Source organism: Pseudoclavibacter sp. JSM 162008 (assembly GCF_041366455.1).
Lineage (GTDB): Bacteria > Actinomycetota > Actinomycetes > Actinomycetales > Microbacteriaceae > Pseudoclavibacter.
In genome coordinates, this window is record NZ_JBEWYX010000002.1 from 55972 (window position 1) to 171314 (window position 115343).

General features: G+C 69.3%; 98 protein-coding genes and 1 tRNA gene (2 of these 99 only partly in view). 41 read left to right on the top strand and 58 right to left on the bottom strand.

Going from position 1 to position 115343, the window contains the following annotated elements; all coding sequences use genetic code 11:
* The 8 genes from holA to ABVF28_RS01805 all read right to left on the bottom strand — a co-directional run.
* Nucleotides 1-310, bottom strand: partial view of a DNA polymerase III subunit delta gene (gene holA, locus ABVF28_RS01770; RefSeq protein WP_104311502.1) — the start only. The gene continues 704 nt to the left of window position 1, outside the view; the window shows 310 of its 1014 coding nt (coding positions 1-310); it begins with the start codon at nucleotides 308-310; its stop codon lies off the left edge, out of view.
* Nucleotides 311-313: 3 nt separating this feature from the next.
* Complete coding sequence (locus tag ABVF28_RS01775; RefSeq protein ID WP_371029268.1) at nucleotides 314-2869, bottom strand: ComEC/Rec2 family competence protein; 2556 nt, start codon at nucleotides 2867-2869, stop codon at nucleotides 314-316.
* On the bottom strand, nucleotides 2866-3540 hold the full coding sequence (locus ABVF28_RS01780; protein ID WP_307852834.1) for a ComEA family DNA-binding protein: 675 nt from the start codon (nucleotides 3538-3540) through the stop codon (nucleotides 2866-2868). Before ABVF28_RS01780 ends, ABVF28_RS01775 begins: the two co-directional genes overlap by 4 nt.
* A 280-nt stretch (nucleotides 3541-3820) precedes the next feature.
* Nucleotides 3821-6370, bottom strand: a complete 2550-nt coding sequence (gene leuS / locus ABVF28_RS01785) for a leucine--tRNA ligase (RefSeq protein ID WP_211891574.1) — start codon at nucleotides 6368-6370, stop codon at nucleotides 3821-3823.
* A 149-nt stretch (nucleotides 6371-6519) separates the two neighbouring features.
* A complete protein-coding gene (gene cydC / locus ABVF28_RS01790) occupies nucleotides 6520-8199 on the bottom strand; it encodes a thiol reductant ABC exporter subunit CydC (RefSeq protein ID WP_371029269.1) in 1680 nt (559 codons plus the stop codon).
* The gene (gene cydD / locus ABVF28_RS01795; RefSeq protein ID WP_371029270.1) at nucleotides 8196-9866 is read right to left on the bottom strand and encodes a thiol reductant ABC exporter subunit CydD; all 1671 of its coding nucleotides are present in this window, start codon (nucleotides 9864-9866) and stop codon (nucleotides 8196-8198) included. Before cydD ends, cydC begins: the two co-directional genes overlap by 4 nt.
* A gap of 3 nt (nucleotides 9867-9869) precedes the next feature.
* Complete coding sequence (cydB, locus tag ABVF28_RS01800) at nucleotides 9870-10898, bottom strand: cytochrome d ubiquinol oxidase subunit II (RefSeq protein ID WP_371029271.1); 1029 nt, start codon at nucleotides 10896-10898, stop codon at nucleotides 9870-9872.
* Nucleotides 10898-12325 (bottom strand): cytochrome ubiquinol oxidase subunit I, encoded by a 1428-nt coding sequence (locus ABVF28_RS01805; protein ID WP_104311496.1) that lies wholly within the window; start codon nucleotides 12323-12325, stop codon nucleotides 10898-10900. Before ABVF28_RS01805 ends, cydB begins: the two co-directional genes overlap by 1 nt.
* Before the next feature lie 248 nt (nucleotides 12326-12573).
* Between ABVF28_RS01805 and ABVF28_RS01810 the strand changes: the two genes are divergently transcribed.
* Both ABVF28_RS01810 and ABVF28_RS01815 read left to right on the top strand, forming a co-directional pair.
* Nucleotides 12574-13305, top strand: coding sequence for a DedA family protein (locus ABVF28_RS01810; protein WP_104311495.1), 732 nt, complete (start codon nucleotides 12574-12576; stop codon nucleotides 13303-13305).
* Between the two features lie 4 nt (nucleotides 13306-13309).
* The gene (locus ABVF28_RS01815) at nucleotides 13310-14485 is read left to right on the top strand and encodes an App1 family protein (protein ID WP_371029272.1); all 1176 of its coding nucleotides are present in this window, start codon (nucleotides 13310-13312) and stop codon (nucleotides 14483-14485) included.
* Here ABVF28_RS01815 and ABVF28_RS01820 read toward each other — a convergent pair.
* Together ABVF28_RS01820 and ABVF28_RS01825 are read right to left on the bottom strand one after the other, a co-directional pair.
* Complete coding sequence (locus ABVF28_RS01820; RefSeq protein ID WP_104311493.1) at nucleotides 14482-14988, bottom strand: HtaA domain-containing protein; 507 nt, start codon at nucleotides 14986-14988, stop codon at nucleotides 14482-14484. The two genes, ABVF28_RS01815 and ABVF28_RS01820, sit on opposite strands and share 4 nt — an antisense overlap.
* Before the next feature lie 53 nt (nucleotides 14989-15041).
* Nucleotides 15042-15971, bottom strand: coding sequence for an AEC family transporter (locus ABVF28_RS01825; protein WP_104311492.1), 930 nt, complete (start codon nucleotides 15969-15971; stop codon nucleotides 15042-15044).
* A 251-nt stretch (nucleotides 15972-16222) separates the two neighbouring features.
* On the opposite strand from ABVF28_RS01825, the gene ABVF28_RS01830 reads away from it, so the two are divergent.
* Nucleotides 16223-16567, top strand: a complete 345-nt coding sequence (locus ABVF28_RS01830; protein WP_104311491.1) for an Lsr2 family protein — start codon at nucleotides 16223-16225, stop codon at nucleotides 16565-16567.
* 102 nt (nucleotides 16568-16669) lie between these two features.
* Here ABVF28_RS01830 and ABVF28_RS01835 read toward each other — a convergent pair whose 3' ends face one another.
* From ABVF28_RS01835 to ABVF28_RS01875, 9 genes are all read right to left on the bottom strand, one after another.
* Nucleotides 16670-17512, bottom strand: a complete 843-nt coding sequence (locus ABVF28_RS01835) for a universal stress protein (protein WP_104311490.1) — start codon at nucleotides 17510-17512, stop codon at nucleotides 16670-16672.
* A 31-nt stretch (nucleotides 17513-17543) separates the two neighbouring features.
* Nucleotides 17544-18716 carry a hydroxymethylglutaryl-CoA synthase gene (locus ABVF28_RS01840; RefSeq protein WP_371029273.1) on the bottom strand — a complete coding sequence of 391 codons (1173 nt, stop codon included), beginning with the start codon at nucleotides 18714-18716 and terminating at the stop codon, nucleotides 17544-17546.
* 26 nt (nucleotides 18717-18742) lie between these two features.
* Nucleotides 18743-19789, bottom strand: coding sequence for a hydroxymethylglutaryl-CoA reductase (locus ABVF28_RS01845; protein ID WP_104311488.1), 1047 nt, complete (start codon nucleotides 19787-19789; stop codon nucleotides 18743-18745).
* Nucleotides 19786-20871: a type 2 isopentenyl-diphosphate Delta-isomerase gene (gene fni / locus ABVF28_RS01850; RefSeq protein WP_371029274.1), complete on the bottom strand. Its 1086-nt coding sequence runs from the start codon at nucleotides 20869-20871 to the stop codon at nucleotides 19786-19788. Before fni ends, ABVF28_RS01845 begins: the two co-directional genes overlap by 4 nt.
* Nucleotides 20864-21952, bottom strand: a complete 1089-nt coding sequence (locus ABVF28_RS01855; RefSeq protein WP_371029275.1) for a phosphomevalonate kinase — start codon at nucleotides 21950-21952, stop codon at nucleotides 20864-20866. The genes fni and ABVF28_RS01855 overlap by 8 nt, the downstream gene beginning before the upstream one ends.
* Nucleotides 21949-22962 (bottom strand): diphosphomevalonate decarboxylase, encoded by a 1014-nt coding sequence (mvaD, locus tag ABVF28_RS01860; protein WP_371029276.1) that lies wholly within the window; start codon nucleotides 22960-22962, stop codon nucleotides 21949-21951. The genes ABVF28_RS01855 and mvaD overlap by 4 nt, the downstream gene beginning before the upstream one ends.
* Nucleotides 22959-23906: a mevalonate kinase gene (gene mvk / locus ABVF28_RS01865; RefSeq protein ID WP_179557543.1), complete on the bottom strand. Its 948-nt coding sequence runs from the start codon at nucleotides 23904-23906 to the stop codon at nucleotides 22959-22961. Before mvk ends, mvaD begins: the two co-directional genes overlap by 4 nt.
* 125 nt (nucleotides 23907-24031) lie before the next feature.
* On the bottom strand, nucleotides 24032-24442 hold the full coding sequence (locus ABVF28_RS01870) for a VOC family protein (RefSeq protein ID WP_179557542.1): 411 nt from the start codon (nucleotides 24440-24442) through the stop codon (nucleotides 24032-24034).
* 225 nt (nucleotides 24443-24667) lie between these two features.
* The gene (locus tag ABVF28_RS01875) at nucleotides 24668-25240 is read right to left on the bottom strand and encodes a TetR/AcrR family transcriptional regulator (protein ID WP_371029277.1); all 573 of its coding nucleotides are present in this window, start codon (nucleotides 25238-25240) and stop codon (nucleotides 24668-24670) included.
* A 70-nt stretch (nucleotides 25241-25310) separates the two neighbouring features.
* Here ABVF28_RS01875 and ABVF28_RS01880 point away from each other — a divergent pair, with 70 nt between their 5' ends.
* A complete protein-coding gene (locus ABVF28_RS01880; protein WP_371029278.1) occupies nucleotides 25311-25727 on the top strand; it encodes an NAD(P)H-dependent oxidoreductase in 417 nt (138 codons plus the stop codon).
* Nucleotides 25728-25739: 12 nt separating this feature from the next.
* Nucleotides 25740-25904 carry a hypothetical protein gene (locus tag ABVF28_RS01885; protein ID WP_371029279.1) on the top strand — a complete coding sequence of 55 codons (165 nt, stop codon included), beginning with the start codon at nucleotides 25740-25742 and terminating at the stop codon, nucleotides 25902-25904.
* On the opposite strand, the gene ABVF28_RS01890 is transcribed toward ABVF28_RS01885, so the two are convergent.
* Nucleotides 25868-28636 carry a rhomboid family intramembrane serine protease gene (locus tag ABVF28_RS01890; protein WP_371029280.1) on the bottom strand — a complete coding sequence of 923 codons (2769 nt, stop codon included), beginning with the start codon at nucleotides 28634-28636 and terminating at the stop codon, nucleotides 25868-25870. The genes ABVF28_RS01885 and ABVF28_RS01890 overlap by 37 nt on opposite strands.
* Nucleotides 28637-28755: 119 nt before the next feature.
* Here ABVF28_RS01890 and ABVF28_RS01895 point away from each other — a divergent pair, with 119 nt between their 5' ends.
* The 7 genes from ABVF28_RS01895 (at nucleotide 28756) to ABVF28_RS01925 (ending at nucleotide 42870) form a co-directional block, all read left to right on the top strand.
* Nucleotides 28756-28983 (top strand): hypothetical protein, encoded by a 228-nt coding sequence (locus ABVF28_RS01895; protein WP_104311480.1) that lies wholly within the window; start codon nucleotides 28756-28758, stop codon nucleotides 28981-28983.
* 104 nt (nucleotides 28984-29087) lie between these two features.
* Entirely contained in the window at nucleotides 29088-39575 is a 10488-nt protein-coding gene (locus tag ABVF28_RS01900; protein WP_371029281.1) for an amino acid adenylation domain-containing protein, read from the top strand.
* A gap of 80 nt (nucleotides 39576-39655) precedes the next feature.
* Nucleotides 39656-39865, top strand: a complete 210-nt coding sequence (locus ABVF28_RS01905; protein ID WP_218855261.1) for an MbtH family protein — start codon at nucleotides 39656-39658, stop codon at nucleotides 39863-39865.
* Nucleotides 39862-40845: an ATP-binding cassette domain-containing protein gene (locus tag ABVF28_RS01910; RefSeq protein ID WP_371029282.1), complete on the top strand. Its 984-nt coding sequence runs from the start codon at nucleotides 39862-39864 to the stop codon at nucleotides 40843-40845. The genes ABVF28_RS01905 and ABVF28_RS01910 overlap by 4 nt, the downstream gene beginning before the upstream one ends.
* Complete coding sequence (locus tag ABVF28_RS01915; protein WP_371029283.1) at nucleotides 40842-41642, top strand: ABC transporter permease; 801 nt, start codon at nucleotides 40842-40844, stop codon at nucleotides 41640-41642. The genes ABVF28_RS01910 and ABVF28_RS01915 overlap by 4 nt, the downstream gene beginning before the upstream one ends.
* On the top strand, nucleotides 41639-42442 hold the full coding sequence (locus ABVF28_RS01920) for a 4'-phosphopantetheinyl transferase superfamily protein (RefSeq protein ID WP_179557535.1): 804 nt from the start codon (nucleotides 41639-41641) through the stop codon (nucleotides 42440-42442). Before ABVF28_RS01915 ends, ABVF28_RS01920 begins: the two co-directional genes overlap by 4 nt.
* A gap of 158 nt (nucleotides 42443-42600) precedes the next feature.
* Nucleotides 42601-42870 (top strand): acylphosphatase, encoded by a 270-nt coding sequence (locus ABVF28_RS01925; RefSeq protein ID WP_371029284.1) that lies wholly within the window; start codon nucleotides 42601-42603, stop codon nucleotides 42868-42870.
* 6 nt (nucleotides 42871-42876) lie between these two features.
* Here the strand turns inward: ABVF28_RS01925 and ABVF28_RS01930 are convergent, their stop codons facing one another.
* Entirely contained in the window at nucleotides 42877-43530 is a 654-nt protein-coding gene (locus tag ABVF28_RS01930; protein WP_371029285.1) for a TetR/AcrR family transcriptional regulator, read from the bottom strand.
* Nucleotides 43531-43601: 71 nt separating this feature from the next.
* Here ABVF28_RS01930 and ABVF28_RS01935 point away from each other — a divergent pair, with 71 nt between their 5' ends.
* Nucleotides 43602-44555 carry an NAD(P)-dependent alcohol dehydrogenase gene (locus tag ABVF28_RS01935; protein WP_371029286.1) on the top strand — a complete coding sequence of 318 codons (954 nt, stop codon included), beginning with the start codon at nucleotides 43602-43604 and terminating at the stop codon, nucleotides 44553-44555.
* Here the strand turns inward: ABVF28_RS01935 and ABVF28_RS01940 are convergent.
* The 16 genes from ABVF28_RS01940 to ileS form a co-directional block, all read right to left on the bottom strand.
* Nucleotides 44552-45310: a DUF1345 domain-containing protein gene (locus ABVF28_RS01940; protein ID WP_371029287.1), complete on the bottom strand. Its 759-nt coding sequence runs from the start codon at nucleotides 45308-45310 to the stop codon at nucleotides 44552-44554. The two genes, ABVF28_RS01935 and ABVF28_RS01940, sit on opposite strands and share 4 nt — an antisense overlap.
* Nucleotides 45311-45416: 106 nt before the next feature.
* A tRNA-Ala gene (locus tag ABVF28_RS01945) sits at nucleotides 45417-45492 on the bottom strand.
* Nucleotides 45493-45568: 76 nt separating this feature from the next.
* A complete protein-coding gene (locus tag ABVF28_RS01950; protein WP_258068066.1) occupies nucleotides 45569-46354 on the bottom strand; it encodes a sulfite exporter TauE/SafE family protein in 786 nt (261 codons plus the stop codon).
* A 5-nt stretch (nucleotides 46355-46359) separates the two neighbouring features.
* Nucleotides 46360-46764, bottom strand: coding sequence for a ribosome silencing factor (gene rsfS / locus ABVF28_RS01955; RefSeq protein WP_211891591.1), 405 nt, complete (start codon nucleotides 46762-46764; stop codon nucleotides 46360-46362).
* Nucleotides 46765-46834: 70 nt separating this feature from the next.
* Nucleotides 46835-47611, bottom strand: coding sequence for a hypothetical protein (locus tag ABVF28_RS01960; RefSeq protein ID WP_371029288.1), 777 nt, complete (start codon nucleotides 47609-47611; stop codon nucleotides 46835-46837).
* Nucleotides 47608-48237, bottom strand: coding sequence for a nicotinate-nucleotide adenylyltransferase (gene nadD / locus ABVF28_RS01965; protein ID WP_104311471.1), 630 nt, complete (start codon nucleotides 48235-48237; stop codon nucleotides 47608-47610). Before nadD ends, ABVF28_RS01960 begins: the two co-directional genes overlap by 4 nt.
* 22 nt (nucleotides 48238-48259) lie before the next feature.
* Nucleotides 48260-48514: a hypothetical protein gene (locus tag ABVF28_RS01970; RefSeq protein ID WP_146080758.1), complete on the bottom strand. Its 255-nt coding sequence runs from the start codon at nucleotides 48512-48514 to the stop codon at nucleotides 48260-48262.
* Nucleotides 48515-48542: 28 nt separating this feature from the next.
* On the bottom strand, nucleotides 48543-50051 hold the full coding sequence (obgE, locus tag ABVF28_RS01975; protein ID WP_371029289.1) for a GTPase ObgE: 1509 nt from the start codon (nucleotides 50049-50051) through the stop codon (nucleotides 48543-48545).
* 106 nt (nucleotides 50052-50157) lie between these two features.
* Nucleotides 50158-50412 carry a 50S ribosomal protein L27 gene (rpmA, locus tag ABVF28_RS01980; protein ID WP_068481308.1) on the bottom strand — a complete coding sequence of 85 codons (255 nt, stop codon included), beginning with the start codon at nucleotides 50410-50412 and terminating at the stop codon, nucleotides 50158-50160.
* An 18-nt stretch (nucleotides 50413-50430) separates the two neighbouring features.
* Nucleotides 50431-50739 (bottom strand): 50S ribosomal protein L21, encoded by a 309-nt coding sequence (rplU, locus tag ABVF28_RS01985; RefSeq protein WP_068481311.1) that lies wholly within the window; start codon nucleotides 50737-50739, stop codon nucleotides 50431-50433.
* A gap of 222 nt (nucleotides 50740-50961) precedes the next feature.
* Entirely contained in the window at nucleotides 50962-53634 is a 2673-nt protein-coding gene (locus ABVF28_RS01990; protein WP_371029290.1) for an Rne/Rng family ribonuclease, read from the bottom strand.
* A gap of 287 nt (nucleotides 53635-53921) precedes the next feature.
* Nucleotides 53922-55187 (bottom strand): M20 family metallopeptidase, encoded by a 1266-nt coding sequence (locus tag ABVF28_RS01995; RefSeq protein WP_371029291.1) that lies wholly within the window; start codon nucleotides 55185-55187, stop codon nucleotides 53922-53924.
* A 90-nt stretch (nucleotides 55188-55277) separates the two neighbouring features.
* Complete coding sequence (ndk, locus tag ABVF28_RS02000; RefSeq protein WP_179557529.1) at nucleotides 55278-55700, bottom strand: nucleoside-diphosphate kinase; 423 nt, start codon at nucleotides 55698-55700, stop codon at nucleotides 55278-55280.
* 62 nt (nucleotides 55701-55762) lie between these two features.
* A complete protein-coding gene (locus ABVF28_RS02005; protein WP_371029292.1) occupies nucleotides 55763-56212 on the bottom strand; it encodes a DUF4233 domain-containing protein in 450 nt (149 codons plus the stop codon).
* Entirely contained in the window at nucleotides 56209-57537 is a 1329-nt protein-coding gene (locus ABVF28_RS02010; protein ID WP_258068070.1) for a folylpolyglutamate synthase/dihydrofolate synthase family protein, read from the bottom strand. The genes ABVF28_RS02005 and ABVF28_RS02010 overlap by 4 nt, the downstream gene beginning before the upstream one ends.
* A 230-nt stretch (nucleotides 57538-57767) precedes the next feature.
* A complete protein-coding gene (gene ileS, locus ABVF28_RS02015; RefSeq protein ID WP_371029293.1) occupies nucleotides 57768-61073 on the bottom strand; it encodes an isoleucine--tRNA ligase in 3306 nt (1101 codons plus the stop codon).
* Between the two features lie 405 nt (nucleotides 61074-61478).
* On the opposite strand from ileS, the gene ABVF28_RS02020 reads away from it, so the two are divergent.
* Nucleotides 61479-61829: a hypothetical protein gene (locus ABVF28_RS02020; RefSeq protein WP_371029294.1), complete on the top strand. Its 351-nt coding sequence runs from the start codon at nucleotides 61479-61481 to the stop codon at nucleotides 61827-61829.
* Nucleotides 61830-61991: 162 nt separating this feature from the next.
* On the opposite strand, the gene ABVF28_RS02025 is transcribed toward ABVF28_RS02020, so the two are convergent.
* Entirely contained in the window at nucleotides 61992-63620 is a 1629-nt protein-coding gene (locus tag ABVF28_RS02025; protein WP_371029295.1) for a DUF222 domain-containing protein, read from the bottom strand.
* 136 nt (nucleotides 63621-63756) lie between these two features.
* Complete coding sequence (locus ABVF28_RS02030) at nucleotides 63757-64389, bottom strand: helix-turn-helix domain-containing protein (protein WP_371029296.1); 633 nt, start codon at nucleotides 64387-64389, stop codon at nucleotides 63757-63759.
* A 49-nt stretch (nucleotides 64390-64438) separates the two neighbouring features.
* Here ABVF28_RS02030 and ABVF28_RS02035 point away from each other — a divergent pair, with 49 nt between their 5' ends.
* From ABVF28_RS02035 to nikE, 4 genes are read left to right on the top strand one after another with little or no spacing between them, the layout of a single operon-like run.
* Nucleotides 64439-66088, top strand: a complete 1650-nt coding sequence (locus ABVF28_RS02035; protein WP_371029297.1) for an ABC transporter substrate-binding protein — start codon at nucleotides 64439-64441, stop codon at nucleotides 66086-66088.
* 40 nt (nucleotides 66089-66128) lie between these two features.
* The gene (locus ABVF28_RS02040; RefSeq protein WP_371029298.1) at nucleotides 66129-67130 is read left to right on the top strand and encodes an ABC transporter permease; all 1002 of its coding nucleotides are present in this window, start codon (nucleotides 66129-66131) and stop codon (nucleotides 67128-67130) included.
* Entirely contained in the window at nucleotides 67127-68011 is an 885-nt protein-coding gene (locus ABVF28_RS02045; protein WP_371029299.1) for an ABC transporter permease, read from the top strand. Before ABVF28_RS02040 ends, ABVF28_RS02045 begins: the two co-directional genes overlap by 4 nt.
* Nucleotides 68008-69657, top strand: a complete 1650-nt coding sequence (gene nikE / locus ABVF28_RS02050; protein WP_371029300.1) for a nickel ABC transporter ATP-binding protein NikE — start codon at nucleotides 68008-68010, stop codon at nucleotides 69655-69657. The genes ABVF28_RS02045 and nikE overlap by 4 nt, the downstream gene beginning before the upstream one ends.
* 53 nt (nucleotides 69658-69710) lie before the next feature.
* Here nikE and ABVF28_RS02055 read toward each other — a convergent pair whose 3' ends face one another.
* The 3 genes from ABVF28_RS02055 to ABVF28_RS02065 are packed head-to-tail and all read right to left on the bottom strand — an operon-like array spanning nucleotide 69711 to nucleotide 72486.
* Complete coding sequence (locus ABVF28_RS02055; protein ID WP_371029301.1) at nucleotides 69711-70544, bottom strand: hypothetical protein; 834 nt, start codon at nucleotides 70542-70544, stop codon at nucleotides 69711-69713.
* Entirely contained in the window at nucleotides 70541-71269 is a 729-nt protein-coding gene (locus ABVF28_RS02060) for a LuxR C-terminal-related transcriptional regulator (protein ID WP_371029302.1), read from the bottom strand. The genes ABVF28_RS02055 and ABVF28_RS02060 overlap by 4 nt, the downstream gene beginning before the upstream one ends.
* Nucleotides 71257-72486, bottom strand: a complete 1230-nt coding sequence (locus tag ABVF28_RS02065) for a histidine kinase (RefSeq protein WP_371029303.1) — start codon at nucleotides 72484-72486, stop codon at nucleotides 71257-71259. Before ABVF28_RS02065 ends, ABVF28_RS02060 begins: the two co-directional genes overlap by 13 nt.
* A 112-nt stretch (nucleotides 72487-72598) precedes the next feature.
* On the opposite strand from ABVF28_RS02065, the gene ABVF28_RS02070 reads away from it, so the two are divergent.
* Nucleotides 72599-73120, top strand: coding sequence for a metallophosphoesterase (locus ABVF28_RS02070; protein ID WP_104311459.1), 522 nt, complete (start codon nucleotides 72599-72601; stop codon nucleotides 73118-73120).
* Here the strand turns inward: ABVF28_RS02070 and ABVF28_RS02075 are convergent.
* Entirely contained in the window at nucleotides 73117-74568 is a 1452-nt protein-coding gene (locus ABVF28_RS02075) for a helix-turn-helix domain-containing protein (RefSeq protein WP_371029304.1), read from the bottom strand. The two genes, ABVF28_RS02070 and ABVF28_RS02075, sit on opposite strands and share 4 nt — an antisense overlap.
* 231 nt (nucleotides 74569-74799) lie before the next feature.
* Between ABVF28_RS02075 and ABVF28_RS02080 the strand changes: the two genes are divergently transcribed.
* On the top strand, nucleotides 74800-76680 hold the full coding sequence (locus ABVF28_RS02080; protein WP_371029305.1) for a phosphoenolpyruvate carboxykinase (GTP): 1881 nt from the start codon (nucleotides 74800-74802) through the stop codon (nucleotides 76678-76680).
* A gap of 94 nt (nucleotides 76681-76774) precedes the next feature.
* Here the strand turns inward: ABVF28_RS02080 and ABVF28_RS02085 are convergent, their stop codons facing one another.
* Both ABVF28_RS02085 and ABVF28_RS02090 read right to left on the bottom strand, forming a co-directional pair.
* Nucleotides 76775-77236 (bottom strand): hypothetical protein, encoded by a 462-nt coding sequence (locus ABVF28_RS02085; RefSeq protein ID WP_371029306.1) that lies wholly within the window; start codon nucleotides 77234-77236, stop codon nucleotides 76775-76777.
* A complete protein-coding gene (locus ABVF28_RS02090; RefSeq protein WP_371029307.1) occupies nucleotides 77233-77559 on the bottom strand; it encodes a hypothetical protein in 327 nt (108 codons plus the stop codon). The genes ABVF28_RS02085 and ABVF28_RS02090 overlap by 4 nt, the downstream gene beginning before the upstream one ends.
* 284 nt (nucleotides 77560-77843) lie before the next feature.
* Between ABVF28_RS02090 and ABVF28_RS02095 the strand changes: the two genes are divergently transcribed.
* From ABVF28_RS02095 to ABVF28_RS02115, 5 genes are all read left to right on the top strand, one after another.
* Nucleotides 77844-78695 carry a hypothetical protein gene (locus ABVF28_RS02095; protein WP_371029308.1) on the top strand — a complete coding sequence of 284 codons (852 nt, stop codon included), beginning with the start codon at nucleotides 77844-77846 and terminating at the stop codon, nucleotides 78693-78695.
* Nucleotides 78696-78789: 94 nt separating this feature from the next.
* Nucleotides 78790-81417: a valine--tRNA ligase gene (gene valS, locus ABVF28_RS02100; RefSeq protein ID WP_371029309.1), complete on the top strand. Its 2628-nt coding sequence runs from the start codon at nucleotides 78790-78792 to the stop codon at nucleotides 81415-81417.
* Nucleotides 81418-81483: 66 nt separating this feature from the next.
* Nucleotides 81484-82011, top strand: a complete 528-nt coding sequence (locus tag ABVF28_RS02105; protein ID WP_371029310.1) for a hypothetical protein — start codon at nucleotides 81484-81486, stop codon at nucleotides 82009-82011.
* Between the two features lie 2 nt (nucleotides 82012-82013).
* A complete protein-coding gene (locus tag ABVF28_RS02110) occupies nucleotides 82014-82364 on the top strand; it encodes a hypothetical protein (protein WP_179557513.1) in 351 nt (116 codons plus the stop codon).
* Between the two features lie 67 nt (nucleotides 82365-82431).
* A complete protein-coding gene (locus tag ABVF28_RS02115; protein ID WP_371029311.1) occupies nucleotides 82432-84522 on the top strand; it encodes a M3 family metallopeptidase in 2091 nt (696 codons plus the stop codon).
* 34 nt (nucleotides 84523-84556) lie between these two features.
* Here the strand turns inward: ABVF28_RS02115 and ABVF28_RS02120 are convergent, their stop codons facing one another.
* Complete coding sequence (locus ABVF28_RS02120; RefSeq protein WP_371029312.1) at nucleotides 84557-85252, bottom strand: class I SAM-dependent methyltransferase; 696 nt, start codon at nucleotides 85250-85252, stop codon at nucleotides 84557-84559.
* Between the two features lie 201 nt (nucleotides 85253-85453).
* On the opposite strand from ABVF28_RS02120, the gene ABVF28_RS02125 reads away from it, so the two are divergent.
* From ABVF28_RS02125 to ABVF28_RS02135, 3 genes are all read left to right on the top strand, one after another.
* Complete coding sequence (locus ABVF28_RS02125) at nucleotides 85454-85810, top strand: hypothetical protein (protein ID WP_371029313.1); 357 nt, start codon at nucleotides 85454-85456, stop codon at nucleotides 85808-85810.
* Between the two features lie 51 nt (nucleotides 85811-85861).
* Nucleotides 85862-86269, top strand: coding sequence for a hypothetical protein (locus tag ABVF28_RS02130; RefSeq protein WP_371029314.1), 408 nt, complete (start codon nucleotides 85862-85864; stop codon nucleotides 86267-86269).
* A gap of 113 nt (nucleotides 86270-86382) precedes the next feature.
* Nucleotides 86383-86697, top strand: a complete 315-nt coding sequence (locus tag ABVF28_RS02135) for a hypothetical protein (protein ID WP_371029315.1) — start codon at nucleotides 86383-86385, stop codon at nucleotides 86695-86697.
* 33 nt (nucleotides 86698-86730) lie between these two features.
* On the opposite strand, the gene ABVF28_RS02140 is transcribed toward ABVF28_RS02135, so the two are convergent.
* Complete coding sequence (locus ABVF28_RS02140) at nucleotides 86731-87237, bottom strand: hypothetical protein (protein WP_371029316.1); 507 nt, start codon at nucleotides 87235-87237, stop codon at nucleotides 86731-86733.
* Between the two features lie 115 nt (nucleotides 87238-87352).
* Here ABVF28_RS02140 and ABVF28_RS02145 point away from each other — a divergent pair, with 115 nt between their 5' ends.
* The 6 genes from ABVF28_RS02145 to ABVF28_RS02170 all read left to right on the top strand — a co-directional run bounded on the left by ABVF28_RS02145 (nucleotide 87353) and on the right by ABVF28_RS02170 (nucleotide 95414).
* Nucleotides 87353-87637, top strand: coding sequence for a hypothetical protein (locus tag ABVF28_RS02145; protein ID WP_371029317.1), 285 nt, complete (start codon nucleotides 87353-87355; stop codon nucleotides 87635-87637).
* 198 nt (nucleotides 87638-87835) lie between these two features.
* Complete coding sequence (locus ABVF28_RS02150) at nucleotides 87836-88774, top strand: patatin-like phospholipase family protein (RefSeq protein ID WP_371029318.1); 939 nt, start codon at nucleotides 87836-87838, stop codon at nucleotides 88772-88774.
* A 234-nt stretch (nucleotides 88775-89008) separates the two neighbouring features.
* Nucleotides 89009-89176 carry a hypothetical protein gene (locus ABVF28_RS02155; RefSeq protein ID WP_181026939.1) on the top strand — a complete coding sequence of 56 codons (168 nt, stop codon included), beginning with the start codon at nucleotides 89009-89011 and terminating at the stop codon, nucleotides 89174-89176.
* A gap of 180 nt (nucleotides 89177-89356) precedes the next feature.
* A complete protein-coding gene (locus tag ABVF28_RS02160; RefSeq protein ID WP_371029319.1) occupies nucleotides 89357-90049 on the top strand; it encodes a hypothetical protein in 693 nt (230 codons plus the stop codon).
* Nucleotides 90050-90120: 71 nt separating this feature from the next.
* Nucleotides 90121-94059: a Pls/PosA family non-ribosomal peptide synthetase gene (locus ABVF28_RS02165; protein WP_371029320.1), complete on the top strand. Its 3939-nt coding sequence runs from the start codon at nucleotides 90121-90123 to the stop codon at nucleotides 94057-94059.
* Nucleotides 94056-95414, top strand: a complete 1359-nt coding sequence (locus tag ABVF28_RS02170) for a M1 family metallopeptidase (protein WP_371029321.1) — start codon at nucleotides 94056-94058, stop codon at nucleotides 95412-95414. The genes ABVF28_RS02165 and ABVF28_RS02170 overlap by 4 nt, the downstream gene beginning before the upstream one ends.
* On the opposite strand, the gene ABVF28_RS02175 is transcribed toward ABVF28_RS02170, so the two are convergent.
* The 8 genes from ABVF28_RS02175 to ABVF28_RS02210 form a co-directional block, all read right to left on the bottom strand.
* On the bottom strand, nucleotides 95383-96186 hold the full coding sequence (locus tag ABVF28_RS02175) for a 4'-phosphopantetheinyl transferase superfamily protein (RefSeq protein ID WP_371029322.1): 804 nt from the start codon (nucleotides 96184-96186) through the stop codon (nucleotides 95383-95385). The two genes, ABVF28_RS02170 and ABVF28_RS02175, sit on opposite strands and share 32 nt — an antisense overlap.
* A gap of 232 nt (nucleotides 96187-96418) precedes the next feature.
* Nucleotides 96419-97696: an ATP-dependent Clp protease ATP-binding subunit ClpX gene (gene clpX, locus ABVF28_RS02180; RefSeq protein WP_104253100.1), complete on the bottom strand. Its 1278-nt coding sequence runs from the start codon at nucleotides 97694-97696 to the stop codon at nucleotides 96419-96421.
* A gap of 125 nt (nucleotides 97697-97821) precedes the next feature.
* Entirely contained in the window at nucleotides 97822-98493 is a 672-nt protein-coding gene (locus ABVF28_RS02185) for an ATP-dependent Clp protease proteolytic subunit (RefSeq protein ID WP_104253101.1), read from the bottom strand.
* A 14-nt stretch (nucleotides 98494-98507) separates the two neighbouring features.
* Complete coding sequence (locus ABVF28_RS02190) at nucleotides 98508-99122, bottom strand: ATP-dependent Clp protease proteolytic subunit (protein ID WP_104240770.1); 615 nt, start codon at nucleotides 99120-99122, stop codon at nucleotides 98508-98510.
* 160 nt (nucleotides 99123-99282) lie between these two features.
* Nucleotides 99283-100674: a trigger factor gene (tig, locus tag ABVF28_RS02195; RefSeq protein WP_371029323.1), complete on the bottom strand. Its 1392-nt coding sequence runs from the start codon at nucleotides 100672-100674 to the stop codon at nucleotides 99283-99285.
* A gap of 257 nt (nucleotides 100675-100931) precedes the next feature.
* On the bottom strand, nucleotides 100932-102500 hold the full coding sequence (locus tag ABVF28_RS02200) for a tripartite tricarboxylate transporter permease (RefSeq protein ID WP_371029324.1): 1569 nt from the start codon (nucleotides 102498-102500) through the stop codon (nucleotides 100932-100934).
* Nucleotides 102488-103168 carry a tripartite tricarboxylate transporter TctB family protein gene (locus ABVF28_RS02205; protein ID WP_371029325.1) on the bottom strand — a complete coding sequence of 227 codons (681 nt, stop codon included), beginning with the start codon at nucleotides 103166-103168 and terminating at the stop codon, nucleotides 102488-102490. The genes ABVF28_RS02200 and ABVF28_RS02205 overlap by 13 nt, the downstream gene beginning before the upstream one ends.
* Nucleotides 103165-104160, bottom strand: a complete 996-nt coding sequence (locus ABVF28_RS02210) for a Bug family tripartite tricarboxylate transporter substrate binding protein (protein ID WP_371029326.1) — start codon at nucleotides 104158-104160, stop codon at nucleotides 103165-103167. Before ABVF28_RS02210 ends, ABVF28_RS02205 begins: the two co-directional genes overlap by 4 nt.
* Before the next feature lie 178 nt (nucleotides 104161-104338).
* On the opposite strand from ABVF28_RS02210, the gene ABVF28_RS02215 reads away from it, so the two are divergent.
* Both ABVF28_RS02215 and ABVF28_RS02220 read left to right on the top strand, forming a co-directional pair.
* Nucleotides 104339-105691: an ATP-binding protein gene (locus ABVF28_RS02215; protein WP_371029327.1), complete on the top strand. Its 1353-nt coding sequence runs from the start codon at nucleotides 104339-104341 to the stop codon at nucleotides 105689-105691.
* Nucleotides 105688-106437, top strand: a complete 750-nt coding sequence (locus tag ABVF28_RS02220) for a response regulator (RefSeq protein ID WP_371029328.1) — start codon at nucleotides 105688-105690, stop codon at nucleotides 106435-106437. Before ABVF28_RS02215 ends, ABVF28_RS02220 begins: the two co-directional genes overlap by 4 nt.
* Here ABVF28_RS02220 and ABVF28_RS02225 read toward each other — a convergent pair whose 3' ends face one another.
* Nucleotides 106438-107862: a hypothetical protein gene (locus ABVF28_RS02225; RefSeq protein WP_371029329.1), complete on the bottom strand. Its 1425-nt coding sequence runs from the start codon at nucleotides 107860-107862 to the stop codon at nucleotides 106438-106440.
* A gap of 118 nt (nucleotides 107863-107980) precedes the next feature.
* Between ABVF28_RS02225 and ABVF28_RS02230 the strand changes: the two genes are divergently transcribed.
* From ABVF28_RS02230 to ABVF28_RS02240, 3 genes are all read left to right on the top strand, one after another.
* Nucleotides 107981-109171, top strand: a complete 1191-nt coding sequence (locus ABVF28_RS02230) for a M24 family metallopeptidase (RefSeq protein ID WP_371029330.1) — start codon at nucleotides 107981-107983, stop codon at nucleotides 109169-109171.
* Nucleotides 109168-110412 (top strand): M20 family metallopeptidase, encoded by a 1245-nt coding sequence (locus tag ABVF28_RS02235; RefSeq protein WP_371029331.1) that lies wholly within the window; start codon nucleotides 109168-109170, stop codon nucleotides 110410-110412. The genes ABVF28_RS02230 and ABVF28_RS02235 overlap by 4 nt, the downstream gene beginning before the upstream one ends.
* Nucleotides 110413-110474: 62 nt before the next feature.
* Nucleotides 110475-111914 carry an MFS transporter gene (locus ABVF28_RS02240; protein WP_371029332.1) on the top strand — a complete coding sequence of 480 codons (1440 nt, stop codon included), beginning with the start codon at nucleotides 110475-110477 and terminating at the stop codon, nucleotides 111912-111914.
* 78 nt (nucleotides 111915-111992) lie between these two features.
* Here the strand turns inward: ABVF28_RS02240 and ABVF28_RS02245 are convergent, their stop codons facing one another.
* A complete protein-coding gene (locus tag ABVF28_RS02245; protein WP_371029333.1) occupies nucleotides 111993-112478 on the bottom strand; it encodes an SRPBCC domain-containing protein in 486 nt (161 codons plus the stop codon).
* 16 nt (nucleotides 112479-112494) lie between these two features.
* Nucleotides 112495-112872 carry an ArsR/SmtB family transcription factor gene (locus ABVF28_RS02250; RefSeq protein WP_371029334.1) on the bottom strand — a complete coding sequence of 126 codons (378 nt, stop codon included), beginning with the start codon at nucleotides 112870-112872 and terminating at the stop codon, nucleotides 112495-112497.
* 93 nt (nucleotides 112873-112965) lie between these two features.
* On the opposite strand from ABVF28_RS02250, the gene ABVF28_RS02255 reads away from it, so the two are divergent.
* Both ABVF28_RS02255 and ABVF28_RS02260 read left to right on the top strand, forming a co-directional pair.
* The gene (locus ABVF28_RS02255; protein WP_371029335.1) at nucleotides 112966-114075 is read left to right on the top strand and encodes a winged helix DNA-binding domain-containing protein; all 1110 of its coding nucleotides are present in this window, start codon (nucleotides 112966-112968) and stop codon (nucleotides 114073-114075) included.
* Nucleotides 114076-114133: 58 nt separating this feature from the next.
* On the top strand, nucleotides 114134-115343 hold the 5' portion of the coding sequence (locus ABVF28_RS02260) for a DEAD/DEAH box helicase (protein WP_371029336.1). 1865 nt of this gene lie beyond the right edge of the window; the window shows 1210 of its 3075 coding nt (coding positions 1-1210); it begins with the start codon at nucleotides 114134-114136; its stop codon lies beyond the right edge, outside the window.

Here is a 115343-nt window from a genome sequence, read left to right on the forward strand (position 1 = left end):
CGACGACGTCTGCGATGAGCGCGTCGGTGCACTGCTGCACACCGCGGATGATGACGAGGCGCGGCTCGAAGAACAGCGACGGGCTCACGAGCGTGGTGAGGTAGCCGCTCGAGTAGCCCGAGGCGTCGATCTCGGTGATCTCGAGATCGGGCGACTCGGCGCGGAGCACATCACGCAGCCGCGTGATCGCGGTCTCGGCGAAATAGTCTTCTGGGCCGCTGACGAGGACGATGCCAGCCGGCCGCACCTCGCGATGGGTGAGGACGGGGATCGCCCTCTTGGGGGTGCTCGCCCGCTTCGCCTGTGCCATGGGTCAATGGTAGCGACGACCGGTCCGGGCTCGGGACCAAGCGCTCCGGTGCCAGCGCGGTCGAAGCCTCGTGCGTGCGACCGTCTCGATCCCGGCGACCACCGGCTCGTCCAGACCGCCGCCGGCCCCGACCGTGCCCCCGACCACGATGGTGCCGAGCTCGTCGGTGCGCAGCGGCTGCGTGCCAGCTGCGGTGAGCATCGCGAGCGCGGCATCCGTCGGATGCCCGTAGCCGTTGTCGGCGCCGACCGAGACGAGCCCGATCGACGAGCCGAGCTCCTGGTACAGCTTGGCGCTCTGGTCACGCGAACCGTGGTGCGCCATCTTGACGATGTCGGCTCGCGGATGCGGGTGCTCGCGAAGGAGGTCGCGCTGCGCCTCCTCCCCCAGGTCGCCGAGGGCCGCCAGGGACAGGCAGACGGACACGCACGCCGTCGTCGGCTCGAGCACCGTCACTAGGCTGCCATCGTTGCCACCCCCGCTTGACGGCTCTCCACTCCGTCCACGCTTTGGCCAGAGCGCGTTCCAGGTGAGGTCGCCGAGTGCCCACGAGTCGCCGCTCGCCGCGTACGTGACCTGAGCCCCGGATGCGCGGAGGTCCGCGACGAGCGGCTCCTCCCGGGCCTCGCTCGTGTCAGGGACGACCAGCACCGCGACGGTGACTCCAGACTCGACCATCGCCATCGCGGCCCCGGTGTGGTCCAGATCGAAGTGCGACAGCACCAGCATCGACAGGTGGCCGACGCCGAGCGTCTCGAAGCAGGACAGCAGCGCCTCGGGCTCGGCACCGGTGTCGATGAGCGCCGTCCCGGTATCCGTGCGCACGAGCAGCGCATCCCCCTGGCCGATGTCGCACGCCGCGTACCGCCAGTTGCTCGGGATGCTCCGCCTCAGGTGGACAGCCTGCCCCACGAGTGTGCCGAGGTAGGCGACGAGGGCCACGCAGAGCAGGAGCGCGAGCCACGTTCGCCAGCGCTGGATGAGCAAGACGAGCGCGAGGACCGCGAGAAGGCAGAGGAGCGCGCCGAGAAGACCGCCTGGCCACGGGAGGAGGGCGTCCGGCCAGGAGCTGACCGCGCCGGCCACGAGCCCGATCCACTGGGCCGGGACCCACGCCGCCCAGAGCAGTGCATGACCCAGCCAAGGAGCGAGCCCGAGCAGGAGACAGCCGACGAGACCGATGAGTGTCGCGGCGGGCGCGGCCGGGGCGGCGAGCACGTTCGCGACAACGCCGTAGAGCGGGAGCTGTGGCGCGAGGAGCAGGAGGACGGGCTGACAGGCGAGCTGCGCCGCTGCCGGCACCGCGAGGACCAGGGAAAGAGCTCGGGGCATGAACCTCGCGAGGCGGTCGCTCATCGGACTCGCGAGGGTCAGCAGCCCCAGCGTCGCGAGCGCCGAGAGCGCGAAACCGTAATCGCGGCTGCGCCACGGATCTGCCACGAGCACGGTGAGGACCGCGAGTGAGAGCAGCGCGAGCCCGCTCGCGCGACGAGACGTGGCCTCGAGCGCCAACACGACGCCCGCCATGACGCTGGCCCTGACGACGCTCCCCTCCGGTGTCACGAGTGCCACGAAGGCAGCGAGGACCACCGAGGCGAGAGCCAGTCTCACCCCGCGCCTGGCTCCCAGCAGGCGCCCGACCACCAGCACGGCAGCGACGACGATGGCGCAGTTCGCGCCGGAGACGGCGGTGAGGTGCGTGAGGGCGGCGGCCTTCATCTGGGCGTCGAGCTCGTGCGTCACGAGGCGGGTGTCTCCGACCGAGAGACCGGGCAGCAGCTGCGCACCCGGCCCCGGCAGCCCTCGCGCAGCGTCCACGAACGCATCCCGCGCGCCCGCGGTGACCTTGAGGAGCCCGCCGGGGCTCTGCACGACCTCGGCGGGACCGTCGAGGAAGACCATGGCTGCCACGCCGTCACCTGCCTCCGCCGGACCCAGTTCGCCGTGCAGCGCGATCCGCGACCCGATTCCGGGGATGCGCGCGTCCGCGCCCTCCGGCATGCTCAGCTGACCGAAGACGAGCAGCGAGGCCCCACCCCCTCCGGAGCTGCCCGCAGCCGTGAACGAGTCGAGGAGCACCTCGAAGTGCGGTGCTTCCTCGAGCTGCACCCCGGCCCAGTCGCCGCGCTGCTCACGGTCGTCGACCCCGCTCTCACCCACGAGGGTTGTGAGCGTCCCAGTCGCGCGGAGCGTCGCCCCCTCGGCCGCTGCGGCCCGCAGCGTCTCAGGCGCTCGGACGGGGAGCTGGGCAGCAGCGCTCACCGCCACGAGCGTCATCGCCGCGGCCAGGACAGCCAGGGTCGCCAGCACCCCGCTCGAGGAGGTCGATCCGGGCTGACAGACGAGCGCCGCCGCCAGGCAGCAGAGGGCGAGGAGCGCCGCCCCGACCGTGATCGCCCAGGCGGTCCCTGGGAACGTCACGCACAGCCAGGCCACACCCCAGACAGCGCTCGCCGCAGGGACGAGTCGAGCATCCCTGATGCCGAGGCGCTCGGCCTGCAGAGGAGGCAGAAGCGCACCGCTCTGCGCCGGGTCTCGCTCGACGCCGCCGCTCTTCACACCGTGACCAGGTCGACGAGACCCTCATAGGTCGCGTCGCCGACGCCCGCGACCTCCTTCAGCTCTTCGACGGCCGTGAACCCGCCGTTCTGCTCGCGGAAGTCGATGATGCGGGCCGCCATCGCCGGCCCGATACGAGGCAGTTCCTCGAGCTCTGCCGCCGTCGCCGTGTTCAGATTCACGACCCCGCCCGCGGCGGGGCCTCCCCCCGCGCCCGGCGGCTCGGCACCCGCCCCGACCGGCGCCACAGGGGCCTCGCCGACGCGAGGGATGTGCAGCTGCTCGCCGTCGACCAGCAGGCGAGCCATGTTGAGGAGCGAGGGGTCGGCGTCGGCCGCCAGACCTCCGGCGGCGGCGATGCCGTCGACCACGCGTGCGCCTGGCGGAACCTCATAGACGCCAGGGGCCCCGACCGCCCCGACGACGTGCACCAGCAGCGTCTCGGTGGTCGCCCCCTCGCTGCCAGCGGGCGCCTCCGTCGAGTCGAGCTCGAAGCTGGCCGACGGAGATGGCACTCCGACAGCTCCCAGGCTCGGCGTCGGCCGGAACGCGGCGATCGCGATCGCCCCCGCGAGCACGACGAGCACGAGCACGACCGCGGCGCCCACCCCGATCCGCAGGCGCGGTCGGGGCGGACGCTCGAAGAGGTCGGCCAGCTCGGATTCGGACACGCTCGCACGCTACGACCGCTCGGGCATCCTGGTGCCTTCGAAGTCGCATCCTGTGGAGAGCTGATTCCCCTCAGCGGACATGTCTGCAGAGTCGCCGAGCGACTCGTGACCGACTCTCGGGATGGCTTTCTCGCTTCGGGATGGGAAACAAACCATCCCGAAGCGAGAAAGCCATCCCGAGATGGAGGAAGGAGTCGGAGTGAGGAAGGCGGTCAGACGCGCAGACGCGCCCCCGCTCGGGTGAGCGGGGCGCGTCGGGCGCCTCTCAGCAGGGGGCTTGCTACCCCTTCACGGCGATGTTCACGAGCTTCGGGGCCCGAACGATGATCTTGACGATCTCGCGCCCGTCGATGGCGGCCTGCACCTTCGGCGACGAGATCGCGAGCTGCTCGAGCGACGCCTCGTCGATGGTCGGGGGCACGTCGAGGCGGTGCTTCACCTTGCCGTTGACCTGGACGACTGCCGTCACCTGGTCCTGCGTGAGCAGCGAGCGGGCGGCCGTCGGCCACTTGACGTGCGAGATGCTGCCCTCGTGGCCGAGGCGCTCCCACATGTCCTCCGCCGTGTGCGGTGCGTACATGTCGAGCACGACCGCAATGGCTTCCGCGGCCTCGCGCACGGCGGGGTCGGCCGGGCCTGCGCCCGAGTCGATGGCCTTGCGGGTGGCGTTGGTGAGCTCCATGAGCCGCGCGATGACGACGTTGAACTTGAACCCGCTCGCGAGCTGCGGGACGTCGGCGAGGAACCGGTGCGTCTCGCGACGCAGGCCCCGGTCGCCCTCACCGAAGTCGACGCCGAGGGGGCTCGTGACCTCGCCGGAGATGCGCCAGGCGCGCGCGAGGAACTTGCCGGAGCCCGCGACCGACACGTCGGCCCAGTCGACGTCGTCCTCCGGCGGGCTCGCGAAGAGCATCGTCAGGCGGACGGCGTCGACGCCGTACTGGTCGAGCTCCGCCGAGAGGCTCACGACGTTGCCCTTCGACTTCGACATCTTCTTGCCGTCCATGACGACCATGCCCTGGTTGAGCAGCGCGGAGAACGGCTCCGTGAAGTCGACGTGCCCGAGGTCGTAGAGCACCTTCGTGATGAAGCGCGCGTAGAGCAGGTGCAGGATGGCGTGCTCGACGCCGCCCACGTACTGGTCGACGGGCGCCCAGCTCGAGGCGGTCTTCTCGTCGAAGGCCGCGAGCTCGTTGTTCGGCGACAGGAAGCGCAGGAAGTACCAGGAGCTGTCGACGAACGTGTCCATGGTGTCCGTGTCGCGCAGCATGGGCTCGCCCGTCTCGGGGTCGACCGTGTTCACCCAGTCGGTGGCGCCGCCCAGCGGCGAGGCGCCCTTGGGTCGCAGGTCGAGGCCCTCGGCCTCGGGCAGGCGCACGGGCAGCTGGTCGAGCGGCACGGGCACCTCCTTGCCGTTCTCGCCGTGCAGGATCGGGATGGGCGTGCCCCAGTAGCGCTGGCGGGAGATCAGCCAGTCGCGCAGCCGGTAGTTCTTGGCGGCGCGCCCCGTGCCGCGCTCGTCGAGGAGCTCGATGGCGGCCTGGATGCCCGAGCGCTTCGAGAGCCCGTCGAGCGGCCCCGAGTTGGTGAGTCGGCCGTCGCCGGACAGCGCCTCGCCCGTCTTTGCGGGGTGCAGGTCCTCGAACTCTGGCATTGAGCCGTCTTCGGGGATGATCGGGATGACGCCCGTGACGGCCTGCGTGACGTCGACGACCACCTTGACCGGCAGGTCGAAGGCGCGCGCGAAGTCGAGGTCGCGCTGGTCGTGCGCGGGCACGGCCATGATCGCGCCGGTTCCGTAGTCGGCGAGCACGTAGTCGGCCGCCCAGATCGGCAGGCGCTCGCCGCTCAGGGGGTTGATGGCGAAGCGCCCGAGGTCGACGCCCGTCTTCGGGCGGTCGCTCGACTGGCGGTCGATGGAGTCGAGCGCGCGCGTGTCGGCAAGGTACTTCGCGAAGCGCTCGCGCACCTCGTCGCTCGCGCCTTCGGCCAGCTCTGCGGCGAGGTCGGAGTCCGGAGCGACGACCATGAAAGTCGCGCCGTAGAGCGTGTCTGGTCGCGTGGTGAAGACCGTGACGGGCTCATCCCGGCCCTCGACGACGAAGTCGACGTCCGCACCGAGCGAGCGCCCGATCCAGTTGCGCTGCATCGTGATGACCTTCTGCGGCCAGTGACCCTCGAGCTGGTTGAGGTCGTCGATGAGCCGGTCTGCGTAGTCGGTGATCTTGAAGTACCACTGGTTGAGCTTCTTCTTCACGACGATCGCGTCGCAGCGCTCGCAGTGCCCGTCGATGACCTGCTCGTTGGCCAGCACGGTCTGGTCGTTCGGGCACCAGTTCACGTCGGAGTACTTGCGGTAGGCGAGGCCCCGCTCGTACATCTGCAGGAACAGCCACTGGTTCCAGCGGTAGTACTCGGGGTCGGAGGTGTGGATGACGCGGTTCCAGTCGAAGGACGCCGCGTAGCGCTTCATGGAGGCGCGTTGCTGCCCGATGTTCTCGTAGGTCCAGTCCTTGGGGTCGCCGCCGTTCTTGATGGCGGCGTTCTCGGCGGGCAGGCCGAAGGAGTCCCAGCCGATGGGGTGCAGGACATTGAAGCCCTGGTGTCGCCAGTAGCGCGCGACGGCGTCGCCGAGCGCGTACTGCTCAGCGTGGCCCATGTGCAGGTCACCGGAGGGGTACGGGAACATGTCGAGGACGTACTTGCGCGGGCGGTCGTCGCCCGCGAGGTTCGTCGCGAAAGGCTGAAGCTGATCCCATTCAGCCGACCACTTCGCCTCGAGAGCCTTGAAGTCGTAGTCCTGGGGCTCAGCGCCTGTCGCTTCGGTCACAGATTTCCTCTTCCATTTTCTTGCAGGTCGCTCGGCGGTGAGGAGATCTCATCGCGTTGCCGGTTGCTGCACGGAGGGTGGGTCTCGCCGCGAGCGACGGGATTCCCGCGAAGCACGGGGCTCTTCGCGTTGCACACCAACGCCCAAGACTACTCGCAGCCGAGGCGAAGCGCGCGAGTCACGAGGGATGGGTCGACGGGGGTGTGCGAGATGATCACGACCGAGCGTTCGGCACCGGATGCGTCGAGCAGCTCAGCCACGAGCCGGTCGGCGAGCGCAGGGTCGACGTTGGCGGTCGGCTCGTCGAGCACGAGCACCGGGAAGTCTGCCAGGATGCCGCGCGCGAGGGCGATGCGCTGCGCCTGCCCGCCGGACACGAGCGAGCCGTGCTCGCCGACTCTGGCCTCGAGTCCGCCCCGCTCTTCGAGCCATGCTCCGAGCCCCACTCGGCGGAGGACGGCCTCGAGTTCGGCGTCGTCGGCGTCCGGCTTCGCGAACAGCAGGTTCTGTCTGACGGTCTCGTCGAAGATGTGGGGCCGCTGCTCGACGAGTCCGACGACTCCGCGCACCTGCGCGGGCGCGTACTCCTTCGCCTCGACGCCGTTGAGCTGGTACGAGCCCTCGTAGTCCAGGAACCGGACGAGCACGTTGGCGAGCGTCGTCTTGCCGGCACCAGACTCGCCTTCGACGAGCAGCCGGTCGCCGGGTGCCAGTTCGAGGGAGATCTCGCGGATCGCGGGCTCGGGGTCGCCGGGCCAGAACGCGGAGACGCCGTCGAGTGCCAGCGTCACCGGTCGGGTCGGCCCCTGGCGCGGTTCCGGAAGCAACTGGGCGTCCGGCAGGCTCTTCGGTGCATCCCCCGGTGCCACGTCGGCGACACGAACCGCGCTCGCCCTGACCTGACGCCAGGCGGCCACCGCCTGGGGCACCTGCGCGAAGATCTCGAAGAGGGCCATCGGCACGAGTGCGATGAGGGTGAGCATGGGCGCGAGCAGGGTGCCGTCGACCGTCGGGTTGATGCCGACGGCGAGGGCGCCGGCCGTCGCGAAGCCCGAGAAGAGCATCACGGACCCTGCGACCGCACCGCTGCCCCTGGCGCGGGAGACCAGCGCGTCGCGCAGGCGCGCGTCTGCCGCGTCGACCTCCGCGAGCTTCGCGTCGAGGGCTCCGTAGGCCTCGAGCGTCTCGAAGTTGGAGACGGTCTCGTAGATGCGGTCGTTGAGCGCCGCGCGCAGCGGCGCGGCCTCCCGGTCGGCGCGGCCGGAGATTGCCAGGTTCGTCGTTGTCGCGACGATGCCAGCCAGCAGGAGGCAGAGCGCGAGCACGATCGCTGCGGGCGCGCTCACGAGCCAGATGCCGACGACGGCGAGCGTCGACGTGAGCCCCGCGATGATGAGGGGCTGCGCGACTCGGAGCGGCAGGAACTGCAGCTCGTCGACGTCGCTCACGAGCCGGGTCAGCAGGTCGCCGCGACGATGCGTGGCGAGGCCGGCGGGTGCGAGCGGGATGAGCCGCTCGAGCACCCCGACGCGCAGTTCCGCGAGCTGCCGGAAGGAGGCGTCGTGTCCGAGCAGCCGTTCGACGTAGCGGAAGACCGCACGCCCGATGGCGAACGCGCGGACTCCCACGATGGCGATGCCGAGCAGCAGGATGTGGATGATCTCCGAGGCCCGCGTGAGCAGGTAGGCGCTCGTGGCGAGGAGGGCCACGGCGCAGATGGCGCTCAGGAGCCCCATCGCGATGGACGGCCACAGGCGACGCGCAGACGGCATGGCGAGGCGCAGGATCCGGCGCTCATCGGCGGACGGGCGCTCCTGGAGACGGGTCATGAGCTGACCACCGCATCGATGCGTTCGACGGCGTGGACGGAGTCCGCGGACGCGACGAGCGCTCGCCGGTGGCTGACGACGAGGACGACGCGCCCTTCGTCGGCGAGGGCCCGGAACGCCGCCGCGATGCGACGCTCGGTCTCGGCGTCGAGCGCCGAGCTCGGCTCGTCGAACAGCACGACAGGGCAGTCGAGGCGACGCGCTCGCAACAGCGTGCGGGCGAGGGCGACGCGCTGGGACTGCCCGCCGGAGAGACCCGCGCCGGCGACGCCGAGCATCCGATCTGCGTCAAGGGACGCGAGGCCAGCGGCGCTGAGCGCGGCGCGCACCTCTTCCGGGCTCGCGTCCGGTTGACCGAGGGCCACGTTCTCGGCGACGCTTCCTTCGATCAGCGACGGCGACTGGCCCATCCACGCGATGGCCGCCCGACGCGCCTCACCGGTCAGGTGCTCGCCGCCGACACTCACGGAGCCGACCGAGTCGACCGTGCCACGCACGACGGCGAGCAGCGTCGACTTGCCCGCGCCAGAGGGGCCGACGATCGCCGTCACTTCCCCAGCCGGGGCGACGAGGCTGTGATGCCGCAGCACGGACCGACCCTCGTAGCCGGCAGTGACATCGTTGAGCACGAGGTCTCCCAGGGTTCTGCCCGGGCCCGGGCGTCCCGCGTCGGATGCACCCCGCGCAGCGGTCTGCGAATCACCGGGGGCCGCGTCGGCCTCCTCGATCACCGCGAACACGTCCTCGGACGCCGCGACGCCATCGGCCGCCGCGTGGAACTGGGCGCCGACCTGGCGCAGCGGAAGGTACACCTCAGGCGCGAGCAGCAGCACGAAGAGTCCCACCTCGAGCGACATCTCACGGTTGATGAGCTGGATGCCGATCGTGACGGCGATGAGCGCCACCGAGAGGCTCGCGAGGAGCTCGAGCGCGAACCCGGACATGAACGAGAGGCGGAGGACCTTCATCGTCGCGACCCGGTAGTCGTCGGTGACCTGTCGTATACGCGTGGGCTGCCGCTCGGCTCTGCCGAAGATCTTGAGCGTCGAGAGCCCCTCGACGACCTCCAGGAACCCCGTCGCCAGCGTCGAGAGCGCCGACCACTGCCGCTGCTGCACCTTCTGCGTCGCCCACCCGATGAGGATCATGAAGACGGGGATGAGCGGCAGGGTGATGATGACGGTGATGGCGGAGGGGAGGTCCCAGATCGCCATGACGACGATCAGCACGGGCGCTGCGATGGCCGTCAGGATGAGCTGTGGAAGGTACTTCGAGAAGTAGGTGTCGAGGGCGCCGAGCCCCGGTCCGGCAAGTGTCGTGAGCCGGGAGCTCGACGTGCTGGCCAGCCAGGCCGGGCCGAGCTTCGCGATGGATGCCAGCAGCTTCGAGCGCAGCTCGCTCTTCACCTTCGCCGCAGCCCGAGCGGAGACCGCCTCCATGCCCCAGGTCGCGGCGCTGCGCGCTGCGATGACCGCGAGCAGCGCCCCGAACCAGGGCAGGAGCTCGTTGACGCGCTCGCCTGCGATCGCCGACACGATGAGGTGGGTGACCAGCCAGGCGAAGCCGATGACGGATGCCGTCTGCACGACCCCGAGGGCCGCGCCGAGCACGAAGAAGCTTCGTGCCGACGCGGCGTGGCTCAGGAGTCGGGGGTCGAGGGGTTTCACAGGCTAGGCGGCCACGGCCGCTGGCTCCTTGGGCGCTTCTCCCGTGATCATGGTGCGGCTGATGCGCTTCCGGAAGACCCAGAAGGTCCACGCCTGGTACCCCAGCACGAACGGCACGATGATGAGCGCGGCCCAGCTCATGATCGTCAGCGTGTAGTCGCTGGAGGAGCCGTTGATGATCGTCAGCGGGTTGGCCGGGTCGAGCGTGTTCGGGATGAGGTTGGGGAAGAGCGACGCGAACAGCGTGAGCACGGCCGTGGCCACCGTCAGAGCACCGAGCGCGAAGGCGATGCCGTCGCGACGCAGCAGCGTGCCGACGTACGAGCCGACGAACGCGAGCACGGCGACCATCGCGAGCATCATGCCCGCGATCGAGAAGTTCGCGGTGACCGTCCAGCCGAGGAACGTGATCGCGAGCACCGCGACGAGCACGCCTACCTTCAGGGCGAGCGCGCGAGCACGGTCGAGGATCTCCCCCTCGGTCTTCCTCGTGATGAACACCAGCCCATGGTAGAAGAACAGCGTGAGCGTCGTGAGCCCGCCGAGCAGCGCATAGGGGTTCAGCAGGTCGAAGAACGAGCCGACGTAGTTGAAGTTCTCATCGAGCGCTAGCCCCTGGGTGATGTTCGCGAACGCGACGCCCCAGAGGAAGGCGGGCACGATCGAGCCGACGAAGATCATCCAGTCGAACCATCTCGTCCATTCGACGCCCTTGCCCTGGTGCCGGTACTCGAACGAGACCCCTCGGACGATGAGCGCCAGCAGGATGAGCAGCAGGGGCAGGTAGAAGCCGGAGAAGATCGTCGCGTACCACTCGGGGAACGATGCGAACAGCACGGCCCCGGCGACGATCACCCACGTCTCGTTGAGGTCCCAGATCGGGCCGATCGTGTTGATGAGCACTCGCCGGTCGGTGTCGTCCTTGCCGATGAACGGGAGGGCGATGCCGACGCCGAAGTCGAAGCCGTCGAGCACGAAGTACCCGATGAAGAAGAACGCGACAATCCAGAACCAGAGGACGGGCAGATCCATCAGTAGACGCTCGCTTTCACCTTGACATCGGCAACGTCGTCGACGGTGCCATCGGCATTCGAATCGAAACTCGGCGGCTCGGACTGAGCCGCCTTCAGCAGCAGCTTCACCTCGACGATCGCGAGGATCGCGTAGACGACCGTGAACGCGATGAGCGAGATGAGCACGCTCAGGCCGCTCACGTTCGGGGAGACTCCGGACTCGGTCTTGAGCAGCCCGAACACCAGCCAGGGCTGGCGTCCCATCTCGGTGAAGATCCATCCGACCGTGATGCCCAGCGTCGGGAACAGGACGGTGAGGATCGCGACGTTGAACATCCACTTCCTCGGCGGGTTCTTCGCCTTCTTGCGCGTCACCCAGAGGCCGGCCATGGCGACCGCGATGGACGCCATGCCGAAGCCCATCATCCAGCGGAAGGACCAGTACGTGACCCAGATGATCGGCGCGTAGTCGCCCGGACCGTAGAGCGCCGTGTACTGCGCCTGCAGATCGTTGATGCCCTCGACCGTTCCGTCGAACGTGTGCGTCGACAGGAACGAGAGGAGGTAGGGGATGCGGATGGAGAAGAGCTCGGACGAGCCGTCCGGGGTTCCCCATGTGAAGACCGAGAAGGATGCGTCCGCGCCGGTGGCAGTCGTGTACAGAGCCTCGGCGGCCGCCATCTTCATGGGCTGCGCCTCGACCATGGCGAGGCCGAGCTGGTCGCCGCTGAGCATGGTGCCGACGCCGCCGACGAGCATGAACCAGAGGCCGAACTTGAGGGCGGGCCACATGACGTCGTGGTTCTGGTCGCGCTTGAGGTGCCACGCGGCGGTCGCGATGATGATGGCCGCTCCCACCATGAGCGAGGCGAAGATCGTGTGCGGCAGCGCGGCGAGCGCAACCGGGTTGGTCAGCACGGCACCGAAGTCGACGAGTTCAGCTCGCCCGTTGGCCTCGTTCATCTCGTACCCGACCGGGTTCTGCATGAACGCGTTGGCGGCCAGGATGAAGTAGGCCGAGGTCCACGTTCCGATCATGGTCATCCAGATGGTGGCGAGGTGCAGCTTCGGCGGCAGCTTGTCCCAGCCGAAGATCCACAACCCGATGAAGGTCGCCTCGAGGAAGAACGCCACGAGTCCTTCGAACGCGAGCGGGGCCCCGAACACGTCGCCGACGAAACGCGAGTAGTCAGACCAGTTCATGCCGAACTGGAACTCCTGCACGATGCCGGTCACGACGCCCATGGCGAAGTTGATGAGGAACATCTTGCCGAAGAGCTTCGTGAGTCGCAGGTACGTGACCTTGCCCGTGCGCACCCATGCCGTCTGCCAGATCGCGATGGCGAGGACCAGGCCCAGCGTGACGGGCACGAAGAGGAAGTGGTAGATCGTCGTGACACCGAACTGCCACCGCGCGAGAATGAGTGGATCCAGCAGGGCGTCCACGGGGCCTCCTGATGCGTCTCGGGTTGGGCGCGAGGCCCTGGAAGCGCAGCGCGATTCCTGAACTCGATGGTACGCCGACTTCTCCTACATCTTGTCGAATAGGAGCCCCTAAGTTGGCGCCCTTCCTCTCCGCGACCAGGCTTTTCTACATTATGTAGTAAGTGTAACGAAACGGTAACGGTGGAGAATCCCCAGAGACGCCAAACTTCTGGCTCTAGAGTCGCGGACATGAATGCGGGGACGAGATCATGAACGAGCTGATCGAGACCGCCCTCGAGTACATCGAATCCGTGCCTCCCGTCTGGCGGATCGTGCTGGTGGGCGTCGCGATCCTGCTCGAGACCAGCGTGCTCATCGGGCTCATCGTTCCCGGCGAGACCGTCCTGCTCGCACTCAGCACGGGCATAGACGCCCCGCTCCCCTGGGTCCTGACGATCGCCGCGTCGATCGTCGGTGCGCTGCTCGGCGAGTCCTTCGGGTTCTGGCTCGGCCGCACGTTCGGACCACGGATCCGCGCCTCGCGAGTGGGCCGTTGGCTCGGAGACGAGCGCTGGCAGCGAGCAGAGCTCCTCATCCAGCGTCGCGGCGGCCCCGCGGTCCTCATCTCTCGATTCCTCCCGGTCCTGCACTCCCTCGTGCCGCTCACCGCAGGCATGGGCGGCATGCGCTACCGACGATTCCTCGCCTGGACCATTCCGGCCTGCGTCATCTGGTCGACCGCCTACGTGAGTGCCGCAGCTGGGGCGTCGGCCGGCTTCAGGGAGCTCTCCTCGTCGCTGCACTGGGCCGGCTACCTCTTCGTCGGCGTCATCGTCGTGTTCCTCTTCATCATGTGGCTCGTGAAGCGATCCATCGGGAAGGTCATGAACCGCGACCTCGACGAGGCGACAGCTCGAGCAGCCGACGAGCAGGCCGGGCCGGATGGCGGCAACACGGACGCGGACAACTCAGACGCCGAGACCGCCGGCGTGCGAGGATGAGCGGGTGACGCCGACCTCCGACGCCCAGTCCCCGCTCGAACGCTGGATGCTTGGGCTCAGGCCCGTGCGGGCCGTCATCGAGAACGCCTTCCGAATCGAGGACCGCGTCCGCCTCGTGCGAGTCAAGCTCGTACGCAAGCGCGGCTACCTCACCGTCCTCGAGCCCTACACGGGGTACGGGACCACGACGTGGGTCAGAGCGCTCGCGCGCGTCCACATGGCCCCTCCCGGCAGCAGGCGCCGCTTCAGCCTCTCGAGGCTCCTCAGGCGCAAGCGCCGTGAATCGGTCGTCCGCGGCTGGCGGAGCTTCGCACGGGTATCCGCCGGGAATGTGCCCGCGACCGTCATCATCGATGGCGTCCGGCACGCGGTCAAGGCCGACCGGGGCGGCATCATCGACATCAACCTGCCCGCGAACCTCGCGCCGGGCTGGAACACGATCACCTTCGAGAGCTTCGACCGGCAGACGAGCACGGCCCCGGTCTTCATCGTCGCCGACGAGCAGCGCGTCGGACTCCTGTCCGACATCGACGACACGGTCATGGTGACGGCACTCCCCCGCCCCATGCTCGCAGCGTGGAACACCTTCGTGCTCGATGTGCACGCGCGCACCCCGACGCCCGGCATGAACGTGCTCTCCGAGCGCATCCTCACGTCCTTCGGGCGCAGCGAGACGCCCGTCGTCTACCTGTCGACCGGTCCGTGGAACGTCGCTCCGACGCTTGCTCGCTTCCTCGGTCGCAACCTCTACCCCGCCGGTCCCCTGCTGCTCACCGACTGGGGGCCGACCCCGGAGCGCATCTTCCGGTCCGGTCTCGACCACAAGGTGTCGAACCTCGACCGACTCGCCCGTGAGTTCCCCGACATCAAGTGGATCCTCGTGGGTGACGACGGCCAGCATGACGAGCAGATCTACGGCGAGTTCACGAGCCGCCACCCTGACCGCGTGCTCGCCATCGCCATCCGGCAGCTGTCGACGAGCGAGGCTGTGCTCGCGGGCGGCCGCGCGGCAAGCGCGCACTGGCGCAAGAACGCGCCGGTGCCGTGGGTGTACGCGCCGGATGGCGCTGGCCTCGCCAAGCAGCTCACGGAGGCGGGCATCCTGCCGGACCTGACGCAGGCGCCGGGCACGAGGACGGACGAGGCCCCGGAAGAGACCGTCGTCGCAACCGTGGACTAGGCGCGTTCCTCTCGAGGGGACTGCGTGCGCCCCAGGGCGAGCGTGAAGTTCAGCGAGTCCATCTCCGAGTACGGGCGGTACATGCCGTTGAAGACGCTCGAGCCCGCCGGGGTGAGGATCACGCGCACCCCGAGCCATTCGGCCACGTCATCGCGGATGAGCGGCGTCCCGACCTCGCAGCTCGCGAAGTCGATCAGCGCACCGTCCTCACCCTGCACGACGAGCCTCGCGCCATCGCCGTCGAAGACGAGCTGCGGGTTCCGGAACGTCACGTCGAGCATGCCTCCGTGCCCCGTGAGCCTCACCGAGCCGACGAAGCTGGCGCTTCCCACCGGCGATTCTCCAGCCAGCCACGCCGAGTCGGTGGCGCCTCGCGGATAGGCGAACTCATCGTCGTCGACGAACGCTCCGCCCTCCACGCGCACGTCGCCACCCGAGCGACGCACGTACTCCACGAAGGACGACTTGATCGGCCATCGCAGTTCTCCACGCCAGAGCTCCATGCAACAAAGCTAGCCCGCCTCGAATTCGAAGCGCCAGCGGCAATCTGCGCGCGCTACTTCGAGAGCAGCAGGGTCACGACGAAGATGACCGGAACCGAGAGGAAGGTCGTCGCCAGAATCGTCTCGCGCGCGACACGCATCCCGACCCCGTAGTTGCTCGCATAGGTGAAGACGTTCTGCGCGGACGGCAGCGCCGCGGTCACGACGACGATGAGCAGCGCCGCACCGTCGAGACCGAACAGCCACGCTCCGATGAGCCAGGCCAGAGCCGGGTGGACGAACACCTTGAGCACGGTGGCGACGATCGCGGGCGCACGGTCGGGCTCACGGAAGGGGATGGCGTTGCCCCAGAGGGACATGCCGAACGCCAGGAGCATCGCGGGGACGCTCATGCCTCCGAGGAGCTCGATGGGGTCGAGCAGGAACCCAGGGATCGTGACGCCGGACGCGCTCACGGCGATGCCAGCCAGCGCTCCGATGACGATGGGATTGCGGAAGGGGCGGAGGACGATCTGCCACCACCGGAGTCGGGGCGCGTCGTCGTCCCTGGACGCGATATCGAGGAGCGTCATGAAGACCGGACCCATGATGAGCTGCTGCCCGAGCATCACGGGTGCGACCAGTGTTGCGTCGCCGAGCACGTAGACCGCGATCGGGATGCCGAGATTCCCGGCGTTGACGTAGCTGGCCGCCATGGCGCCGGACGTCGTCGTCCCGAGCCCCCATCTGCGGAGGGCGCCGACGGCGGTGTAGATGAGTGCCACAGCGGTCATGGCGATCGCCGTGACGACGAACTGCCTGGAGTAGAGCACCTCGAGGTGCGCGTCGGCCATGAGTGTGAAGAGCAGAGCTGGGGTCGCGACGTTGAATGCGAGCTTGGACAGGCCGGTCTGCCCGGTCTGCCCGAGTACACCGCTGCGTGCCAGGAACACGCCCACGGTCACGATGACCGCGATGACCGCGAATCCCTGAAGAACATTCATAGCTTCCGCGATCGTATCCTGCCCGCCGCTCTCGGGTGACGCTGGTGAGTGCGACCACGCGCTCCACCGACGAATTCACGAGGAACTCGGATGCGAACCGAAATGACTTCGGGAGACTTTTCTCTCATCGTGTCGCCACCTAGCTCACGCAGTGCATAGGGCGCAAACTCCCCAGCCAGAAGAAACCTGGATTCAAATCACCGGATAATCATCTAACATGTCCTCGGTCTGCAATTAACGAAGGGGATCCCATGGCTCGGAAAGTCATCTACCAGCTCGTCGACGACATCGACTCGAGTTCACTCGCCGAAGGCGAAGGCGAAACGGTTCAATTCGCTCTCGACGGAACCGACTACGAAATCGATCTCTCGGACGAAAACGCCAAGAAGCTCCGTGACGCACTCGCCGACTACGTCTCGGCCGCCCGCACGGTAGCCAAGTCGCGCAAGTCCAAGTCGGCCGGTTCCACCTCGAACCGCCCGAAGAAGGACCTGGCCGCTATCCGCGCCTGGGCTCGCGCCGAGGGCCACAAGATCTCCGACCGGGGTCGCATTCCCGGTTCGATCATCGAGGACTACGAAGCAGCCAACGCGTAAGCACGAACCCGAGAGGTCTCGTGGGTTCACCTCTCGAGACCAGACGCAGGAAGAGGGCCAGACGGCGGAAGCCGTCGGGCCCTCTTCCTGTACCGGCCGTCGCTATCTGGCGACGATCGTCGGCGTCTCGAGGTGCGCGAGGACTCCATGACTCACGGAACCGAGCAGGAGCCTTGCGAAGGCACCCCGCCCCCGGCTGCCGACGACGACCAGGGACGCCGAGTGCGCGGCGTCGAGGATGGCCATGTCCGGAATGCCCTCGACGACAACCGGGGTGATCTCGAGGTCTGGGTAGCGGCCCCTCAGGCCCGCAAGGGCGAGCGAGAGTGTCTCCTCTGCGGCGAGACGCAGCTCGTCGAAGAAGTCACCCGTGACGATGACGCCCCCTCCGTAGACGTTCGGGGCATGCCAGGCGTGCACGGGGATGAGAGGCTCCCCTGCGCGACTCGCCTCCTCCGCAGCCACCGCCAGGGCATTCTCCGAGAGGTCCGACCCGTCGACACCGACGACCACGCCGCGTCGGGCCGAGAGATCGGTGTCCGGGACGACCGCAACCGGAGATTCGCTGGCAGCGGCGACGCGAACGCTGTGCGTGCCACTCGCGCGTCCAGGAGCGTCACCACGGTTGCTGCCCACGACAAGCAGGCCGGAGGACTTCGAGAGCTCGGCGAGGGTCTCGATGACCGGACCCGTCAGCACGACGGTCTCCACGTCGAGGCCGGCGTCGACGGCGAGCGCCGCCTCGGTCGCCTCCTGCAGGATGCGCGCCGCAGCCGACTCCGCTTCGATCATGAGGTCTGGATTCCCGGCACCCGCAATTCTCGGATCGACGATATGCGCGAGTTTCAGGCGTTTCCGTCCGCGTGACGCGCGGGCTGCCGCCCACCGCGTCGCGACGATTCCAGGATGGTTACCAGCGACTCCGACGGTGATGTTCTCGCTCATACCCGAATGCTAGCCCCACCCACCAGTGGAATCACTGCGTAGCGGCGTACTCGCGCTTGAGGTCGCTGAAACCGACCAACCGGAATGGACCCTCCGTCTCGTTCGGGAGCGTGAACTCCCCCAACTCGGTCGGATCCCGACGTTCATGCCACTCCAGGTATTGTGCGGCATCTATGGGAACGCGATTCGCGAGCGTTGCTCGATTCTCTTCGGTTCGCAAGTGCTCTCGATATCCGGGTTGAACCGTGCCGCCGAAGAACTCCGCCACGCTTCCGGAGCCGTAGCTCAGGAAGCCGATACGGCTGCCTTCCAGCTCTTCCTCGCTGTCGAGCAGGCTCAGGAGCGCAAGGTAGATCGATGCGGTGTATGTGTTGCCGATGACCCTGTTGTAGCGCAGTGTGGGCGCGATCTGGGCGTCGAGAGCCGCCGGTTCGAGGTCACCTCCTGCTGTCTTGATGAGGTGGCGGTGCGCTTTAGCGGCCATCTTGGTGAACGGCTGGTGGTAGCAGAAGCGGTGGAAGTCGCCGATGGGGAATCCGCCCTGCTCGGTGTAGTCGTTCCACGCGCTCTCCACGGCCTGGAGGTACGCGCGAATCGAGTACTTGCCGTCGACGAGCGCGGTGACCTGGCCGTTCGGACGCCAGAAGTCCATGATGTCGCTGGTGAACACCCCTGAGCCTGGCTCGATGACGACAAGATCCGGATCGGCAGCCACCAGCATGGCGACTGCGCCGGCCCCCTGGGTCGGCTCACCGCTCGAACCCAGTTCGTAGCGCGCGACGTCGCTCGCCACCACGAGCACGCGTTGCCGCGGGTCGCGTGCGACGAGGGCCGTGGCGAACTGCAGCGCGGCGGTGGCCGAGTAGCAGGCCTGCTTCAGCTCGACGACTCGGCAGGTGGCCGGCAGACCGAGCAGCTGGTGCACGTACACGCCGGCCGCCTTCGACTGATCGATGCCGGTTTCCGTCGCGAAGAGAACCGTGCGGATGCCCTCGGTGCCGTGCCGGTCGATGATCTGCTTGGCTGCCGCCGCTCCCATCGTGACGACGTCCTCGTCGGCGGCGGTGATGCTCATCCGCTCCTGGCCGATGCCGATGGTGTACTTCTCGATCTCAGTGCCGAGCCGCTCGGCGATCACCGAGAGGTCGAGCACTCGGGACCCCGTCGCGAAGGCGAGGTCGTGGATGCCGATTGGTGTTGTCATAGTGTTCGCTCGTTTCCGCGCGTCGCTCAGTTCGCGGCGCGTTCCAGCTTGATGTGCGAGGCCATCAGCTCGCCCTGGTTCGTCTGGGCTGCCATGAGGGAGAGCTCGCCGCAGAGAACGGTTGCCGCACACAGTACGGCCAGTCGCCGAGCGTTCGCTCCGGGCTCGCGGTCTTCCTTGCAGCCGAGGCGTTCGAGATTCGCCTCGATGAAGTCGAGCCCCTTGCCGTTGCCGACGCTCCCGACGATGAGGTTGGGCAGCGTGCACGAGAAGTAGAGGTCTCCGTCGCGCACCTCGGCGTGGGTGATTCCCTGCGAGCCCTCGACGATGTTCGCCGCATCCTGCCCCGTGGCGAGGAAGAAGCCGAGGAGCATGTTCGCGTAGTGCGCGTTGCCCGTTCGAAGGCCGCCAGCCAGCATCGTGCCGATGAGGTTCTTGCGCACGTTGAGCTGGGCGATCTTCTCCGGAGTCGACCGGAGCCAGCGCTCGACGGTGCGCCGCGGGAGCACGAGCTCCGTGACGACGTTCTTGCCCCGGCCGAGGATGCCGTTGACCGCGGTCGCCTTCTTGTCGGAGCAGAAGTTGCCCGAGATCGACTCGTAGCGGAGCTCTGGCCAGCGACGCAGGATGAAGTCCATGAGTCGCTCGGAGGCGAGCGTCACCATGTTGTGGCCGGACGCGTCGCCGGTCGTGAGCTCGAACCTGAGGAAGAGCAGGTTGCCGGCGATCTGCGCGTGCAGGTCGATGAGGCGAGCGAAGCGGCTGCTCGTCGCGACCACCTCCTGCAGCAGGTGCATGTGCGACTGGATCTCGTGGAGCGCCGTGAGCGCGACGCCGGCGTCGTCGGCCTCGAAGAGCACCGAGCGGCTCATGCGCTCGTCGATCAGGGTCGCCTTGATGCCGTCCGGCACGAGCATGGACATCTTGGCGCCGCGGCCGACCGAGGGCCAGAGCGGCTGCTCGTAGGTCGCGAGCGGGACGAGCTGCTCACCCTCCATGACGTTGCCGGTCACGCGGACTGGACCCACCCATTTGAGCGGAACTGGTGCGTGGTCGAGGAGCTCGGTGCTCATCGCTGTCCTTTCGATGGGAGGGTGCCGCGCCCGCGGGCTCGCGAGACGACGGCCGGGTCGATGCCGCGGGAGGCGCAGAACTCGAGGAGCGCGCCGTGGAGGATGAGCTCCTGCTGGCCCAGAGCCGCAGGAGTGGGAGCGCCGAGCATGGTCTGCAGCGCAGCGAGCTGATCCTGCCAGGAGCGGATGTGCTCGACGAGCGCCTCCAGGCCGTCCTCGACGAGCACCTCGAGGAAGTGGCCGGATACGCCGACGGCGCGCGCGCCGAGGGCAAGCGCCCTCAAGACGTCGAGTGGCGTTCGCACGCCTCCCGAGGCGAGCAGGACGGGCGTGGGCGAGGTACTGGCGTCCGCCTCGATGAGCGCCTCAGGGGTCGACTGTCCCCAGCCGACCAGAGAGGCGTAGTCGCCCAGGCGCCGTCTGGAGTTCTCGATCCTGGCGAAGTCCGTGCCACCCCGGCCGCTGACGTCCGCGTATGGCACTCCGAGCTCGGCGAGGCGTGCGAGCGTCTTCGAGCTGAGCCCGAATCCGACTTCCTTGACGATGACCGGAACGCCGACTCGCTGCACGATGGCCTCGATGGCCCCCGGCCACGCAGCGAAGTCCCGGTCGCCCTCCGGCATCACGGTCTCCTGCACCGAGTTGATGTGGATCTGCAGCGCATTCGCCTCGAGCAGGTCGACGGCGCGCCGCGCGTCGTCCGGGCTGACGGTGGCGTTGACGTTGGCCATGACGAACCCGTGCGGGTTCTCATCGCGGATGACGCGGAAGCTGGGAGCCGTGGCGGCATCCTTGAGATAGGCGGAGAGCGAGCCGGCGGCCATGGCGATGCCGGTCTCGCGAGCCGCCACCGCGAGGTCGCGGTTGATGGCGCCGGTGCGGTCGCTGCCGCCCGTCATGCCGTTGAGGTAGAACGGCACAGGCCAGCTGGCACCGGCGACCTCGACGGCCGTCGAGACGGACCCGCGGTCGATCCCGCCGAGGGCGTGGTGGACGAAGCGCACGTCGTCGAAGTCGTTGCGCGTGATGCCTGCCCGCTGCTCGAGGGCCAGGTCGACGTGCTCGTCCTTGCGGTTACCCATGTTCGCGAACTCCAACTCGACGGTGCGGTATGACGTGCAGGTCCAGGACCTCGATGCCGGCGGCGCGCCATGCGGCATCGAGTGCCTCGTTGCGGGCCGGCGCCAGCGCGATTCCGCAGTCGCCGCCACCTGCCCCCGAGGTCTTCGCCGGTATCCCGACGCCGCGTGCCGCGGCGATGAGATCCAGCAGCGCGGGGGTGCGGATGCCGATGCTGCTCAGCTCGTCCAGCGCCTCGAGGTTGTCGGCCGCGTCGCGGATGGCCAGGAGGGCGTGCTCGACGCTGTCGGCTCGGACCGCCGCGACGAGAGCCGCCGTGATCCTGTCGCTCTCCCCGAGGAAGGCCGCGTATCCGGCGCTCGATCGCCAGTCCCCCGCGTGGAGTGTACCGACGAGCTCGGCCGTCGAGGCTGGCGCTGAGGTCCATCCCACGTGCAGCACCATGGAACTCGGATCTGGCAGCGACTCGAGCACGAGCCCTGGCCAGGCCTCGCTCAGACTCGCCTCGACCCCGCTCGCACGACGCAGCTCGCGAACAGCGAGCCGGTCGGGCGACGCGTAGTGCACCCATCCCCCGAGCGTGCTCGTCGCGATGTCAGCGCACGAGGCGGCCGGCCGCAGCTCGATGGTCGCGAGGCTCGCGAGGCGGAAGACCGCGTCGTCGTCGAGGCCGAGACCGAGGTGCTCGGCGACGGCGCGCACGGTGACGACAGCGACGGCACCGCTCGATCCGAGTCCGAACTTGCGACCGTGCTCGTCGTCGAGCTCGCTCTCGATCTCGAGCGCGAACGGCGAGGTCTCGATCCCCCGCTCACGTGCCAGGTCGTGGACGACGCGGATGCACTCCTGCACGAGCTCGCCACCGGCTGCGTCGATCGAGACCGAGTCGCCATCGATGGCAACCGGGACGGGCTGCGAGCCGAAGTGCAGCGACCGGACCGAGCTGACCGCGTCGTTCGCGGCGGCGTGCAGGCGGGCACGGATGAGCCTGGAGACCCCCACGATCACGGCGTGCCTGCCTGGTTCGACAACCGCGTACTCACCGGTGACGAAGAGCTTGCCCGGGGCTTCGGCGACGATCACCGCGTTGCTCCGGGGATGCCTGGGACCGCGGCCCGGTCGTCCGGACCGGAGACGGCCACGCCTGGACCTGACTCGGCGATCACGAACTCGGTGCCGGGAGCTGCGGCTGCGAGCGCTGCTCGGACCGCGGGGGCATCAGCGGAGCGGCACAGCGTCTTGACGTTCGGCCCGGCGTCCATGGTGGCGTACGCCTCGAGGCCGCCGCGGCGAAGGTCCGCCACGGCGTCGATGAGGGCCATGCTGCCCGCGGTGAGGTATCGGACGGGAGGCACGGCGCCGAGCATCGCGGCGTGCATGCGGAGCGCGTTGCGCTCGGTGATCTCACCGACCTCGGTGAAGTCGCCTCGACGCAGCGCGTCGCGCATGAGCGCGAGCTCGGTCGGGTTCGTCTCGACCCACGGCGCGTTGTACGGCGAGGTCTCGACGGTTCGGCGCATGGCGTCGCGGCTCGAGATCGGCTTCTCCCCGGCGTTGACGATGCCGAGCACCATGGCCGCGTCGACGTGCGCGTCGTTCACGGGCTCCGCGTAGGAGCTGAGGTCGTCGGTGCCGGCGTTCCAGACGGCGAAGCCGCCGAAGATCGAGCGCGAGGCGGAGCCGGAGCCACGCCTGGCGAGTCGCGAGAGGTCGCGTGCAGAGAGGTCGAGCCCGTACGCCGCAGTAGCCGCGGCAGCGAGGGCAGCGAAACCGGAGGCGGACGACGCAAGGCCTGCTCCGGTCGGTCCCGCGTTGCTCGTCTCGACGCGCGCGGCTCTCGCGCTGCCGGCCAGCTGACCGACGTGGTCGAGGAAGCGGGCCACCTTGACGGACGCCGCCTGCGGCATGGGGGCGCCGTCTTGCAGGACCTGGTGCTGCTCGGCCTCCGCCGCGAGCGTGACGGTCGTCGTGGTCGGGTAGACGGCGAGCGTCAGCGAGAGGCTCGAGGTCTGCGGGATGATCAGCGCTTCGTCGCGCTTCCCCCAGTACTTGATGAGCGCGATGTTCGGGAAGGCGACGGCAGTCGACCTCACAGCGGGGTGCCCGTGCTGGTGATGCTCCAGGTCTGGATGGCCCCCGCGCCCTGCAACGCTGCGGCGACCGCCGACGCATTGCCGCGCTCGACGACGGCGACGATGCATCCACCGAGGCCTCCGCCCGTGAGCTTGGCCCCGAGCGCCCCTGCACCCGTCGCCGCGGCCACGAGCTCGTCGAGTGCTGGGTGGCTCACGCCGAGCGCTGACAGGAGCTCGTGCGCCTGCGTCATGCGGGCGCCGAGCGAGCGTGCCTCGTTGGTCTCAAGGTCGGTGATAGCCAGGTCCGAGAGGTCACCGAGGGTGTCGATGATGGTCATCGTCGCGTCGTGGTCGCGTTCGAGCGAGGTGCGCACGTCATCGACGGCCTGGCGCGTCGAACCGTGCACGCCCGTGTCTGCGATCACGAAGCACGCGTCGAGGGCGACAGGCACCGGCACGGCGCTGGCGTTCTGGAATCGGATGGGCGACGGGATGGTCGTCGCCAGCGCATCGAGTCCACTCGGCTTGCCGTGCGCCACCTGCTCCGCCAGCTGGACAAGCGCGAAGTGCTCGCCGCCGGAGAGCGTGACGTTGTGGAGCCGCGAGACCGCGTCGACGATGGCTCCGGCCGCTGCGGCGCTCGACCCGAGGCCGCGCCCGAGCGGGATGTTGCCGCGAACGGCCACTGTCAGACCCTCGAGGTCGCCCCCGATGGCCCTGAGGGTCTCCTCGATCGCCGTGCGTGGCGCCTCGACGATCTCGGGGGCGGCAGCGAGCGGGCCCGTGTAGTGGTCCGACTCGAAGCGGGGCTCTGTGCCCTCGCGCCATGCGGTCGCCCGCATGCGCATGGCACGGAGCGGAAGCGCGACGGCGGGCTTTCCGTAGACGACGACGTGCTCACCGAAGAGGATGAGCTTGGCGTGGGCGCTCCCGCGCCCGACGGCTCGTCCGATTCGCGGCAACGCAGAAGTGTCGAGAGAAGCAAGCGACGTCACGTCGAAACTCGATGGCACCAGGGTCACTCACCTCGCAGTAGGTCGGCGTCAAGTGTACGGCGCAGTCAGGCTGATCGCATGCAGCGCACTCGTCAGCTTCCCAGGATGTTGATCATCCACGCGATCCCGAAGCGGTCGACGAGCATTCCGAACGTGTCACCCCACGGCGCCTGCACGAGGGGCTGCTCGATCTCGCCGCCATCGGCGAGCTTGTCCCAGTAGCCGCGCAGCTCGTCCGCTGCATCGCCACTGATGGAGATCTCGACCGTTCGTCCCGGGTTGGGCTCGATGAAGGACGGGGTGTCCGAGGCCATGATCGTGAAACCGCTCGTGGTCGTGAGCTGGCCGTGCATGATCTTCTCTGATTCGGAAGGGTCCATGGGCATGCCAGAGCCACCGAAGGTGCTCATGACGAGCTCTCCGCCGAAGACCAACCTGTAGTACTCGAGCGCCTCGCGCGCGTTGTCGATGAGGTGGATGTAGGGGTTCAGGATGACTGCCATGGTCGGGCCTCTCATAGGTCGCGACGACGGTCATCGTCGCTGAATCTGATCGTGGCACAAGCCGCCGACAATCCGACGCCTCCGGGCAGCGAATCTCGCTGAACTCCTGCCTCACGACCGTCACCGCGCCGACCAGCACCCCGCGGTGCGCGAACGACGCGTCGTCGCCTTCGTCGAGTCGCTCGCCTGACTCGAGCCTCACATCGAGACCGTGGCTGAGGCGCTTCAGCGCCGAAGCGACTCGGCGATCGCGGGCCTGATCTCAGCACGGGTGAGATGCCCCGCGATCACCAGACATGCGAGTCCCTGCATGGTCGCCCAGAGGGCCGTCGCGCGCGCCTCGATTCGCCCAGCGCCAGCCTCGGGGTCAAGTCCCGCCGCCGCGTCGCCGAGTGTGTCCTCGAGCTGACGGATGAGCGGGGCCATGGTCTCGCTCGGGGAACCTGGCACACACACCTCCGGGTCGTAGATCAGCGTGAACGCATGCGGGTTGTCGACGGCGAACTCGACGTAGGCGGCGCCAAGCGCAAGCGCGCGCTCCTGCGCGTCGAGGCCTGGCGCATCCGCGGCCAGGAACTGGTCGACGAGCCGCTGCATGCTCACTTCGCCGAGCCGCTTGAAGAGCCCGGTCTTGTCGCCGAAGTGGTGGTACGGCGCGTTGTGGCTGACGTCAGCCTCCCGCGCCAGCTCGCGCAGGCTGATCGATGACTGCGGCTTCTGCGCCAGCAGTTCGACGCCGGCTGCTTCGAGGACGGGGCCGAGGTTGCCGTGGTGATAGGGCGCATCCGATCTTGACATGAGCAACATTGTAGCTAGGCTGACTCTCGCCACATCTTGACACTGTCCACTTCAGGGCTCAGGAGCCACCATGCACACCCTCGTCATCGACGGCCACCCCAACCCGAACTCCCTCTGCGCCGCGCTCGCGACGCGCTACGCCGACGCGCACGGCGACGCCAGGATCCTCGCCGTGCGAGACCTCGCGTTCGACCAGAACCTGCGCTTCGGCTACACCAAGCGGCAGGAGCTGGAGCCCGACCTGCGGGAGGCCTGGACTGCCATCCAGGAGGCGACGAGGATCGTGCTCGTCACCCCGGTCTGGTGGGGCTCCGTGCCGTCACTGCTCCAGGGGTTCTTCGACAGGCTCCTGCTCCCTCGCATGGCCTATGACGCCTCGGGCACGTTCCCCAAGGGCCTCCTCAAGGGACGCAGCGCGCGCATCATCATGACTGCGGACAGCCCCGGCACCTACCTGCGGCTCACGGGGAACACACCTGTCCGGTAGCTCAAGACGCACGTGCTCGGCTTCATCGGCCTCTCGCCCATCGCGGTCACGCGTTTCTCCCCCGTCAAGACCTCGACGGCCGAGAAGCGCGAGCAGTGGCTCGCCGAAGCGTCCACGCTCGGCGAGAACGACGCCAGGCGCTACTTGCCGGCGCCGAGTCCCGCCCTGATGAGCTGACCCGTCGTCGCGGTCGGGAGGTACGCACGCGTCAGGCCGATGCCGATGCGCGGCAGGTCGGCCTCGTCCCGGTAGAGCAGGTACATGGGCTCGTACCTCGGGTTGAACTTCGTCTTGAAGTTGTGCAGGGACGAGAAGCCGTAGAGCGGCTCGAGGATCTCCGAGACCTGGCTCAGCACCTGGTCGAGCGCCGTGGCCTGAGCCTCGCCGGACCCCGCCAGTGGCGCCCCCGACAGCGAGGCGAAGGCGGCACCCTCATCCCGGAAGGCCAGCGCCGACGAGATGATGAGGAACTCCATGACGGGCTTGAAGCCACCGTCGCGTCGACGCATGAGATCGAGCGTCCAGCCGCGGACCTCGCCCTCGCTGCCGTAGACGGGCAGCCACGAGGTGACGCCGTGCACGCTGCCGTCGTCATCGATCGCGATGCCGAGCCGCACGGCCGGGTCGAGTGCCTCGTCGACGCCGCCGAGGGTGAAGCCCATCTCGGGCAGCCCCTTGTCACCCACCCAGTCCTCGGAGATCGCGCGCACCTGCGCGAGCACAGCCCACGGCTCCTCGGCGAGGGTCGTCATCTTGAAGCGGATGCCTTCGCGTTCGGCCCGGTTGACGGCGGAGCGGACGGGCTGCCAGGGCTTCCCCTTGAGCTCGAGACCGGGGAGGTCGATGATCGTGTCCTCCGCCACCTGAACTCGCTGCCAGCTGGATGGGGCGGCGTCCACGGTCGCCTGCGTCGCTGAGAAGAACGCCGGCGTGTGCCCGGCGAGCTCGGCGCGGGAGGCGAAGTCGTGGATGAGGTCGCTCAGCTCCGTCGCGGGCGCAACCGGGTCGCCGAGCGCGAGCGCGACCCCCGAGTACTCCTGGTAGGCGATGTAGCCATCCTTCTTGGGGCTCATCAGGTAGTGGTTCCGGGGCCAGAGCGTCATCCAGGAGATCGTGCTGCCCCCGACTCTCGGGAGGATCTCGCGGGCTTCCTCGACCGTTCCCCGCCGGTCCCCGGAGATCGAGTTCTTCGACGGGCGCACGCGCACGGCGAAGGACCTGCGGGCAACGACGAGGAAGAGCACGACGAGCACCCAGAGCAGCGAGCCCGTGAAGTTCATGGTCAGGCCGTCGTCGAGGCTGCCGGACGTTGCGACGTCGAGGACGATGAGCGCGAGCTCGAGCAGGTTGAAGATGCCGAGGGCCACGGCGACGATCCACGCGAAGCGCTGTCCTCGCCTGATGCCGTTCGCGACGAGGAGGATCACGACGACGTCGATCGCGACGCCGACCCAGGTCTCGGTCTCGGCGGTCGACTTGCCGAGCGGTCCGTCGAGCGTGAAGAGGGCAGCGACGACCTGCGCCGCACCGAGGCCGATGAGCGCCGTGAAGGCGATGAGGCGGTCTTCGCGCGTGCTCGTGGCGAGGCCCGTCTTGCGGTGCCGTTGCACGGCGTAGATCGTGAAGATGACGGCGACCGGCAGGAAGTGCTCGAGGTCCGCGAGGTCGCCCACATAGAGGAGGCGCAGGGAGACGAGCGCCCCGAGCGCGAGACCCAGTCGCAGGCGCCATGGCGGTCGGAGGACCCAGACGAGGGCGGCGGTCAGCGCTGCGATGCCACCGGATGCCCCCACGTCGAGGCTGCCCGCGAGTCTGGTCGCCCACTCCCACCCGGTCGGGGCGAGCGCGGCGACGATGGCGAGCGTTCCGAGCACGGCGAGTGCCTGACCGGCGAGGAAGACCAGGGCGGTTCGCTTCCAGCCGAAGCGGAACTCGAAGACACCGCCCACGATGAGCAGCTGCACGATGAGGAGCGCGTAGTGCCAGGCGCCGTTGCCGAGCAGCGACCCCGTGATGGGGGTCCACCACATGCCGGCCTGGAGCGGCGGCAGGCCGAAGGCCACGTCTCCGTACCAGGGCTGCGCTCGTGACAGGTGCCACATCGCGCCGGTGGCGACGCCTCCGACGATGAGGACCAGGACCAGGATGGTCGTGAACGGAGCACGACGGGCGAACGTGACGAGTGGGCGGACCGCCGCCCCGATGGCGTCGCGACCCGCGGCCCCTCCCGGAGCGGTCTCCTGCGCATCCTGGGCGGCAGGGATGAGCAGGTCGAGTTCCTGCTCGGTCTCGCTGCTCGCATCCGCCCCCTCAGGTCGGTTGCGGGCTCGGTAGACGACGACCGCGACGATGACGATGACCAGGACGACGGCGACGGCGAGCGCGGCCCAGCCGAACGCGTGGATGAGCGCGAGGGCGCTCTTCCCGAGGGCGACCGTGATGGCGGTGACACCGGCCGCCCAGGCGACGCCACCGAGGGCGTTCGCGACGAAGAAGCGACCGTACGGCATGGCCATGGCGCCCGCGAGGGGTCCCGCGAAGACGCGGAGCAGCGCGATGAAGCGACCGAAGAAGACGGCGTACGCGCCCCATTTCTGCATGAGCCCGACGGCGGCGTTGATGCGCGCGACGCTGAAGTGCTTCGGGAACCGCTGCGAGAGGTAGCGCAGCAGTCGCGCTCCCCAGCGCTTGCCGATGTAGTAGCCGATCGAGTCGCCCACGATGGCGCCGACGGCGGCCGCGGCGGCGAGCAGCCACGGGTCGACCCCAGTGCCTGCCACGCTCATGAGCACCGCGGCGATGAGTACGCTCTCGCCAGGGAAGGGCAAGCCGAGACTCTCGAGCGTGACGATGACGGCCACGAGGAGGACAACGAGCAGCGGGGGGATAGCTATCAGCCAGTCGAACACGCGTTCAGGCTAGCTGTGAAACGACCGAGAGGCCTCGGATTGTTGCCAAACCGCCGCCAGACGGGTTCCGAAGGACTCTTGTGACCAACCCGGCACACAGCGAACTGAGGAGCAAGACAATGAAGAAGACGACGACGCGCACCATCGCCAGCCTCTCCACGGCCGCGGCCCTCTCTCTCGGCGCAGTCGCCCTGACGGCCGCCCCCGCGAGCGCAGCCGATCTCGCACCGGCGAGCTCCGTCTCGACGACGGCGAGCGGCGCGCTCATCAACGGCCCCCTCATCGACGGCCCACTCATCGACCTCGGCGGCCTCCTCAACTCCCTGCAGATCGGCCAGTTCCAGTAGCGGCCGCGCCTCCGTCTGAGGGGGGCCAGCCGCGGCGACCAGCCGCAGCACAGCAGGAGACCAGGTGCCGAGGGAGACCTCGGCACCGCTATGAGGAGCGCACAGTGACGAAGGCCAGCCAGCAGACGCAGACCAGCCAGCAGACCCCGAAGGGCCAGCGGGGCCCGAGCAGCCAGCACGATGACGGCGCGGCATCGGATCGCCTGCGCCTCACCCCGGCGCAGCTCGGCATCTGGTACGCCCAGCAGCTGGATCCCGACAACCCGAGCTACCAGATCGGCCAGTACCTGGACCTGCGAGGGCAGCTCGACGAGCGCCTGCTGCGGATCGCGTTCACGAAGACCGTGGCCGACCTCGACGCGATGAGCCTCGTGCTCGCCGAGGACGGCGACGGGCCGTACGCGATCATCGAGCGCCCGTCGCCCACCGCGGACCTCCTCGCGGTGACGGACCTGCGCGAGCTCGGCGAGGATCAGGCGGTCGAGGTCGCCCTCGAGCGCATGGACCGCGAGCTCGAGACGCCGCGGCCGATGACGGGACGCGAGCTGCTGGGCACGACCCTGTACCGGGTCGCGGACGCTCGCTGGCTGCTCTTCCAGCGTGTGCACCACGTGCTCCTCGACGGCTACTCCGCCGTCGTGGGCCTCCGCTACCTCGCCGGCGCGTACACCCGGCTCGAGAAGAGCGCCCCCCGCGGGGTGCTCGGCGCCCTGCTCGCCGGCCCGATCGCGCACCTGGCCGCGCGCACCGCGTCTCCCCTTCCCGGATTGCCCGAACTGCTGGCCCACCTCGACGAGTACGCGGTCTCCGATCAGCACGCGGCCGACGCCGACTACTGGCGCGAGCAGCTCGCCGATGACAGCGTCGTGACCGGGCTCGAGGGAACCACCGGCCGGGCGGCCAAGCGCGTCGTGCGCGTGTCGACGAGCATCCCCGACGCCGACGCCAAGCGCCTGCGCGCGCTCGGTCGCGACATGCCGAAGACGGCAGTCGGACTGGTCGCCCTCTACCTGTCGAAGATGACCGGCCAGGTCCGGGTCTCGCTCGGCCTCCCCGTCACGGCGAGGCGCGGGAAGCTCGCGAAGACGACCCCGTCCATGCTGTCGAGCATCCTGCCCCTGCGCGTCGACGTCACCCCGGGGCTGAGCCTCTCCGAGGTCATCACCAACGCCGGCAACGCCGTGAGCGGCGCCGTCGCGCACCAGCAGTTCCGGGTCGAGGAGGTCGCGCAGACGCACGCCCTCGCCGGCCCCTCCGTCAACCTGCTCCCCGTCATCGACGAGCTCGTGTTCGGCCGCGCGCGCGGCACCGTCAACATCCTCTCGACCGGTCCGGTGCACGACCTGTCGGTCGTCATCTCCGGGCTGACGAGCGAGGCCGCCGAGCCCACGCTCCAGCTCGAAGGCGACGCCGAGCTCTACACGGCCGAGATCCTCAGCGAGCACGCGGGGCGGATGCTCGAGCTGCTCTCGCAGGTGCTCGACGATCCGAGCGCGACCACCGTCACGGACGCCAACGTGGTGCGAGCGGACGAGATCGCCGGTCTCCTCGGGCAGGGCTCCGGCGACGACGTGCCCATCGGCCAGGAATCGGTGCTGCGCGCGTTCTCGAAGGTCGCCGCGGTCCGCGACACGGCTCGTGCGGTCGTCGCAGCTGACGGCACGCTCACCTTCTCGGAGCTCGACGAGCTCTCGACGCGCCTCGCGCACCACCTCGTCGGCGAGGGCGTCGGTCCAGGGCGCACGGTGGCAGTGCGCATCGAGCGCAGCAAGCACCTCCCGATGCTCGTGCTCGCCGTGCTCAAGGCGGGTGGCGTCTACGTCCCCCTCGACCCCGAGTACCCCATCGACCGCGTCGGCAACATGATCGAGGACGCATCGCCCGCGCTCCTGCTGACCAGCAAGGCCCAGGAGCAGCGCGACCTCGCCGATGGCGCGTCCTGGCGCGTCGCGACCCTGCCGATCGACGCCGACACGTCCATCGCCTGGCGCAAGCGACCCGCCGACCCGAGCGGCCTTGCACCCGTCTCCCCCTCAGAGCTCGCCTACGTCGTCTTCACCTCGGGAAGCACCGGGCGCCCCAAGGGCGTCGGCGTGGACCGCCTCGCCCTGCGCAACCTCTTCGAGCACCACCGCGCCGAGATCTTCGACCCAGCGGCAGAGCGCCTCGGCCGGCCCGTGAGGGTCGCCCACACGGCCGGCCTCTCGTTCGACGCCGCGTGGGACCCGCTGCTCTGGCTCTTCGCCGGCCACGAGCTGCACCTCATCGACGACGACGTGCGCCGCGACCCGCAGCGCCTCGCCACCTACCTCGCCGAACACGGCATCGACGCGATCGAGACGACCCCGTCGTTCGCCGAGGCCCTCATCGCGGGCGGACTCTTCCAGCAGGACAGGTACCCGACCGAGATCGCGCTCGGCGGGGAGGCCGTCGGGCCCGCCCTCTGGGACGCGCTCGCGGCCCAGCCGGACGTCTCCGCCCTCAACCTCTACGGCCCCACCGAGACGACCGTCGACAGCCTCATCGCGCCCATCGTGCAGGGCTCGGAGCCGCACATCGGCAGCTCGGTGCGCAACACGCGCCACTACCTCCTCGACGCCTCCCTCACCCCGGTGCCGGACGGCGCCATCGGCGAGCTCTACCTCGCCGGCGCCAACGTCGCGTCCGGCTACGTCGGCCAGCCCGGCCTCAGCGCCGAGCGCTTCCTCGCCGACCCGTTCGCCGGGGACGGCACCAGGATGTACCGCACGGGCGACGTCGTCCGTCGCCGTCGCAGCGGCTCGCTCCGCTTCCTCGGCCGCATCGACGAGCAGGTGAAGATCCGCGGGTACCGAGTCGAGCTCGCGGAGGTCGAGGCCGCGCTGCGCAGGCAGCCCGGGGTCTCAGCCGCCGCCGCGATCGTGGTGGGCGACGGCGCATCCGCCCGCATCGTGGGGTACGTGACCGGCGAGCGCCAGCAGGAGAACCTCGCGGCGCAGACGAAGGCCGCACTCGCCGCCGACCTGCCCGGCTACATGGTCCCGAGCAGCGTGCTCGCGCTGAGCGAGCTGCCCATGACCCCGAACGGCAAGCTCGACCGGCGGGCACTCCCAGCCCCGGAGCAGCGCCCGAACGACCCCGTGCAGCAGCCGCGCACACGCGCCGAGCGCGTCACCGCAGAGGCCTTCGCCGAGGTGCTCGGCATCGAGTCGATCGGCGTCGACGAGGACTTCTTCGGCGCGGGCGGCCACTCGCTCCTCGCCACCAAACTCGCCTCGCAGCTCACGGAGCGCCTCGACCGGCAGATCACGGTGCGCGACGTCTTCGAGCGCCCGACCGTCGCCGGGCTCGCCGCGCTCGACGACGACAGCGCCGACGCCGCCCGCACCCGCCCCCTCGCCCCAACGCCCCACGGCGACGAACTCCAGGTCTCCCTCGCCCAGCGGCGCCTGTGGTTCCTGAACAGCCTCGAGCCAGGCTCCAGCGCCTACAACATCCCCATCGTGCTGCACCTCGATGGCACGCTCGACGAGGCGGCGCTCCGGGCCGCCTTCCGGGACATCGCAGAGCGCCACGAGCCGCTGCGCACGGTCTTCCCCTACGTCGATGGCGAGCCGAGGCAGCGCATCCTCCCGATCGACGCCGGCGCCCCCGCCTTCACCTCCGTCGACGTGCCAGAAGACCGGGTGGACGACATCGTCCGCCAGGAGTCGCTGCGCCCCTTCGACGTGACCCGCGAGGTGCCGCTGCGCGCTGTCCTCCTGCGCACCTCGCCGACGAACCACGTGCTCGTCACGACGATGCACCACATCGCCTCGGACGGCTGGTCGCTCGCCCCCTTCGCCGCCGACCTCTCCGCGGCGTACTCGAGCCACGTCGCCGCGGCCGCCGGCGAGAGGCGCGCCCCGGCCGACGACGTGCTGCCCACGCTCCCCGTCTCCTACGCCGACTACACGCTGTGGCAGCGGGAATCGCTCGGCTCAGAGGACGACCCATCGAGCGCCATGAGCACCCAGCTCGACTTCTGGCGGCGCACGCTTGCCGACGCACCCGACGAGATCGCCCTCCCGCGAGACCGCGAGCGCGGCGCGCGGCGGAGCGACATCGGCCACCTCGCCTTCGAACTGGATGCGGAGCGCCACCGCGCCCTCCGCGAGGTCGCGGCGCAGCATCGGACGAGTCTCTTCATCGTCCTGCACGCGGCAGTCGCGGCGGCGCTCGGCCAGCACGGCGCCGGCACGGACATCGTCGTCGGCACCCCCGTGGCCGGACGCGTGGACCCGAAGCTCGAGCGACTCGTCGGCTTCTTCGTCAACACGGTCGCGCTGCGCACCTCGCTCGCGGGGAACCCGACGCTCGGCGAGCTCATCGAGCGTGTGCGCGTGGGCAACACCGAGTCGTACGCCCACCAGGACGTGCCGTTCGATGCGGTCGTCGACGCCCTCCGGCCGCCGCGCGTGGCCGACCGCCACCCCGTCTTCCAGGTGCTCCTCACGCTCCAGAACACCGAGCCGGCGAAGCTCGACCTCGGCGAGGTCGTCGTCACCGTCCCGAGCCAGGTCACGACCGCCGGCGTCAAGACCGACCTCATGCTCGACTTCTCGACCCCCGCCGGCGACGAAGGCCCGCTCGAGGCCGCCCTCGCCTACGACCTCGCGCTCTTCGACGAGTCGACGATCGGGCGCATGCGCGACACCGTCGACCGCATGCTCTCCGCCATGATCGACACCGTCGAGCTCGCCCTCTCCGATCTCCCGGCCCTCGACCGGGCGACCCAGCAGCGGATCGACGCGCAGGCCCGCGGCGAGCGCCTGCCGATGGACGGGACGATCCTCGATGAACTCGCCACGAGCATCCGCCGCCTCCCCGGAGAGCTGGCCCTCGAGGACGACACCGAGCCTCTCACCTTCGCCGAGCTCGGCGAGCGCATCGACGCCGCCACCCGCGGCCTCGTCGCCTCAGGCGTACGCCGCGGAGACCGGGTGGCCATCGCGCTGCCCCGCTCCGGCGACGCCGTGACGCTCGTGCTCGCCGCGCTCCGAAGCGGTGCCATCGCGGTGCCCGTCGACATCGACTACCCGGATGCCCGCATCACGCAGATCCTCGACGCCAGCACCCCCGTGCTGCTCGTCGCGGTCGACGAGACGCGCCTCGGCTCGCTCGCCGACGAGTCAGGGACTCGGACCGTCGCCCCCACCTCTCTCGTCGAGCTCGGCGCCAGCGAGTCGGACCTCGACCTGCCCGCCCTGCCGCTCCCCGAGCAGCCCGCCTACCTCGTGTTCACGTCCGGCACCACCGGTGTGCCCAAGGGCGTCCAGGTGCCGCACTCCGCCCTCGCCAATGTCCTCGCGCAGCACCTGCACGCGATGATCTCCCCGCTCCGCGAGCTCCTCGGCGGGCGCCCCCCGCGCGTCCTGCACGTAGCCGGCCTCGGCTTCGACGCCGCCTGGGACCCGATCCTCTGGCTTGCCGCGGGGTCGAGCCTCGTGATGGCGTCCGACGCCACGCGGCGCAACGCCGACGAACTGGTGCAGCGCGTGTCCGGTTCCTCGATCGACGTGCTCGAGACGACGCCCTCGTACGTGCGCCAGCTCATCGGCACCGGCCTCCTCGAGCAGAGCGCCGAACGCGAGACGCCGCTGCTCGTCGCCCTCGGCGGCGAGGCCGTCTCGTCCGACCTCTGGGACTCCCTGCTCAGCGCTGACGGAATCGAGGCCTGGAACCTCTACGGCCCGAGCGAGTTCGCGGTGGACTCCGTCGTGACGCGCCTGACCGAGCCGGGAGGTGTCCGCATCGGCCGCCCGGTCGCCAACGTGACCGCTCGGGTGCTCGACGGCTACCTCCGCGACGTGCCGGACGGCGTGCCGGGTGAACTCCACCTCGCTGGCGCCTCCGAGGCCCACGGCTACCTGGGACGCACCGCCGAGACGGCGAGCGCCTTCATCGCCGACCCCTCGGGAGACGGCACCCGCCTCTACCGGACCGGCGACATCGTCCGCCGCCACCCCTCCGGCGAACTCGAGTTCCTCCACCGCGACGACGACCAGGTGAAGCTCCGCGGCTACCGCATCGAGCTCGGCGACGTCGAGCGCAGCCTCGAGCGCGCTCCGGGCGTCGAGGCCGCCGTCGCGACCATCCACGCGCCGGCAGGTCCGGACAGCGCGAGGCTCGTCGCCTGGGTCGCCGGGGCAGCCGACGCCGACGCCGTCCTCTCCCTCGCCCGCGCCGAGCTGCCGGAGTACATGGTTCCGGCCACCGTCACGGTGCTGGAGAGGCTCCCGCTGACCCCGAACGGCAAGGTCGACCTCGCCGCGCTCCCCGCCCCGGAGTCGGCCGCGGGCTCCCGCAAGCCCGAGACGGACGACGAGCACAGCATGTGCGAGGCGTTCGCCGCCGTCATCGGCCTCGACGAGGTCGGCCTGGACGACGACTTCTTCCGGCTCGGTGGGCACTCCCTGCTCGCCGTGGCGCTCGCCGGTGAGCTGCGCCAGCGCTTCGGCGCCGCCCCTCCCCTGCGCGCGATCTTCGACGCCCCCACGCCGGCCGCCCTCCTTGCCGTGCTCGGCCGCACGGGCGAGCACCCGATGGCCGACCCCACCGGTGGGCCGAGCTCGCACCCGCCGCTCGCCGAGTGGACCGCAGCCAACCCGCGCGTCCACGGCGAAGCCCTGCCGCTCTCGCCCGGCCAGGCACGCCTCTGGTTCCTGAACCAGCTCGCCCCCGAATCCGGCGACTACAACGTCGTGCTCAGCGCCCGCCTCGACGGCGACCTGGACCTCGAAGCGCTGTCCGGCGCGGTCGACGACCTCGTCGCGAGACACGAGGTGCTGCGCACCACGTACCCCGAAGTCGATGGGGCTCCGGTGCAGCGCATCCATGAACCCGCCGCCGGTGTGCTCCAGCACGAGCCGGTCGATGCATCGGCCGGCTTCGACCTGACGAGCCAGCTTCCCCTGCGCGCAGGCCTGACTCCCGCCGGCGACGACTCGTGGCTGCTCGAGCTCGTCCTCCATCACATCTCCACCGACGGCGCCTCCCTCGCGCCGCTGGCGCACGACCTCGCCACGGCCTACACGGCACGGCGCAGCGGCTCGGTGCCGCTCCGGCGCCCGCTGCCCGCACAGTTCGCCGACTTCGCGCGCCAGATCCGGGCGAGCGAGGCGCCAGCGGATGAAGCAGAGCAGGTCGGGGCGTGGACCGCCCACCTCGAAGGCGCCCCGTCGGTGCTGCAGCTCCCTGCCGACGGCGCGCGGGCCGCGCAGAGCGCGCAGCCTGCCGGCCAGCTCGACTTCAGCATCCCCGCGAAGGTCGCGGGCGCGCTCGGCTCCGTCGCGACCGGCAGGTCGGCGAGCGTCTTCCACGGCTGGCTCGGCGCGATCGCCGGCTTCCTCGCGCGGACCGGTGCCGGCACGGACCTCGTCATCGGGGCCCCCTCGGCCGGCCGCCAGGACGCCGATCTCAGCGACCTCGTCGGATTCTTCGTCAACACGCTGCCGCTCCGCGTGCAGCTCGGCGACGAGGCGACACTGGCCGACGCCGTCGAGGCGGCCCGCACGGCGGCGCTCTTCGGCATCGACCACGAGCAGGTGCCGTTCGAGCGCATCGTCGAGGCGATGGCCCCGGAGCGTGTCCTCGGACGCCACCCCCTCTTCCAGACGATGCTCGCGGTCGAGGAGCGCAGCGAGCTCCCCCTCGCCCTGCCAGGCGTCGCCGTCACCCCGGTCGCTCCGGAGAGCACGGGCGGCGCGAAGTTCGACCTGTCCTTCACGCTGCGCACCGCAGAGGCCGGCGCCGACGTGCCAGGCGTGCTCGAGTACAACTCGGCGCTCTTCAGCGCAGCCGCGGCCGGCGGCCTCGTCGAGCGGCTCCTCGCCTACCTCGCGGCGGCCACCGAGACGCCGGATGCGCCCCTCGAGGCGATCCCGGTGCCAGGCACGCCAGGGCGCCTGCGTGCCTGGCCCTTCCAGGAGGCGAGCGACGCCGGCACGACGTCCGAGCCGAGCGCGGTGCTCGCCGCCTTCACCGCGTCTGCCGCGCGCACGCCCACGGAATTAGCGGTCGTGGCCCCAGACGGAGCGCTCGACTTCGGCACCCTCACGGCTCGCATCGACCGGCTCGCCGGCGCGCTCCGCCGACGCGGCGTTGGCCGCGGCGACGTCGTCGCCTACCGCCTGCCGCGCTCGGTCGACACGGCCGCCGCCCTGCTCGCCGTATGGCGGGCCGGCGCAGTCGCCATGCCGATCGACCCCGAGTACCCGAGCGAGCGCGTCGACGCGATGATCGAGGCCGCAGAGCCAGCCGTCATCCTCGACGGCGGACTCGAGGAGCTCCTCGCCGACAGCTCCACGGAGCACGAGGCCGCCGGTCTCCCCGAGGTGTCGCTCGACGACCCCGCCTACCTGATCTTCACCTCGGGGACGACGGGTGTGCCGAAGGGCGTCCAGGTGCCCCACCGCGCCCTCGCGAGCCTGCTCCGCAGCCACCGATCGACCCTCCTGCCGCCGGATGCGGCGACGCGTCGCATCCGCGTGGCGCACACCACGGGCGTCGGCTTCGACGCCGCCATGGACCCGATCCTGTGGCTCGCGAGCGGACACGAGCTGCACATCGTCGCCGACGACGTGCGCCGTGACCCCGAGGCGCTTGTGCAGCTGTTCGCGGACCGGCGGATCGGCGCGTGGGAGACCACCCCGAGCTACGTCGAGGCGCTCATGAAGCAGACCCGACTCGAGAGCTGGCTCGACTCCCTCCCCGACGGCGACGGCGACGGATTCACGATGCTGCTCGGCGGCGAAGCGATCACCGCTGAGCTGTGGAGCTGGCTGCGTGGACGAGCGACGGTTCGCGCGTGGAACCTCTACGGCCCGACGGAGGTCGGCGTCGACTCGATGCTCGCCGATATCGGCGAGACGGCGGCCCCCTCGCTCGGGGCGACGACGGGTGACGTCGTGGGCTACGTGCTCGACAGCCAGCTGCGTCCCAGCCCCGTCGGCAGCGTCGGCGAGCTCTGGCTCGCCGGCACGCAGCTCGCCCACGGCTACACGGGCCGGTCGGAAGCCACCGCCGACAGGTTCGTCGCCGACCCGTTCGCCCGCGACGGCAGCCGCATGTACCGCACGGGCGACCTCGTCGTCGTGCGGGATGCGCTCGACGGCGAACCGCGCCGAGTCGTGTCGCTCGGCCGCAGCGACGCCCAGCTCAAGATCCGCGGCCACCGCGTGGAGCCGGAGGAGCTGGCTCGCGTGATCGGCGCCCAGCCGGGCGTCGCCAACGCCGTGGTCCTTCCCGTCGACTCGGCCGGGCAACTCGCGCTCGGCGCCTGGATCGTGCCGAGCGACCCCGGCATCGCTGGCGGCGACCCGGACGCAGACGACGAGGCCCGAGCACAGCTCGCGAGCCGAGTGCTCGATGCCGTGCGCGGCACGGTGCCCGACTACATGCATCCCGTGGGCCTCGAGATCATCCCGCGCATCCCCCTCACCCCGAACGGAAAGCTCGACCGGGATGCGCTCCCCGAGTTCCAGACGACGGGCGGGGCCGGTCGCGAGCCGAGCACGCGGGCCGAGCTGGCGGTCGCGGCGGCCTTCGCCGAGGTGCTTGGCGTCGAGGACGTGCGGGCGGACGACTCGTTCTTCGCGCTCGGCGGCCACTCGTTCGTGGCGCAGCCGACCATCCGCGCCATCAACGAGGCCCTCGGCGTCGAGTTGCCCGTGCAGGCCATGTTCCAGGCGCCCACCGTCGAGGGGCTCGCTGCCCTCGCCAGCACCGGAGGCGGCGACATCGCGGAGAGCCTCCGGACGATCCTGCCGCTGCGGCCCGCCCGCGAGGACGGCTCCCCTGCCGCCCAGGAACCGCTCTTCGCCGTGCACCCGGCCAGCGGCATCTCCTGGAAGTTCGCCGGGCTGCTCGCACACCTCAAGGGCGACCGCCCGCTCTACGGCCTCCAGCTGCCCGGCATCGCCCCGGACGACGGCGAGCAGAGCAACCACGACACGCTCGCCGAGCTGCTCGACGAGTACGTGGACGCGATGAAGACCGTGCAGCCGGCAGGCCCGTACCGGATCGTCGGCTGGTCGTTCGGCGGCCGCCTCGCTCAGCACCTCGCCGCCCACCTGCAGCGCCGCGGCGACGAGGTCGCGCTCCTCGCGATCCTCGACGCCTACCCGACCGAGCACTCCTCGGTCGCGGGCGTCGACGGTGGCGACCGCATGTGGCGTGCTTTCCTCGACGCGAACGAGGTGGAGGCGCCAGCAGACGAGCTGGATGCGGATGCGGTCCGCGCCCTGCTCGCAGGGGCAGGCAACCCACTCGCGGACATCCCTTCGGCAAGTATCGAGCGGATGGTGCGCGGCTTCCTGCGCGTGGGCGCCCTCCTCGACACGACGCCCGTGCCGACCTTCGACGGCGACCTGCACGTGTTCGAGGCGAGCGTCGATGTCCCGGCTGACCGGCCCGGACCCGACGCCTGGGCACCGCACACGACTGGCACGGTGACCTCGAGCCCAGTCCACGCGCGCCACTCCGCGCTCCTCGACGAATCAGCGCTCGGCGAGGTCGCTCCGGAGCTCGATCGCCTCATGTCGGATTCACACGCGCGATTCCCCAACCGATAGCGAACGGGCTCCGAAGCACTTGGAGAACCATTCGCGCCACCTCCATCAGGAACCCCCGCGTGACGAGAGAAGGGAACATCTTGACCAATCCGTTCGATGACACATCCGCAGAGTTCCGAGTTCTTGTCAACGATCTGCAGCAGCACTCCCTGTGGCCAGACTTCGCCGACGTCCCAGCAGGGTGGGTCGTGGTCTACGGACCGGCCCCGAAGCAGGCCTGCCTCGACTACGTGACCGAGAACTGGCGAGACATCACGCCGGTCCGCGAGCGCGACCTGGCGGTCTCGTGATCTCGATTCGCGGCCTGCGCAAGCGCTTCGGCGACTTCACCGCGCTCGACGGCGTCGACCTCGAGATCCCCGCCGGCTCCGTCCACGCGCTCCTCGGACCGAACGGCGCCGGCAAGACCACCACCGTGCGCGTCGTCACGACGCTGCTCGACCCCGATGAGGGCGACGTCGAGGTGGCCGGCCACTCGGTGCGGCATGAGGCCCAGGACGTCCGCCGCAGCATCGGGGTCTCCGGGCAGTACGCGGCCGTCGACGAGAAGCTCACCGGAGTCGAGAACCTGACGATGGTCGGCCAGCTCTACGGCATGCGTAGGCGAGACGCCCGCGCCAGGGCCCACGAGCTGCTCCGCGACTTCCGGCTCGACGACCTGCCGGCGAAGAAGCGAGCCGGCGAGTACTCCGGCGGCATGCGCCGACGCCTCGACCTGGCGGGTGCGATCGTCGCCCGACCGCCCGTCGTGATCCTCGACGAGCCGACCACCGGCCTCGACCCCCGCGGGCGCCGCGACACCTGGGACGCCATCCAGACCCTCGCCACGGCGGGGACGACCGTGCTCCTCACCACGCAGTACCTGGAAGAGGCCGACCAGCTCGCCGACTCCATCTTCGTCATCGACGCAGGCAGCATCGTCGCGGAGGGCACGGCCGCCCAGCTCAAGGCCCGAGCCGGCGGGGCGTCGATCGACCTCGTCCTCGAATCGTCCGAGGATGGACACCGCGCGCTCGACCTCGTCACGATGATCAGCGGCGGGGCGTCCATCAACGACCGTGGCGTGCGCATCACCGCCAAGGCACCGCGTGGCAGCCACGACCTGTCCACGGTCCTACGTGCGCTCGAGGACGCCGACATCGCCACGAGCGAGGCCGCTCTCCGGCAGCCCACGCTGGATGAGGTGTTCCTCCAGATCACGGGCCAGCGGCCGGATGAACCGGCCGAGGATGCGACCGCACACGACGAGCGAGAGGCGGTCACCGCATGAGCGCCATCACCGCGGCATTCCGCGACGGCGGCATCGTCGCCCGCCGGAACGTCCTCAACGTCCAGCGCACGCCGGGGGCGCTGGTCACCGGCATCGCGCAGCCCATCATCTTCGTGCTCATCCTCGCGTTCGTCTTCGGCGGGGCGCTCGGCGGAGCCGACTATCGGCAGTTCCTCATCGGCGGCATCCTCGCGCAGACGCTCACCTTCAACTCCTCGTTCACGGCCGTCTACCTCGCGAAGGACCTCCAGTCGGGCCTCATCGACCGGCTCCGCACGCTGCCCATGTCACGCGTTGGTGTCATCCTGGGTCGGACGAGCTCCGACCTCGTCACGAGCATCATCTCGATCGCCGTGATCCTGACCTGCGGACTCGCGATCGGCTGGCGCGTCGAATCCGGCCCACTCGAGGTGCTCCTCGCGTTCGGGCTGCTCCTGCTGTTCGCCTTCGCGACCTCCTGGATAGGCGCGACGATCGCGCTGACCGCCAAGAGCGTCGAGGTCGCGCAGAGCCTCGGCCTCCTCTGGCTCTTCCCCGTCTGCTTCATCTCGGGCGCCTTCGTCTCGGCCGACATGCTTACCGGTCCTCTTCGCGCCTTCGCCGAGTGGAACCCGGTGACCGCGGTGGCAAGCGCCGTTCGAGAGCTCTTCGGGAACGCGGCTCCGAGCGGCTTCACGGCCGCCGGCGGATGGCCGGCCGAGAACGCCGTGCTGTATGCGTTCCTCTGCAGCGTCGCCATCATCGCGATCTTCGCGCCGATCGCCGTGTGGCAGTACCGCCGCATCAGCCGCCGATGATCGCCGTGCTCGCCGCTGGCATCGACGAGGTGCTCGACGCCGCGTCGCAGTGCGCGAGCGAGGACGACCGCGTCACGGCGAGCGCCAGGCGCAGCGAGGAGCTGCGCCGGCGAACGCTCGCGGGACGCGCCGCGCTCCGGCTGCTCGCGGCCTGGGGGCGTGGCCTGCCGCTCGAGCAGGCGAGCGAGCTCGAGATCCTGCGCCTCTGCCCCGACTGCGGTCGAGCGCACGGGCAGCCGCGCAGCGCCGACCTGGCCCTGAGCTCCTCGACGAGCGCTGGACGGGTGCTCGTCGCGATCGCGGACCCAGCGGATGCGATCGGCGTCGACATCGAGACCGTTCCGCGGCAGCTGTGGGCCGGGTTCGATGCGTATGCGCTGCACCCTGACGAACGCGCGCGGGTCGTCAGCGATGCCGGCCAGCCGTCGGGTGTCGCCGCCCGCATCGGCACCTGGACCGCCAAGGAGGCGGCGCTGAAGGTCTCCGGCACCGGCCTGCGGACCGAGCCCGCCTCGCTGCGCGTCGACGCGCATCCGGACCCGCAGCACGCCGGCTGGCACCGCGTGCACGGCGCCCCTTCCCCCAGCTCCGCCGGTTCTCGTGGCCCCGGTGACCCTGCCGCACCGACCCCATCGCCCGTCAGCGTGCGGATGCTCGCGGTACGAGGCAGCGCAAGAGCCGCGGTCGCGACGAACCGCCCGCAGGAGGTGCGCCTCTGGACGATGCCGGAGCTGCTGACGGAACTCGGCTGCCTGCCCGACACCGGCTACGACGAGGGCGAGCTCTCCCACCTCACGTGAGACGCTGCGCCTGCCTCCGCAGACGCTCCGCCTCCGGAAGGCCTCGTCCCCACTGCCCGCGGCAGCCGGAGGTTCCCCAGGTGAGAGAAACCTGTGTCTCGGTGCGAGCGCGGGCGGGCTTCTTCCCGTACCCGCCGTCGCCGGAGCAGAATGTGCCCATGCGGAGAGTCAACGTGATCGTGTCCGGGAACGTGCAGGGCGTCGGCTACCGCTTCAGCGCCGCGCAGGAGGCTGAGCGCCTCGGTGTGAGCGGCTGGGTGCGTAACCTGCACGACGGCCGGGTCGAAGCCGAGCTCGAGGGTGAGGAGAGCCGGGTCGACGCGCTGCTCGCGTGGATGGCGGAGGGGCCGCAGTTTGCAGAGGTCACCTCCTCGCGTCTCTCCGAGCGCACCCCGAAGGGCATCGAGGGCTTTCGCGTCGTCCGCTGACGCCGTTCACGCGCCCCGCTCGAGGGCCAGCCTCGTCTCGAGCTGGTCGAGGATCATCTCGAGGCCGACGTCGAACTCGTCAGCGAAGTCGTACGCACCACCGATGATGCGTTCGCCGACGAGCTCCGCGAGGTGTGGGAACTCGTCGGCGGGGAGCTCCATCGCTGCGACGAACTCCTCCGCGTTCTGGCCCTGCTCGAACGGCAGGTTCTGCTCGGTGAGCACGAACCCGAAGACGTACGCATCGAGCAGCGAGTAAGCATGTGAGGCCAGCAGCACCGAGAACCCGCCGGCGCGCAGCGAGCCGAGCGTCGCGTCGTGGTGGGCGAGCACCGCCACCGCCGGGTTTGAACGGGACTCGAGGAGGCCGAGCGCCCAGGGATGTGCGCCGAGCACCTCGCGAGCTGCGCGCGCCCTTGCACCCATCTCGGCTCGCCAGTCCCCGCCGCCAGGTGGCAGGGGAATCTGCTCGAATGCCCACCCTGCCAGCGCGTCGAGGACAGCCTGCTTGTTCGCCACGTGGTGGTAGAGCGACATGGCCTCGACTCCAGCCTCACGCGCCACACTGCGCATGCTGACGGCGGCGAGCCCGCCTCCATCAGCGACGCGCACCGCGGCGTCGAGGATGCGCGTCCTGCTCAGCGGTTGACGGTCTGCCATTTCTCCTCCTTGCAGGCTTACATCCGTAAGGCTACTCTGAGATCATCAGACTTACAGGCGTAAGGGATCTCATGAGAGCTGCAGTCGTCACCAGGTACGGACCACCCGAGGCCGTCGTCATCACCGAGGTTCCGAACCCGACACCCCGCACGGGCGAGGTCGTCGTCCGAGTGGAAGCCGCTGCCGTGACCTCCGGAGATGCGCGAATGCGCGCCGGGCGTTTTCCCGCCGGCTTCGAGATGCTCGCGCGCCTTGGTATCGGGGTCAGCGGGCCGCGCAAGAAGGTGCTCGGGATCGCCGTGGCGGGCACCGTCGAATCGACGGGCGCGACGGACAGCGGCTTCCCACCGGGCACGAGGGTCGCCGCCATGATCGGCGGCGGACTGGGCGGGCACGCAGAGCTGGCCCGGGTTCCCATCGCGCGCCTCGCCCGCCTCCCCGAGCAGGTGTCGTTCGAGGATGCGGCCGGCCTGCTGTTCGGGGGCGGCACCGCCCTCCAGTTCCTGCGCGAGCGCGCACACCTCCAACCCGGCGAACGCGTCCTCATCAACGGAGCCTCTGGCGCAGTCGGCTCGAGCGCCGTGCAGCTCGCGAAGGCCCTCGGCGCGCACATAACTGCCGTCTCGAGCGCGCGTAACCGGAGCTTCGCGCTGCGCCTCGGCGCCGACGAGCACGTGGACTACGCCGTCACGCCCGTCGAAGACCTCGATGCGCGGTACGACGTCGTCCTCGACACCGTCGGGAACCTCAGCAGGCGGTCGGGCCGGCAGCTGCTCTCCCCCACGGGACGACTCATCCTCGCCGTCGCGGGCCTCGCAGACACGGTCACCGCACGCGGCAACGTCATCGCCGGGCCCATTCCCGAGCGCACGGCCGACATCACGGAGCTCCTGACGCTCGCCGCAACCGGCGCCCTCGACCCCGTGACGAGCGTCGCAGGCGGCCTCGAGAGCATCCAGGACGCCTACGCCGTCGTCGACTCCGGTCGCAAGGTCGGCAACCTCGTCATCCTGCCGAGCAGCTAGCTCGTGAGGCCGCCGAAGAGCACCGACACCATCATCGCGACGATGACCGAGTTGAACGAGAACGCCAGCACGACGTTCGTGCGCGCGATCCGCCAGCCTCGGCGGGACGTGATCTCTGCCGAGGCGGTCGCGGCCATCGTCGACATCAGCACGGCGAGCGTCAGATAGTCGCCGAACCGCGGCTCCTCCTCGAACGGGAACACGATCTCCGGGCGACGCGCCCGCTGCTGCTCGGTGGCGGATGCGCCCTCGAGCCCGACCGCCGGCGCCGTCGCTGCTGTCGCGTCCAGGCGCAGGTACTCGAGCGCGAAGGCGTAGACCATGAGCGCCCACGACGCGGCCACCGTCGCGAGCCCGAGCACCACGAAGACCGTCTGGTCCCGGAAGGCGGGTTCCTGCGCGATCGCGATCGTCAGAGCGACGGCGACCATGGCGCCGGCGGTCGTCCAGTCAGTCGCTCCCCCGTAGCCGACAAGCCGATGCCACCATCGACGCTTGGTGATGCGCTCCTGCCGGGACGCCACCCGCAGCTGCACGGTATCCGCGTTGCGGTACGCCAGGTGCGTCCAGACCAGGTAGACCGCACCGAACAGGGGCCAGAAGACGATGAAGATGCTCACCAGGTAGCGCACGGAGTCACCGATCTCGACCCCGAGCCTGCTCGCCACGAAGATGTAGAAGGCCGCTGCGAAGGGTGTCGCGATCAGCGCGCTCCAGTTCGCGCGCGCGTTGTCGCTCGTTATGCGTCTCGCCATGCGGACATCCTGCCCCATGCCGACGTCGCCAGTTCGGGGAGAGGAGCACGTACGCCCGCAGCGCGATCGAGAAAGCCCCGGTCAGCGTGTGCTGACCGGGGCTTCTTGGTGGATCTGAGGGGATTCGAACCCCTGACCCCCTGCATGCCATGCAGGTGCGCTACCAGCTGCGCCACAGACCCGCACCCGTTTCCGGGAACTCGAAAATAGTAGCTCAGAACCTGAGGCGTACCAAATCGAGGCGGCCGGCGCGTGTCGCTACTGCGCGCGACGGCGTGGCCACGCGTCGATCCCCATGCGAATGGCGGTCGCCGCGAGGAACACGGCGAAGAGGATGTTCGCGAGCGATGGCGAGATGGCCGCAGCGCTCAACCCTCCGAGGGTCGTGGTCAGGCAGGCCGACCCACCGACGGCGAGGCCAGCACCCACGTCGACGTTCTTGCGGCGGAGGTTGCTGATCGTGCCGGAGATCGCCGTCGGAATCATCATGAGCAGCGAGCTGCCCTTCGCCAGCAGGTCACTGGACCCGAACAGCACGACCAGCATCGGGACGACGACAACGCCGCCGCCGATGCCGAGCAACCCGGAGAGCACGCCCGTGCAGAGACCGAGGACGACGAGCAGCACTCCCCCGAGGACGTCGATATGAACGGCGGCGTCCCTCGAGGGCACGACCAGGAAGAGGGAGATGATGACGACGACGATGAAGGCGATGAACGACCACTGCAGGGTGCGCTTCGAGACCTTCTGCAGGAGCCAGGACCCGATCGGCGCCCCGACGATCGCACCCGCCGCCAGCAGCAGGGCGAGGAGCAGATCGACGTGGCCGCCGATCGCGTACGTCACGACGCCGACGATCGCCGAGGGCAGGATCGCGAGAAGCGAGGTGCCCGCTGCCAGGCGTGGGTCGAGTCGCACCAGGTAGATGAGGGCCGGCACGATGAGGATGCCCCCACCGACGCCGAAGAGGCCGGAGAGGAAGCCCGCCAGCAAGCCGGTGACGACGAGCCATGCCCATCCCCCCGGGGACCTGCGGGTGGTCACGCCGGTCAGCTCTGTGCTTCCGGAGCCGAGTCCGCGGATTCCGCGTCGTCGGCGCCGATGTCGAGCTTCACGACGGGGGCGTCGTTCCACAGGCGCTCGAGCCCGTAGAACATGCGCTCCTCCTCGTGGAAGACGTGCACGACGATGTCGTTGAAGTCGAGGAGCACCCAACGGCCCTCGCGGCGACCCTCACGGCGCAGCGTGCGCTGCCCGATGTCGCGCATCGCGTCTTCGATCTCGTCGGCGATGGACAGCACCATGCGCTCGTTTCGGCCGGAGACGAGCAGGAAGATATCCGTGAGCGGCATGTTGTTCGAGACGTCCAGGGCGACGATGTCGAAGCCGAGTCTCTTGTCGGCAGCCTTCGCTGCGACGTGTGCCAGTTCGATTGCTCGCGTACTCGCGGTCATTCGGTCCCTTTCATTGAGAGCCCCTGAGAGCTCATCGTGGTGTCCGAGAGGCGATGCGCTCGCCAGCTGATCAGAACCAACCCTGAACGATACCCAGGATCACGGCGACAACGCCAGCCACAGCGACGGCGATCCCGCTGACGACGGCCCAGATCGAGAGGCGGATGCCGTGTCCGCGACGAGGCGCGAGCGGCATTCCCGGCTCGCGGACCGCGCGACTGGCAGCGACCGGCGTGTGCTCTTCGACGACTCTGGTCTGCTGCGGCTCGTCGCCGTCGTCGTCCAGGTCGATCTCGGGCGAGTCGAGGCCGCTGGTGAGCGTGCCGAAGTTGGAGAGCTCGCGGGAGACCTGCATCTTGCCCGTCACCATGAGGTCACCGGCGCCGCTGAGGGCACCCGTGATGTCTGGCGAGCTCATCTCAGGCATGACGATCATGCCCGTCGGAGTCTCGTCTGTGGAGTGGCTCGCCATCACGAGGCGACGGAAGTAGTCGCCGCTCGTGCCGTCTTCCTGGGCTTCCTGCTCGACGGCTGCCGGGCTGCGGTTGAACGAGTCGCCGGGCAGCTCCGCGGGCTCCGCCGTATCAGCGGTCTCGATGGGCCGCTCAGGCGAGAGCCCGTCGATCTGCAGAGGAGCCTCGAGGGCGACACCGGATGCGGGAGCAGGCGCTGAGGGCTGCCCTGGAGCGTCAGCGCTCGTGGCATCAGCGCTCGACACGTCAGCGCTCGGAACTCCCGCGTCGACCGAGACGGTCGGCGTGCGGTTCGGCAGCGGCGTCTCCTCGCCCTTCTCGCGGCGCCGTTCGAGCTCTCGCAGCTCGCGGCGGGTCAGTGGGGCGTCACTCATATCGCATCAATCTCTTCAGCCGTGTACAGCCGGTGCTTCGCCATGTACTGCACGACGCCGTCCGGGACCAGGTACCAGACCGGTTTCTCCTCGTAGGCGCGCTCCCTGATATCGGTCGAGGAGATCGCCAGCGCGGGAATCTGGAGGACGGCGACCTTGTCAGCCGGGATCCCGTCGGTTCGCAGCTCGTGACCGGGTCGAGAGACGGCGACGAACTGCGCGAGCTCGAAGAGCTCGAGCGAGTTCTTCCAGCCGAGGATCTGCGTGATGGCATCGGCTCCCGTGATGAAGTAGAGGTCCGCATCAGGACGGAGGCGCTGCACGTCGCGGAGCGTGTCGATCGTGTACGTGGGACCGTCGCGGTCGACGTCCACTCGACTGACCTTGAAGCGCGGGTTCGAGGCCGTCGCGATGACCGTCATGAGGTAGCGGTGCTCGACGGGCGTCACGTGCGACTTGTGCGAGGGCTTTCCCGTCGGCACGAAGAGCACCTCATCCAGCTCGAAGTGCGCCGCCGCCTCGCTCGCCGCCACGAGGTGCCCGTGGTGGATGGGGTCGAAGGTGCCACCCATGATGCCGACACGACGGCGCGCGGCTGCAGGGGAGGTCTCGACGGTATGAGGCATGGGGGCGGCGCGGCTCTTCGCGCTAGTGCTTCGAGTGGACCGAACCGGCTTCGATGACACCAGCGTGGTTGAACGGCTCGTACGGCACGACCTTCGAGTCGACCGGGTGGCTGTGCCACGTGTTCCGGAACGCGTACGTCACGGCGATGAGGACCACGAAGGTGACGAGCGTGACGACGCCGAACATGATCGGGGGCATCGCCAGCTCGTTGACGACGTGGTGCCCCTCTTCAGCTAGCACAGCGTTGGCAAGCACGGCAGGAATCAGCTCGATCATGCCGTCCATCCTACCCATGTTCGAAGGGTCACTCGTCGACCTTCCATACGCCGCCCTCGCGCTCACGCTCGAGCTCGGCGCGGGCCGCGGCCTTGCCGTCCATCCGCTCGTAGTAGCCCTCGCGACGCTCGCGTGTCGTCGTGCGAGCGTTCTCCTCGAGGCGACTGTCCGTGCCACGGGGCGAGACGGTCAGCTCGGCCGCGCTCGTGAGCGTGGGCTCCCAGTCGAAGACGATGCCCTGCGAGCCAGGTCCGATGATCACCGCGGACCCGGCGACGGCCCCCGCCTTGAAGAGGGCATCCTCGACGCCGATCTTGTTGAGACGGTCGGCGAGGTAGCCGATCGCCTCATCGTTGGCGAAGTCGGTCTGCGCGACCCAGCGCTGCGGCTTCTCGCCCAGGATGCGGTAGGTGTTGCCGTGCGTTCCACCCTCGACGCGGATCTCGAAGTCCTTCTCGTCGACGGGGCGCGGGCGGAGCACGATGCGCGGCTTGATGGCCAGCTCGGCCAGCTTCGCCTCGCGGTCGCGTTCGATGAGCTCACCGAGCGCGAAGGAGAGCTCCTTCAGCCCTTCGTGGCTGACCGTGGAGATCTCGAAGACACGGTAGCCGCGCTCCTCGAGCTCGGAACGGACGAAGTCCGCGAGTTCGCGGCCGTCCGGCAGGTCGATCTTGTTCAGCGCGATGAGCTGGGGGCGCTCGAGCAGGGGCGTCTGCCCCTCGGGCACCGGGTAGCTGCGCAGCTCCTCGAGGATGACATCGAGGTCGCTGATCGGGTCGCGACCCGGATCGAGCGTTCCGCAGTCGAGCACGTGCAAGAGCGCAGAGCACCGCTCGACGTGCCTCAGGAAGTCGAGGCCAAGGCCCTTGCCCTCGCTCGCGCCCTCGATGAGCCCGGGGACGTCGGCGACCGTGTAGCGGTACTGGGCCGCCTGCACGACGCCGAGGTTGGGGTGGAGGGTCGTGAAGGGGTAGTCGGCGATCTTCGGCTTGGCGGCCGACATGGCCGCGATCAGGCTCGACTTGCCGGCCGACGGGTAGCCGACGAAGGCCACATCAGCGACAATCTTGAGCTCGAGCTGCACCTGCAGCTCCTCGCCGGGCGTGCCCAGCAACGCGAAGCCGGGAGCCTTGCGCTTGGTGTTCGCGAGCGATGCATTCCCCAGGCCGCCCTGGCCGCCCTCGGCCGCGACGTAGCGCATGCCGGGCTCCGAGAGATCGGCGAGCTCGACCCCGTCCGCGTCACGGACAACCGTGCCGACGGGAACGGGGAGGTCGAGCGGCTGACCCGTGTAGCCGTTCCGCCAGTCGCCCATGCCGAAGCCGCCCTTGTCACTCGAGCGGTGGGGCTTGTGGTGGTACGACAGCAGCGTCGTCTCCTGCGGGTCGGCGAAGAACGTGATGCTTCCGCCGTTGCCACCGTCACCGCCATCGGGGCCGGCGAGTGGCTTGAACTTCTCGCGCTTGACGGAGACGCAGCCGTTGCCACCCTCTCCAGCGCGCAGATACAGCGTCACCTGGTCGACGAAGGTGGCCATGAAGAGCTCCTGTAGAACGATTGGTCCTGAAAATACGGATGAGGGGCGGACCATGGCCCGCCCCTCATCCTGACACCGCCCTGATATTCAGGGACTGTGCTTGCTGCTATTCGCCAGCGACGATGTTGACCACCTTGCGGCGGCCCTTCGCACCGAACTCGACGATGCCTGCCGAGAGGGCGAACAGCGTGTCGTCGCCACCGCGGCCCACGAGGGCGCCGGGGTGGAAGTGCGTGCCGCGCTGACGGACGAGGATCTCGCCCGCGCTGACGGTCTGGCCCGCGAAGCGCTTCACGCCGAGGCGCTGAGCGTTCGAGTCACGGCCGTTGCGAGTCGAGCTCGCTCCCTTTTTGTGTGCCATTGAAGTCTGCTCCTCGACTTACTTGATGTCGGTGATCTTGATGCGCGTGAGCTCCTGACGGTGGCCCTGACGCTTCTTGTAACCGGTCTTGTTCTTGTACTTCTGGATGACGATCTTCGGGCCACGGAGGTCGTTCAGGACCTCGGCAGTCACCGTGACCTTAGCGAGCTTCTCTGCGTCACTCGTGATGGTCTCACCGTCGACGAGCAGCACAGCCGGAAGCGTGACGTTGCCCTTCTTGTCGGCAACAACACGGTTCGTGGTGAGCACAGTGCCCACCTCTACCTTCTCCTGCCGTCCACCGGCGCGCACAACTGCGAATACCACTTCAGTACCTTTTCTCCGAGCCCGACAAGGTCGGACGCTGTGTGTTCAAACTCTGGAAGCCCTGCTCGCTGCGGCGAGCTGACTCTGCCCTGCTACCGGGCGAGGGAATGCCAGCACGAATGCAAACGTGCAACAGCGAACCACTTTACCCGGCAGGGTCGGTACGCGCAAGCGCACCCACCCGGTGGGCGCTCTCGCGCCCGGCCGCCCTGCTCTGGCCGCCTATTCGGCGGAGAGCGGAGGCGTCGTGATGCGGCGGCGGCGCGGACGCCCCGAAGCACCCTTCGGCGGCTCAGCCGTGACCGGCTGGACTGCCTCCGGTGCCGACGTCACCGACGCGTCCTGAGACTCCTCAGGGGCGGCGGGTGTCGTCACCTCGACCGCGGCTGGGGCCCCGGTCGTTTCGCTCGCTGCTGGCTGCTGCTGCTGCTCACCCTCGGGGGCGACCAGTGCATCCAGCAGCGAGTCGAGTTCGCGCAGCGCTGCCGGGTCGGCCTCGCGCGTGGTCTGGGCCGACTCGGCGCTCTTGGCCGAGTCGAAGTCGAAGAGGTTCTCGCTGGCGCGAGCCTTGCGGTCGTCGGTGTCAGACTGCTGTGCCTCGTTGCGATCGACAGGCGCCGCGTCGCCAGACGCCGCTTCCGGCGACTGCTCCTGCGTCGACGCGGGTGCCTGGGCGTCCGTCTTGGCACGCCTGCGCCCACGACGCGAGCGACGAGACTCACTCGGCTGGGCGGCCTGCTCGTCACCCCGCACGTCGGCGGCCGGCGCCTGGGCACCTGGCTGCGACTGCGCATCCGCGGCCTGCTCCTCGCCGTGCTCGCCCGGCTTCTGACCGTTGATGGTGGATGCGGCGATCTTGGAGAGGGCCCCGCGGAGCTCGTCCGTGATGCCATGCGTGGACGTCGACGGCGCCGCCGGAGCTGCGACCGCCCGAGGGCCCTGCTGCTCGCGCTGCTGTCCGCCTCCGCGGCCCTTGCGGCCGTTCTTGCTGTTGGCGGCGCTGTCGGGCGCTCCACCGCGGTGCTTGAGCACTGGGTCGTGGAACACGATGACACCGCGACCAGCGCAGGACTCGCACGGCTCGCTGAACGTCTCGAGCAGGCCGAGGCCCAGCTTCTTGCGAGTCATCTGCACCAGACCGAGGCTCGTGACCTCGGCGACCTGGTGCTTCGTGCGGTCGCGGCTGAGGCACTCGATGAGGCGACGCATGACGAGGTCACGGTTCGATTCGAGCACCATGTCGATGAAGTCGACGACGATGATGCCGCCGATGTCACGGAGACGCAGCTGACGCACCACCTCTTCGGCGGCCTCGAGGTTGTTCTTCGTGACCGTCTCCTCGAGGTTGCCGCCGGACCCGACGAACTTCCCCGTGTTGACGTCGACGACCGTCATGGCCTCGGTGCGGTCGATGACCAGCGATCCACCGGAGGGCAGCCAGACCTTGCGGTCCAGGGCCTTCTCGATGTGCTCGGTGGCGCGGTACTCGGCGAAGACGTCGCCGCCCTGGAATGCCTCGACGCGATCGACGAGGTCAGGGGCAACCTGGCGCAGGTAGGTCGTGATGGTCTCGAGCTCATCGCTGCCCTGGATCACGATCTTCTGGAAGTCCTCGTTGAAGACATCGCGGATGATCTTGATGAGCAGGTCGGGCTCCGAGTGCAGGAGCGCAGGAGCTGGGCCTGCCTCGATGCGGGAGGAGATGTCGGCCCACTGTGCCGTGAGTCGGTTGACGTCGCGCTCGAGCTGGTCCTGAGTCGCCCCCTCGGCGGCGGTGCGCACGATGACGCCGACGCCTGCCGGCAGGGTCTCCTTCAGGATCTTCTTGAGGCGAGCGCGCTCCGTGTCCGGCAGCTTGCGTGAGATGCCGTTCATCGAGTTGCCGGGGACGTAGACGAGGTAGCGGCCGGGAAGCGAGACCTGGCTCGTGAGGCGCGCGCCCTTGTGGCCGATCGGGTCCTTGGTGACCTGGACGAGCACGCGGTCGCCTGGCTTGAGGGCGTTCTCGATGCGACGCGACTTGCCGCCGACCTCCGCGGCGGCCCAGTCGACCTCTCCGGAGTAGAGGACGGCGTTGCGCCCGCGACCGATGTCGATGAAGGCGGCTTCCATGCTCGGCAGCACGTTCTGGACGCGGCCGAGGTAGACGTTCCCGATGAGGGACGACTCCTGCGAGCGGGCGACGTAGTGCTCGACGAGGACCTTGTCCTCGAGCACGCCGATCTGCACGCGGTCGTCCTTGGCACGGACGAGCATGACGCGGTCGACGGACTCGCGCCGGGCGAGGAACTCGGACTCGGTGACGACCTGGCGACGGCGACCGCTCTCGCGGCCCTCGCGACGCCGCTGGCGCTTTGCCTCGAGACGCGTGGAGCCCTTGATCTTCTGCGGTTCCGTGATGAGCACCGGCTCTTCTGCCTGCTGCTCCTCGCGCGGCTGACGGCGACGGGTCGTCGACTGCGAGCGCTCGGCGGATGCCTGCCGGCGGTCGTCACGGGAGGACTCGCGTGAGCGGTCTCCACGGTCCGAGCGGTCTCCCCGGTCCGAGCGGTCTCCGCGATCCGAGCGGTCGCTCGACTCCTGGCGGTCGTAGCGGTCGGCGCGGTCGCTGCGCTCCGGACGCTCATACGGCTCGTCGTCCTGTCGTCGCGTCCGGCTGCGGTCCTCGCGCGGTGCGCGCTCCAGGACCGGTGGCAGGTCGGGCTGCAGGAAGAACAGCGTCGTCGACGAGATGACGGCGGGGATGGGCGAAGTCGTGTCTTCCCCGGACCCCTGTTCCTCGGTCTGCTCTTCCACCGCCTGGGCGGACTCCTGGAGGAGGTCCGCGTCGAGCTGCTCCTGGCCGCTCGCCGACTCCGTGTTGCCGTTCTGGTCTGATTCGTTTGTGGTCACCATTTCTGGTGTGCTCCTACTCCGGCGTGGCGCAAAGCGTGCGCCCACCCCTCCGGGCGATGAGGATGCCACGCATCCTCACCGAAAATGGTCTCCGCCCGTTCGGCGGAAATGTTGTTCGTGCTGTGCCGCGGTTGCGGCGATACTGCCTCCGGCGCGTGCGACGGAGCGTTGTTCTGCTCGTGGCGCGTGCCTGAAAAACTTCGGGTGCCGTGGGACTCTGCCCGGTCGACGATCCCAGTATCGCACGGCCGACGCTTCCGGGCCCTGATTCGGCTGTGGGCCGATCGTCAGGGAAGCGCACGCCTGTGGTGGGCGATGCCGAGGATGCGCTCGGCGGCCGCGCAGTATCCGGCGAGGAATGCGCTGGCCACGAGCCCCACCGCGTCTTCCGTCGGGAGGAAACGCGGGTGGTGCAGCGTCGGCGCGTACGCACCATCTGGACCGGGAAGCCCAGCCGTCTCGACGCCGGCGAAGCACATGATCGACGGCACCTCGTCGCAGTAGTACGAGAAGTCATCGCCGCCGAGCGAGCGCATGGGCTCGGCGCCGTCGACGCCGAGACGCGCGAGCCAGTCGTCGGCGTCGGAGGCCAGGTGGGAGTCGTTGATGAGCACCGGCATGTTCTGGTGCATGTGGACGACAGCCTCGGTCCCGTAGGCCTCCGCCGTGCGCACCGCGAGATGCTGCACCGCTGCGAAGAGCAGCTCACGGTCTTTCGGGGCGGTGGTGCGCATGGACGCGAGCAGCCGCGCGCTCGAGGGCAGCACGTTCGCGGCGCCCTCCCCCGCGCTCAGCGTGCCGACACTGATCACGGCCGGGTTCATCGGGGAGATGGTGCGACGGACGACCTCCGGGAGGCCGAGGGCGATCTGGGCGATCGCCGCGACGGGATCAGCTGCCTGGTGCGGGTACGCACCGTGGCCGCCGCGCCCCTGGAGTGAGATCTCGATCTCGTCGGCGGCCGCGTTGATGTAGCCGCCGCCGATCGCGATGGCACCTCGCGGGACGCCCGGGTGCACGTGTGCGCCGATGACGTGCTCGACCCGGAACCGCTCGAGCCCACCCTCCTCGACGATCTGATGCGCCCCAGACGGATAGGTCTCCTCCCGCGGTTGGAGGATCGGCACAAGACCGACGGGCAGCTCCAGGTGGTCGGCGGCACGGATGAACGCGACCAACGCCGCCTGATGGACGTCGTGGCCGCACGCGTGCATCGCCCCGTTGGCCGAGGCGAAGGGAACGCCGGTGAGCTCGGTCAGGGGCAGCGCATCCAGTTCCGCGCGGACTCCCACCGCACCCCCCGCGCTCGGGCCGAGCCGCCCGATGCGCCCCGAGTCGGCGATGCGATGCATCGCGACCCGGTCGCCGAGCTCGCTCTCGAGACGGGCGGCGGTCTCGTTCTCGTCGCCCGAGAGCCTGGGGTTCGCGTGCAGCTCCTGGCGGAGGCGCACGGCGGCCGGCAGCTCGTCGCGCAGCGCGACGCGCCATGCCGCGGCCAGCTCGTCGAGCCGCTCACTGTGCGCCGTCGCTGACGGCCCTCGCCCAGCCTTCATCCGTGTCTCGCCCCCGAAATCACTCGTCTCGGACCTGCCGGTCCGCGTACTGCGAAGCCTACGACTCCGCCGCCCTGCAGCCCGAGTCGGTCAGGCTGCGAACCAGATGCCGAGCTCGCGCTCTGCCGACTCGACGGAGTCGGACCCGTGGACGATGTTCAGCAGCACGCCGGCATCCCAGTCGCGTCCGAGGTCGCCGCGAATCGTGCCGGGTGCGGCCGTCGTGGGGTCGGTGGTGCCCGCCAGCGAGCGGAAGCCCTCGATGACACGGTGGCCCGCGACGCGGATCGCGACCGTCGGTCCCGACTGCATGAACTCCAGGAGCCCCTCGTAGAACGGCTTGCCCTCGTGCTCGGCGTAGTGCGCGGCCAGGATTGCGCGGTCGGCGTGCACGAGGCGGATGTCGACGAGCGAGTAGCCCTTCGTCTCGATGCGGCGGAGCACTTCGCCCGTGAGGCCGCGCTGGACGCCGTCCGGCTTGACGAGCACAAGCGTCTCTTCGATGGTTGCCATGATTCCTCCATTGGTCGTGGTGGTCTGCCCGTGAGGGCCAGGTCGGTGGATGTGAGCCTGCGTCAGCTGCTCGGTGTGTCGGTCTGGTCGATGGGCTGCCCGTCGATGCCGATCTCTCCCGCCGCGAGGCGACGGTTGTACTCGGCGATGATCGGGGCACGCTGCCGGTCGATCTGGCCGCCCTTCCACATGAAGTACGTCCAGGAGGCGAGGAACAGCGCCCCGACGACGAACATACCGGGGTGGAGGAAGCCGGCGGCGACGAGCAGCACCTGCACCGCCCATCCGAGCCAGATCCCCCACTCGTGGCGGAGGAACCTGATGGTCACGAGGATGAGCGCGCCGAAGGCAGCCCCGAGCACAAACGCGGGGACGGGGTCGAGCACCCGCATCCCGAAGATGAGGAGTGTGCCCAGGAAGACGACGAAGAGCTCGAAGCCCAGGAAGATGGAGCCGATGACCTCGCGGATGCTGCGCTGGCGAGGGAGGCGGTTTCGGTTCCGCGGACTCACGACTCCTGCGCCCAGCCTTCGTCGCGCGACAGGGTCAGCGCCGTGCCGATGAGCGTGACGGAGCCTGTGATCAGGACCGCCGCGTTCTTGCCCTCGTCCGCGCCATCTGCGAGGAGGTCGAGAGCGACCTCGCGGGCGCGCTCGATGGCGTCCTCGGCACGCTCGAGAACCTCGGGTTCGCTGCCCGTGACGTCGCGCACGATGTCGCCGAGCGCTTCGGCGTCGATGGCACGCACCGAGTCGGACTGCGTGACCACGAAGCGCTCGGCGATGGGCTGCAGTGCTCGGATGATGCCGGCGGCGTCCTTGTCCTCGAGCACGCCGAGGACCACGACGACCCGCGAGAAGTCGAACGACTCCGTCACGGCGCGCGCAAGCGCCTCCGCACCGTGGGGATTGTGGGCGGCGTCGATGAGCATGGGGGGCGTGACGCCGATGCGCTCGAGTCGGCCTGGGGACGTCACCTCGCCGAACGCAGCTTCCACGAGCTCGTCGTTCAGGCTCCGGTTCGCGCCGAAGAAGGCTTCGACGGCTGCGAGAGCGACCGCCGCGTTGTGGGCCTGGTACTCCCCATCGAGCGGCAGGAGGAGGTCTTCGTACTTGCCCGCGATGCCGCGCACGGTGATGAGCCGACCGCCGACCGCGAGCTGGTTGTCCGTGACCGCGAAGTCGGTGGGCTCGGCGAAGACCTGGGCCTCGGAGATGCCCGCTGCCCGCTCGATCTCGGCGAGCACCTCCGGCTGCTGCTCGGCCGTGACGACGCGAGCGGCGGGCTTGATGATGCCGGCCTTCGTGCGCGCGATCTCGTCGAGGGTTCGGCCGAGCCGCTGCGTGTGGTCCAGCGCGATGGGCGTGAACACGGCCACCTCGCCGTCGGCGACGTTCGTGGAGTCCCACTCGCCGCCCATCCCGACCTCGACGACCGCCACGTCGACGGGCGCGTCCGCGAAGCATGCGTAGGCCAGCACGGTGAGTGCCTCGAAGAATGTGAGGCGCGGCTCGCCGGCGGCCTCGAGCTCCGCATCCACGATCGAGAGGAACGGCGTGATGTCCTCCCAGTTCGCGACGAGTCGCTCGTCGCTGATGGGGCTCCCGTCGACGGCGATGCGCTCGTTGAGGCGCTCGAGGTGTGGGCTCGTCAGGAGGCCGGTGCGCAGGCCGTGGGCGCGCAGCACCGTCTCGATGATGCGGGCCGTCGAGCTCTTGCCGTTGGTGCCCGTGAGGTGGATGACGGGGTAGGCCGTGTGCACGTCGCCGAGCAGCTCGACGGCACGCCGCGTGGCGTGGAGGCGCGGCTCCGGAGCCGCCTCCCCCACGCGCTCCATGAGCTCGTCGAACACCCGCTCGCCCTCGCTGGCCCAGTCGGTTCCTTCGAGAAGGAGGCGCTCGTCTTCCTCACGCTCGGTCAGGACCTCGTCCTCGTCGTCCGAGACCGCCGGCATGAACGTCTCGGCGATGTCCTCGGGCCGGAGCTCCAGGTCGCCGGAATTCACGGCTTCCTCGTTCCCCTCGGCGTGGTCGTCCCAGTCGCCGGATTCCTGCTGGTCGCGTTCGCTCACGCCACTACCTCCACGTCGATCTCCAGTGCACCATACGTGTCGGCGCTCGCCTCGGCGTCTGCGGGGACAGCGAGTCCGCCGGTCACCTGGAACTCGACGGCGAGCGTCTCACCGGCGATGAGCTCCCGGTGCGCCTCGATGGCTGCGACCGACGCGTCGTCGGCACGCAAGGTGAGGCGGATGCGGTCGGAGACCTCGAGTCCGGCCTCCTTGCGCGCGTCCTGAACGGCACGCACGACGTCGCGGGCGAGGCCCTCGGCGGCGAGCTCGGGGCTCATGTTCGTGTCGAGCACGAGGATCCCACCGCTCGGCAGCAGGGTGATGGCGCGGTCTTCGCTCTCACCGGCGGTGACGAGCTTGACCTCGTACTCGCCGGCCTCGAGCTGCAGGCCGCCTGCCGTGACGACGCCGTCGACCTCGCTCCAGTCGCCGGACTTCGACGCCTTGATCGCGAGCTGCACCTGCTTGCCCAGGCGCGGACCAGCGGCCCGCGCGTTGACCTGCAGGACGCGGTCGATGCCGTACTTGGCCTCCGACTCGTCGACGAGCTGCTCGAACTCGACGGACTTCACGTTGAGCTCGTCGCGCAGGATGCCCGCGAACGGCTCGAGGGCGTCCGTGTTCGGTGCGACGACGGTGAGGCTCGCGAGCGGCAGGCGCACGCGTCGCCCGGCCTGCTTGCGCAGCGACAGGGCGGAGCTGGTGACGCGGCGCACCGCGTCCATCGCGTCGACGAGCGTCTGGTCGCTCGGGAAGACGGAGGCGTCCGGCCAGTCGGTGAGGTGCACGCTGCGGCCGCCCGTGAGCCCGCGCCAGACCGTCTCGGAGATGAGCGGCGTCAGCGGGGCGGCGACGCGGGTGAGGGTCTCAAGCACCGTGTAGAGCGTGTCGAACGCCTCGGTGCTCGTGGCGTCGTCGGTCACGCCTCGCCAGAAGCGGTCGCGGGAGCGGCGCACGTACCAGTTGGTGAGCACGTCGCCGAAGTCGCGCAGGCGCGAGGCGGCGGTCGTCGAGTCGAGCGCCTCGAGGTCGGCCTGCACCTCGGAGACGAGCACGCCGAGCTTCGCGAGGATGTACTGGTCGAGCACGTCGCTCGAGTCGGTGCGGAACCTCGCCTCGTAGGCCGAGGTCGAGCCGACCGCAGTGTTGGCGTAGGTCGTGAAGAAGTAGTACGTCGACCACAGGGGCAGCAGGAACTGGCGGACGCCCTCGCGGATGGTCTCCTCGGTCACGATGAGGTTGCCGCCGCGCAGCACGGGGCTGGCCATGAGGAACCACCGCATGGCGTCGGAGCCGTCGCGGTCGAACACCTCCTGCACGTCCGGGTAGTTGCGGAGGCTCTTCGACATCTTGCGGCCGTCGTTGCCGAGGACGATGCCGTGGCTCACGACGCGCTTGAAGGCGGGGCGGTGGAAGAGCGCCGTCGACAGCACGTGCATGACGTAGAACCAGCCGCGCGTCTGCCCGATGTACTCGACGATGAAGTCGGCGGGCGAGTGCGAGTCGAACCAGTCGCGGTTCTCGAACGGGTAGTGCACCTGCGCGTAGGGCATGGAGCCCGAGTCGAACCACACGTCGAGCACGTCGGGGATGCGCCGCATGGTGGATGCGCCCGTCGGGTCGTCCGGGTTGGGCCTCGTGAGCTCGTCGATGAATGGGCGGTGCAGGTCGGTGGGGCGCACGCCGAAGTCCCGCTCGATGTCGTCGAGCGAGCCATAGACATCCACTCGCGGATAGTTTGGGTCGTCGCTCTTCCACACGGGGATGGGGCTGCCCCAGTAGCGGTTGCGGCTGATCGACCAGTCGCGGGCTCCCTCGAGCCACTTGCCGAACTGGCCGTCCTTGACGTTGTCCGGCACCCAGTCGATCTGCTGGTTCAACTCGACGAGCTCGTCGCGGAACTGCGTGACGCGCACGAACCAGCTCGAGACGGCCTTGTAGATGAGGGGCTTGCGGCAGCGCCAGCAGTGCGGGTACGAGTGCTCGTAGCTGGCCTGCTTGAAGAGCCGGCCGTCTGCCTTGAGGAGCTGCGTGAGCGGCTTGTTGGCGTCGAAGACCTGCAGGCCAGCGACGGGCTCGACGGCGGCGAGGAACTTGCCGCCCTCGTCGACGGAGAGGATCGTCGGGATGCCCGCGGCGTCGCTGAGCACCTTGTCGTCTTCACCGTAGGCGGGCGCCTGGTGCACGATGCCGGTGCCGTCGCTGGTCGTGACGTAGTCGCCAAGCAGGAACTGCCAGGCGTTCTGGGTGCCGTACGTCTCGGTGTCGGCGTAGAAGTCCCAGAGGCGCTGGTAGCGGACGCCGGCGAGCTCGGCGCCCGTGAGGGTGCGAGCGGTCGCGGCTGTCGCGTCTTCTACGGCCTCGTAGCCGAGCTCCTTGGCGTGCGCTGCGACGCGCGCGGTGGCGAGCAGGAACGAGCCCTCGCCCGCCGCGGTGCCGTCGGCCGCGCCGAGCGGTCCTGCGGGCACGACGGCGTAGTCGATCTCGGGGCCGACGGCCAGGGCCAGGTTGGTGGGGAGCGTCCAAGGGGTCGTCGTCCACGCGAGTGCCTTGACGCCGGCGAGGCCAAGCGCCTCCGCCTGCTCGCCTTCGAGGGGGAAAGTGACCGTGACCGTCTGGTCTTGACGCATCTGGTAGACGTCGTCGTCCATGCGCAGCTCGTGGTTGGAGAGGGGCGTCTCGTCGTTCCAGCAGTACGGGAGCACGCGGAAGCCCTCGTAGGCGAGGCCGTCGTCGTAGAGCTTCTTGAACGCCCACAGCACCGACTCCATGTAGGAGATGTCGAGCGTCTTGTAGTCGTTCTGGAAGTCGACCCAGCGGGCCTGGCGGGTCACGTACTCCTGCCACTCGCGCGTGTACTTGAGCACCGATTCGCGGGCGGCGTCGTTGAAGGTGTCGATGCCCATGGCCTCGATCTCGGCCTTCGACTGGATGCCGAGCTGGCGCATGGCCTCGAGCTCGGCGGGCAGTCCGTGCGTGTCCCAGCCGAAGCGGCGGTGCACCTGGCGGCCGCGCATCGTGAAGTAGCGGGGGAAGACGTCCTTGGCGTAGCCGGTGAGGAGGTGCCCGTAGTGCGGGAGGCCGTTGGCGAAGGGTGGGCCGTCGTAGAAGACCCATTCTTCAGCGCCCTCGCGCTGGTCGATGGACGCCTGGAAGGTGCCGTCTTCGCGCCAGAAGTCGAGGACGCGCTCTTCGAGGCGCGGGAACGACGGGGAGGCGGCGACGCTGTCCCGGGTCGAGCCGGCGGGGGTCGAGCCGGCGGGGTCGGCGGCTGGTCCGAACGAGGCCTTCGGGTAGCTCATACGGTGGAACTCCTGGCAGTAAGTGGATGTGCTTGGTCTGCTTCAGGGACGCCGTGCGGCGCGGTACCACCCCGATTGCGGGCTCCCCCGGGCTGCTTCCCGTGCAGGGAAGGCATCCGCTGGAACTCACCACTCGTTCCGAGCTGTGACGGGCTCACCCGCCCGGTTCTACTTGGCGTTCGCTCCTCGAGGGGTGCGCTCGCTGTTCTTCCGGGGACTCCCCGCTGATGGGCGGATCAAAGTCGTACTGGCAACATCGTACGCGCCCTGCTGTCGCGAGTGAAACGGCTGGCGTTGTTCTCGGGGCGGTCCGTCGTGCGCCAGCCCGTTCATGGACAGGCTGTGTACTCTCGCTTCGCCGATGCTCGCCTCGCAGCGGGCACCTCGAAACGAACGGAACGACGCATGCTCACGACCCGCCTTCCCAAGCTCGCAGCGATCTGCGCCTTCGCCGCGATCGCGTTCACCGGATGCTCGGCGGCCGGCAGCGGAGGGGCCGCGACTCCGTCCCCGACGGCGGCCGCGTCCGCGGAGAGCACAACCGCGGAGGGTGGCGGCACGTGCGCGGACGTGCAGGCGGAGATCGACTCGATCCGGACGAGCGTCGAAAGCATCTCAACGCAGGTGCCGGGCGACATCCCGGGTGCCGTCGCGACGCTCTCGACGATCGGTACGAGCCTCACGACGCTGCAGGAGAGTGTCACCGACCCTGATCTCAAGACGCATGTGGACACGCTGGTCACCGAGGTGACGTAGCTGCAGGCGACGGCCGGGGAGCTGGCGAACGGCGAGGGCGGTTTCGCGGCCGCCGCGAGCATCCTGACCCAGCTCGGCGAGGTCGAGTCGGCGCTGTCGTCGCTGAACGCGTACTGCGAGCTGCAGACGAGCTAGGCGCTCCGAGCAGCCGTTCGGCCAGATTCAACACCTCGACTTGACTTCTCGGTACCGCTTGCGGGTGAGGAGTCGGTACTGCCAGCCGGGGCGAAGGACTCGCCATCGGTTGCCGCGGTCCCTCACGAGTTCGAGTTCTTCGCTCTGGGCCATGTGGTGGTGCAGGCTGCAAAGGAGGACGCCGTCGTCGGTGTTGGTGAGGCCGCCGTCGACCCACCTGCTGGTGTGGTGCGCTTCGCACATGCCGACGGGTTTCCAGCAGCCAGGCGTGATGCACCCCTGGTCTCGGACGGCGAGAGCGCGGCGTTGCCCGCGGCTGTACAGCCGCTGTCGGCGTCCCAGTTTCAGGATCTCCCCGTTGCTGCCGACGATCGCTGTCTGCACGAACCCATCGCAGATGGTCTTCGCGACGAGGCTTGGAGGCACTGCAGTGCCGGTGCGCTCAAGGTGCGGCACATCGGCAGGCCGGGTCGGTTCGCCGCTCGCGCCGGCCCGGGTGGTGACGATCACAACAGTGGGTGCTTCCCCGCCCGCGCGAGGCGCGTGAGCGGACTCCGCGTAGCGAGCGAAGACCTCCCCGAGAGCGTCGACGCGCTGCTGCGGCAGAGCCCGCCGGTCCGTGATTCGCTCGTCCGGATGTGCGAGGTCAACCTCGGCCGCGTCCAGGCCGCCAGCTTGCCCATCGTCAGCGGCCAGACCACCCGCGCTCAGCCCTTCAAGCTCGCCGCGATCATCGCCCGCGGTCGTCTCTCCGAACCGTGGGGTGCGGGTCGGCTCGCATTCAACCGCGCGGCGGGGCGAAGTGAGGGTCTCGAGCGTCTTCACGAGCAGCTCGCCCTGCTCGGGAGTGGCGACGAAGCGACCCCGCACCGTCCCGTCCGCGGCCTGCCGAACCCGCAGACCGCGATTGCGCGCGATCGCCTCCGCGCGCGGTTCCGCCCCGTCCGGATCGAGGAACGCAACCCACGCGGACGCCTGCACGCGCAGTTCCTCCGGCGTCGCCGGCACCGCGGCTTCCAGGTCGGCGCCCTCAGCATCGATGCCATCCGAGTCGGCGCTGACCGGAGTCACGCCTTGCGCCGACGCAACAAGCTCCGTCTCCGCAACGTCGACGTGCGCTGGTTCAGCGCGAACTGCGGCGGCCTTCAACCCCTTCACGATCATGAACGCCTGTGCAACGGAAACGCGCGCCGCGGCCAGCGCTCCGGCAACCGCTGGACGTGCGGGCAGCAGCGGTTCTCCAGTGAGCGACCGGCCCGAGCGGGTCGCTTCGGCGAGCTCTACGAGCATTCGCGCGTCTCGCCTCTCCACGCCAAGCAGATGCTGCAGCAGCTCTGCGAGCGACGAGAACCCGGCCGCTCGCGCGAGCGCGTCCGGCACCGACGACTCCTCGTCACGTCGCAGCGCTTCCCCGGCGACCTCCACGAGCGCCGCGTCCAAAGCGCGCCGACGCCCTGCGAGCTCGCTGATCACAACCGGGATCTCCGCCGCGAGCAAGCCCGCGACTTGGCCGGGTGACGCGACCAGCGCATCCACCACCGCCGACTCGGCCATACCCCGCGATCGCGACTCGGCCGTCTCCGTCAACGGCTCCGCACTCGCACGGCGCGACGCAGAAGTGCACTCTGCACCGAGACCCTGGACTTCAAAGACCATGATGACCTCCCCCCGGGATCACCACCAGCCTACCTCTTCGCACGAAGCAGAATGCTGAGATCAGGCATTTTCTACATTCTTAGAACATAGAGACTACAGACGAGGCGTGTACGACATGCGAAGCCGGCCCACGCCCTTAGCCACCGTAGCCGCGCAGGATCGGCGCCGTCGCCTCGTCGACGAGCTCGGCCAGACTGCCGCGAGCTGGGCCAGCCTCGACCCAGCGGTCGCCCGCGGCGACCACCGCTGCGACGATCGCGCCCGCGCAGACGGCCCGCTGCAGCTCGTCGAGGGCGGGTTCGGTGCGCGACAGGTACCGCCGGAGTGCCGCCTGCTGGACGAGCGCGCGCTTAGAGCCCGTGGCCGCGAGGTCCTCACCCGTTCCGGTCATCTCACGAAGCGACGCGGCCCACGGGATGTGCTCAGGGCTGACCGTCTCGGCGATGGCGAGGAGGACCCGGCGCAACTCGGCCAGCCCGCCACCTGAACCGCTGACGCCAGCGTCGGCAAGGTCGGCGGCAGCCGCATCCAGGAGCGAGGGGATGCCTGCCAGCAGCGGGTCGAGGCCGACCCACAGCACGTCGGCCTTGGCGGTGAAGTAGTTGAAGAAGGAGCTTCGCGCGACCCCCGCTCGGCGGGCGATGTCGCTCGCGCTCGTCTGCTCGTACCCCTGCTCGAGGAACAGCTCGAGGGCGGCCTCTTCCAGGGTCTCGCGACTCGACGCCGAGGGCCGACCTCGACGCGCGGCCCGCTCCTCGTGATCCGTCATGTCCGACTCATTTCTGCATGGTGTCCATAAACACGGTTACACTCTGCGAGTGTCAGAATCCCTCACCCGCCGTTCCGCGAAGCCCGCCGCGCTCCTCGCCTTGTCCGCAGCCCTCATCGTGCCACTTGCCGCCTGTTCGAGCGACACCGGCGCCGGAGGCGAGGCTGAAATCCTTCGATATGCCTCGGGCGACGCCGAACCGACCTGCCTCGACCCGCACGTCGGCGGGAACTGGCCCCAGGCGATCCTCGCGAACCAGTTCCTCGAGTCGCTCTTCTCGAAAGACGAGGCCGGCGAGATCGTGCCGTGGCTCGCGACCGGCGCCGAGCCCTCCGACGACCAGCTGAGCTGGACCGTCTCCCTCAAGGAAGGCGTGACCTTCACCGACGGCACGCCGTTCGATGCGGACGCGGTCGTCGCCAACGTCGAGCACATCAAGAACCCGGACACCGCATCGTCGACGGCGATCCTGGCGCTCGGCAAGGTCTCCGAGGCGGTTGCCGTCGACGAGCACACGGTGCGCTTCGACCTCAGCGAGCCCGACAGCGCCCTCGTCGAATCGCTCGCGCAGACCTGGCTCGCCATCGAGTCTCCGGCCGGCCTCGAGCGCGGCACCGACGCGAACTGCCTCGCCCCCATCGGCACGGGAGCGTTCAAGGTCGAGTCGTGGGAGAAGCAGTCGCAGGTCGTGCTGACCCGCAATCAGAACCACACAACGGCGCCGGAGGACGGCGTCTCGACCGAAGACCAGCTAGGAGCGGCCGTCGACACGATCGAGTGGAAGTTCATCCCAGATGCGGCCACCCGCCTCGCCGCCCTGCAGTCGGGCCAGGCAGACATCACCGACTCCGTGCAGCCGGATGCGCTCTCGCAGTTCCAGGCGAACGGCACCGAGGAGACGCTCATCGGAGCGCGCCCGGGCGTGACCGCTCGCATCGAGCTGAACACGACCCGCGCGCCGTTCGACGACCCCAAGGTGCGTGAGGCGTTCGCGGCCTCAGCCGACATCGACGCCGCCGTCGAGTCGCTCTACTTCGGGACGCTCGAGCGCTCGACGTCGGTGCTCTCGAGCGCCACGCCGTTCGCCACCTCCCATCCCGACGCGTTCGGGTTCGACGCCGCTCGCGCATCCACCCTCCTCGACGAGGCAGGCTGGACGGCACGCGACGCCGACGGCGTGCGCACCAAGGACGGCAAGCGCCTCGAGGTGGCGTTCCCCGTCTCCACGAACCAGTCGATCCCCGCCGAGATCTCGGTGCTCGAGCAGATCAAGGCGACAAGCGCCGAGGTGGGCTTCGACGTACAGCTCGAGCTGCTCGACCTGTCGACCTGGTACGAGCGCAGCGGTACGTGGGAGTTCGACGCGATCGTCGCGCCGTACTCGAAGAACTCGGCCGACGTGCTCCGCATCGTCTACTCGACCGACAGCATCACGCCAGCCCCGAGCGGATACCACGCCAACAACACGGGCCTCTCGCTGCCCGAGCTCGACGCGGCCCTCGAGGCCGCCGTCAAGACGACCGACGACGCCGAGCGCGAGCGCCTGTACGGCGAGGCCCAGCAGCTCATCATCGACAGCGGCACCGTCATCCCGCTCTACGACCAGACCGTGCAGTTCGCCTACGGCGACAACGTGCACGGCTTCCGGCTCCAGCCGAACGTCAACGTGCCCTCGCTCGTGAACATCACCATCGAGTAGCGGGACGACAGACGAGCGCGGCACGCGAGACAATCGACGAGTGACGACGGATGCGCGGTCTCGCGCGGCACGACTGGTGCCGCTGATTCCGCGCATCCTCCTCCGTCTCGGCGGCGTCCTCTTCGTGCTGTGGGCGGTCATCACCGTCACGTTCTTCGCCGTGCGGGCCGTGCCGGGCGACCCGGTGCTCGCGATCCTCGGCGGGCCCGGCTCGAACGCCAGCGCCGAGGCGGTCGCGCAGGCGCGCGCAGACAACGGGCTCGACCAGCCGCTCTTCCTCCAGTACCTCTCGCAGCTCTGGCGCACCGCGACGGGCGACCTCGGTTTCAGCTACGCGCAGCGCGAGAGCGTCGCGGACCTCATCGGCGAGCAGCTGCCCGGCACCCTCGCCCTGGCCGGCCTCTCGCTGCTCCTCGCCTGGGTCATCGCGCTCGCGGTCGCCTGGTGGTCGACGGGCGGCGGTCGCCTCGCGTGGGGCATCGCCTCGACGCTCGAGGTCATCGCCGCCGCCGTTCCGCACTTCTGGCTGGCGGCCGTGCTCGTGCTGATCTTCGCAGGGATGCTCGGCCTTCCGGTTGCGGTCTCCGGCCCCGGGTTCTCCGGCCTCATCCTTCCGAGCATCACCCTGGCCCTTCCCCTCGCCGGCTATCTCGGGCAGGTCATGCGCGAGCAGATGCTCGATGCCCTCGAGTCGCCGTTCGTGCTCGCGGCGCGTGCGCGGGGGGAAGGGCGAAGCGGCGTCTTCTGGCGGCACGTCCTGCGCCACGCTGCGATCCCCGCCGTCGGTCTCAGCGGCTGGGCGCTCGGCTCGCTGGTCTCCGGCGCGGTGGTCGTCGAGACGATCTTCGCGCGGCCAGGGCTCGGCCGCTCGCTGCTGGATGCCGTCGGCGCGCGCGACGTGCCGTACGTCATCGGCGTGCTCATCGTCGTCGCGGCCGCCTACATGCTCGTCACGGTGCTGACCGACCTGGTCGAGCCCCTCATCGATCCGCGGGAGCGGGACCGGGCCGGGTCGCGCGAGCGGATCGGGGTGCGCGCATGAGTCTCGAGGCCGCGGCGGTCCGGGATGCGCGTGCCGGCTCAGGTGGGCGTCGCTCCGGGCGCGCCGGCTCAGGCTCGCGGCGCGGCGTGTGGCTCGCGGTCTGGCTCGGGGTCACCGCCCTCTACGTGCTCGCCGCCGTCTTCCCCCAGCTGCTCGCGCCGGGCAACCCGCTTGCCGTGAACCCGGCCGACGCGTTCTCGCGCCCGAGCCCCGAGCATCCGTTCGGCACCGACGAGTCGGGGCGCGGCGTCTACACGCGGGTGGTGCACGGCGCGGCATCGTCGCTCACGATCGGCGCGCTCGCGACCGCGATCGGGCTCGCCCTCGGCGCCGTCTTCGGGCTCGCCGCCGGCCTCGGGCCACGGTGGCTCGACTTCGGCACGACCCGTATCGTCGAGGTGTTCTTCTCCTTCCCCGGTATCCTCCTCGCCCTCCTGCTCATCGTGCTCGCAGGCCCCGGGGTGGTGACGACGACGATCGCCGTCGGCCTCTCGACGGCGCCCGGGTACGCACGGCTCATCCGCTCCCAGGTGCTGCGGGTGCGCGCGAGCGCCTACGTCGAGGCCGACCTCGTGCTCGGCAGGTCGCGCTGGCACACGTTCGCGCGCACGCTCCTGCCGAACGTCGCGTGGCCGCTCTTCTCACTCGCGACCCTCGGGCTCGGGCAGGCGATCGTCTGGGCGGCGGCCCTCAGCTACCTGGGCCTCGGCGAGCCGCCGCCCAGCCCGGAATGGGGTTCGATGCTCTCGGCCGGCCGCCTCTACCTGCCGACCGGCAGCTGGTGGCTCACGATCTTCCCCGGCACCGCGATCGTCGGCGCCGCGGTCACGGCGACGATGCTCGGCCGCATCATGCAGCAGCGCACGAGGCAGGCGTCGTGAGCGGGCGCAGCCCCGCCGAAGGCGGCGTGCACGCCGCGGATGCTCGGGATGCGGGGTCCGTCGTCGAGGCGAGCAAGCTGCGCGTGTCGTTCGGCGACTTCGAGGCCGTCCGCGGGGTCTCGTTCGAGGTGCGGCGCGGCGAGTGCCTCGCGCTTGTCGGCGAGTCCGGCTCTGGCAAGTCGGTCACGGCGCGTTCCCTCCTGGGGCTGAGCGGTGACGGCGCGCGAGTCGACGCCGGAGTGCTGCGCCTCGACGGAGACGAGCTGCCGACGAAGACCTCCGACGGGGCGTGGCGCTCCATCCGCGGCGGCCGCATCGGGCTTGTCCACCAGGATGCGCTGGTCGCGCTCGACCCGCTCCGCCCGGTCTGGCGCGAGGTCGACGACGCGCTCCGGCTGCACACCGACCTCGGGCGCGCGGCGCGGCGCCAGCGCGTGCTCGAGCTTCTCGACCGCGTCGGCATCGAGGATCCCGCGTCGATCGCGAGACGCCGCAGCGGGCAGCTCTCCGGGGGCCAGCGTCAGCGCGTGCTCATCGCCGCCGCCCTCGCCGGAGACCCGGCGCTGCTCATCGCCGATGAGCCGACGAGCTCGGTCGACCAGGCGGTGCAGGCGCAGCTCATCGGGCTCTTCAACGCGCTCAAGGCAGACGGCATGACGATGCTCTTCATCACGCACGACCTCGGCGTCGTGCAGCGCCTCGCCGACCGCGTCGCGGTCATGAGCGAAGGCCTCGTCGTCGAGACGGCACCGACCGAGCAGCTCTTCCGCGCACCCCAGCACGACATCACCAGAACGCTCCTGGCAGCGCAGCCGAAGCCAACCGGCGACTCGTCCGGCAGCGCGTCCGCGGCCTCCGCCGCCGCGACCGCTCCTCGGCTGCTCGACGTGCGCGCCGTGTCTCGGACCTTCCGCACCCTCGGGGCCGCGCCGGTGCATGCCGTGCGCGGCGCCTCGTTCTTCCTCGGCCACGGGGAGACGCTCGGCATCGTCGGCAGCTCTGGCTCAGGCAAGTCGACGCTCGCCCGCATCGCGCTCGGCCTCGAGCAGCCGGACGCGGGGTCGGTCACCTTCCTCGGCGAGGCCTGGAACCCGGCACCCGAGCGCAGCCGCAGGTCGCGTCGGCCGAGACTCGGCTACGTGCCCCAGGATGCACTGTCGAGCTTCGACCCGCGGCGCACCGTGGGCGAGATCCTCGCGGATGCGATCACCGCTGGCAGGTCGAGCTCGGTGCGCACGAACCGGGCGGCCATCGAGGCGGCGCTCGAGCAGGTCGGGCTCGACGCCTCGGTCGCGGGGCTCCGCCCGCTCCACCTCAGCGGCGGGCAGCGGCAGCGAGTGGCCATCGCGCGGGCCCTCGCCCCCGAGCCGGACGTGCTGCTGTGCGACGAACCGGTGTCGTCACTCGATGTGACGGTGCAGGCGCAGGTGCTCGCGCTCATCCAGCGGCTCGTCGACGACCTCGGCCTCGCCTGCCTCTTCATCTCGCACGACCTCGCGGTCGTGGCCCAGCTCTCCCATCGCGTCGCCGTCATGAGCCGGGGCGAAGTGGTCGAGACCGCGCCCGTCGCCGAGCTCTTCGCCGCGCCGAGGCACCCGGCCAGCCGCGCCCTCCTCGAGGCCCACAAGAGCCTCGAGGTGCGCTGAGCTCGCCGGGTGCCGGGGAGTGGTGAGGTGCTGCGTCGACCTACTCGACCGCCCTACTCGACCGTCAGGAAGCCGGAACCGACCGAGACGGAGAGCGTGCTCTCTGCGTCGTCTGACTGCCGGACGTTGACGTTCGCCATCCCGGACTCGCTGAGGTTCGACTCGACCTTGTACGCGCCGTCAGGGAGCGCGACGCTGCCGAAGCCCGATTCGAGCGAGATGTCAGTGCCCCTGGGCGCGGATCCGGTGAAGACGGCGTTGACAGCACCCGAGTTGGCTGCCAGCACCACATCCCCCGACACCTCCGCCTCGATGTTCGTGGCACCGGACCCGGTGCTCACCGTGAGGTTCGCGGCGGAGCCCTCGAAGTTGCTCGCGCCCGAGTTCGTCTCGATGACGAGGTCGCCGAAGTCACCCTCGAGGCTCGCGGCCCCGGAGCTGACGGTGATGTGAGCATCCAGGTCCTCCCCCGACAACGTCCTCGGCAGCGTCAAGGAGAGCTCTTCGTCGCCGAAGGGGCCGCCGCTGCGGCCACCCGCCCGCTCGACGGCGAGCTCGCCGCCCTCGGTCGTGAGCTGCCAGTCACCGGCCTGCTTGAAGCCCTTCGTCTCGACCGCGAGCTGCGCTTCGGAGACGTCGCCGAACTCGATCTCGATGCCTACAGAGTCGACGTCGACGCGCAGCGAGGACACGCCGGCAACCGACTCCGTGATGGTCGTCTCGTCGCGCATGACGTCGCGGAGGCTGTTGAAGACGGCGCTCGTCAGCGTGCCGGCGACCACCATCCCGCCCACGATGGCGACGGTGATCGTGATCCAGCCGAAGCGCTTCGTGCTGTCACCCTGGGCCTCAGGGCGCGTGTCCGGTTCGAGCGTTGGCGTGGTCATCGGAGTTCTCCGTTCGGGAATCGGGCCGCGTGGCCCTGTCCATCGAGGGGTGTCTGTGGGTTCGGGCGGGGCGAGTGCCCCTGCCCGTCGAGGTGCGCGAGGACGGCCAGGACGCGCCGGTTGCCGCCGTCGCCCTGGTCGAGCTCGAGCTTCTGGAAGACCGCCGAGATGTGCTTCTCGACGCTCCCGGCGCTCACGTGGAGCGCCTCGGCGATCGCATGATTGGAACGGCCTTCTGCCATGAGCCCGAGCACTTCGGACTCGCGCGGCGTGAGCCGCTCGAAGCGCGCATCCCTCGTCTTCCTGGCGAGCAGCTGCGCGACGACCTCCGAGTCGAGCACCGTGCCGCCAGCCGCGACGTTGTCGACGCCGGCGAGGAACTGCTCGACGTCGGCGACCCGGTCCTTCAGGAGGTAGCCGAGGCCGCCGCGCGAGCTCGAGATGAGCTCAGAGGCGTAGCGCTCTTCGACGTACTGCGAGAGCACCAGCACGGCCAGGCCGGGGTCGGTGGCGCGGAGCCGAAGCGCCGCGCGGATGCCCTCGTCGGTGAAGCCGGGCGGAAGACGGACATCGAGGATCACAAGATCGGGGTTCGTCTCGGCGACGAGCCGATCGAGGCGCCCGTCGTCGGCCAGGATGCCGACCATCGTGTGTCCGGCGTCCTCGAGCAGGCGGGCGATGCCCTCCCGCAGGAGCGCGGAGTCTTCGCAGATCAGGATCCGCATGGCACGCTCACCTCGATCGTCGTCGGTCCTTCCGGTGGGCTGGAGATCGTGATCCCGCCGCCTGCCGCCTCGATGCGGTCGGTGACGCCGTCGAGCCCGCCGCCGGGGATGAGGCGCGCCCCGCCCCGCCCGTCGTCCTGGATGCGAGCCCACAGCATCGAGCCGCGCATGCGAACTTGCACCGAGATCTCCGAAGCACCGGAGTGCTTCGCCGCGTTGCCCAGCGATTCGGCGACCGCGAAGTACACGGCGGCCTCCGCGTCCTGCGAGCAGCGGCCCGGCAGCTGCGCGTCGAGCACAACCGGGATGTGGGAGCGCGCCGCGAGGCCGGAGAGCGCGGCATCGAGGCCACGGTCGGTGAGCACGGCCGGCTGGAAGCCGCGGGCCAGCTGGCGCAGCTCCGTCACGGCCTCTTTCGTGGAGGCGTGCGCCTCGTCGATGAGCTCCGCCGCACGGGACGGGTCGGAGTCGAGCTTCGTCTTAGCCATGCCGAGGGTCATACCGATCGAGACGAGGCGAGGCTGCACGCTGTCGTGCAGATCGCGCTCGATGCGGTCGCGCTCCGTGGCGGCACCGCGAACGGCGACGGTGCGGCGACGACCCGCGTCGCGCACCTCCTCCTCCAGCTGCTGCTCCCGGTCGCGGGAGAGGAGGCTGATGGATGCGGCGCGCTGCACGTAGGCGAACGCGACGATGAGCGCGACGGCGACGAGCAGCATCCCGATGCCGATGAGGACCCCGACGAACGGGGTGACGGCGAAGTCCATGCCCCACACGCTCAGCGTCTCTCGATTCTGCAGCGGAGAGAAGAGCGCGAAGACGCCCGAGACGCCGAGCTGCAGCGAACCGAGGGTCAGCGTGCCGAGGACGGCGACGATCACGAGGTGCAGCATGGCCTTCCAGTTGGCCCCGTCCGCGAACTGGACGAGCGGGGTGAGCACGAACCGCCAGCCGTCGCGGCGACGCGAGCGGCGCATCCCGGAGTCGTCGAGCGGACGGTCGTAGAGGGCGGCGACGCGGCGACGCTCGAAGGCCGAGACGCCACGGAACGCGAAGGCGAGGCCCGCGAGAACGATGACGCCGACGCCCAGCACGAAGAGGAGTCCGACGCCGAGGCCGAGGAGGCCGAACAGGAGTGACAGCAGGAGCGGCGCGATGACGCCACCGGCGGCGAGGTGCAGCGAGGTGAGACTCAGCTGCTTGACGTTGTTCTTCATGTCCACAACGCTATGGTCGCGCGTCGCGCGGCAACACGGAGCATCCCTCACACCTCAGCGGGGGTTTTCCCCCAGGAAGCGCGCGTCCTGCTTCAGCTGGGAGCATGATCGCATGCCCCTCGACCTCGTGCTCATCGCCGACACTCACCTGCCGAAGCGCGCCAAGGCCCTCCCCGACGCGCTGTGGACGGCGATCGAGGGGGCGGATGTCGTGTTCCACGCGGGCGACTGGGTCGACCTCGCGACGCTCGACGAGCTCGAGGCCCGGGCACGCCGCGTCATCGGCGTCTGGGGCAACAACGACGGGCCGGAGCTGCGGGACCGCCTCCCTGACGTCGCGCGGGTCGAGCTCGATGGCGTCCGTTTCGCGATGACCCACGAGACCGGGCAGAAGACGGGCCGGGAGCGCCGCATGGACGCCGCATTCCCCGACGCCGACGTGCTGGTCTTCGGGCACAGCCACATCCCGTGGGACACGGTCACCCCGAACGGCCTTCGCCTGCTCAACCCCGGCTCCCCCACGGACCGGCGACGCCAGCCGCGGGTGACCTACCTGACCGCGAGGGTGGAGAGGGGCAGGCTCACGCAGGTGATGCTGCGGGATGCGCGCACCGGCGAGGCTGTTCCCGTCTAGGCGTCGGCGGTCGCGCGGTCCGCGTCGATGTCGTGGCGCTCGAGGAACTCGAACACCTCGCGCTGGTCGACACCCGGGAAGTCACCCGTCGGGAGCGGCGAGAAGACGTGCGCGTGCACGCGCGCGCTCGGCCAGGCCTTCGCCGCCCACCGTTCGCTCAGGTCGCTGCTCGGGGTACGACAGCAGGCCCCGTCGGGGCAGGTCGAGGATGCGCGCTGCTTGGTGTCGCGTCCGCGGAACCACCGCGCCTCATCGAAGGGCACCCCGATTGTGATCGAGAACTCCCCAGCGTCGGCGTGCCCGGTCTGCGTCGAGCACCAGAACGTGCCAGCCGGGGTGTCCGTGTACTGGTAGGTCTCCGTGGTGCGGTTCGTCCGCGCGAGCGAGCTGACCGCCGAGAACTTGCGGCACACGAACTGGCCCTCGACGGAGCCCGTCACGTCCTGCGGCAGCGGCAGCCCGTCGTTCTCGTACGCCTTCGAGATGGACCCCTTGTCGTCGACGCGCAGGAAGTGCAGCTTCACGTCGAGGTGCGAGGTGAGCAGGTTCGTCATGCGCAGCGCTGCGGCCTCGTGGGTCACGCCGAACGCATCCCGGAAGTCCTCGACGGCCATGTCGCGGCGCTCCTTCGCGTCGCGGAGGAACGCGACTGAGCGCGCCTCCGGCATGAGGCAAGCCGCCGCGAAGTAGTTGATCTCCAGGCGCTGGCGCAGGAAGTCGGCGTAGTCCTCGGGACGCCGGTGCCCAAGCACGCGGTGCGCCATGGCCTGCAGCGCCATCGCGCGCAGCCCGTGGCCACCGGGAATGGAGGCGGGCGGCAGGTAGATGCGCCCGTTCTCGAGGTCGGTGATGGAACGCGTCGACCGGGGCAGGTCGTTGACGTAGATGAGCTGGAAGCCCAGATGATCGGCCATCTTGCCGACCGAATGGTGCATGAGGGCCCCGCGGGTGTGGTCGACGCGGCTCAGCAGCTCGTCGGCGAGCTTGTCGAGGTCCGGCATGTAGTTGTCGTGCGCCCGCATCGCGAGCCGCAGCTCGGTGTTGGCCCGGCGCGCTTCCTCCGGGGTCGCGCTCGCCTCGGTCTGACGGCGAACGATCTCGCTGTGCATGCCCGCGAGCGCACGCAGCACCTCGTCGGAGAGCGACTTCGTCGAAGGGATGCGCGGCAGCCCGAGCTCCCGGTAGACGGACGAGCTCTGAGCCCGCTCGACCTCGATCTCGAGGCGCGAGCGGTCGTCGGGAGGCGTGTTGGCGAGCATCTCGCTGAGCTCGACGTCGAAGGCGTCGGCGAGCTGCTGCAGCACGGAGAGCTTCGGCTCGCGCTTGCCGTTCTCGATGAGCGACAGCTGGCTCGCGAGCAGGCCCGTCTTCTCACCGAGGGCCTCGAGCGTCAGCGAGCGCTCCTTGCGGTAGTAGCGGATGCGCCGCCCGAGCAGGAGGGAGTCCACGGCGCCACCTTTCCCTTTGGTTGCTGACGATTTTTGCGCAGCGGGGAAAGGACCGAGTCCGCTCATGGGTGCCTCCGGGCATCTGAATTGCTGATGTGTGAAATTTTGCCATTTTTCTCGGTCAATCTCCATCCCGGGGCATCCCCAGCAGGTCAACACTGGGGGTACGACGCCATGTACGCCTGCTGGCCGGAGAACGCCAGCATGCAGAACAGTGAAAGCAGCTTCGAAATGACTGAACACGCACACGACCACCTCGACGTCCCGCAGCGGGCCGCGAACCCGGAAGTCAACGACTGGGTGCGCGAGATCGCGACGCTGACCAAGCCGAGCCGCATCGTCTGGTGCGACGGATCGCAGGCCGAGATCGACGCCCTCACCGCTGAGATGGTCGAAGCAGGCACGCTCATCAAGCTCAACGAAGAGCTCCGCCCGGGTTCGTACCTCGCCCGCTCGGACGCCGGCGATGTCGCCCGCGTCGAGAGCCGCACCTACATCTGCTCGGAGAAGGAAGAAGACGCCGGGCCCACGAACAACTGGCGCGCGCCTGCGGAAATGAAGGCCGAGCTCAGCGGTCTCTTCGACGGCTCCATGCGCGGCCGCCCCATGTACGTCGTGCCGTTCGCGATGGGGCCGCTCGGCGGCGCCATCACGCAGTACGGCGTCGAGATCACCGACTCGCCCTACGTCGTGCTGTCCATGGCACTCATGACGCGCTCCGGAGACGGCGCCCTCAAGCACCTCACCCCCGGCCGCGACTGGGTCAAGGCCCTGCACACCGTGGGCTTCCCGCTGGAGTTCGAGGACGGCACGAGCCGCCCGGACGTGGCCTGGCCGCACAACGAGTCGAAGTACATCACCCACTTCCCCGAGACGCGCGAGATCATCTCGTACGGCTCCGGATACGGCGGCAACGCACTGCTCGGCAAGAAGTGCTTCGCGCTGCGCATCGCCTCGGCCATGGGCCACGACGAAGGCTGGATGGCCGAGCACATGCTCCTCATCCAGGTCACGAGCCCCGAGGGAAAGACGTACACGCTCACGGGCGCCTTCCCGTCGGCGACCGGCAAGACGAACTTCGCGATGATGAAGCCCAAGCTCGACGGCTGGAAGGTCGAGACGCTCGGTGACGACATCGTGTGGATGCGCAAGGCGGCCGACGGTCGCCTCAACGCCATCAACCCGGAGTTCGGCTTCTTCGGCGTCGCACCCGGCACCGGCTACGACACCAACCCCGTCGCGATGGAGACCATTACGACCAACACCATCTTCACGAACGTCGCGCTCACCGACGACGGCGACGTGTGGTGGGAGGGCATGACCGAGGCGGCTCCCGCGCACCTCATCGACTGGCAGGGCAACGACTGGACCCCGGAGTCCGGGACCAAAGCCGCGCATCCGAACGCCCGCTTCACAGTGCGCGCCTCGCAGTGCCCGACCCTCTCCCCCGCCTGGGAGGCCCCGAACGGCGTGCCCGTCGACGCGATCCTCTTCGGCGGCCGCCGCGCGAGCAACGTGCCGCTCGTCTTCGAGTCGAAGGACTGGAAGCACGGCTGCTTCCTCGGCGCGACGCTCGCGAGCGAGCAGACCGCCGCCGCGGAAGGGCCCGTCGGCATCCTGCGCCGCGACCCGTTCGCCATGCAGCCCTTCGCGGGCTACCACATGGCCGATTACTGGGGCCACTGGCTCGACACCGGGGCCGACCTCGGCGACAAGGCCCCGCGCATCTTCCAGGTCAACTGGTTCCGCAAGGACCAGGACGGCAAGTTCCTGTGGCCAGGATTCGGCGAGAACGTTCGCGCCGTCAAGTGGATCATCGACCGGCTCGAGAACCGTGCCGACTCGATCGAGAGCCCCATCGGCCAGCTGCCGGTGACGGGCGACATCGACATCTCGGGCCTCGAGGGCTTCGACCCGGCCGCCTTCGAGGAGATCTTCACGGTCGATCCCGCGTCGTGGCTCGTCGAGGTCGGCGTGACGCGCGAGTACTTCGACAGCATCGGCGAGAAGGTTCCCGCCGAGCTGTACACGGAGCTCGACGCCGTGCACTCCGCACTGGACGCGGCCGCCGCCTCCACCACCACCCAGACCAAGGCCCCCATCGGGGCCTGACCGACGGCGGCGAGCGGGACTCCGACCACTCGCCGCAAGATGTGCCCCTCCGCGCGCGCGTGGCGCGGAGGGGCGCACAACTCGCAGAGAACCGCTACGGCGCAGTCGGCATGGGACACGGCGACGTGGCCGTCGCCATGCGCAGGCCGGGCCACCTGAGCGTCAGCTCGTAGGGGGTGCTCGTGGGCGTGTAGTTCCAGATGCTGATGCTCCTCGACGCCTGGCCCGCCGCGGAGACCGTCCGCGTGGTCCGGGTGCTGTCGTCCTGCCCCTTCCGCAGGTACCCCCAGAACCCGTTGTAGCCGATGAGCTGCGAGTTCGATCCGCTCGTCGCGCATCGGTACGCCGTTCCCGTGCCACCGTCGAGGGCTATAAAGCCCTTCGAGTCCGTCTTGAGCGTGATGGAGCGGAGGTTGTTCGGGCTTCCGTCATTCCAGGCGGTCGATTCCGAGACGCACGGGTTCTTCACGAACCAGAACTGCTTCTCCTTGCCGCTGATCGTGAACGTCACGCTGGTGTTGGCGAGCGCCTTGCCATTGGCGTCGCCGAGTGTCATGGAGATGCCGTCTGCGATCCACCGTTGTACTGCTTCTGATCGCCGCTGTATGAGCAGGTCGGCGCTGCCACCGAGCTTCCCGAGCTCGACCCGCGGAAGGTGTTGTCCGGGGTCCGGTAGTGGTTCCATTCGCTGTTCCACTCGGTGTGCGTCGCCGTGGCCGTGATGCCGGGCGGAACCTTCGTCGAAGCGGCGACCAGCGGCGCCCCGACGGCCGTCGCCAGCACGGGGATGGTCCATGCCGCCCCTTGGAGGACGACCCGCCGGGGAGTCACCCCCGGGTTCTCCCCTGTCCGTGCATTCTGCGTGTTCTCTGCTGCCAAGTTCCTGCCCCTGCTCTCGTCCTGCCGCATCCCCCTGGATGAGCCACGGGGAACCTCTCCCCGACGAATGCCCGCGCTCGCGGATTCCGGGGTAGAGTTCGGCTTTCGACATGCCATTCCGCGCATTCCGGCAATCACATAACGCGTGAGGACACGCCGTAGTCCACCGCAATAGTCCATTCCGAGGTAGCCCTTTGTTCGCGCTTTGCACCCCCAGCGCCGTCGACGCTCTCCGCCCGGACAGCTCCCGCCGGGAGCTTCGAGGCACCCCGACAAGCCTGGAAATGCGAGGCCAGGCCGCCCTCTCGGCCCTCGCCGCGGCGGGGTGGTCCTGCCGAACCCGAGGTGAGATCGCCATCGCGGGCGACACCTTCCAGGGCGGGTCGCTGCACCTCGCGCGACACTGGCACACGCCGGGCGAATTCGGCGAAACTTCACCATCCAGCACCCGCAGCTCGCTCACCCTGTTCGTCGAGGGAGCAGGCCGGATCCGGATGGCCGACGTAGAGCACCGATACGCCCCCGGGAGCCTCGTCATCCGGCGCGCGCAGGACCCGCTCGTCTACCTCGCCGACTCGCCGAGCGCCTTCGTGACCGTCCGCTCGGCATCCATCGACCACGCGATGGCAGGCCAGGCCCGGACCCAGAGCATCGTGCACGACGACGACAGCAATGCGCGCTCCGTCACGACTCGACTCGTGCTGGACCTCGTGAACTCGCTCCTGAACTCGTCGATCTCCGCAGGACAGCCAGGGTTCGCCGGCGCCTCCCGCGCCGTCGACGCCCTCACGGAAGCGCTCATCGCCGTCAGCATCCCCGCTCAGGCGCCCACCTCCGACCTCGTCGAGCGAGCTCGTCTCCACATCGCACAGCACGCGCGCGAGCAGTCACTCACCGTCGCCAAGCTCGCATCCACGGTCAACGTGTCCGCACGCTGGCTGCAGGAGGAGTTCAACCGGGCAGGGCTCAACCCGAGCCAGGAGATGCGGCGAGAACGGCTTCTCCTCGTCGAACGGACCCTCGAGTCGGCTCACCTCGACGAGACGAGCCAGCTGACGGCGATCGTGCTGGCGTGCGGGTTCTCCTCGGTCCGCGCCTTCAGACGAGCCAAGGAATCGCTCGGCCGCTGCGAATGACGGGCCCGGCGCAGGCCGCCGAGAGCCGCTACCCTAGATGGGTTCACAACAGGCACCCCAGACTCGGTGCCGCCCACATCGACACGGAGTGTGCATGTCCAGCTCGCCCTCAGTTCCTCCTTCTTCCTCGACTCAGGGCATTCCAGACAAGCCCGTCCTCGAGGGCCTCGAAGTCAAGTGGGGTGAGCGCTGGGAGAACTCCGGCACCTACCGCTTCGACCGCGACGGCGCGACGCGCGACGACATCTACTCGATCGACACGCCTCCCCCGACCGCGTCGGGCTCGCTCCACGTCGGCCACGTCTTCTCCTACACGCACACCGACGTCGTCGCGCGCTTCCAGCGCATGAACGGCAAGCGCGTCTTCTACCCGATGGGCTGGGACGACAACGGCCTCCCCACCGAGCGCCGCGTGCAGAACTACTACGGCGTTCGCTGCGACCCGTCGCTGCCGTACGTCGCCGACTTCACGCCCCCGCACGAGGGTGGCGACGGCAAGAGCATCAAGGCCGCCGACCAGCAGCCGATCTCGCGCCGCAACTTCATCCAGCTCTGCGAGCAGCTCACCATCGAAGACGAGAAGGCCTTCGAAGAGCTGTGGCGCCAGCTCGGCCTCTCCGTCGACTGGACCCAGAGCTACCGCACGATCGACGACTCCTCGCGCCGCAAGAGCCAGCTCGGCTTCCTCCGCAACCTCGAACGCGGCGAGGCCTACCAGGACCAGGCACCCACGCTGTGGGACATCACGTTCCGCACCGCCGTCGCACAGGCCGAGCTCGAGGACCGTGACCAGCCGGGCGCCTACCACCGCATCGGCTTCGCGCGCGAGGGCGGCGAGCCCATCTTCATCGAGACCACCCGCCCAGAGCTCCTCCCCGCCTGCGTGGCCCTCGTCGCGCATCCCGACGACGAGCGCTACCAGCCGCTCTTCGGCACGACCGTCACGACGCCCCTCTTCGGCGTCGAGGTGCCCGTGCTCGCGCATCCCCTCGCGCAGAAGGACAAGGGAAGCGGCATCGCGATGATCTGCACCTTCGGCGACGTCACCGACGTGATCTGGTGGCGTGAGCTGAAGCTCCCCAACCGCACCGTGCTCGGCAAGGACGGCCGCCTCATCGCCGACGCCCCCGAGGCCATCACGAGCGAAGCTGGCAAGGCCGCCTACGCCGAGCTCGCCGGCAAGACCGTGTTCAGCGCCAAGAAGGCGGTCGTCGAGCTGCTGCAGGCGTCCGGTGACCTGGTCGGCGACCCGAAGCCCATCCAGCACCCCGTCAAGTTCTTCGAGAAGGGCGACCGCCCCCTCGAGATCGTCTCGACGCGCCAGTGGTACGTGAAGAACGGCGCGACCGACCCAGCCCTCAAGGCCCGCCTCATCGAGCTCGGCCGCGAGATCGCGTTCTGGCCCGACTTCATGCGCGTGCGCTACGAGAACTGGGTCGAGGGCCTCTCTGGCGACTGGCTCATCTCGCGCCAGCGCTTCTTCGGCGTGCCGATTCCCGTCTGGTACCCCATCGATGCGGACGGCGAGGTGCAGTTCGAGTCGCCCATCACTCCGGATGCGGCGCAGCTGCCCGTCGACCCGTCGTCCGACGTGCCGAACGGCTACACCGAGGAGCAGCGCGGCGTGGCCGGCGGGTTCCTCGGCGAGGTCGACGTCATGGACACCTGGATGACCTCCTCCCTCACACCGCAGCTCGCTGGCGGCTGGGAGTCGGACGAGGAGCTCTTCGGGCTCGTCTTCCCCTACGACCTGCGCCCGCAGGGCCAGGACATCATCCGCACGTGGCTCTTCTCGACGGTGCTCCGCGCGCAGCTCGAGCACGGCGTCGCGCCCTGGTCGAACGCCACGATCTCCGGCTTCATCGTCGACCCCGACCGCAAGAAGATGTCGAAGTCGAAGGGCAACGTCGTCACGCCCGCAGACATGCTCGAGGCCCACGGCTCCGACGCGGTCCGCTACTGGGCGGCCTCCAGCCGCCTCGGCACCGACGCGGCGTTCGACCCGAAGAACCCGACGCAGATCAAGATCGGCCGCCGGCTTGCGATCAAGGTGCTCAACGCGTCGAAGCTCGTGCTCGGCTATGGCGATCACGTGGGCGAGGTCACCGAGCCGCTCGACCGCTCGATGCTCGCTGAGCTGAACCGTGTCGTCACTGAGGCGACCAAGGCGTTCTCCGAGTACAACCACGCCCGCGCGCTCGAGGTCACGGAGACGTTCTTCTGGACGTTCTGCGACGACTACCTCGAGCTCGTCAAGGAGCGCGCGTACGGTGCAGGCGACGACGCCGCGGCCCAGGCCTCCGCCGTCACCGCCATGCGCTCCGCGATCGACGTGCTGCTGCGACTCTTCGCCCCGTTCATCCCGTTCGCGACCGCCGAGTCGTGGTCGTGGTGGCACGACTCCGAGCTGCACACCGCAGCCTGGCCCACCGCCGCCGACCTCACGGCGGCCGGTGACCAGGACGGTTCGCTGCTCGCGCTGACGAGCACCGCCCTCACGAGCATCCGCGGCGCGAAGACCGCTGCGAAGGCCTCTCAGAAGACGCCGGTCGCCAGCGCGGTCATCGCGGCTCCCGAGGAGTCGGTGGCACTGCTTCGCCTCGCTTCCGCGGATCTCCGCCACGTCGGCCGCATCGAGCAGCTCGATTTCGCGGTTGCCGAGGCACTCGAGGTGCGGGATATCGAACTGCTCGTCGCCCCGCAGACCGAGGCGTCGTCGTAGGCTGGGGGTTCCCCCAAGTCTGAGTCCAGCAGCGACGTCAGTGACAGAAGAGGAGTCAGGGCCGGCATGACAGTTCCTGAAAAGGCCAAGCCCCGCAAGCGCACGCGGGACCGTGCCGCGGCGCGCCCCAGCATCGAGGTGCGGGCCATGGGCCCAACCGACTACTTCGTCTGGCAGCCGCTGTTCGCACAGCACGTGGATGCGCTCGGCGAGAGCTCGAACGACGGCCGCGCGCTCGGCGTCTGGCGTCACGTCGCGAGCAAGACGGGCAACCTCGAGGGCATGATCGCGTTCGTCGAGGGCGAGCCGCGCGGGTACGTCCTGTTCCGCGAACGACTCGACATCCGCGGCGCTCGCACGGTGCTGAACATCGAGGCCAAGTACTCGGGTGCCGACTCGAACCGCGCGGCGGTCAACGAGGAGCTGCTCGGTGCGGTGTTCGCGGCGGCCGCGAAGCGTGGCTTCCACGCGATCTCGTGGCTCGTCGATGCTGAAGACGAGGTCGGCCTGCAGCAGTCGGCCCGCATGGGCAGCCGCAGCGATGAAGTCCGCTTCGAGATTTCCGTCGACTCGCGTCAGCAGAACGAGGGCTAGGCGTGCTCATCGGTGAGCGGTGGCGGGCGGGCTCCGTCCCGCCGCGCTCGCTGGAGAAGTACCCGGAGTTCCTGGAGGCATGCTCAGCTCAGGAGCAGGTGCTCGCGTCGAGCGTCGACGACGTGTCGAAGCTCTGGTGGACGCTCACCTGGCTCGAGGGGCGGCCTGTCGCCGAGCTCGAGCGGGGGCCGCGGGTCGCCCTCCGCGGCGACGGCTCCGTCCACCTGAGCGGCGCCGAGGAGCCGGTGGGCGCTGGCGTGGGCATCGCCGATGGTGACTCGCACGAACACGACGTCTTCGACGAAGACGAGGATGACGACGATCTCTTCCCGGAGCCAGCGCCCCGCGCGTAGCGGCGTCCGCTGAGCGCGGACAGCCGCTGCGCGTGCCGTGTCGGTGGTCCCGCCTAGGGTTGAGAGCATGACCCAGACCGTGCAGCTCGACGCCGAGAACCCGTTCGCCACCCCCAGCGCGCTCCCCTTCCAGTTGCCGCCGTTCGGAGACGTGCGCGAGGAGCACTTCCTGCCCGCGTTCGAAGCTGGCATGGCTGAGCAGCTCGCGGAGGTCCAGGCGATCACGGCGAACACCGAGGCGCCGACCTTCGCGAACACGGTCGAAGCGCTCGAGCGCTCCGGCCAGCTCCTCGAGCGCACCGCCGCCGTCTTCTTCACGCTCAGCTCTGGTGACGCGACCCCCGGCATCGACGCGATCGAGGCGGAGATCGGGCCACGCCTGACGGCCCACGAGGACTCGATCACGCTCGACCGCGCGCTGTTCGCGCGCATCCAGTCGGTGCACGACAGCCGTGAGGAAGCCGGGCTCACCGATGAGCAGCGATTCCTCGTCGAGAAGCTGCACCGCAACGCGAGTCTCGCGGGTGCCGGCCTCGACGACCAGTCTTCGGCTCGCCTGCGTGAGCTCAACGGTCGCCTGGCGGAGCTCGAGGTGCAGTTCGACCAGAAGCTGCAGGCCGACAGCAACGCACTGGCCCTGGTCGTCGACTCCGCCGGGGAGCTCGCCGGACTCGACGAGAGCGCCATCTCGGCTGCATCCGCCGCGGCCGAGGCCCGCGGACTGTCCGGCAAGTACCTGATCTCGCTCGTGCTCTTCACAGGGCACCCGCTGCTCTCGACGCTCACGAACCGCGAGACCCGTCGCAAGCTCTTCAAGGCCTCGTCCGCGCGTGGCAGCCGCGGCGGCGACCACGACACCCGGGCGACGGCGCTCGAGATGGTGCGCGTGCGCGCCGAACGAGCCCGACTCCTCGGCTTCGAGAACCATGCTGAGGCCGCGGCCGCGAAGTCGACCGCGGGCAGCGCATCCGCGATTCGCGCGCGTCTCGAACAGCTCTCCACTCCGGCCGCCGCGAACGCGCGCCGCGAGCAGGAGGTGCTGCAGGCCACGATCGACGCCGAGCAGGCGGCAATCGGCGAGTCGAGCTTCGCGCTGGAGCCGTGGGACTGGGCGTTCTACACCGAGAAGGTGCGCGCCCGCGACTACGCGGTCGACACCTCGCAGATGCGGCCCTTCTTCGAGGCCACGGCAGTGCTCGAGAACGGCGTCTTCTTCGCCGCGAATCGCCTCTTCGGTGTCACCTTCACGCAGCGGCCCGAGCTTCGCGGCCACCACGCCGACGCCGTGGTGTATGAGGTGAGCAACGAGGACGCAACCGAGGTCGGGCTGTTCTCGCTCGACCTGTACACGCGCGACTCCAAGCGCGGCGGCGCGTGGATGAACTCGGTGATCCAGCAGAACCGTCTGCTCGGCGAGCCGACGGTTGTGCTCAACACGCTCAACGTGCCGAAGCCCGCCGAGGGTTCGCCGACGCTGCTCACGTTCGACGAGGTCGAGACACTGTTCCACGAGTTCGGGCACGCGCTGCACGGCCTGTTCGCGCTGGTCGGCTACCCGAGCCTCGGTGGCACGAACGTGCCGCGCGACTTCGTCGAGTACCCCAGCCAGGTCAACGAGATGTGGATGCTGTGGCCTGAGGTGCTGCGCAACTACGCGAAGCACCACGAGACGGGCGAGCAGCTCTCGGAGGAGCTCGTCGAGCGCCTGCTCGACTCGGCGTCCTTCAACGAGGGCTTCGGCACGAGCGAGTACCTCGCAGCATCGGTCATCGACCTCGAGTGGCACTCGCTGTCGCCGGAAGAGGCCGCCGAGGTCACCGATGTCGAAGCCTTCGAGCAGCAGGTGCTTCAGCGCTACGGCCTCGACCTCCCTGCCGTGCCGCCGCGCTACACGCTCCCCTACTTCCAGCACATCTTCGCGGGCGGATACAGCGCCGGCTACTACGGCTACATCTGGAGCGAGGTGCTCGACGCGGCGACGGTCGACTGGTTCGCGGAGCAGGCGGAGCTCGACGGCGGCCTCCGCGCTGCCGGCGAACGGTTCCGCCGTAGCATCCTCGAGCCGGGCGGCTCCAGGGATGCGATGTCGCTGGTCGACGATCTGCTCGGCGGCCCCGCCCCCATCGAGCCGCTGCTCAAGCGGCGCGGACTGCAGTAGCTCGACCGCGCGGGGCTCGGCTGAGCTGAGCCCCTCAGCGCTCCAGCACGAAGAAGATGAAGCTCAGGAACGCTGTCCGGTCAACCAGATGTGGCGGGATGAGCTCCGTCGGCGTATCCGCAGCGAACGGCGGCTCGGCGACCGTCACGATGCTGAAGCCGGCCTCGACGAAGGCATCGGTCATCGCGTGGAGGGGCCGGTGCCAGTACGTCAGCTCGACCTCGGTGCCGTTGAAGGTCGAGGTCGACGTCCAGGCTTCGGTCCGGAAGTAGTCCCGCTCCGGAAACATCAGGCGGTAGACGAACGGATGATGCACGGAGATGGCCAACCGACCGCCGGGCTCCAGGACGCGGTGGAGCTCGGTCAAAGCCGGACCCCAGTCTTCGAGGTAATGGAGCACCAGGGACGCGGCGACGAGGTCGAAGCACCCGTCCGAATACGGAAGCGGTCTCCCAAGGTCAGCCACCTGCAGGTCGACGGTGTCGCCGAGCCGCCGCTGAGCGATCGTGATCATCTCCGAGCTCGCGTCGAAGCCCGCGACGGTCGCGCCGCGGGCCGCTAGTTCGGTCGCAAGCGGGCCCGCTCCGCATCCGGCATCGAGCACGCGTGCGCCGCGTACGTCGCCGAGGAGTGTGAGCATCGCCGGCCGCTCGTAGTAGCTGTTCACGAGGTTGCGCTCGTTGTCGGTCGCATAGTCGGAGGCGAACGTGTCGTAGTGGCCGGGTTCCATATGTCCCATCCTGCACGAGCACGGGACACGAGCGCCCGGCCCGTCTGCAGGGACCTCTCAAAGGGCTCAGCGGCTATGAAGCGCAAAGACGCGAGGCAGATCAAGGCGGGCCCTGTCCGTGACGCACGGCGATAGGACTCGGCAGACAGGAAGTGGAGCTCTCTGAGGCGGCGCCCAGAGCGGCATGTTCGTGTGGGTCCCATGGATCTCTTCTGGGCCTTCGTTCTGCTGGCGGTCGCCGCGGCGGCGTCTCTTGTCGATATCGTCCGCCACTCGAGAGCTAACCCCGACGAGAAGATCCCATGGCTCGGTAACCCGCCCCGCTTGCCGAAGTGGTGGTTCCTCCCTCGCCTCATCATGATCTTCTCCATCATGGGCGGCATCAATCTACTGTGGCGGGGCACCGATATCAGTCCTTGGTTAGCCGGGGTCGTCGCAGCGGTTGTCATCTGCGTACCTACGCTGTGGGTGCTGATAGCGCACAATCGACCCGTGAAAGCTGTCGCGGCTTCACCCGCCCTGGGCAGACAGATCCCGCCATCGAATGGCGTCGAGTGACGGTTTCGCGCATCCAGACCTGACCCACCGGGCTGCACCTATGCTCATGCCATGCCAGTGGTGAACGAGGTCCGTGCAAGCGCAGACGCGAGTGCGCAGGCGGCAGGCGGTGAGGGCAAAGTCGGCCTGCTCGCGGTTCTGGGAGTGTTCGTCCTCGGGTTCCTGGCGCTCGGACTCGGTCTCTGTATCGACGAGATGCTGAGGTATGGGGCCGGCATGGAAGCCGACAGTGATCCGCATTCGACCACCGCGCTCCACTACGGCGAGGCGAAGTCTGTCGCCGACCTCACGATCCTCTTTCTCGGCACCACCTGGCTCGCGTACATCGGAACGGCTGTCAGCGTCGCCAGCAGCGACCCGCGTCCGTTCGGCCGCACGTTCGGGATGCTCTTCCTTCTCTCCGTGGTCGCCATCGCCGTTCCGGTCGCCTGGCCCTTCCTCGAGCATTCGTGGCGATGAGCTCTCTTGCATCCGCCCCGCAACGGGCCACCTCCGGCCCACCTCGCGGCACAGTCTGGCGCCCCGTCCTTGGCTGGAGCATTGCAACCGGAATAGCCTTCGTCACCGCGGCCGTGACGCTCGTGATCGACGTCTTCCTCGGGCTGAGCGTCGGCGAGATACTCCACTACGGCTACGCCAACTCGAGCGACACCTGGACCGTCCCCAAGGGGCACTACGAGGAGGCCGTCACCACGACCGGCATCGCGGCCGTCGCGCACTTCCTGGTCTGGGTCGTGAGCCTTGCTGCCGCCGCAATCACAGCGGCCTGCACGCACAGGTCCGTGTGGTGGTCACTCGCCATCATCACGGGCATCGTCGCGCTCGAGATCGGCGCGATCATCGTCATCCAACAGGCGAGGTTCGAGGCCGGCGCATACATGGGCTGAGCCTGTCGACCGTCACCCAGGGCACCCATGCGTCTAGATCCGCGCCGCGGCTTCGAGGTCGACGACGCGCATGACCTCGCGCTTAGGTGAGAGCTGGACCAGCCTGATCGCGACACGGAACGCGTCGCTGTTCCGCTCACGGGCGACCTGGATGCGCCTGCGAAACGTGCCCAGCTGAACGTCGAGCTTCTCGGCGGCCTCGGCAACCGAGATGCCAGGCAGGTCATCGCGCGGCGTCGCACCGATAGCCTCCGAAGCCGCCCGGTTGCGCTGCGCGGCTCGGTCCCGGGACTGCTGCGCACGGGCCTCGCGTTCCTCGGGTGTGCCCCCGAACCGGGTGGTCGCCGTAGTTCCCGTGACCCCCAGCGCCGCACCGATCTGCGCCCACGTCGAACCGCCGGCGCGTGCCCGCTCGACCGCCTCCACAAGTCCAACCTCTTCCAGCCATCTGGCTGCGTCGCGCGTCGCCGTGACGCGCGCGAGCGCATCGCCGTCACTGGGGGCGAGCTCGTCGAGGGCAGCTTCAAGAGGTTCACGCATGGCGTCCATCTGACCGAGAGTACGTCGCTCCCCGGCGGCACGTCCGCAGACCCGCGAGGACCGCAGACGCGAACCTGTCCGGGCTCGTCGCGCCGTGCCCGGTATCGTCGGCGGCATGCCCAGCGACGAGGACCAGGTGTCCGCAGAGTCGAGCCCAGACTGGGAGTTCCGATTCGGCATGGGCGAACCCGCGCCAGCTGCACTCACCGAGGCACAGCGCAGGCGGCTGACGCAGCTGCAGGAACTCCTCCCGGAGACAGGCCACGCCGCACCGGCGCAGCATCTGGAAGACCTCACGAAAGGCCTGCGAGCGCTCATCGATGAGGGCGTGAGTGTCGACGTTCTGGCGGTCGAGCTCCGCCTGCCGCGCACCGTCGTCGAAGCAGCTGCAGACCGCTGAGACGCCCACGCTGCTGCCGCAGTTTTCCATGTGCTGAGCCGTCAGCAGGCGTATGGTGGCTCACATCGTGATTCGAAGCCAGGAGGTGACACCCATGAACGCAGGATCCACAGTGGGTGCTCCGAGCTCCTCACGAGCCCGCGACTAGCAACGTCGCGTTCGGAGCGTCCGCCACGCATTTCGCGAAAGGCAACGCCCATGAACACAACTGCTTCCACCTCACTTCCCTCTTCGTCCGAGACGAACCCAGCCCGACGGGCCCTCGTGCTCGGCGGGGGCGGCTCCACCGGCAACGCCTGGCTGATCGGCGTGCTCGCAGGCCTGCCCGATGCGGGCGTGGATGTCACGACCGCCGACCGTGTCATCGGCACCTCTGCTGGAGCAACCGCCGGGGCTCAACTCGCTGGTGCCGCGCCCGCCACCCTGCTCGACGCGATCCTGAGCACCACACCCCAAACGCCTCCACCGTCACCCGCACAGCGAGGCGAACGGTCGTCCGGACCAGCGCGAGGTGCGGTGGGCGATCAGCTCGAGCGAATGCACCGCCTCATCGCCGAATCCACGAGCGCGGCCGACTACCGCCGCCGCCTCGGCGCATCCGCCCTCGCGCGACTGGAAGCAGCCGACGGGTCCTGGCAGGACCGCTGGCACGCGACCGTCGCATCACGCCTCCCCGTCCTGGACTGGCCCACCCACGAGCTGCTGCTGACGGCCATCGATGCGTCGACGGGCGATCCCGTCGTCCTCGACCGTCACAGCGGGGTGGACCTCGCCGATGCAGTCGCGGCCAGCACGTCGAGTGGCCTCCCCTACCGCGTCGGCGACCGCTGGCTTCTCGACGGCGGTTTCCGCCGCAACGAGAACGCCGACCTCGCGGCAGGCTTCGACAATGTGCTGGTCCTCGCCCCGTTCTCAGGTAAGAGCCTGGCGCCTGCGGAATGGGGCTTGAACCTGGATGCGCAGCTTGCGGAGCTGCGCGCGGGAGGAAGCACGGTCGAGACGATCTTCCCCGGCCCTGAGCTCGACCATCTCTTCGGCGCGAACGCCATGGACTTCACACTGCGACCGCAAGCAGCCCGCGAGGGGTTCGCGCGTGGACGGCGCTTCCCCGCCCAGCAGGGCCGGTTCTGGATGTAACGAAGGAGTGAACTCTGCACAACGGGATTCCCAAGGGAAGTAAGGGGGTTACCTTACGGGAGATTTTCAGGTTCGACAACGGCGCGGCCGGATCCGATGAGCTCAGTAGTCCGCGCTGGCGCGCAACCCGGGGCCAACCTTGTCTCACCAATCTCGCGCGACGACCGTTGATCCCACTGCCCGGGTCTTCCACAGCCCCATGAGTCGATGAGAGCCGTCGAGTAGAGTGACGCCATGTCAAGCCCGATCGACTCAAGAGCTCGCGAGCCCATGACGTTCGCGACGGCGCCGCGATACGAGCACGATGGCACGATCTTTCTCGACGAAACTGCTATCGAGGATCTCGTTCGCGGTGTGATGGATGACCACTGCGAACTGCTCCGTCGCCTCGCCGAGCGATGACGATCACTTACCTCTCCGTTGATGCGCTGATCAGAATCAACGAGATTGTGGCCGCGGAGCAATCTGGTGTTCGTAACCGCGACGACATCGCCAGCGCCGCTGGCAGACCCCGCGCTTCATTTGAGGGCAAGGATCTTTATCCTACGATCTGGGCCAAGGCGGGGGGCACTATTGCACGCGTTGGCTACCACACCGGGCTTCTCAAACGGGAACAAGCGCACCGCGTGGATCGCGACCGACACATTTCTCCGCGCAAACGGACAACATCTACGTTCCATACCAGCCACCGCAGGTGAGGCCATCGTCAACGCCGTTGTCGAGTCCCTCGATTTCAGGGAAGACAAGGCAACAGAGTGGCTCTACGAGCATCGCCTTCGAGCGAGCGATCGTCACGACTACTCGCTGGTAGCAGAGTCAGTGCTTGTGAACGAGACCGGGACCTACACGGCCACGAAGGTCATGGAATCGAGCATGGAGATGGAGACTCGCCCTCATTTCTTTGCGCCCACGATCCTGACTCGATTGTTCGGGCTCGGAGCCGATGGCGGTCGACAGGCCGTGATCACGATGGACATCGAACATGCATCGCGAGCTCGGGTCGCGCTCATCGCAGACTCTGAGGGCGAAACCCTCGCACGGACGGCCTATAAAGAGGGAAAGCTCGAAGCTCTAGCTTCTCCAGAATTCAGCGCCGAGCTCATGTTCGCGAAAACCATGCCATCTGCCTACATCCCCAGCGGAGTTAGGCCCGCCGCGATGATCTGGCCGGTGCCGCTCCTCGTCTTCGAACCGGGGCCGGTAGGAATCGAGCTGAGACTCGACGGGGAACTCATGCACCGCATTGAGCTGTCCTTCGTTGAGTACCCGACTTAGGCCATCCGCTCCGAAGTCAGCCGCAGAGGCTCGGCAACCGCTGCGTTACCTTTCACCGGTAGCGTGGCTCCGTGCACTCCCCTCTGGACCGATCCTCGGCCGCCCCCGCGCCCCGCACCCTCATCGACGTGCTCTCGGCGACAGCGACCGCGCATCCCGACGCCATCGCGATCGATGACGGCGTCGCTCCCCTGAGCTACTCGGACCTGTCGGCCTACGTCGCCCAGACGGCCAAGGTGCTGCAGGACGCGGGAGTCCGTCGCGGCGACAAGGTTGGCGTGCGACTCGTATCCGGCACCCGTGAGCTGTACGTCGCGATCCTCTCCATCATCGCCGCCGGGGCCGCCTACGTGCCCGTCGACGTCGACGACCCGGACGAGCGAGCGCTGCTCGTGTTCGGCGAGGCCAAGGTGCGAGGCACCATCGAGGGCGACGGCGAGTTCGTGCTCGCGGCCGACGGCGAGCAGCCAGCAGGGGAACCGGTCGATCTCTTCGAAGCCGGAGCACCGCATCCCGAGAGCAGCAGCCTCGACGAGCTCGACGGCCCGCATCTGGACGACGACACCTGGGTCATCTTCACCTCCGGCTCGACGGGGGTGCCGAAGGGCGTCGCCGTCTCCCACCGCTCCGCGGCCGCCTTCGTCGACGCCGAGGCGAAGCTGTTCCTGCAGGCCGATCCCATCGGTCCAGGCGACCGCGTCCTCGCCGGCCTGTCGGTCGCCTTCGACGCATCCTGCGAGGAGATGTGGCTCGCCTGGCGCTACGGCGCGTGCCTCGTGCCAGCCCCTCGGTCGCTGGTTCGCTCCGGCGAAGACCTCGGGCCATGGCTCCTGCGGCACCAGATCTCAGTCGTCTCGACCGTCCCGACACTGGCCGCACTCTGGCCGAGCGAGACCATCGAGCAGGTCAGGCTCCTCATCTTCGGCGGCGAGGCCTGCCCGCTCGAGCTCACGCAGCGCCTCGTCGGCGACGGCCGCGAGGTCTGGAACACGTACGGTCCGACCGAGGCTACCGTCGTCGCGTGCGCGGCGCTCCTCGACGGCAACGCGCCCATCCGCATCGGCCTCCCGCTCGACGGGTGGGAGCTCGCCGTCGTCGACGCCGAGGGCAAGCGCGCCGCAGAGGGCGAATCCGGCGAGCTCATCATCGGCGGCGTCGGCCTCGCCCGGTACCTCGACCCGGCCAAGGACGCCGAGAAGTACGCGCCCATGGAGAGCCTCGGCTGGGAGCGCGCCTACCGCTCAGGCGACCTCGTCAAGTACGAAGCCGAGGGCCTCGTGTTCCTCGGACGGGCCGACGACCAGGTGAAGATCGGCGGCCGTCGGATCGAGCTCGGCGAAGTCGAGGCGGCGCTGCAGGCCGTCACCGGCGTCACCGGGTCGGCCGTCGCCGTCCGAAAGACCTCGGCAGGCGCCTCCATCCTCGTCGGCTACGTCGTGACGGGACCGGGCTACGAGCGGCAGCTCGCGCGCGCCGAACTCGGCGAGCAGCTGCCGAAGGCCCTCGTGCCGCTGATCGCCGAGGTCGACTCCCTGCCGACCCGCACGTCCGGCAAGGTCGACAAGAACGCACTGCCCTGGCCGCTCCCCGGTGCAGACGAGGTCTCCGGCGACCTCGACGCCCACACCGCCTGGCTCGCCGAGCAGTGGCAGGCCGTGCTCGGACTGCCCGTCGGCAGCGAGGACGCCGACTTCTTCGACCTCGGCGGCGGCTCGCTCTCTGCCGCCCAGCTCGTGACGCGCGTGCGCGCCCGCGTCCCCGAGTTCACGGTCGCCGACGTCTACGACCACCCCCGCCTCGCCGCCATGACCGAGTCGATCCGCGAAGCGCTCGACGATGAGGACGAGCTGCCCACGACCTTCAGCACACCAGGGCCGACTCCGCTGTCGGCGCGCATCCTGCAGATCGTCGCAGGTCTCCCCCTGCACATCCTCGCCGGGGCCCGCTGGATCACCTACCTGCTCACCGCGAGCGCCCTGCTGCAGCTCCTGCCCGGGTTCGAGGTGCTGCCGGATGCGCCGCTCTGGCTCATCCTCGTCATGCTCGTGGTGTTCGTGACCCCGTTCGGGAAGATGGCGATCTCGGTTGCCGCCGCGCGCATCCTGCTGTTCCGCCTGAAGCCGGGCGACTACCGACGCGGCGGGGCGACCCACATGCGCCTCTGGCTCGCCGAGCAGGTCGCCACGCAGATCGACGCCGTCGGGCTCGCCGGTGCGCCCTGGGTCGTCTACTACGCGCGGGCACTCGGCGCGAAGGTCGGCAACAACGTCGACCTGCACTCGCTGCCGCCGGTCACGGGCATGCTGCAGCTGGGCGACGGCGCGGCCATCGAGCCGGAGGTCGACCTGACCGGCTACTGGATCGACGGCGAGCTCGTGCGCATCGGCGGCATCCGCATCGGCGCCGGCGCGACGGTCGGCGCACGAAGCACCCTCGCCCCCGGCACCAAGATCGGCCAGGGGGCCGAGGTCGCGCCCGGTTCCGCGGTCTTCGGCCGGGTTCGCTCCGGCAAGAGCTGGGCCGGATCCCCCGCCGTCCGGGTCGGCAAGGTGCGCGCGAACGACTGGCCCGCCGAACGCCCACCGCAGCCGTTCGGGTGGGCCTTCGTCTACGCCGTCGCGTCAGCGGCACTCGCGCTGCTGCCGCTGTTCTCGTTCGCGGTCGGCGGGGTCGTCGTCGCGGTCGGGATGCGCGGTGCGGCGTCACTGGGCGACGCCACCCTCGCCGCGTTCGCGTGGCTCGCACCCGCAGTCATCGCTGCGGGGGTCACCTTCGCGGGGCTCGTCGTGACCCTCGTGCGTCTCCTCTCGATCGGCCTCACACAGGGCACGCACCCCGTGCGCTCACGCGTCGCCTGGCAGGCCTGGTGCATCGAGCGCCTCCTCGACGCCGCCCGCACCATGCTCTTCCCGTTCTACGCGAGCCTCTTCACCCCGCTCTGGCTGCGGATGCTCGGCGCCAAGGTCGGCCGCGACGTCGAGGCCTCGACCGTGCTGCTCCTCCCCTCGATGACGCAGATCGATGACGGCGCGTTCCTCGCCGACGACACCATGGTCGCCTCCTACGAGCTGCACAACGGGTGGATGCGCATCGAGCGAGCCCGCATCGGCGCACGAGCCTTCCTCGGCAACTCCGGCATGGCAGCGGCAGGGCACTCCGTGCCCCGCGACGGGCTCGTCGCCGTGCTCTCCGCCGCGCCCGCGAAGGCGAAGCCCGGCTCATCCTGGCTCGGCTCCCCGCCCGTCCGCCTCCGGCGCGTCACCGTCGACGGCGACGAGTCCCGCACCTACAACCCGCCCCGGGCGCTCCGCGTCGCCCGCGCGCTCTGGGAGCTGTGCCGCATCGTCCCCGTCATCGTCACCTGCGGACTCGGCCTCGGCGTGCTCCTCGCCCTCGCCGCCATCGAGACCGCGGTCGGCGTCGCCTGGACCATCGTGCTCTCCGGCTTCGTCCTGCTCGCCGCGGCAGCCGCATCCGCCCTCATCTCGACGGTCGCCAAGTGGGTCATCGTCGGGCGCATCCGCGTCTCCGAGCAGCCCCTCTGGTCGAGCTTCGTGTGGCGCACCGAGGTCGCAGACACCTTCGTCGAGATGGTCGCAGCCCCCTGGTTCGCGCGCGGGGCCGCCGGAACGCCCGCGCTCGCGCTCTGGCTGCGCTCGCTGGGCGCGAAGATCGGCAAGGGCGTCTGGTGCGACTCCTACTGGCTCCCGGAGGCAGATCTGGTCACTCTCGGCGACGGAGCCACCGTCAACCGGGGATGCGTCGTCCAGACTCACCTGTTCCATGATCGAATAATGAGCATGGACACCGTCACCCTCGAAGCAGGCGCAACACTCGGACCGCACAGCGTGATCCTGCCCGCCGCCACGATCGGCGCCCACGCCACCGTGGGACCAGCCTCCCTCGTCATGCGAGGCGAGTCGGTGCCCGTCGGCAGCCGCTGGAGCGGCAACCCCATCGGCCCCTGGCGCGCGCTCAAGCTCCGCGCCTACCAGTCGAAGGTGTCATGAACCGCGCCGCCGCGCTTGAGCCACTGCCCGGCAACCCCTACACGCCGCAGAGCGGCGACGTGAGCATCCGTGTCGAGCACTACGACCTCACCCTCAAGTACCGGATGCAGAACAACCGACTCTCCGGCACGGCGACGCTGAGCATCCGCGCCACCGTTCCCCTCACCGCGTTCTCCCTCGACCTCGTCGGCCTTCGCGTCAGCAAGGTCGCCGCTCGCGGTGACAAGCAGGCGCGCTTCAAGCAGAGCGACCGCAAGCTGAAGGTCACGCTGTCGAAGCCAGTCGAGGCCGGAGCCGCCATCACGCTCGAGGTCGTCTACGAGGGCGCCCCTCGCCCCCGGCGCTCCCGATGGGGAACCATCGGCTGGGAAGAGCTCGAGGACGGCATCATCGTCGCCTCGCAGCCCACCGGCGCCCCGACCTGGTTCCCCTGCAACGACCACCCCGCCGACAAGGCCAGCTACCGCATCCAGGTCTCCGTCGACAGCAACTACGACGTGGTCGCGACCGGAGCCCTGCACTCGAGGCGCTCATCCGGAGGCCTGACGACGTGGGTGTACGAGGAGGGCGCACCGACCGCCAGCTACCTCGTCACCCTGCAGATCGGCCGCTACCGGCGCGAAGACGTGCAGCTCGCGGGAGTCGCCGGACGCCTGCACTACCCGCCCGCCCTCGCCCGTCGCGTGGGCACAGACCTCGCCGACCTCTCCCGCATGATGGAGACCTTCGAGCTGACCTTCGGCCCGTACCCCTTCGACTCCTACGCCGTCATCGTGACGGCCGACGACCTCGAGATCCCCCTTGAGGCCCAGGGCATGGCGATCTTCGGCGCGAACCAGATCGACGGTGCCAGAGGCCAGGAGCGCCTCGTCGCCCACGAGCTCGCGCATCAGTGGTTCGGCAACAGCATCGGAGTGAGTGGCTGGCAGCACATCTGGCTGAACGAGGGATTCGCCTGCTACGCCGAGTGGATCTGGGCAGAGGCGAGCGGCGCCGAGAGCGCCGACCAGCTCGCCAGGTACTACTGGCGCACGCTCTCCGAGCTGCCGCAGGACCTGCTGCTCGGCGACCCGGGTGCCGCCGACATGTTCGACGACCGCGTCTACAAGCGCGGCGCGCTCACCCTCCACGCCCTGCGCCTGACCGTCGGCGACTCGGCGTTCTTCGAGATCCTCACGAGCTGGACCTCGGTGAAGCGCTTCTCCGTGGCCTCGACCGCGGAGTTCATCGAGCACACCGCGACAGTCGTGCCGGACGCCCCGCTCCAGGAGCTCTTCGACGCCTGGCTCTACCAGCTCGCCCTTCCCGACCTCCCCAGCGCGCTCAGAGCGAAGGTGACCCGGCTTCTTCGTTAGCGGGTTCACTGGCCAGGCTCTTTCCCCGGTCCGGCTTCCGTGTGGCCACGGCCACGAGGAAGCGACGGTCGACGACGGAGCGGTGGATGCGATAGCTCGCGTCGTCCCCCGAGATGCGAGCATGCTCCTCCCTGTCGGCGCGCCCCTCGCCCGACGCGAGGCGCACGAAGCTCGGGTCGACGCGCAGCCCGCGGCCGTCAGCTTTGAGGACCGCCTCGACGGCGGTCCACCGCTCGAGGTCGTGAGCCGGGTCGAACGCATCCCTCGAAGGCGCAGGGGGCGATGGGTCCTGGTCTGGCTCCGAGAGCGCACGGTCGGGCAGCGCAGGGGCGGAGTCTCCGTGGGACCGCAGCGCCTCGGCGTCGATCCCGAGTGCGCCGACATCGTCGGCGCTGGCCAGCGCGACAAAGACCGCAGACCCCGCGTAGGCGATGCTCACGAGCACCGGCAGGCCCGGGATGCTCAGCTTCCCGTGACTCGTCGAACCGCAGTGCGAGCACACCGCCTCGAGCGCCGGGACCGGCGCAAGCCCGTGCTCCCCGCCTTCGAGATGGTCTCCCGCGAGGCGGTCGAGGCCGAGCTGCACAAGCAGGCGACCGGTGAGGAACGCGTCCGCGCGGCCGTCTGCCCGCGCGTCGGACATGGTGCCCAGCCGCTCGCGGTCACCCGCGGACAGCACCTCGAGAGACCGCCGGCGGTCTCGTCCGCCGAGCGCACGGGCGTCGGCGCTGACGATGAGGACCCTGCCGAGCAGCAGTTCGATCACCTTCACGCGGTCTGCCTCACGTCTTCGGAAGAGACTCGCGTCGCTGCGGCTCCAGAGCGGGTCGAGCGCGTCGGTGAGGCCCCCGAACGAGTCGAGCGCATCGAACCCGCCGACAACACCTCGCGACCGGCCGCTCCCCCGCGGCGACAGGCCGCTGGCTGACGCAGTGCAGAAGCCCCGCGTGCGGTGAGGCAGGCGGGGCTTCTGGACGTCGTCGAGGCGCTCACGCGACGGTGAGCTAGGCCGACTTCTCGGCGCGCAGCTCCGGTCGCGGGATGATCGTCGGTGCGGCGTTCTTGAGCACCACGTCGCGAGTGATCTCGACTCGGCTCGCGTCGTCGAGAGAGGGCACATCGAACATGACCGGCCCGAGCGTCTCCTCGAGGATGGCTCGGAGCCCGCGGGCACCGGTCTGGCGCAGCACCGCGAGGTCGGCGATCTCCTCCAGCGCGCCTTCGTCGAAGACGAGCTCGACACCGTCGAGTTCGAACATCTTCTGGTATTGCTTCACGAGCGCATTGCGCGGCTGCGTGAGGATGTCGATGAGTGCGCCCCGATCGAGCGGCGAGACCGTCGTGATGACGGGAAGGCGGCCGATGAACTCCGGGATGAGCCCGAACTTGTGCAGGTCTTCCGGGAGCACCTCGCTGTAGAGGTCGCGATCATCGTTCTTCGAGTGCAGGGGGGCGCCGAAGCCGATGCCCTTCTTGCCGGCACGCTGCGAGACGATCTCCTCCAGGCCCGCGAAGGCACCCGCCACGATGAAGAGCACGTTCGTCGTGTCGATCTGGATGAACTCCTGCTGCGGATGCTTGCGGCCACCCTGCGGCGGAACCGACGCGACAGTGCCTTCGAGGATCTTCAGCAGCGCCTGCTGGACACCCTCGCCGGAGACGTCGCGCGTGATGGACGGGTTCTCCGCCTTGCGCGCGATCTTGTCGATCTCATCGATGTAGATGATGCCCGTCTCGGCACGCTTCACGTCGAAGTCAGCGGCCTGCAGCAGCTTCAGCAGGATGTTCTCGACGTCTTCGCCGACGTACCCCGCCTCGGTCAGCGCCGTCGCGTCAGCGACAGCGAACGGCACGTTGAGCCGCTTCGCGAGCGACTGCGCGAGGTAGGTCTTGCCGCATCCGGTTGGCCCGATGAGCATGATGTTGCTCTTCGAGATCTCGACCTCGTCGACCCGCTCTTCTGCAGAGGTGATCTGGCCGAGCGCGCGGACACGCTTGTAGTGGTTGTAGACCGCGACGGCGAGTGCCTTCTTCGCGGGCTCCTGCCCGATGACGTACTCCTCGAGGAAGGCGAAGATCTCGCGCGGCTTCGGGAGCTCGAAGTCCTTGACTTCGCTGGTCTCGGAGTCGGCCATGCGCTCTTCGATGATCTCGTTGCACAGCTCGACGCACTCGTCGCAGATGTAGACACCAGGACCAGCGATGAGCTGCTTGACCTGCTTCTGGCTCTTGGCGCAGAACGAGCATTTCAGCAACTCGCTGCTTTCACCGATACGTGCCATGAGGACCTCCTTCGCGGTCTGCCAAGACTAACCCGAACCACCGACATTGCCCGGATGGCCGCGCCAGGGGGACTCCCCCGACACGGCCATCCGGGCACTGCATGTCGCTGTTCGGTCTACTCGAACTAGTCGATGATGACCGGCTCGGCGCCCTTGCGGCTCGTGAGCACCTGGTCGATGAGGCCGTACTCGAGGGCCTCGGCGGCCGACAGGATCTTGTCGCGCTCGATGTCGCGGTTCACCTTGTCGACGGGCTTGCCCGAGTGACGCGAGAGCGCCTCCTCGAGCCAGGTGCGCATCCGCAGCACTTCCTGCGCCTGGATCTCGATGTCCGACGCCTGCCCCTGGCCGGCGCCGCCGGTCGAGGGCTGGTGGATGAGGACACGAGCATTCGGGAGAGCGAGGCGCTTGCCGGGCTGTCCCGCGGCGAGCAGCACGGCGGCCGCGGAGGCTGCCTGCCCGAGGCACACGGTGGAGACCTCTGGACGGATGTACTGCATCGTGTCGTAGATCGCCGTCATGGCCGTGAACGATCCGCCGGGCGAGTTGATGTACAGCGTGATGTCGCGGTCAGGGTCCTGGCTCTCGAGCACGAGGAGCTGGGCCATGATGTCGTCAGCCGAGGCGTCGTCGACCTGCACTCCGAGGAAGATGATGCGGTCCTCGAAGAGCTTCGCGTACGGGTCCTGGCGCTTGTAGCCGTACGCCGTGCGCTCCTCGAACGACGGCAGGATGTACCGCGAAGAGGGGCTCTGGACGCCTGCCGGCGAGCCGCCGGTCAGAAATGGGGTGTTCATATGCTCTGGCTTCCTTACTCTGCCGACTCGGACGTGGACTCGGCGTCGCGCTTGGTGCCGCCGCCGCCCGTGACCTCGGTCGCCGACGAACGGATGTGGTCGACGAAGCCGTACGCCAGCGCCTCATCGGCGTTGAACCAGCGGTCGCGGTCGCCGTCCTCGTTGATCTGCTCGAGGCTCTTGCCCGTGCGCTGTGCCGTGATCGACGCGAGGCGCGCCTTCATGTCGAGGATCAGCTGCGCCTGGGTCTGGATGTCGCTCGCCGTGCCGCCGAAGCCGCCGTGCGGCTGGTGCAGCAGGACGCGCGCGTTCGGCGTGATGTAGCGCTTGCCCGGCGCACCTGCGGTCAGCAGGAGCTGGCCCATGGAGGCCGCCATGCCGATGCCCACGGTGACGATGTCGTTCGGCACGAACTCCATCGTGTCGAAGATCGCCATACCTGCGGTGATCGATCCACCCGGCGAGTTGATGTAGAGGTAGATGTCTCGCTCAGGGTCCTCTGCAGCAAGCAGCAGGATCTTCGCGCAGATCTCGTTCGCGTTCTCATCGCGCACCTCGGACCCGAGCCAGATGATGCGGTCTTTCAAGAGCCTGTCGAAGACGCTGTTCGGCAGTTGAATATCAGCCACGGTCGCTCCATTTCCCTAACGGTCGTCACCGAATCTAGTAGAGCCGCGAGGCCAGCGCTGGCCTGTTCGCCCACGGCACACGGTGCCTGGCAAAGGGCCAGACATGCACGAAGCGCCGCCGGTGTGATGCCGGCGGCGCTTCGCGAAGTGGAACTGGAGACTACTTGGCCTCGTCGTCCTTGACCTCGTCGGAGGCGACCTCTTCTGACTCGACGGCGTCGGCGGACGCCTCGGCCTCAGCTGCGGCTGCCTTGTCCTTGGCGCGCTGGACAGCGACCGTGAACTCGGAGATGTCGACGGCGTCGCCGTTGGTGTCGACGACCTCGGCCTTGTCCAGAACGAACAGGATGGCCTTGGAGCGTGCGACCTCGCCGATCATGCCGGGGAGCTGGTTGTTCTCCTGCAGGACGCCGATGAACTCCTGCGGAGCCATGCCGTACTGGGCTGCCGACTGGATGAGGAACTGCGTGAGCTCGTCCTGCTCGACCTCGACGCCCTCGGCCTTGATGACCTCGTCGAGGAGCACCTGCTGGCGGAAGGACTTCTCGGCGTTCGCGCGAACCTCGACACCGTGCTCGTCGTCGGGCTGGAGGCCCTCCTGCTCGAGGTGGCGCGTGACCTCATCGTTGATGAGCGTCTCCGGCAGCGGGATCTCGACGAGCTCGAGGAGCTGCTCGACGATCTTCTCGCGTGCGGCATCGACCTGCTCGAACGTCTTCTTGCTCTTGGCCTGCGTCTCGAGGTCGGCGCGGAGCTCCTCGATCGTGTCGAACTCGCTCGCGATCTGCGCGAACTCGTCGTCGACCTCGGGCAGCTCGCGGTCCTTGACCGACTGCACGGTGACCGTGATCTCTGCTTCCTTGCCCTCGTGCTCGCCGCCGAGCAGCCTGGAGCGGAAGGTGGTCTCCTCGCCTGCGGTGAGCGTGAGGAGCGCCTCGTCGGTGCCTTCGAGGAGCTGGCCGGAGCCGAGCTCGTACGAGATGCCCTCGGCCTCGTCGACCTTCTCGCCGTCGACCGTCGCGATGAGGTCGAGCGTCACGAAGTCGCCGTCCTCGATCGGGCGGTCTGCGGTGACGAGCGTGCCGAAGCGCTTGCGGAGCTCTTCGAGCTCGGCGTCGACGTCAGCCGCGTCGACGGCCGCAGCCTCGACCTCGACCTTGATGCCGTCGTAGGAGGGGAGCTCGATCGAGGGACGCGAGTCGACCTCGACCTCGACGACGAGGTCGCCTGCGAAGTCGGCGACGTTCGGCGTCTCGACGATGTCGGCCTTCGGGCGACCGAGCGGCTGCACGTCGGACTCTGCGACGGCCTGGTTGAAGAACACGTCGAGGCCATCGGAGATCGCCTGGTCGAGGACGGCGGCGCGACCGACGCGCTGGTCGATGATCGGCGTCGGAACCTTGCCGCGGCGGAAGCCGGGCACCTGGATCTGCTCTGCGATGGTGCGGTAGGCCGAGTCGACGTATGGCTTGAGTTCAGCCGGTTCTACGTTGATCGTCAGCTTGACGCGGGTCGGGTTGATCTGTTCGACCGAGGTCTTCACGTGGGGCATCTCCTGAGATACGTGGGGTGACTGCGCGGATTCGCGCGTGGAGCGGGGTGCGACTGCACGCCGCGCACCACCCAGATGGGCGTATCGCCGCACTGATGCGGCTGCGAACAGCCTACGGCACCCACAAACGACAGCACTCTACCGGCAATCAGGATTCGTGTGGGCGCGGAGGCGCGAGCGCGGATCCGGGGAACGCGCGAGGGCAGGTGGGCGCGCTGTGCGCATCCACCTGCCCTCGCGGCATCCGCTGGTCGGCGCTACCTGGCGTCCTCTCGCTCGGCGGCCTGGACGGCGACGGCCTCCGTCTTGGCCTTCTGGATCTGCTTCTCGCGGGCGCGAGTCCGCAGGTGCTGGATGGCGCTGATGACGATGGCACCGGCCATGAGCACGTACAGCGCGATGGTGATGGGCGAGTCGACGAGGATGCCCAGGTCACCTTCGCTGACCGCCAGCGCGCGGCGCAGCTCGGTCTCGGCGAGCGGTCCGAGGATCGCGGCGATGAGCACGGGAGCGAGCGGGATGGCGTAGCGCCGCATCACGAAGCCGAACGCGCCGATCGCGAGAGCCAGCCAGAGGTCGACGGGCGACGAGGCGATGGCGTAGACCCCGAGCATCGCGAAGCCCGTGATGCCCGCGTACAGGTAGTGGCGCGGGATCAGCAGCAGCTTCGCCCAGACCGCGGCGAACGGCAGGTTGATGATGAGGAGGATGAGGAGCCCGACGAAGAGGCTCGCGAGGAGCGGCCAGACGAGGTCTGCGCTGCGCTCGAAGAGGAGCGGCCCCGGCTGCATCCCGTACTGCTGGAACGCGGCGAGCATCATCGCGGCCGTTGCCGACGTGGGGAGGCCGAGCGCGAGCAGCGCGCCCATCGCCGTTCCTGCGGTGGCGTTGCCGGCCGCCTCGGGCGCGGCGACACCCTGGATGGCGCCGCGCGTGCCGAAGTCGCGGTCGCCGCGGCGCTTCGCGAGGCGCTTCTCCGTGCCGTACGCGAGGAAGGTGGGCACCTCGGAGCCGCCGACGGGGATCGCGCCGAAGGGCACGCCGTAAGCGGTTCCGCGAAGCCACGCCGGGAGGGCCTGTCGGAGCTCACGAAGGTTCAGGTACGGCGATCCGGACGCGGGGATCTTCGTGAGCCCGCCCTCGCGGTGGATGCGGCTGGCGACGTGCAGGACCTCGCCGATCGCGAGGAGGCCGACCGTCACCACGATGATCGAGATGCCGTCGAAGAACTGCGGCAGGTCCATCGTGAAGCGCGAGGCACCGGAGGGGCCGTCGACGCCGACCAGCGCGATCGCGAGGCCGATGCCGAGCGCGATGAGACCGCGGATGACGGAGTCGGCGACCACCGAGGAGATCGCGACGAACGCGAACGCGGCCAGCGCGAAGTACTCGGCAGGCCCGAACTGCGTCGCCAGCTGCACGAGGAACGGCGAGAAGAACACGACGAGCGCCGTCGCGATCGTGCCGCCGATGAACGCGCCGATGGCGGAGGTTCCGAGCGCCTTCGCGGCTCGGCCGTCCTTCGCCATCCGGTGGCCCTCGAACGTCGTCGCGATCGCCGAGGAGTTTCCCGGAGTGTTGAGCAGGATGCCCGAGGTCGAGTCGCCGAAGAGTCCGCCGAAGTAGATGCTCGCGAACATGATGAACGCGCCGGTCGGGTCGAGGCTGAAGGTGACGGGGAGCAGCAGCGCGACGGCCATGGCGGAGCCGAGGCCGGGCAGCACGCCCACCGCGGTCCCGAGGACGGCGCCGATGAGCAGCCAGAGGAGGTTGATGGGGGTGAGGGCGACGGTGAAGCCCTCGAGGAGGTGGGTCAGCTGATCCATGGGAGGACTCCGCTCAGGATTCCGGACGGCAGCGTCAGGCCGAGGCCCGCCGAGAACGACAGCTGCACGAGTGACGAGAAGAGGAAAGCGACCCCGATGTCGAAGAGGTGGCGCTTGCTGCCGAGGGCGTAGGCGACCACCCAGAACAGTGCGGCGGCCGTGATGATCCAGCCGACCGGCTCGAGCAGCAGCGCAGTGCCCGCGAGCGCGGCGAAGACGATGCCGAGGGTCTTCCAGTCGGTGCCGTCGCGCTTCTTGCGCTCCTCCCCCGCGGCGGCCGTGACGACGCGGATCTCGGAGGTCGTGTCGATCTGTCCGATGTCCTCGAGCAGCTCCGGTGAGATCTCGAGCATCTGGTCAGCTTCGTCTTCGTCATCGCGTGCTGGCCTGCGGATGACGGTGATCGCGAGAGCGATGGAGACGATGAAGAGGAGGATGACGACGATGGTCGGGAAGAACTGCGGCCCGGGGACTCCCGCGGTTGCCGGGACGTCCATGGTGGCTGTGCCGATCGCGAAGACCGCGGCGAGGAGGAAGACGAACGCGGCGACGCCGAGTTCGCTCCTTCCGTGCCACCAGGAGCGCGGGCCCGTCTGGATGCTGCTGGTAGCTGACCCTCTCGAATCTCGAGAGCGCTGCGCCTCACGCTGGTTCTGCACCTGACTCATAGTCCGAGCTCCTTCACGAGTGCGGTGACCTGGTCGGTCTCGCCGACGAGGAAATCTTCGAAATCGGTGCCGGGCTGGAAGCTGTCCGTCCAGTTGTTCCGGTCGAGCGCGTCAGCCCATTCGGGGCTGTTCTCGAGCTCGGTGACGATGGCGACGAGCTCGTCGCGCGTCGCATCGTCGATGTCGGGTGGGGCGACCACGCCCCGCCAGTTGACCATCGCGACGTCGACGCCCTCCTGCTTGAAGGTCGGGATGTCGATGCCATCGACAGGGTCGGGGGCGGAGATCGCGAGCGCCTTGAGGGTGCCGGCCTCGATCTGGTCCCTGAACTCGTTGTAGCCGGAGAGCCCTGCCGCGGTGGTGCTCGAGAGCAGCGACGAGAGCACCTCACCGCCGCCCGAGTAGGCGACGTAGTTCACGTCCTTCGGGTCGACGCCGACGGCCTTTCCGAGCATGCCGCTGAGGAGGTGGTCGATGCCGCCGAGCGAGCCGCCCGCGATCGAGTGGCCGCCCGGGTCCTTCTCCATGCCCTCGACGAACTCGTCGAGGGTGTTGTACGGCGACGAGGCCGGCACGACAAGCGCGTTGTAGTCGTCGGCAAGGCGGGCGATGGGCACCGTGTCGGCGAGCGACTCGCCCGTGTTGGAAAGCACGGTCGCCCCGACCATGACACCACCGGTGACCATGAGCATGTCGTCGCGCCCCTGCATCTGCAGCAGCTGGCTGAGCCCGATCGTCCCACCCGCGCCGGGCACGTTCACGACCTGGGCGTTGTTGACGATGCCGTTGGCTCGCAGCGCCTGCTGCGCTTCGCGGGCGAAGGCATCCCATCCACCGCCGGGCGCCGCCGGCGCCATGATCGTGAGCTTGCTCCTCGCCGATGCTCCGGCACCCGCACTGCTCGCGTCCACGACCGCGAAGCCGAGGACAGCGACCGTGACGATGGCGAAGAGCGAGGTGAGCAGCTTGTTCGGGAGTCTTGTTCTACTCAATGGAGTATTCCTTCCGTTGGCAACGACTCTGTCGCCGCGCTGGTCTGCGCGCTCTCTACGATTGCACCGGGATTGAGCGTCGATGCCTTCTGGCCTTTATGGTCTTTGTGGACACGGAGGTCCGCCGGAGCAGCCGGTGCTCCTCGACGATCGGTGCACGGGGAGGTGTTGGAACGGCATGGCCAATGAACCGCGCGCGCAGCTCCGCGCCCTGCGCGGCCCACGCGTGCTCACGCTCGTCGCCGTGCAGTTCTCGATCGTCGTGATCTGCATGCTCGCGACGCTGCTCGTGGCACTCCAGGTGCAGCACACCTCCATCCGCGAGGAGACCGGCGAGCGCACGCTCGCCGTGGCTATGAGCCTCGCCGAGCTGCCTGCTGTGGTCGACGCCGTCGGCGAACCGGATGCCGGTGACACGCTGCAGCCGATCGCCGATCTCGTCGCGGAGTCCGCGGGCGTCGACTACGTCGTCATCACCGACGACGAGGGCATCCGCATCACCCACCCGGTGCCCGAGCGGCGAGGCGAGATGGTCTCGACCGACCCTAGCGTCGCGCTCGGAGGCGAGACGTTCGTCGGCTCCGAGGTCGGCACGGTGGGTCCGACGCTCCGCGCGAAGGTGCCGGTCTGGCGTGACGGGGTCGTGGTCGGCACCGCATCGGTCGGCATCCTCGAGTCCTCGATCTCCGCGCAGCTGGAGGATCGCATCTGGCAGGTGGTCCCGTGGGTCATCGGCGCGGGGCTCTTCGGGCTCGCGTGCGCCGCCGGGGTCTCCCTAGTCCTCGGCCGACGCTTCGACCATCTCGCGGTTGCGGCCCAGGAGCTCGAGACGCAGCGCCGCTTGTCGGCGGCACTTCGCGAGCAGACCCACGAGTTCTCGAACCGCCTGCACGTCCTCTTCGGGCTCATCGAGGTCGACGAGCGGGGCGAGGCTCTCGAGTACATCCGCTCGCTGACGCCGGTGGATTCGCTCGCCGCAGATCCAGAGCTCGAACAGGCCCTCTCAGATGCGCCCGTCCGAATCCGAGCGATCCTGGCAGCTGCGAGCGCGCGCCTCTGCGAGCACGGCGGGCAGCTCCACGCCGATGTCGAGAGCGACGATCGGGCCGTCCTCGAGCTCATCTTCGACGACGATGCGGCCACCGTGCTCAGCAACCTCGTCGGCAATGCGACCGAGGCCGTCGAAGCCCAGGGTGCCCGCGGAATCGTGCGCGTCGCCGTCGAGGCGGCACCCTCCGGCTTGCGGATGCAGGTCGACGACAGCGGTCCGGGGGTTCCGGAGGAGCTCAGGAGCCAGATCACCGAGGTCGGCTTCTCGACCAAGGAGACGCAGACGATGGACGGTCTTGTGATTCCGCGCGGCGTCGGCCTCGGCCTCGTGCGCCGCCTCGCACGGGAACACGGCGGAGACCTCGTCATCTCGGACAGCGAGCTGGGCGGCGCGCGCTTCGTGGCGACTCTGTCCGCCGCTGGTGCGCGCGGCGCGGGCGGGTCCTCTGAAGCTCCGACTGCTGGGAGGATCGCACCGTGACCGCCATCCGCACGCTCATCGTCGATGACGAGACCGCCGTCAGACGCCTGCACGAGCGAATGCTCGCGGGCGTCGACGGCTTCGAGGTCGTCGCCACCGCAGGCAGCGGCCAGGAGGCCCTGGAGGTGGCCGCCGGCACGGAGATCGACCTGGTGCTGCTCGACGTGCACCTCCCGGACTTCAGCGGCGTCGAGGTGCTGCGCCGCCTGCGTCAGCTGCTCGGCGACTCCTTCGATGCCGTCATCATCTCGTCGGCCAACGACCGCCTGTCCGTCGCGCAGCTCGCGACGGCAAGCATCGCGGACTACCTCGTGAAGCCGTTCTCAAAGGCCAACTTCGAGGCCAGGCTCGTCAACTACCGGGACACTCGCGTGGCCGCGCCGAAGCCGGAGGCCGCCACGCCGCAGACGGCCCCACTCCGGCAGCAGGACATCGACGGGCTGCTCGCGCGGCGCGGCGGCGGTCCTGCCCCGTCGGCCGACCGGGCAGGCGCCCAGGGACTCCCGTCGCCGACGACGCGGGGCAGGCCCCTGCCGAAGGGACTCTCGGAGCCGACGATCAAGCTCGTCCTCGCCCACCTCGGATCGGAGTGGCAGTCCGCGCTCGACGTCGCGGAGGGGTGCGGCCTCTCCCGCGTCACCGCGCGTCGGTACCTCGACCACCTCTGCGCGCGCGGCCTGGCGGTCCTCGAACCGGTCTACGGCAAGCGCGGCCGCCCCGAGCTCCGCTACCGCCGCGCGTCCTGACTAGCTGGTCGGGGTGGGTGCCGCGCCCTCGAAGCTGATGCTCCAGGCCGTGTCCTCGTACGGCTCGACGCGGATGATCGTGGGACCGGCCGGGAAGGGCCTGGTGAGCGACGTGACCTCGCTGATGCTCTCGTACCAGCTGTCAGCGCCGAACGTGTCGATCGAGATGCTCTGCTCCGGTTCGAAGGTGAAGGTCGCGTCCCCACCGGCGCCCGTGTAGAGCACGACCTCCGGCCCGGACCCCGAGTACTGGTCGTCGAAGGAGGGCAGCGTGTCCGTGGAGACGAGCGTCACCGTCCAGTCCCCCTCGGCCTCGATGTCGATGGCGCGGAACTCGTCGTCCGTCCACTCGTTGATGACGGCGAGGCCCGAGTACTCGTCGTAGGCGGAGAGAGAGGAGCCGCCCATCTGCTCGCCGTCGGCGTCGACGTCGTAGATGCGCAGCCGTTCGCCCTCGAACTCGACCTGCAGCAGGCCGATGTCCGCAGATCCGCCCGGCAGGGTGACGTCGAACCGCGCGTTGCCGGTTCCCGAGACGGTGGTCGTCCCGTTGAGATCGAGCGTGCCGGTGCCGCCGGAGAGCTCCGTGACCGCTCCCCGGATCGAGCCACCCGTCGAGCCGATCAGCTGGATCACGAGCGCCACGACCGTCAGGACGAGCGTGATGACGCCGACGACGCGGCGCCCTCCGCCGGCACGCAGCAGGCCGATGCTCGCGATGAGCGAGACGACGACGAGCACCCAGGCGATGAACGAGATCCCGGAGATCGCGAAGGTGAGGGCGAGGATGGCGGCGATGACGCCGAACCAGCCGCCACCGCCCTTCTTCGCCGTCGCAGCGGTTCCCTTCGACGCAGGCGAGGGTGCTGCCGGCGGCACGGGACGCTGCTCCGACGGAGTCCAGGAGGCCTCTCCCCGCTGCCCCGCGCCGGTCCCCGGCCGGCCGCTGACCAGGGCGCTCTGGACCTCCCTGGCACGCTTCCCGAGGAGGGCGCTGCTGTCGGTCGCGACCCGCGTGAGCAGTTCCTCGCGGTTGAGTGTGACGTCAGCCGGCTGCGAGAGCTCTTCGCCGTCCCCCGCGCCGGGAAGCACGTGCCCCGCCGACTGCGTTTCCTGCTCGCGGCGGATGATCGCGTCGAGCTCCTCCAGCGTGCGCGGCGGGTCAGACAGTCCAGCCGGGGTGTCATCCCCTGTTGTCGTCGACGGCGGAGTGCCGTACGGATCGCGGTCGGCGTCCTGCGCATCCCGAACAGCTTCGCGCTGCTCGTCCTCGAGCCGCTGCGCGTCGCCCCTGCTGTCCTGCGCCGCCCATTTCGACACGAAGTCCGGGGCACGGTACCCCGTCGGCGCCTGGTAGTCGCGTTGCGAATAGTCGACGGCGCCGTCGTCCTTCTCGGAGTCGTCTGGCGTCGAGTTGTCTGGCACGTGAGCTCCTCGGGGCGATGAACGGGGCAGTGATCGCGCATCCATTGAACTACATGCACTCAGCCGGGCCTGCGAGCGAGTAGATTCTCGAGACCGCCGTCAGAGAAGGAGGGCCCGAATGTCGCAGCTCGCAGACTTCAGCCGTGAGGAGTTCGAGGTCAGGCTCGCGAACACGCGAGTCCGGATGCAGGACGCCGGCCTCGACGCCCTGCTCGTGACCGACCCGGCCAACCTCCACTACCTGACGGGGTACAACGCCTGGTCGTTCTACATGCCGCAGTTCCTCTTCGTGCCGGCCGACGGTGATGTGCTGCTCGTCATGCGGGCCATGGATGCGCACGGCGCGCATCACACCACGTGGCTGCCGCGCGAGCAGGTCGCCGGCTACCCGGAGAGCCTCGTGCATCGCGCCGAGGTGCACCCCATGGACTGGGCGGCCACCGAGCTCCGCGAGCGCGGGCACGCGGCCAGGAGGATGCGCGTCGGCTACGAGTCGGAGGCGCACTTCTTCTCGGTTCGATCCTTCCTGACCCTGCAGCGCAGGCTCCCCGAGTGGGAGCTCGTCGACAGTCGGGAGCTCGTCAACTGGGTGCGCCTCGTGAAGTCGAATGCGGAGCTCGCGCTCATGCGGAGCGCAGCCGCCGTGAGCTCGAACGCGATGGCGGTCGGTATCGATGCGCTGCGCGGCGGCAGGAGGCAGAGCGACATCGTCGCGGAGATCCAGGCCGCGCAGGCCGCGGGGATCGGCGACGCCGAGGGCGACTACCCGTCGATCGTTCCCATGATGCTGGCGGGCGAGGGCGCAGACACGCCTCACCTGACGTGGTCGAGCGCCGAGATCGTGGCCGGGGAGGCCGTCTGCCTCGAGCTCGCGGGCGCCCACCGCCGCTACCACGCCCCGCTCGCTCGCACCGTGAGCCTCGGCCAGCCGAGCGCTGAGCTGCAGCGGGTCGCCGCGACGACCCTCGACGGCTTCGACGCCGCGCTCGAGCTGCTGCGTCCAGGCCAGACCCCCGAGGCGGCAGTCGCGGTCTGGGATGCGGTGCTCGCGAAGCAGGGGCTCACGAAGGCGTCGCGCCTCGGCTACTCGATCGGCATCGGCTACCCGCCCGACTGGGGCGAGCACACCGTGAGCATCCGCTCGGGCGAAGAGACGGTGCTGGCCCCCAACATGACCTTCCACCTCATCGCGGGCATGTGGATGACGGGCTTCGGCTTCGAGGTGTCCGAGTCGATCCGCATCACCGAGACGGGCGTCGAGGTGCTGACCAGCGCGCCGCGCGAGCTCATCGTGAAGGGTGACGCGTGACCGGGCCGAGCGCAGCCGAGAACGCGGTGCTCGCACGGCTCGACCTCGAGAGCATCGTCGCTGACGCTGCCGAGCTCATCCGCGCGAGGGGCGAGAACCCCGGTGAGACGGAAGCCGCGACCGTCGAGGTCCTCGCATCGCTCTGCGAGCGGGCTGGGGCCCAGGTCACGCTCACCGAGGTCGCGCCCGGTCGGCACAACCTGCTCGCCGAGATCGGCGACGGCAATGGCCCCGCCCTGCTCTTCCTCGGACACAGCGATGTCGTGCCCGCGGGGGCCGGCTGGCTCGGCGACCCGTTCGAGCCGCGCCTCATCGACGGCCAGCTCATCGGCCGAGGCGCCGTCGACATGAAGGGCGGACTCGCCGCCGTGATCGCGGCGATGTCTGCCGTGCACTCGGAGCACCCGGATGTTCGCCTCTCACTGCTCTGCACCGTCGACGAGGAGGACACCGCGACGGGTGCGCTCCGCTACATCGCGGACGCGCCCACAGCGCGTGAGGTGCGGAGTGCGGGCGAGCCGCTGCCGTACACGGCGTGCGTCGTCGCCGAGCCGACCGGCCTCGACACCGTGGTCGCGTGCCGAGGCGCCACGAACTTCATCATCACGCTGCGCGGGGCCGCAGCCCACGCCGGCAATCCGGCTGACGGAGCGAGCGCCATCGCAGCAGCGGCCATCGCCGTGCAGACCATCGAGGACGACGCGAGACACATCGCGCAGCAGGCCCCAGCAGTACCCGGCCTGATCGGCACCGGGAGCTGGAACGTCGGCATGATCGCCGGCGGTCACGGCACCTCGATCGTCGCGGAAGAGTGCACACTCTACGTCGACCGACGGGTGCTCCCGCACGAGGAGCCGGAGGAGATCCTCGAGGACGTGCTCGCGCGCATCCGGTCGGCGATCGAGACGAGCGGGATGCTGAACGCCGAACGCATCACGGTCACCGGCCAGCTCGACATGGCGATGCCCGGGTTCCTCACCCCGCCCGACTCGCCCGTCCCCGGCACGGCGGTGCGGGCCGTCGCCGACGCGGGCGGCACCTCGAGCATCGGCGGATGGAGCGCGGCCTGCGAGGGTGGGTTCATCGCCCGGCATCACGAGATCCCCGTCGTCATCCTCGGACCCGGCGACGTCAAGACGCAGGCGCACCAGCCGGAGGAGCGCGTGCAGGTCAGCGACCTCCTCATCGCCGCGCGCGCCTACGCGCTTATAGCGCTCCGTCTCGGCGAGTCGTCCCGGTAACACCCAGGTGGGCGCGCTGGACTTGGGCATTACCCGTGTGGAACTTTCAGCAAGGAGCCCCCATGTCCTCTGATCAGTCCAACCAAGGGGGCCACAGCGCCACCCTTGCGCCCCTGACGCGCGAGATCGACCTCACCCCCATCCAGCGCAAGACCGCACGAAAGTCAGTCGCCGGTTCCGCGATCGGCAACGCCATCGAGTGGTTCGACTACGGCATCTACGGCTACCTCGCCATCTACGTCTCGCAGCTGTTCTTCACGTTCAGCGACGATCAGGGCGGCGCGCTCGCCCTCATCCTGACGTTCGCGACCTTCGCCGTGTCGTTCCTCGTGCGCCCGCTCGGCGGTATCGTCCTCGGACCGCTCGGCGACCGCATCGGGCGCCAGAAGGTGCTCGTCTTCACGATCATCATGATCAGCCTCTCGACGGCCACGATCGGGCTCCTGCCCTCCTTCGACTCGATCGGCTTCGTGGCGCCGATCCTTCTCATCCTGCTCCGCATGCTGCAGGGCTTCTCCGCCGGCGGCGAGTACGCGGGCGCGGCCATCTTCATGTCGGAGCACGCTCCTGACGACAAGCGCGGCTTCTTCGGCTCGTTCCTCGAGTTCGGCACGCTCGCGGGCGCCAGCGCCGCCGCCATCCTGTGCACGACCCTCGCCTTCATCGTCGGCGACGACGGGATGCTCGAGGGCTGGTGGCGACTGCCGTTCCTGCTGACGCTCCCCCTCGGCCTCGTCGCCCTGTGGATGCGCCGCCACCTGAGCGAGTCCGAGACGTTCGTCGACGACGCGCAGCAGCCGGGCGAGAAGCAGTCCGCGATCGGTGCGCTCGTGTCGCTCCTCAAGAACTACCCGATGCAGGTGCTCAAGCTGTTCGGCTTCGTGATCCTCATCAACGTCGCCTTCTACCTCGTGCTGACGTACATGCCGACGTACCTGTCGACGACGCTCGACCAGAGCACCGCCGAGTCGACCTTCTCCCTGGTGGTCATCCAGCTGCTCATGATGGCCGTCATCCTGCCGTTCGGCGCGCTCTCCGACCGGATCGGACGGAAACCGCAGCTCATCGCCGCGAGCATCGGCTTCACGGTGTTCTCGGTACCAGCGGTGATGCTCATCCAGACCGGATCGCTCATCGCGCAGATCGCCGGACTCGGCATCCTGGGCCTGTTCCTGGTGATGATCATCTCGACGATCTCCTCCACGCTGCCAGCGCTGTTCCCGACCGCGGTGCGGTACTCGGGGTTCGCGATCGGATACAACATCTCGACGGCGATCTTCGGCGGCACGGCGGCCTCGGCCAACACGTGGCTCATCGACCAGACCGGCAACGTGCTCATCCCCGGCTTCTATCTCGCCGGCGCGGGCCTCATCGGCCTCATCTCGGTGCTGACCTTCAAGGAGACCGCCGGGCGCTCGCTGCGCGGCAACGTCATCCCCGGCAGCGACGACTCCGAACGCGTCGCCGCGGGCGAGCACCTCGTCGGCAAGATCAACAAGTAGGCGAGAGCAGCACGTCCGAGCGGCGCGCGTGGAGGCTCGATGCCCCTACGCGCGCCGCTTTGTCGCAGGGCGGATGCGTCAGCTCGCGAGGACCCCGTCGATCTGGCCCATCGCCTCCGTCATGCCCTCGGCCATCCCCATCTCGAGGATGCTGTCGAAGTCAGCGGGCGATGAGAACACGGAGACGGTGGTCATGCGGGTGACGTTCCCGTGACCTTCGATCGTGACGGTGCAGCGCATGACCGGCAGCTCGAGGTTCCGGGAGCCGTCATCGTGCGCGAACCCGTTGTCGAACGACAGCGTGCGGTGCGGCTGGACGCTGACGAACTCCCACCATTCGCCAGCAGTGCTGCCGTCGGGGCCGGTCATATGCGAGGACACCCGGCCGCCCGGCTCGAACTCGAACTCGTCCACCGTCGAAGGCCAGGTCGGTGGGCCCCACCAGCGCTCGAGCTGGCGCGGGTCCTCCCAGAGCTGCCAGACCCGCTCCGGCGTCGCGGCGTGCTCGGTGACCACGGTCAGCGTGAGCTGATCCGCGTCCTTCTGCGTGGAGATGACGGGCATGGTCTCTTCCTCTCGATCACTGCTCGCCGGCATCGGCGCGCGCGGTGGGTGTTCCGGTCTGGTCGTCGTCGGCGAGCAGGTCGTCGATGCGGGAACTGCGGTCGCGCCAGAGCTGCTCGTAGGACTCGAGGAGCCGCGTCGCCCTGGCGAGCGTCGCGCTGTCGGCCTGCACGAGCTGCTCCCTCCCCTGCTTGCGCTTCTGTGTGAGGCCCGCCCTCGTGAGCACGGCGACGTGCTTCTGCACGGCCGCGAAGCTCATGGCGTAAGCCTCCGCGAGGCTCGTCACCGACTGCTCTTCGCGGAGCACGCGCATGAGGATGTCGCGCCTCGTCGCATCGGCCAGGGCCTGGAAGATGCGGCTGACGTCGTCCTCGCTGAGCTGTCGTGTAACCATTTGGTTGCACGTTACGCCTGACTCGCAACTCTTGCAAGGCAAACCGGCTGTGCAGCTCCCTCGTCCGCCGGGCGCATCCGCCAGACTGACGTCATGACCAAGGAACTCACGCGCGCGCAGCTGCTCGGCCTGCGCCAGCGCGCGCAGGCGCTCACGGGCGATCGCCTCACGGTCGCGGGTACTGCGGAGCGCTTGCTCGCCATACAGGGACAGGACCTGCCAGGCGCGCTCTGGTCGCTCGGACTCCGCTCGGGATCGACGATCGGCGAGGTCCGGGCGAGCTTCGACCGCGGAGAGCTCGTGCGCTGCTGGCCGTTGCGGGGGACGCTGCACGTCGTGCCCGCACGCGACCTGCCCTGGTTGCAGCCGCTGACGGCCGACCGCGCACGCGCATCCATGCGCAAGCGCCACCAGGACCTGGGGATCGACGCGGCATCCGAGAACGCCGCCCGGAACTCGCTGCACACCGAGATGGATGCACGCAGCGAGACCCGACGCCTCACGCGCGCCGAGCTCTTCGCCGCCTGGGAACGTGACGGCATCTCGACCGGCGGCCAGCGCGGCGCGCACCTCCTGTGGCTGCTGTCGCTCGACACGACCCTCGTCTACGGTCCGTTCACGGGCACCGAGCAGCAGCTGGTCCTCGGCGCCGAATGGATCGCGAACCCAGTGATCCTGGACCACGACGCCGCGGTGCGCGAACTCGTCCAGCGCTACCTGCGGGGTCACGGCCCAGCGACGCTCGCCGACCTGCAGTACTGGTGCAAGCTGCCGCTCACCACGCTCAGGTCGGCGATCGATGAGCTGGGTGACTCGCTGGCCGGGGTGCAGTTCGACGGAACGCACCACCTCGTCGACGCGGCGGTGCTGGATGCGCGGGAGCGACCGAAAAGCGCCCCGACACTGCTGCTTCCGGGCTTCGACGAGTGGATCCTCGGCTACCAGGACCGCTCGGCGAGCGTGCATCCCGATCACGCCGACCTCATCGTGCCGGGCGGCAACGGGATGTTCCGATCGACAGTCGTGCGCTCCGGCACGTGCGTCGGTCTGTGGTCCAGGAAGACCACGGCAACGAAGACGAACGTGGTCGCGACGCCGCTCGCGGACGGCTTCTCGGCGACCGCGGTGCGTGAGATCACAGCGCAGGTGGACCGCTACGCAGCCTTCCTCGGCGTGGAGGGCACCTTCGAGGCGACCCCGTAAGAGCCCCAGGACGTCCCCCGACGACACCGATGGGGGTGGTGGTTCGTAGACTGCACCGGTGACCCATCCGAGTGAGCCCAAAGCGCCAGCGTCGTGGCGGACCGCGCTCGGGCGGCTCCTCGAGCAGCCGGGTGCCGCGGAAGCGGCCGCACAGGCGGCGCCGCACGAGCGGGTGGTGCCCCTCGCGCTGCAGTTCGAGGTGCGGGAGCTCATCCCCCGCACCATGTACCGCTGGAACGGGCCGACGTCGCGCCGAGCATTCACGGGCGAACGTGGCGCCGGCGTCGGGCTCGACGAGCTGCGCCTCGGCGTGCGGCCCGTCATGCAGGGCGTTCGCGGCAAGTGGGTCAAGGGCGACCTCACGTGGGCGAAGCTGCGGCACCTCCGCGGTCGCCGCGATCTCGACCCGCGGCACCAGGCCTGGTTCGCTCAGTTCTTCGCCCTGCACCGCGCGGCGCGGCCCGCGGAGCCGGGCCAGCACAGCGAGTGGGTGTTCCTCGATGAGGCGACGAGTCCCGTCATGTGGACCATGCTGGGGGAAGCCGCCGGCCTCGACGTCGCCTTCGTGGGCACCGGCAAGCGCGGCAGCATCACCCTCGAGCGCTCATCCAACCTCACGCTGGACGCCCGCAGGACCGAGGACGGCCTCGACGTCGCCCCGCTCCTCCTCATCGGGGATGCGCCCGCCGACTTCGACACGGCACGACCGGTCGGCGACCACGGCGTCTACGCCTTCGATGCTGACAACCCCGACCGCATCCGCCTCGCGCCGAGCGACACGCGTCTCACACAAGCGCAACTCGCTCTGCTGGAGCCGGGCAGGGCGCACCGAGCGCGGTTCACGGTGCCGAGCACCGATGCCGCAGAGTTCGAAGCGGCCCACCTGCCTGAGCTCGCGGCGCACCTGCGACTGGGGAGCACCGACGCGTCGGTCCGCATCCCCGACCCGGCGCCACCCGAGCTCGTCCTCACGACCACGTTCGGCCCGAGGCACAGCCTGGAGCTGCGCTGGAAGTGGGCGAACCCCCGGTCGCGAGCAACGCCGCCAGCACTCTCTTCCGTGATCGACGAGGGCCTGCTGCCGCGCGACTGGATGCCGGAGGACGTCGACGAGCCAGGCTCCCTGCCCGCGCGGGTGACGCTCACGCAGATCGACGCGGCCCGCTTCGCCGCCGAAACACTGCCTCGACTCGAGGCTCTGCCCGGCATCCGCGTCGAGACCGTCGGCACTCCACCCCAGTACCGCGAGCTCCACGGTGCACCCAACC

Bases quoted from the DNA above. Each gene is read 5' to 3' on its own strand.
- cydC (WP_371029269.1), bottom strand. From the start codon at position 8,199: ATGACCCGTCTCCAGGAGCGCCCGTCCGCCGATGAGCGCCGGATCCTG.
- cydB (WP_371029271.1), bottom strand. From the start codon at position 10,898: ATGGATCTGCCCGTCCTCTGGTTCTGGATTGTCGCGTTCTTCTTCATC.
- ABVF28_RS01810 (WP_104311495.1), top strand. From the start codon at position 12,574: ATGAACGAGCTGATCGAGACCGCCCTCGAGTACATCGAATCCGTGCCT.
- ABVF28_RS01820 (WP_104311493.1), bottom strand. From the start codon at position 14,988: ATGGAGCTCTGGCGTGGAGAACTGCGATGGCCGATCAAGTCGTCCTTC.
- ABVF28_RS01825 (WP_104311492.1), bottom strand. From the start codon at position 15,971: ATGAATGTTCTTCAGGGATTCGCGGTCATCGCGGTCATCGTGACCGTG.
- ABVF28_RS01830 (WP_104311491.1), top strand. From the start codon at position 16,223: ATGGCTCGGAAAGTCATCTACCAGCTCGTCGACGACATCGACTCGAGT.
- ABVF28_RS01835 (WP_104311490.1), bottom strand. From the start codon at position 17,512: ATGAGCGAGAACATCACCGTCGGAGTCGCTGGTAACCATCCTGGAATC.
- ABVF28_RS01840 (WP_371029273.1), bottom strand. From the start codon at position 18,716: ATGACAACACCAATCGGCATCCACGACCTCGCCTTCGCGACGGGGTCC.
- ABVF28_RS01845 (WP_104311488.1), bottom strand. From the start codon at position 19,789: ATGAGCACCGAGCTCCTCGACCACGCACCAGTTCCGCTCAAATGGGTG.
- fni (WP_371029274.1), bottom strand. From the start codon at position 20,871: ATGGGTAACCGCAAGGACGAGCACGTCGACCTGGCCCTCGAGCAGCGG.
- ABVF28_RS01870 (WP_179557542.1), bottom strand. From the start codon at position 24,442: ATGGCAGTCATCCTGAACCCCTACATCCACCTCATCGACAACGCGCGC.
- ABVF28_RS01875 (WP_371029277.1), bottom strand. From the start codon at position 25,240: ATGTCAAGATCGGATGCGCCCTATCACCACGGCAACCTCGGCCCCGTC.
- ABVF28_RS01880 (WP_371029278.1), top strand. From the start codon at position 25,311: ATGCACACCCTCGTCATCGACGGCCACCCCAACCCGAACTCCCTCTGC.
- ABVF28_RS01895 (WP_104311480.1), top strand. From the start codon at position 28,756: ATGAAGAAGACGACGACGCGCACCATCGCCAGCCTCTCCACGGCCGCG.
- ABVF28_RS01915 (WP_371029283.1), top strand. From the start codon at position 40,842: ATGAGCGCCATCACCGCGGCATTCCGCGACGGCGGCATCGTCGCCCGC.
- ABVF28_RS01920 (WP_179557535.1), top strand. From the start codon at position 41,639: ATGATCGCCGTGCTCGCCGCTGGCATCGACGAGGTGCTCGACGCCGCG.
- ABVF28_RS01925 (WP_371029284.1), top strand. From the start codon at position 42,601: ATGCGGAGAGTCAACGTGATCGTGTCCGGGAACGTGCAGGGCGTCGGC.
- ABVF28_RS01930 (WP_371029285.1), bottom strand. From the start codon at position 43,530: ATGGCAGACCGTCAACCGCTGAGCAGGACGCGCATCCTCGACGCCGCG.
- ABVF28_RS01935 (WP_371029286.1), top strand. From the start codon at position 43,602: ATGAGAGCTGCAGTCGTCACCAGGTACGGACCACCCGAGGCCGTCGTC.
- ABVF28_RS01940 (WP_371029287.1), bottom strand. From the start codon at position 45,310: ATGGCGAGACGCATAACGAGCGACAACGCGCGCGCGAACTGGAGCGCG.
- rsfS (WP_211891591.1), bottom strand. From the start codon at position 46,764: ATGACCGCGAGTACGCGAGCAATCGAACTGGCACACGTCGCAGCGAAG.
- ABVF28_RS01960 (WP_371029288.1), bottom strand. From the start codon at position 47,611: ATGAGTGACGCCCCACTGACCCGCCGCGAGCTGCGAGAGCTCGAACGG.
- nadD (WP_104311471.1), bottom strand. From the start codon at position 48,237: ATGCCTCATACCGTCGAGACCTCCCCTGCAGCCGCGCGCCGTCGTGTC.
- ABVF28_RS01970 (WP_146080758.1), bottom strand. From the start codon at position 48,514: ATGATCGAGCTGATTCCTGCCGTGCTTGCCAACGCTGTGCTAGCTGAA.
- obgE (WP_371029289.1), bottom strand. From the start codon at position 50,051: ATGGCCACCTTCGTCGACCAGGTGACGCTGTATCTGCGCGCTGGAGAG.
- rpmA (WP_068481308.1), bottom strand. From the start codon at position 50,412: ATGGCACACAAAAAGGGAGCGAGCTCGACTCGCAACGGCCGTGACTCG.
- ABVF28_RS01990 (WP_371029290.1), bottom strand. From the start codon at position 53,634: ATGGTGACCACAAACGAATCAGACCAGAACGGCAACACGGAGTCGGCG.
- ABVF28_RS01995 (WP_371029291.1), bottom strand. From the start codon at position 55,187: ATGAAGGCTGGGCGAGGGCCGTCAGCGACGGCGCACAGTGAGCGGCTC.
- ndk (WP_179557529.1), bottom strand. From the start codon at position 55,700: ATGGCAACCATCGAAGAGACGCTTGTGCTCGTCAAGCCGGACGGCGTC.
- ABVF28_RS02010 (WP_258068070.1), bottom strand. From the start codon at position 57,537: ATGGAGCGCGTGGGGGAGGCGGCTCCGGAGCCGCGCCTCCACGCCACG.
- ileS (WP_371029293.1), bottom strand. From the start codon at position 61,073: ATGAGCTACCCGAAGGCCTCGTTCGGACCAGCCGCCGACCCCGCCGGC.
- ABVF28_RS02020 (WP_371029294.1), top strand. From the start codon at position 61,479: ATGCTCACGACCCGCCTTCCCAAGCTCGCAGCGATCTGCGCCTTCGCC.
- ABVF28_RS02025 (WP_371029295.1), bottom strand. From the start codon at position 63,620: ATGGTCTTTGAAGTCCAGGGTCTCGGTGCAGAGTGCACTTCTGCGTCG.
- ABVF28_RS02030 (WP_371029296.1), bottom strand. From the start codon at position 64,389: ATGACGGATCACGAGGAGCGGGCCGCGCGTCGAGGTCGGCCCTCGGCG.
- ABVF28_RS02045 (WP_371029299.1), top strand. From the start codon at position 67,127: ATGAGTCTCGAGGCCGCGGCGGTCCGGGATGCGCGTGCCGGCTCAGGT.
- ABVF28_RS02055 (WP_371029301.1), bottom strand. From the start codon at position 70,544: ATGACCACGCCAACGCTCGAACCGGACACGCGCCCTGAGGCCCAGGGT.
- ABVF28_RS02060 (WP_371029302.1), bottom strand. From the start codon at position 71,269: ATGCGGATCCTGATCTGCGAAGACTCCGCGCTCCTGCGGGAGGGCATC.
- ABVF28_RS02065 (WP_371029303.1), bottom strand. From the start codon at position 72,486: ATGAAGAACAACGTCAAGCAGCTGAGTCTCACCTCGCTGCACCTCGCC.
- ABVF28_RS02070 (WP_104311459.1), top strand. From the start codon at position 72,599: ATGCCCCTCGACCTCGTGCTCATCGCCGACACTCACCTGCCGAAGCGC.
- ABVF28_RS02080 (WP_371029305.1), top strand. From the start codon at position 74,800: ATGACTGAACACGCACACGACCACCTCGACGTCCCGCAGCGGGCCGCG.
- ABVF28_RS02085 (WP_371029306.1), bottom strand. From the start codon at position 77,236: ATGACACTCGGCGACGCCAATGGCAAGGCGCTCGCCAACACCAGCGTG.
- ABVF28_RS02095 (WP_371029308.1), top strand. From the start codon at position 77,844: ATGCGAGGCCAGGCCGCCCTCTCGGCCCTCGCCGCGGCGGGGTGGTCC.
- valS (WP_371029309.1), top strand. From the start codon at position 78,790: ATGTCCAGCTCGCCCTCAGTTCCTCCTTCTTCCTCGACTCAGGGCATT.
- ABVF28_RS02105 (WP_371029310.1), top strand. From the start codon at position 81,484: ATGACAGTTCCTGAAAAGGCCAAGCCCCGCAAGCGCACGCGGGACCGT.
- ABVF28_RS02115 (WP_371029311.1), top strand. From the start codon at position 82,432: ATGACCCAGACCGTGCAGCTCGACGCCGAGAACCCGTTCGCCACCCCC.
- ABVF28_RS02120 (WP_371029312.1), bottom strand. From the start codon at position 85,252: ATGGAACCCGGCCACTACGACACGTTCGCCTCCGACTATGCGACCGAC.
- ABVF28_RS02125 (WP_371029313.1), top strand. From the start codon at position 85,454: ATGGATCTCTTCTGGGCCTTCGTTCTGCTGGCGGTCGCCGCGGCGGCG.
- ABVF28_RS02130 (WP_371029314.1), top strand. From the start codon at position 85,862: ATGCCAGTGGTGAACGAGGTCCGTGCAAGCGCAGACGCGAGTGCGCAG.
- ABVF28_RS02140 (WP_371029316.1), bottom strand. From the start codon at position 87,237: ATGCGTGAACCTCTTGAAGCTGCCCTCGACGAGCTCGCCCCCAGTGAC.
- ABVF28_RS02145 (WP_371029317.1), top strand. From the start codon at position 87,353: ATGCCCAGCGACGAGGACCAGGTGTCCGCAGAGTCGAGCCCAGACTGG.
- ABVF28_RS02150 (WP_371029318.1), top strand. From the start codon at position 87,836: ATGAACACAACTGCTTCCACCTCACTTCCCTCTTCGTCCGAGACGAAC.
- ABVF28_RS02155 (WP_181026939.1), top strand. From the start codon at position 89,009: ATGTCAAGCCCGATCGACTCAAGAGCTCGCGAGCCCATGACGTTCGCG.
- ABVF28_RS02170 (WP_371029321.1), top strand. From the start codon at position 94,056: ATGAACCGCGCCGCCGCGCTTGAGCCACTGCCCGGCAACCCCTACACG.
- clpX (WP_104253100.1), bottom strand. From the start codon at position 97,696: ATGGCACGTATCGGTGAAAGCAGCGAGTTGCTGAAATGCTCGTTCTGC.
- ABVF28_RS02185 (WP_104253101.1), bottom strand. From the start codon at position 98,493: ATGAACACCCCATTTCTGACCGGCGGCTCGCCGGCAGGCGTCCAGAGC.
- tig (WP_371029323.1), bottom strand. From the start codon at position 100,674: ATGCCCCACGTGAAGACCTCGGTCGAACAGATCAACCCGACCCGCGTC.
- ABVF28_RS02200 (WP_371029324.1), bottom strand. From the start codon at position 102,500: ATGGATCAGCTGACCCACCTCCTCGAGGGCTTCACCGTCGCCCTCACC.
- ABVF28_RS02205 (WP_371029325.1), bottom strand. From the start codon at position 103,168: ATGAGTCAGGTGCAGAACCAGCGTGAGGCGCAGCGCTCTCGAGATTCG.
- ABVF28_RS02215 (WP_371029327.1), top strand. From the start codon at position 104,339: ATGGCCAATGAACCGCGCGCGCAGCTCCGCGCCCTGCGCGGCCCACGC.
- ABVF28_RS02230 (WP_371029330.1), top strand. From the start codon at position 107,981: ATGTCGCAGCTCGCAGACTTCAGCCGTGAGGAGTTCGAGGTCAGGCTC.
- ABVF28_RS02240 (WP_371029332.1), top strand. From the start codon at position 110,475: ATGTCCTCTGATCAGTCCAACCAAGGGGGCCACAGCGCCACCCTTGCG.
- ABVF28_RS02245 (WP_371029333.1), bottom strand. From the start codon at position 112,478: ATGCCCGTCATCTCCACGCAGAAGGACGCGGATCAGCTCACGCTGACC.
- ABVF28_RS02250 (WP_371029334.1), bottom strand. From the start codon at position 112,872: ATGGTTACACGACAGCTCAGCGAGGACGACGTCAGCCGCATCTTCCAG.
- ABVF28_RS02255 (WP_371029335.1), top strand. From the start codon at position 112,966: ATGACCAAGGAACTCACGCGCGCGCAGCTGCTCGGCCTGCGCCAGCGC.